The sequence below is a fragment of the Lederbergia lenta NBRC 16444 genome (assembly GCF_001591545.1).
Lineage (GTDB): Bacteria > Bacillota > Bacilli > Bacillales > Bacillaceae_C > Lederbergia > Lederbergia lenta.
On record NZ_BCVC01000002.1, the window covers coordinates 346,030 to 461,372 of the forward strand.

At 37.0% G+C, this 115,343-nt stretch carries 117 protein-coding genes, 1 other RNA gene, 2 pseudogenes and 2 riboswitches (1 of these 122 running past the window's edge); of the genes and pseudogenes, 87 read left to right on the forward strand and 33 right to left on the reverse strand.

What is annotated here, in order from left to right:
• From gap to ssrA, 10 genes are all read left to right on the forward strand, one after another.
• A protein-coding gene (gene gap, locus BLE01S_RS11560; RefSeq protein WP_066141848.1) for a type I glyceraldehyde-3-phosphate dehydrogenase crosses the window boundary here: on the forward strand, positions 1–858 show its 3' portion. It extends 150 nt beyond the left edge of the window; the window shows 858 of its 1,008 coding nt (coding positions 151–1,008); its start codon lies off the left edge, out of view; the stop codon is at positions 856–858.
• A 340-nt stretch (positions 859–1,198) separates the two neighbouring features.
• Positions 1,199–2,383: a phosphoglycerate kinase gene (locus BLE01S_RS11565; RefSeq protein ID WP_066141851.1), complete on the forward strand. Its 1,185-nt coding sequence runs from the start codon at positions 1,199–1,201 to the stop codon at positions 2,381–2,383.
• Positions 2,384–2,450: 67 nt separating this feature from the next.
• Positions 2,451–3,209 carry a triose-phosphate isomerase gene (tpiA, locus tag BLE01S_RS11570; protein ID WP_066141854.1) on the forward strand — a complete coding sequence of 253 codons (759 nt, stop codon included), beginning with the start codon at positions 2,451–2,453 and terminating at the stop codon, positions 3,207–3,209.
• Positions 3,206–4,738: a 2,3-bisphosphoglycerate-independent phosphoglycerate mutase gene (gpmI, locus tag BLE01S_RS11575; protein ID WP_066141857.1), complete on the forward strand. Its 1,533-nt coding sequence runs from the start codon at positions 3,206–3,208 to the stop codon at positions 4,736–4,738. Before tpiA ends, gpmI begins: the two co-directional genes overlap by 4 nt.
• 84 nt (positions 4,739–4,822) lie before the next feature.
• Positions 4,823–6,115, forward strand: a complete 1,293-nt coding sequence (gene eno / locus BLE01S_RS11580; protein ID WP_066141860.1) for a phosphopyruvate hydratase — start codon at positions 4,823–4,825, stop codon at positions 6,113–6,115.
• 406 nt (positions 6,116–6,521) lie between these two features.
• Positions 6,522–6,755: a preprotein translocase subunit SecG gene (gene secG / locus BLE01S_RS11585; RefSeq protein ID WP_066141863.1), complete on the forward strand. Its 234-nt coding sequence runs from the start codon at positions 6,522–6,524 to the stop codon at positions 6,753–6,755.
• A 168-nt stretch (positions 6,756–6,923) separates the two neighbouring features.
• A complete protein-coding gene (locus BLE01S_RS11590; protein ID WP_066141865.1) occupies positions 6,924–7,670 on the forward strand; it encodes an alpha/beta hydrolase in 747 nt (248 codons plus the stop codon).
• Between the two features lie 19 nt (positions 7,671–7,689).
• Positions 7,690–10,035, forward strand: coding sequence for a ribonuclease R (rnr, locus tag BLE01S_RS11595; protein WP_066141868.1), 2,346 nt, complete (start codon positions 7,690–7,692; stop codon positions 10,033–10,035).
• Positions 10,036–10,165: 130 nt separating this feature from the next.
• The gene (smpB, locus tag BLE01S_RS11600) at positions 10,166–10,633 is read left to right on the forward strand and encodes an SsrA-binding protein SmpB (RefSeq protein WP_066141871.1); all 468 of its coding nucleotides are present in this window, start codon (positions 10,166–10,168) and stop codon (positions 10,631–10,633) included.
• Positions 10,634–10,835: 202 nt separating this feature from the next.
• Positions 10,836–11,201: a transfer-messenger RNA gene (gene ssrA / locus BLE01S_RS11605) on the forward strand.
• A gap of 352 nt (positions 11,202–11,553) precedes the next feature.
• Here the strand turns inward: ssrA and BLE01S_RS11610 are convergent.
• Both BLE01S_RS11610 and BLE01S_RS11615 read right to left on the reverse strand, forming a co-directional pair.
• Positions 11,554–12,498: a cation diffusion facilitator family transporter gene (locus tag BLE01S_RS11610; protein WP_066141874.1), complete on the reverse strand. Its 945-nt coding sequence runs from the start codon at positions 12,496–12,498 to the stop codon at positions 11,554–11,556.
• A gap of 18 nt (positions 12,499–12,516) precedes the next feature.
• Positions 12,517–12,852 carry an ArsR/SmtB family transcription factor gene (locus tag BLE01S_RS11615; RefSeq protein ID WP_066141876.1) on the reverse strand — a complete coding sequence of 112 codons (336 nt, stop codon included), beginning with the start codon at positions 12,850–12,852 and terminating at the stop codon, positions 12,517–12,519.
• Between the two features lie 486 nt (positions 12,853–13,338).
• On the opposite strand from BLE01S_RS11615, the gene BLE01S_RS11620 reads away from it, so the two are divergent.
• The 7 genes and pseudogenes from BLE01S_RS11620 to BLE01S_RS20825 all read left to right on the forward strand — a co-directional run.
• On the forward strand, positions 13,339–13,797 hold the full coding sequence (locus BLE01S_RS11620) for a CopY/TcrY family copper transport repressor (protein ID WP_066141877.1): 459 nt from the start codon (positions 13,339–13,341) through the stop codon (positions 13,795–13,797).
• Positions 13,798–13,838: 41 nt separating this feature from the next.
• Positions 13,839–14,054, forward strand: a complete 216-nt coding sequence (copZ, locus tag BLE01S_RS11625; protein ID WP_066141879.1) for a copper chaperone CopZ — start codon at positions 13,839–13,841, stop codon at positions 14,052–14,054.
• 18 nt (positions 14,055–14,072) lie between these two features.
• Positions 14,073–16,532 carry a heavy metal translocating P-type ATPase gene (locus BLE01S_RS11630; RefSeq protein ID WP_066141881.1) on the forward strand — a complete coding sequence of 820 codons (2,460 nt, stop codon included), beginning with the start codon at positions 14,073–14,075 and terminating at the stop codon, positions 16,530–16,532.
• Between the two features lie 19 nt (positions 16,533–16,551).
• A complete protein-coding gene (locus BLE01S_RS11635; protein WP_066141884.1) occupies positions 16,552–16,836 on the forward strand; it encodes a glutaredoxin family protein in 285 nt (94 codons plus the stop codon).
• A gap of 196 nt (positions 16,837–17,032) precedes the next feature.
• Positions 17,033–17,281 carry a copper ion binding protein gene (locus BLE01S_RS11640; protein ID WP_066141886.1) on the forward strand — a complete coding sequence of 83 codons (249 nt, stop codon included), beginning with the start codon at positions 17,033–17,035 and terminating at the stop codon, positions 17,279–17,281.
• Between the two features lie 72 nt (positions 17,282–17,353).
• Positions 17,354–17,788 (forward strand): DUF8832 domain-containing protein, encoded by a 435-nt coding sequence (locus tag BLE01S_RS11645; protein WP_066141889.1) that lies wholly within the window; start codon positions 17,354–17,356, stop codon positions 17,786–17,788.
• 105 nt (positions 17,789–17,893) lie between these two features.
• Positions 17,894–18,112 (forward strand): annotated as a pseudogene (locus tag BLE01S_RS20825) (DUF8832 domain-containing protein); the annotation flags it as partial.
• 599 nt (positions 18,113–18,711) lie between these two features.
• On the opposite strand, the gene BLE01S_RS21305 reads toward BLE01S_RS20825, so the two are convergent.
• Together BLE01S_RS21305 and BLE01S_RS21310 are read right to left on the reverse strand one after the other, a co-directional pair.
• Positions 18,712–19,050 carry a phosphotransferase gene (locus BLE01S_RS21305; RefSeq protein WP_066141892.1) on the reverse strand — a complete coding sequence of 113 codons (339 nt, stop codon included), beginning with the start codon at positions 19,048–19,050 and terminating at the stop codon, positions 18,712–18,714.
• A 20-nt stretch (positions 19,051–19,070) separates the two neighbouring features.
• A complete protein-coding gene (locus tag BLE01S_RS21310) occupies positions 19,071–19,355 on the reverse strand; it encodes a phosphotransferase (protein ID WP_066141895.1) in 285 nt (94 codons plus the stop codon).
• 416 nt (positions 19,356–19,771) lie between these two features.
• Here BLE01S_RS21310 and ltaS point away from each other — a divergent pair, with 416 nt between their 5' ends.
• From ltaS to BLE01S_RS11670, 3 genes are all read left to right on the forward strand, one after another.
• Positions 19,772–21,724 carry a lipoteichoic acid synthase gene (gene ltaS, locus BLE01S_RS11660; RefSeq protein ID WP_066141898.1) on the forward strand — a complete coding sequence of 651 codons (1,953 nt, stop codon included), beginning with the start codon at positions 19,772–19,774 and terminating at the stop codon, positions 21,722–21,724.
• A gap of 304 nt (positions 21,725–22,028) precedes the next feature.
• A complete protein-coding gene (locus tag BLE01S_RS11665; protein ID WP_231955840.1) occupies positions 22,029–22,415 on the forward strand; it encodes a hypothetical protein in 387 nt (128 codons plus the stop codon).
• Positions 22,405–22,878, forward strand: coding sequence for a hypothetical protein (locus BLE01S_RS11670; RefSeq protein WP_066141901.1), 474 nt, complete (start codon positions 22,405–22,407; stop codon positions 22,876–22,878). The genes BLE01S_RS11665 and BLE01S_RS11670 overlap by 11 nt, the downstream gene beginning before the upstream one ends.
• Positions 22,879–23,113: 235 nt before the next feature.
• Here the strand turns inward: BLE01S_RS11670 and BLE01S_RS11675 are convergent, their stop codons facing one another.
• The 3 genes from BLE01S_RS11675 to BLE01S_RS11680 form a co-directional block, all read right to left on the reverse strand.
• The gene (locus BLE01S_RS11675) at positions 23,114–23,527 is read right to left on the reverse strand and encodes a GNAT family N-acetyltransferase (protein ID WP_066141904.1); all 414 of its coding nucleotides are present in this window, start codon (positions 23,525–23,527) and stop codon (positions 23,114–23,116) included.
• Between the two features lie 193 nt (positions 23,528–23,720).
• Entirely contained in the window at positions 23,721–23,885 is a 165-nt protein-coding gene (locus BLE01S_RS20830) for a hypothetical protein (protein WP_157419498.1), read from the reverse strand.
• A gap of 14 nt (positions 23,886–23,899) precedes the next feature.
• The gene (locus BLE01S_RS11680) at positions 23,900–24,118 is read right to left on the reverse strand and encodes a hypothetical protein (RefSeq protein WP_066141907.1); all 219 of its coding nucleotides are present in this window, start codon (positions 24,116–24,118) and stop codon (positions 23,900–23,902) included.
• Positions 24,119–24,524: 406 nt separating this feature from the next.
• On the opposite strand from BLE01S_RS11680, the gene BLE01S_RS11685 reads away from it, so the two are divergent.
• The 4 genes from BLE01S_RS11685 to BLE01S_RS11700 all read left to right on the forward strand — a co-directional run bounded on the left by BLE01S_RS11685 (position 24,525) and on the right by BLE01S_RS11700 (position 27,540).
• A complete protein-coding gene (locus BLE01S_RS11685) occupies positions 24,525–25,379 on the forward strand; it encodes an aminoglycoside adenylyltransferase domain-containing protein (RefSeq protein WP_066141911.1) in 855 nt (284 codons plus the stop codon).
• Positions 25,376–25,984, forward strand: coding sequence for an AAA family ATPase (locus BLE01S_RS11690; RefSeq protein WP_066141914.1), 609 nt, complete (start codon positions 25,376–25,378; stop codon positions 25,982–25,984). Before BLE01S_RS11685 ends, BLE01S_RS11690 begins: the two co-directional genes overlap by 4 nt.
• A gap of 29 nt (positions 25,985–26,013) precedes the next feature.
• Positions 26,014–26,886 (forward strand): aminoglycoside 6-adenylyltransferase, encoded by an 873-nt coding sequence (locus tag BLE01S_RS11695; protein ID WP_066141917.1) that lies wholly within the window; start codon positions 26,014–26,016, stop codon positions 26,884–26,886.
• A gap of 111 nt (positions 26,887–26,997) precedes the next feature.
• Entirely contained in the window at positions 26,998–27,540 is a 543-nt protein-coding gene (locus BLE01S_RS11700; protein ID WP_066141919.1) for a YusW family protein, read from the forward strand.
• Positions 27,541–27,621: 81 nt separating this feature from the next.
• On the opposite strand, the gene BLE01S_RS11705 is transcribed toward BLE01S_RS11700, so the two are convergent.
• The 4 genes from BLE01S_RS11705 to BLE01S_RS11725 all read right to left on the reverse strand — a co-directional run bounded on the left by BLE01S_RS11705 (position 27,622) and on the right by BLE01S_RS11725 (position 32,059).
• Complete coding sequence (locus BLE01S_RS11705) at positions 27,622–28,548, reverse strand: aminoglycoside phosphotransferase family protein (protein ID WP_066141922.1); 927 nt, start codon at positions 28,546–28,548, stop codon at positions 27,622–27,624.
• Positions 28,549–28,943: 395 nt separating this feature from the next.
• Positions 28,944–30,554: a YndJ family protein gene (locus BLE01S_RS11715; RefSeq protein ID WP_066141928.1), complete on the reverse strand. Its 1,611-nt coding sequence runs from the start codon at positions 30,552–30,554 to the stop codon at positions 28,944–28,946.
• Positions 30,541–31,146 carry a DUF4166 domain-containing protein gene (locus BLE01S_RS11720; RefSeq protein ID WP_066141931.1) on the reverse strand — a complete coding sequence of 202 codons (606 nt, stop codon included), beginning with the start codon at positions 31,144–31,146 and terminating at the stop codon, positions 30,541–30,543. The genes BLE01S_RS11715 and BLE01S_RS11720 overlap by 14 nt, the downstream gene beginning before the upstream one ends.
• A 10-nt stretch (positions 31,147–31,156) precedes the next feature.
• Positions 31,157–32,059 carry a DoxX-like family protein gene (locus BLE01S_RS11725; RefSeq protein ID WP_066141933.1) on the reverse strand — a complete coding sequence of 301 codons (903 nt, stop codon included), beginning with the start codon at positions 32,057–32,059 and terminating at the stop codon, positions 31,157–31,159.
• Between the two features lie 212 nt (positions 32,060–32,271).
• Here BLE01S_RS11725 and BLE01S_RS11730 point away from each other — a divergent pair, with 212 nt between their 5' ends.
• The 8 genes from BLE01S_RS11730 (at position 32,272) to BLE01S_RS11765 (ending at position 40,442) form a co-directional block, all read left to right on the forward strand.
• Entirely contained in the window at positions 32,272–33,936 is a 1,665-nt protein-coding gene (locus BLE01S_RS11730; RefSeq protein ID WP_066141936.1) for a glycerol-3-phosphate dehydrogenase/oxidase, read from the forward strand.
• Positions 33,937–34,079: 143 nt separating this feature from the next.
• On the forward strand, positions 34,080–34,409 hold the full coding sequence (locus BLE01S_RS11735; protein WP_066141940.1) for a hypothetical protein: 330 nt from the start codon (positions 34,080–34,082) through the stop codon (positions 34,407–34,409).
• A gap of 197 nt (positions 34,410–34,606) precedes the next feature.
• Positions 34,607–35,935, forward strand: coding sequence for a multi antimicrobial extrusion protein MatE (locus tag BLE01S_RS11740; RefSeq protein WP_066141943.1), 1,329 nt, complete (start codon positions 34,607–34,609; stop codon positions 35,933–35,935).
• A gap of 300 nt (positions 35,936–36,235) precedes the next feature.
• The gene (locus BLE01S_RS11745; protein WP_066141947.1) at positions 36,236–36,934 is read left to right on the forward strand and encodes a response regulator transcription factor; all 699 of its coding nucleotides are present in this window, start codon (positions 36,236–36,238) and stop codon (positions 36,932–36,934) included.
• Positions 36,931–38,295, forward strand: coding sequence for a sensor histidine kinase (locus BLE01S_RS11750; protein WP_066141950.1), 1,365 nt, complete (start codon positions 36,931–36,933; stop codon positions 38,293–38,295). Before BLE01S_RS11745 ends, BLE01S_RS11750 begins: the two co-directional genes overlap by 4 nt.
• A gap of 55 nt (positions 38,296–38,350) precedes the next feature.
• A complete protein-coding gene (locus BLE01S_RS11755; protein WP_066141953.1) occupies positions 38,351–39,046 on the forward strand; it encodes a PepSY domain-containing protein in 696 nt (231 codons plus the stop codon).
• Positions 39,047–39,217: 171 nt separating this feature from the next.
• A complete protein-coding gene (locus BLE01S_RS11760; RefSeq protein ID WP_066141956.1) occupies positions 39,218–39,799 on the forward strand; it encodes a PepSY domain-containing protein in 582 nt (193 codons plus the stop codon).
• Between the two features lie 169 nt (positions 39,800–39,968).
• Complete coding sequence (locus BLE01S_RS11765) at positions 39,969–40,442, forward strand: CarD family transcriptional regulator (protein ID WP_066141959.1); 474 nt, start codon at positions 39,969–39,971, stop codon at positions 40,440–40,442.
• A gap of 159 nt (positions 40,443–40,601) precedes the next feature.
• Here the strand turns inward: BLE01S_RS11765 and BLE01S_RS11770 are convergent, their stop codons facing one another.
• Positions 40,602–41,009, reverse strand: a complete 408-nt coding sequence (locus tag BLE01S_RS11770; RefSeq protein WP_066141961.1) for a VOC family protein — start codon at positions 41,007–41,009, stop codon at positions 40,602–40,604.
• Positions 41,010–41,348: 339 nt separating this feature from the next.
• On the opposite strand from BLE01S_RS11770, the gene BLE01S_RS11775 reads away from it, so the two are divergent.
• The 3 genes from BLE01S_RS11775 (at position 41,349) to BLE01S_RS11785 (ending at position 45,158) form a co-directional block, all read left to right on the forward strand.
• Positions 41,349–43,067: an ABC transporter ATP-binding protein gene (locus BLE01S_RS11775; protein ID WP_066141965.1), complete on the forward strand. Its 1,719-nt coding sequence runs from the start codon at positions 41,349–41,351 to the stop codon at positions 43,065–43,067.
• Complete coding sequence (locus BLE01S_RS11780; RefSeq protein WP_066141968.1) at positions 43,064–44,863, forward strand: ABC transporter ATP-binding protein; 1,800 nt, start codon at positions 43,064–43,066, stop codon at positions 44,861–44,863. Before BLE01S_RS11775 ends, BLE01S_RS11780 begins: the two co-directional genes overlap by 4 nt.
• A 76-nt stretch (positions 44,864–44,939) precedes the next feature.
• Entirely contained in the window at positions 44,940–45,158 is a 219-nt protein-coding gene (locus BLE01S_RS11785; RefSeq protein WP_066141970.1) for a hypothetical protein, read from the forward strand.
• Between the two features lie 229 nt (positions 45,159–45,387).
• Here BLE01S_RS11785 and BLE01S_RS11790 read toward each other — a convergent pair whose 3' ends face one another.
• Complete coding sequence (locus BLE01S_RS11790) at positions 45,388–46,338, reverse strand: urea transporter (protein WP_082788711.1); 951 nt, start codon at positions 46,336–46,338, stop codon at positions 45,388–45,390.
• Positions 46,339–46,747: 409 nt separating this feature from the next.
• Here BLE01S_RS11790 and BLE01S_RS11795 point away from each other — a divergent pair, with 409 nt between their 5' ends.
• The 16 genes from BLE01S_RS11795 (at position 46,748) to BLE01S_RS11870 (ending at position 62,274) form a co-directional block, all read left to right on the forward strand.
• Positions 46,748–47,050: an urease subunit gamma gene (locus tag BLE01S_RS11795; protein ID WP_066141975.1), complete on the forward strand. Its 303-nt coding sequence runs from the start codon at positions 46,748–46,750 to the stop codon at positions 47,048–47,050.
• A gap of 13 nt (positions 47,051–47,063) precedes the next feature.
• Positions 47,064–47,387, forward strand: a complete 324-nt coding sequence (locus BLE01S_RS11800) for an urease subunit beta (RefSeq protein WP_066141978.1) — start codon at positions 47,064–47,066, stop codon at positions 47,385–47,387.
• A complete protein-coding gene (gene ureC / locus BLE01S_RS11805) occupies positions 47,384–49,096 on the forward strand; it encodes an urease subunit alpha (RefSeq protein ID WP_066141981.1) in 1,713 nt (570 codons plus the stop codon). The genes BLE01S_RS11800 and ureC overlap by 4 nt, the downstream gene beginning before the upstream one ends.
• Positions 49,097–49,107: 11 nt before the next feature.
• Positions 49,108–49,563, forward strand: coding sequence for an urease accessory protein UreE (gene ureE, locus BLE01S_RS11810; protein ID WP_066141984.1), 456 nt, complete (start codon positions 49,108–49,110; stop codon positions 49,561–49,563).
• Entirely contained in the window at positions 49,556–50,242 is a 687-nt protein-coding gene (locus tag BLE01S_RS11815) for an urease accessory protein UreF (protein WP_066141989.1), read from the forward strand. The genes ureE and BLE01S_RS11815 overlap by 8 nt, the downstream gene beginning before the upstream one ends.
• Before the next feature lie 123 nt (positions 50,243–50,365).
• Positions 50,366–50,977 carry an urease accessory protein UreG gene (ureG, locus tag BLE01S_RS11820; protein WP_066141992.1) on the forward strand — a complete coding sequence of 204 codons (612 nt, stop codon included), beginning with the start codon at positions 50,366–50,368 and terminating at the stop codon, positions 50,975–50,977.
• Between the two features lies 1 nt (position 50,978).
• Positions 50,979–51,803 carry an urease accessory protein UreD gene (locus BLE01S_RS11825; RefSeq protein ID WP_066141995.1) on the forward strand — a complete coding sequence of 275 codons (825 nt, stop codon included), beginning with the start codon at positions 50,979–50,981 and terminating at the stop codon, positions 51,801–51,803.
• Between the two features lie 226 nt (positions 51,804–52,029).
• Complete coding sequence (locus BLE01S_RS11830) at positions 52,030–52,782, forward strand: DeoR/GlpR family DNA-binding transcription regulator (RefSeq protein ID WP_066142000.1); 753 nt, start codon at positions 52,030–52,032, stop codon at positions 52,780–52,782.
• Positions 52,779–53,702, forward strand: a complete 924-nt coding sequence (gene pfkB / locus BLE01S_RS11835) for a 1-phosphofructokinase (protein WP_066142003.1) — start codon at positions 52,779–52,781, stop codon at positions 53,700–53,702. Before BLE01S_RS11830 ends, pfkB begins: the two co-directional genes overlap by 4 nt.
• Complete coding sequence (locus BLE01S_RS11840) at positions 53,699–55,579, forward strand: PTS fructose transporter subunit IIABC (RefSeq protein ID WP_066142006.1); 1,881 nt, start codon at positions 53,699–53,701, stop codon at positions 55,577–55,579. The genes pfkB and BLE01S_RS11840 overlap by 4 nt, the downstream gene beginning before the upstream one ends.
• A gap of 449 nt (positions 55,580–56,028) precedes the next feature.
• Positions 56,029–57,045: an ABC transporter ATP-binding protein gene (locus BLE01S_RS11845; RefSeq protein WP_066142010.1), complete on the forward strand. Its 1,017-nt coding sequence runs from the start codon at positions 56,029–56,031 to the stop codon at positions 57,043–57,045.
• Positions 57,032–57,964: an ABC transporter ATP-binding protein gene (locus BLE01S_RS11850; protein WP_066142013.1), complete on the forward strand. Its 933-nt coding sequence runs from the start codon at positions 57,032–57,034 to the stop codon at positions 57,962–57,964. Before BLE01S_RS11845 ends, BLE01S_RS11850 begins: the two co-directional genes overlap by 14 nt.
• A gap of 5 nt (positions 57,965–57,969) precedes the next feature.
• Positions 57,970–58,932 carry an oligopeptide ABC transporter permease gene (gene opp4B / locus BLE01S_RS11855; protein ID WP_066142016.1) on the forward strand — a complete coding sequence of 321 codons (963 nt, stop codon included), beginning with the start codon at positions 57,970–57,972 and terminating at the stop codon, positions 58,930–58,932.
• Positions 58,933–58,960: 28 nt separating this feature from the next.
• Positions 58,961–59,869: an ABC transporter permease gene (locus tag BLE01S_RS11860; protein ID WP_066142020.1), complete on the forward strand. Its 909-nt coding sequence runs from the start codon at positions 58,961–58,963 to the stop codon at positions 59,867–59,869.
• Between the two features lie 19 nt (positions 59,870–59,888).
• A complete protein-coding gene (gene opp4A, locus BLE01S_RS11865; RefSeq protein ID WP_411825136.1) occupies positions 59,889–61,733 on the forward strand; it encodes an oligopeptide ABC transporter substrate-binding protein in 1,845 nt (614 codons plus the stop codon).
• An 88-nt stretch (positions 61,734–61,821) separates the two neighbouring features.
• Entirely contained in the window at positions 61,822–62,274 is a 453-nt protein-coding gene (locus BLE01S_RS11870) for a GNAT family N-acetyltransferase (RefSeq protein ID WP_066142024.1), read from the forward strand.
• A gap of 31 nt (positions 62,275–62,305) precedes the next feature.
• Here BLE01S_RS11870 and BLE01S_RS20835 read toward each other — a convergent pair whose 3' ends face one another.
• Complete coding sequence (locus BLE01S_RS20835) at positions 62,306–62,452, reverse strand: lmo0937 family membrane protein (protein WP_111703517.1); 147 nt, start codon at positions 62,450–62,452, stop codon at positions 62,306–62,308.
• A 149-nt stretch (positions 62,453–62,601) separates the two neighbouring features.
• On the opposite strand from BLE01S_RS20835, the gene BLE01S_RS11875 reads away from it, so the two are divergent.
• Complete coding sequence (locus BLE01S_RS11875) at positions 62,602–64,047, forward strand: phospholipase D family protein (protein WP_066142027.1); 1,446 nt, start codon at positions 62,602–62,604, stop codon at positions 64,045–64,047.
• 33 nt (positions 64,048–64,080) lie between these two features.
• Here BLE01S_RS11875 and BLE01S_RS11880 read toward each other — a convergent pair whose 3' ends face one another.
• Complete coding sequence (locus BLE01S_RS11880) at positions 64,081–64,398, reverse strand: thioredoxin family protein (RefSeq protein WP_066142030.1); 318 nt, start codon at positions 64,396–64,398, stop codon at positions 64,081–64,083.
• A 185-nt stretch (positions 64,399–64,583) separates the two neighbouring features.
• Between BLE01S_RS11880 and BLE01S_RS11885 the strand changes: the two genes are divergently transcribed.
• Together BLE01S_RS11885 and BLE01S_RS11890 are read left to right on the forward strand one after the other, a co-directional pair.
• A complete protein-coding gene (locus BLE01S_RS11885; protein ID WP_066142033.1) occupies positions 64,584–65,753 on the forward strand; it encodes an FtsW/RodA/SpoVE family cell cycle protein in 1,170 nt (389 codons plus the stop codon).
• 179 nt (positions 65,754–65,932) lie between these two features.
• Positions 65,933–67,105, forward strand: a complete 1,173-nt coding sequence (locus BLE01S_RS11890) for an FtsW/RodA/SpoVE family cell cycle protein (protein WP_066142036.1) — start codon at positions 65,933–65,935, stop codon at positions 67,103–67,105.
• Between the two features lie 52 nt (positions 67,106–67,157).
• Here the strand turns inward: BLE01S_RS11890 and BLE01S_RS11895 are convergent, their stop codons facing one another.
• The 9 genes from BLE01S_RS11895 to BLE01S_RS11935 all read right to left on the reverse strand — a co-directional run bounded on the left by BLE01S_RS11895 (position 67,158) and on the right by BLE01S_RS11935 (position 75,282).
• Positions 67,158–68,219: a Ger(x)C family spore germination protein gene (locus tag BLE01S_RS11895; RefSeq protein WP_066142040.1), complete on the reverse strand. Its 1,062-nt coding sequence runs from the start codon at positions 68,217–68,219 to the stop codon at positions 67,158–67,160.
• Positions 68,216–69,298: a GerAB/ArcD/ProY family transporter gene (locus tag BLE01S_RS11900; RefSeq protein WP_066142045.1), complete on the reverse strand. Its 1,083-nt coding sequence runs from the start codon at positions 69,296–69,298 to the stop codon at positions 68,216–68,218. The genes BLE01S_RS11895 and BLE01S_RS11900 overlap by 4 nt, the downstream gene beginning before the upstream one ends.
• A gap of 21 nt (positions 69,299–69,319) precedes the next feature.
• Complete coding sequence (locus BLE01S_RS11905) at positions 69,320–70,831, reverse strand: spore germination protein (protein WP_066142048.1); 1,512 nt, start codon at positions 70,829–70,831, stop codon at positions 69,320–69,322.
• A 93-nt stretch (positions 70,832–70,924) separates the two neighbouring features.
• Positions 70,925–71,392: a hypothetical protein gene (locus BLE01S_RS11910; protein WP_066142051.1), complete on the reverse strand. Its 468-nt coding sequence runs from the start codon at positions 71,390–71,392 to the stop codon at positions 70,925–70,927.
• On the reverse strand, positions 71,389–71,601 hold the full coding sequence (locus tag BLE01S_RS11915; RefSeq protein WP_066142298.1) for a helix-turn-helix transcriptional regulator: 213 nt from the start codon (positions 71,599–71,601) through the stop codon (positions 71,389–71,391). Before BLE01S_RS11915 ends, BLE01S_RS11910 begins: the two co-directional genes overlap by 4 nt.
• A 179-nt stretch (positions 71,602–71,780) precedes the next feature.
• A complete protein-coding gene (locus BLE01S_RS11920; protein ID WP_066142054.1) occupies positions 71,781–73,124 on the reverse strand; it encodes a (Fe-S)-binding protein in 1,344 nt (447 codons plus the stop codon).
• Positions 73,121–74,533, reverse strand: a complete 1,413-nt coding sequence (gene glcD / locus BLE01S_RS11925) for a glycolate oxidase subunit GlcD (RefSeq protein ID WP_066142057.1) — start codon at positions 74,531–74,533, stop codon at positions 73,121–73,123. Before glcD ends, BLE01S_RS11920 begins: the two co-directional genes overlap by 4 nt.
• 130 nt (positions 74,534–74,663) lie before the next feature.
• Positions 74,664–74,996 (reverse strand): spore coat protein, encoded by a 333-nt coding sequence (locus BLE01S_RS11930; RefSeq protein ID WP_066142060.1) that lies wholly within the window; start codon positions 74,994–74,996, stop codon positions 74,664–74,666.
• A 16-nt stretch (positions 74,997–75,012) separates the two neighbouring features.
• Entirely contained in the window at positions 75,013–75,282 is a 270-nt protein-coding gene (locus BLE01S_RS11935) for a hypothetical protein (protein ID WP_066142062.1), read from the reverse strand.
• Positions 75,283–75,599: 317 nt separating this feature from the next.
• On the opposite strand from BLE01S_RS11935, the gene BLE01S_RS11940 reads away from it, so the two are divergent.
• From BLE01S_RS11940 to BLE01S_RS12045, 23 genes are all read left to right on the forward strand, one after another.
• A complete protein-coding gene (locus BLE01S_RS11940; protein WP_066142064.1) occupies positions 75,600–76,520 on the forward strand; it encodes a proline dehydrogenase family protein in 921 nt (306 codons plus the stop codon).
• A 134-nt stretch (positions 76,521–76,654) separates the two neighbouring features.
• Positions 76,655–79,039, forward strand: coding sequence for a 3-hydroxyacyl-CoA dehydrogenase/enoyl-CoA hydratase family protein (locus BLE01S_RS11945; protein WP_082788712.1), 2,385 nt, complete (start codon positions 76,655–76,657; stop codon positions 79,037–79,039).
• 30 nt (positions 79,040–79,069) lie between these two features.
• The gene (locus tag BLE01S_RS11950; RefSeq protein ID WP_066142067.1) at positions 79,070–80,248 is read left to right on the forward strand and encodes an acetyl-CoA C-acetyltransferase; all 1,179 of its coding nucleotides are present in this window, start codon (positions 79,070–79,072) and stop codon (positions 80,246–80,248) included.
• 13 nt (positions 80,249–80,261) lie between these two features.
• Positions 80,262–82,046: an acyl-CoA dehydrogenase FadE gene (locus BLE01S_RS11955; protein WP_066142069.1), complete on the forward strand. Its 1,785-nt coding sequence runs from the start codon at positions 80,262–80,264 to the stop codon at positions 82,044–82,046.
• A gap of 175 nt (positions 82,047–82,221) precedes the next feature.
• A complete protein-coding gene (locus tag BLE01S_RS11960; RefSeq protein WP_066142073.1) occupies positions 82,222–82,581 on the forward strand; it encodes an arsenate reductase family protein in 360 nt (119 codons plus the stop codon).
• 89 nt (positions 82,582–82,670) lie between these two features.
• The gene (gene gcvH, locus BLE01S_RS11965; RefSeq protein WP_066142076.1) at positions 82,671–83,054 is read left to right on the forward strand and encodes a glycine cleavage system protein GcvH; all 384 of its coding nucleotides are present in this window, start codon (positions 82,671–82,673) and stop codon (positions 83,052–83,054) included.
• Positions 83,055–83,256: 202 nt separating this feature from the next.
• Positions 83,257–83,601 (forward strand): toprim domain-containing protein, encoded by a 345-nt coding sequence (locus BLE01S_RS11970; RefSeq protein ID WP_066142079.1) that lies wholly within the window; start codon positions 83,257–83,259, stop codon positions 83,599–83,601.
• A 21-nt stretch (positions 83,602–83,622) separates the two neighbouring features.
• A complete protein-coding gene (locus BLE01S_RS11975) occupies positions 83,623–83,937 on the forward strand; it encodes a thioredoxin family protein (RefSeq protein WP_066142082.1) in 315 nt (104 codons plus the stop codon).
• Positions 83,938–84,052: 115 nt separating this feature from the next.
• Positions 84,053–84,160: riboswitch (SAM riboswitch) on the forward strand.
• A gap of 136 nt (positions 84,161–84,296) precedes the next feature.
• Positions 84,297–85,445 carry an N-methyl-L-tryptophan oxidase gene (solA, locus tag BLE01S_RS11980; protein ID WP_066142087.1) on the forward strand — a complete coding sequence of 383 codons (1,149 nt, stop codon included), beginning with the start codon at positions 84,297–84,299 and terminating at the stop codon, positions 85,443–85,445.
• A 54-nt stretch (positions 85,446–85,499) separates the two neighbouring features.
• Positions 85,500–86,351 (forward strand): MetQ/NlpA family ABC transporter substrate-binding protein, encoded by an 852-nt coding sequence (locus BLE01S_RS11985; protein WP_066142091.1) that lies wholly within the window; start codon positions 85,500–85,502, stop codon positions 86,349–86,351.
• Positions 86,352–86,447: 96 nt separating this feature from the next.
• Positions 86,448–87,488 carry a methionine ABC transporter ATP-binding protein gene (locus BLE01S_RS11990; RefSeq protein WP_066142094.1) on the forward strand — a complete coding sequence of 347 codons (1,041 nt, stop codon included), beginning with the start codon at positions 86,448–86,450 and terminating at the stop codon, positions 87,486–87,488.
• Positions 87,478–88,137, forward strand: a complete 660-nt coding sequence (locus tag BLE01S_RS11995) for a methionine ABC transporter permease (protein WP_066142097.1) — start codon at positions 87,478–87,480, stop codon at positions 88,135–88,137. Before BLE01S_RS11990 ends, BLE01S_RS11995 begins: the two co-directional genes overlap by 11 nt.
• A gap of 473 nt (positions 88,138–88,610) precedes the next feature.
• The gene (locus BLE01S_RS21535; protein ID WP_501161675.1) at positions 88,611–88,751 is read left to right on the forward strand and encodes a YuzK family famiily protein; all 141 of its coding nucleotides are present in this window, start codon (positions 88,611–88,613) and stop codon (positions 88,749–88,751) included.
• A 209-nt stretch (positions 88,752–88,960) separates the two neighbouring features.
• Entirely contained in the window at positions 88,961–89,746 is a 786-nt protein-coding gene (sufC, locus tag BLE01S_RS12000; RefSeq protein ID WP_111703678.1) for a Fe-S cluster assembly ATPase SufC, read from the forward strand.
• A 17-nt stretch (positions 89,747–89,763) separates the two neighbouring features.
• Complete coding sequence (sufD, locus tag BLE01S_RS12005) at positions 89,764–91,074, forward strand: Fe-S cluster assembly protein SufD (protein ID WP_066142101.1); 1,311 nt, start codon at positions 89,764–89,766, stop codon at positions 91,072–91,074.
• Positions 91,074–92,303: a cysteine desulfurase gene (locus tag BLE01S_RS12010; RefSeq protein ID WP_066142104.1), complete on the forward strand. Its 1,230-nt coding sequence runs from the start codon at positions 91,074–91,076 to the stop codon at positions 92,301–92,303. The genes sufD and BLE01S_RS12010 overlap by 1 nt, the downstream gene beginning before the upstream one ends.
• On the forward strand, positions 92,293–92,730 hold the full coding sequence (gene sufU, locus BLE01S_RS12015; RefSeq protein ID WP_066142108.1) for a Fe-S cluster assembly sulfur transfer protein SufU: 438 nt from the start codon (positions 92,293–92,295) through the stop codon (positions 92,728–92,730). Before BLE01S_RS12010 ends, sufU begins: the two co-directional genes overlap by 11 nt.
• A 19-nt stretch (positions 92,731–92,749) precedes the next feature.
• Entirely contained in the window at positions 92,750–94,147 is a 1,398-nt protein-coding gene (gene sufB, locus BLE01S_RS12020; protein ID WP_066142110.1) for a Fe-S cluster assembly protein SufB, read from the forward strand.
• A 222-nt stretch (positions 94,148–94,369) separates the two neighbouring features.
• Positions 94,370–95,215 carry a DUF72 domain-containing protein gene (locus tag BLE01S_RS12025; RefSeq protein ID WP_066142113.1) on the forward strand — a complete coding sequence of 282 codons (846 nt, stop codon included), beginning with the start codon at positions 94,370–94,372 and terminating at the stop codon, positions 95,213–95,215.
• A gap of 54 nt (positions 95,216–95,269) precedes the next feature.
• Positions 95,270–96,649: a bifunctional metallophosphatase/5'-nucleotidase gene (locus BLE01S_RS12030; RefSeq protein ID WP_066142117.1), complete on the forward strand. Its 1,380-nt coding sequence runs from the start codon at positions 95,270–95,272 to the stop codon at positions 96,647–96,649.
• A gap of 50 nt (positions 96,650–96,699) precedes the next feature.
• Complete coding sequence (locus tag BLE01S_RS12035) at positions 96,700–97,005, forward strand: YunC family protein (RefSeq protein ID WP_066142120.1); 306 nt, start codon at positions 96,700–96,702, stop codon at positions 97,003–97,005.
• A 65-nt stretch (positions 97,006–97,070) separates the two neighbouring features.
• Positions 97,071–97,832, forward strand: a complete 762-nt coding sequence (yunB, locus tag BLE01S_RS12040; RefSeq protein ID WP_066142123.1) for a sporulation protein YunB — start codon at positions 97,071–97,073, stop codon at positions 97,830–97,832.
• Positions 97,833–97,895: 63 nt separating this feature from the next.
• Positions 97,896–98,084, forward strand: a riboswitch (Lysine riboswitch).
• Between the two features lie 102 nt (positions 98,085–98,186).
• Positions 98,187–99,776, forward strand: a complete 1,590-nt coding sequence (locus BLE01S_RS12045; protein WP_066142126.1) for a Na+/H+ antiporter NhaC family protein — start codon at positions 98,187–98,189, stop codon at positions 99,774–99,776.
• A gap of 110 nt (positions 99,777–99,886) precedes the next feature.
• On the opposite strand, the gene BLE01S_RS12050 is transcribed toward BLE01S_RS12045, so the two are convergent.
• On the reverse strand, positions 99,887–100,855 hold the full coding sequence (locus tag BLE01S_RS12050; protein WP_197713560.1) for a M23 family metallopeptidase: 969 nt from the start codon (positions 100,853–100,855) through the stop codon (positions 99,887–99,889).
• A 98-nt stretch (positions 100,856–100,953) separates the two neighbouring features.
• Complete coding sequence (locus BLE01S_RS12055) at positions 100,954–101,604, reverse strand: YhcN/YlaJ family sporulation lipoprotein (protein WP_066142131.1); 651 nt, start codon at positions 101,602–101,604, stop codon at positions 100,954–100,956.
• Between the two features lie 116 nt (positions 101,605–101,720).
• Here BLE01S_RS12055 and BLE01S_RS12060 point away from each other — a divergent pair, with 116 nt between their 5' ends.
• Positions 101,721–101,996, forward strand: a complete 276-nt coding sequence (locus BLE01S_RS12060; RefSeq protein ID WP_066142133.1) for a YutD family protein — start codon at positions 101,721–101,723, stop codon at positions 101,994–101,996.
• 81 nt (positions 101,997–102,077) lie between these two features.
• Here BLE01S_RS12060 and BLE01S_RS12065 read toward each other — a convergent pair whose 3' ends face one another.
• Entirely contained in the window at positions 102,078–102,374 is a 297-nt protein-coding gene (locus tag BLE01S_RS12065) for a cytosolic protein (protein ID WP_066142136.1), read from the reverse strand.
• A 172-nt stretch (positions 102,375–102,546) separates the two neighbouring features.
• Between BLE01S_RS12065 and BLE01S_RS12070 the strand changes: the two genes are divergently transcribed.
• Together BLE01S_RS12070 and nucF are read left to right on the forward strand one after the other, a co-directional pair.
• Positions 102,547–102,984, forward strand: a complete 438-nt coding sequence (locus BLE01S_RS12070; RefSeq protein WP_066142138.1) for a DUF86 domain-containing protein — start codon at positions 102,547–102,549, stop codon at positions 102,982–102,984.
• A 55-nt stretch (positions 102,985–103,039) separates the two neighbouring features.
• Positions 103,040–103,804 (forward strand): 5' nucleotidase NucF, encoded by a 765-nt coding sequence (gene nucF / locus BLE01S_RS12075; RefSeq protein ID WP_082788713.1) that lies wholly within the window; start codon positions 103,040–103,042, stop codon positions 103,802–103,804.
• A gap of 94 nt (positions 103,805–103,898) precedes the next feature.
• On the opposite strand, the gene BLE01S_RS12080 is transcribed toward nucF, so the two are convergent.
• Positions 103,899–104,399 (reverse strand): phosphatidylglycerophosphatase A family protein, encoded by a 501-nt coding sequence (locus BLE01S_RS12080; RefSeq protein WP_066142143.1) that lies wholly within the window; start codon positions 104,397–104,399, stop codon positions 103,899–103,901.
• Between the two features lie 118 nt (positions 104,400–104,517).
• On the opposite strand from BLE01S_RS12080, the gene yutH reads away from it, so the two are divergent.
• Complete coding sequence (gene yutH / locus BLE01S_RS12085; protein WP_066142145.1) at positions 104,518–105,513, forward strand: spore coat putative kinase YutH; 996 nt, start codon at positions 104,518–104,520, stop codon at positions 105,511–105,513.
• Positions 105,514–105,650: 137 nt separating this feature from the next.
• On the opposite strand, the pseudogene BLE01S_RS12090 reads toward yutH, so the two are convergent.
• From BLE01S_RS12090 to BLE01S_RS12100, 3 genes and pseudogenes are all read right to left on the reverse strand, one after another.
• Positions 105,651–105,910, reverse strand: a pseudogene (locus BLE01S_RS12090) (NifU family protein).
• A 139-nt stretch (positions 105,911–106,049) separates the two neighbouring features.
• Positions 106,050–106,466 (reverse strand): YugN family protein, encoded by a 417-nt coding sequence (locus BLE01S_RS12095; protein ID WP_066142304.1) that lies wholly within the window; start codon positions 106,464–106,466, stop codon positions 106,050–106,052.
• A 251-nt stretch (positions 106,467–106,717) separates the two neighbouring features.
• Complete coding sequence (locus tag BLE01S_RS12100; protein WP_066142149.1) at positions 106,718–107,785, reverse strand: NAD(P)/FAD-dependent oxidoreductase; 1,068 nt, start codon at positions 107,783–107,785, stop codon at positions 106,718–106,720.
• Between the two features lie 210 nt (positions 107,786–107,995).
• Between BLE01S_RS12100 and BLE01S_RS12105 the strand changes: the two genes are divergently transcribed.
• Together BLE01S_RS12105 and BLE01S_RS12110 are read left to right on the forward strand one after the other, a co-directional pair.
• A complete protein-coding gene (locus BLE01S_RS12105) occupies positions 107,996–108,232 on the forward strand; it encodes a YuzB family protein (RefSeq protein ID WP_066142150.1) in 237 nt (78 codons plus the stop codon).
• A 220-nt stretch (positions 108,233–108,452) separates the two neighbouring features.
• Entirely contained in the window at positions 108,453–108,815 is a 363-nt protein-coding gene (locus BLE01S_RS12110; RefSeq protein ID WP_066142153.1) for a HesB/IscA family protein, read from the forward strand.
• Positions 108,816–108,901: 86 nt separating this feature from the next.
• Here the strand turns inward: BLE01S_RS12110 and BLE01S_RS12115 are convergent, their stop codons facing one another.
• Positions 108,902–109,900, reverse strand: coding sequence for an NAD(P)/FAD-dependent oxidoreductase (locus BLE01S_RS12115; protein ID WP_066142154.1), 999 nt, complete (start codon positions 109,898–109,900; stop codon positions 108,902–108,904).
• 345 nt (positions 109,901–110,245) lie between these two features.
• Between BLE01S_RS12115 and BLE01S_RS12120 the strand changes: the two genes are divergently transcribed.
• The 3 genes from BLE01S_RS12120 (at position 110,246) to spsC (ending at position 112,938) form a co-directional block, all read left to right on the forward strand.
• On the forward strand, positions 110,246–111,463 hold the full coding sequence (locus tag BLE01S_RS12120; protein WP_066142157.1) for an NAD(P)/FAD-dependent oxidoreductase: 1,218 nt from the start codon (positions 110,246–110,248) through the stop codon (positions 111,461–111,463).
• Between the two features lie 274 nt (positions 111,464–111,737).
• On the forward strand, positions 111,738–112,061 hold the full coding sequence (locus BLE01S_RS12125) for a YuiB family protein (RefSeq protein WP_066142160.1): 324 nt from the start codon (positions 111,738–111,740) through the stop codon (positions 112,059–112,061).
• A gap of 196 nt (positions 112,062–112,257) precedes the next feature.
• On the forward strand, positions 112,258–112,938 hold the full coding sequence (gene spsC / locus BLE01S_RS12130; RefSeq protein ID WP_066142161.1) for a stationary phase survival protein SpsC: 681 nt from the start codon (positions 112,258–112,260) through the stop codon (positions 112,936–112,938).
• Positions 112,939–113,028: 90 nt separating this feature from the next.
• Here spsC and BLE01S_RS12135 read toward each other — a convergent pair whose 3' ends face one another.
• Positions 113,029–113,511, reverse strand: a complete 483-nt coding sequence (locus BLE01S_RS12135) for a divergent PAP2 family protein (protein WP_066142163.1) — start codon at positions 113,509–113,511, stop codon at positions 113,029–113,031.
• A gap of 178 nt (positions 113,512–113,689) precedes the next feature.
• Between BLE01S_RS12135 and BLE01S_RS12140 the strand changes: the two genes are divergently transcribed.
• Positions 113,690–115,192, forward strand: coding sequence for a leucyl aminopeptidase (locus BLE01S_RS12140; RefSeq protein WP_066142308.1), 1,503 nt, complete (start codon positions 113,690–113,692; stop codon positions 115,190–115,192).
• Positions 115,193–115,343 lie beyond the last annotated feature (151 nt).

Below are 115,343 nucleotides of genomic sequence, written 5' to 3' on the forward strand. Positions count from 1 at the left end.
CATGGCAATCTTCAAGAAAACGTATCAGTTGATGGAGATACAATCGTAATTGGCGACCACCGCATTAAAGTACTTGCTGAGCGCGACCCTGCACAACTTGGTTGGGGAGATCTAGGCGTTGAAGTAGTTGTTGAATCAACAGGACGTTTCACTAAACGTGACGATGCAGCTAAGCATATTGAAGCTGGTGCGAAAAAAGTAATCATCTCAGCTCCTGCAAACGGCGAAGATATTACAATTGTTATGGGTGTTAACGAAGATAAATATGATGCTGCAAATCATCATGTACTTTCAAACGCATCATGCACAACTAACTGTCTTGCTCCATTTGCAAAAGTTCTTAACGATAAATATGGTATCAAACGTGGAATGATGACAACTGTTCACTCTTATACGAATGATCAACAAATTCTTGACCTTCCACATAGTGATTACCGCCGTGCACGCGCAGCAGCGGAAAATATCATCCCAACAACAACTGGAGCAGCAAAAGCAGTTGCACTTGTGCTTCCTGAGTTGAAAGGTAAATTGAATGGTATGGCAATGCGTGTTCCAACACCTAACGTTTCTGTTGTTGACCTTGTTGCTGAACTTGAAAAAGAAGTAACTGCTGAAGAAGTAAATGCAGCATTTAAAGAAGCAGCAGAAGGCGAATTAAAAGGCATTCTAGCTTATACTGATGAGCCACTTGTATCTACTGACTACAATGGTGACGCAAATTCTTCTACAATTGATGGTTTATCCACAATGGTAATGGAAGGTAACATGGTAAAAGTATTGTCTTGGTACGATAACGAAACAGCTTATTCACACCGTGTAGTAGACCTTGCAGCATACATCGCAAAACAAGGACTATAAGTTAGAAAAGCGTAAGGTGCTCGTTCAGGGGCGACAAGCATAAGACGAGACGGAGGGAAGGGTGCATTTTACCCTTCTTGACGGATTGGCTTATGACCTCGAGTCCCTAGCACCTGAAGCTAGACATATAGAAAAGCGTAAGGTGCTCGATGATACCGATGGAAATCCTATGTAGGTCCTTCTAAAAGGAACAGTTAACTAAGTGCTACATTATGTAGCAACGGTTAGACCTATAGGCCTAATATTGGATAATTCGATGCTCGGCATCTATAATATATGAATGAAGGGGGAGTGGGGAACAATCCCCCTCCCTTTATTTTTGCTAAAGGAGGCTTGCGTAATGGAGAAGAAATCAATTAAAGATGTAGATGTAAAAGGAAAACGCGTATTTTGCCGTGTCGACTTCAACGTTCCAATGAGCGAAGGAGAGGTAACGGATAACACACGAATTCGCGCTGCATTGCCGACGATTCAATATTTAGCAGAACAAGGGGCTGTCGTCATTTTGGCAAGTCACCTCGGCAGACCAAAAGGTGAAGTGAAAGAAGAGCTTAGACTAACACCTGTGGCACAACGACTTAGCGAATTATTAGGTAAAGACGTAGCGAAAGCGGACGAAGCTTATGGTGATAGTGTGAAGGAACAAATTTCCGGATTACAAGCAGGCGACGTTATTTTACTTGAAAACGTTCGTTTCTATCCAGGTGAGGAAAAAAATGACCCAGAACTTGCAAAAGCTTTTGCGGAACTGGCTGATCTTTATGTGAATGATGCATTTGGAGCAGCACACCGAGCACATGCTTCGACGGAAGGAATCGCGAAACATCTACCATCTGTTGCAGGATTTTTAATGGAAAAGGAACTTGAAGTTCTTGGTAAAGCATTATCAAATCCAGAGCGCCCTTTCACAGCCATTATCGGTGGAGCAAAAGTAAAAGATAAAATTGGCGTTATTGAAAACTTACTAGATAAAGTAGATAATTTAATTATTGGTGGCGGACTCGCTTATACATTTGTTAAATCACAAGGGCATGAAATTGGATTGTCCCTACTTGAAGAAGATAAAATCGATCTAGCAAAATCGTACATGGAAAAAGCGAAAGAAAAAGGCGTAAACTTCTATATGCCTTTAGATGTAACGATTGCAGACGACTTTTCTGAAAAAGCAAACACGAAAACGGTAGCGATTGATGAGATTCCTGCAGATTGGGAAGCACTTGATATCGGACCTAAAACGAGAGAGCTTTATGCGAAAGTCATTCAAGAGTCTAAACTCGTTATTTGGAACGGACCTATGGGTGTATTCGAGTTGGAACCTTTTGCTAAAGGAACAAAGGCGGTTGCAGAGGCACTTGCTGAAGCTACAGATACATATTCTGTTATTGGTGGAGGCGACTCAGCTGCGGCAGTAGAGAAATTCGGACTAGCAGAGCGTATGAGTCACATTTCAACTGGTGGCGGAGCTTCACTGGAGTTTATGGAAGGTAAGGAGCTACCTGGAGTTTCTGCACTTGATGACAAGTAACATTATTTAGGGAAAAGTGGAAAAGCTAAAACCACTTTATTGTATAGAGTGAAAGGATGAGTGAACAATGCGTAAACCTATCATTGCTGGTAACTGGAAAATGAATAAAACACTTGAAGAAGCATTGGCTTTTGCAAATGAAGTGAAAGAAAATGTCCCTTCTAAGGATCAAGTTGAATCAGTCATATGTGCACCTGCTTTATTTCTTGGCCAGCTAATTACTACTGTTGGTAACAATGATGTAGCAATTGGCGCGCAAAATATGCATTTTGAAGACAATGGTGCTTTTACAGGAGAAGTAAGTCCTGTTGCGCTTCAAGATATTGGCGTATCTCATGTAATTTTGGGTCATTCAGAACGCCGTGAAATGTTTAATGAAACAGATGAATCTGTAAATAAAAAGACACATGCAGCTTTTAATCATGGATTAACACCGATTGTTTGTGTTGGAGAAACATTGGAACAACGTGAAAGTAATCAAACGACTGAACTTGTCGGGGCTCAAGTAGAAAAAGCGCTACAAGGACTTTCTGAAGAACAAGTGAAACAAACTGTTATCGCTTATGAACCAATTTGGGCAATTGGAACTGGTAAATCATCTACTGCTACAGATGCAAACGAAGTTTGTGCACATATTCGAAGTGTAGTGGAAAGTAAATTTTCAAAAGCTGCTGCAGATGCTATTCGTATCCAGTACGGCGGCAGTGTAAAACCAGAAAATATTAAAGAATATATGGGACAATCTGATATTGATGGTGCGCTTGTAGGCGGTGCTAGTCTCGAACCTGCGTCATTCCTTCAATTGCTTGAAGGTGCTGCAAAATGAGTAAAGCTCCAGTTGCTCTTATTATTTTAGATGGATTCGGCTGTCGTAAAGAAAATAGCGGTAATGCTGTTGCGCAAGCAAATAAGCCGAATTTCGATCGTTATTGGAATGAATTTCCTCATAATCAATTGACTGCTTGCGGGGAAGCTGTTGGTCTTCCAGAAGGTCAAATGGGAAATTCTGAAGTCGGACATTTGAATATTGGAGCAGGTAGAATTGTGTATCAAAGTTTAACGAGAGTAAATATTGCTATTAGAAACGGTGAATTTGAAAAAAATGAAACGTTCCAGCAAGCAATTGATCACGTTAAAAAGACAGGTAAGAAACTTCATTTGTTTGGCCTTTTATCAGACGGTGGTGTGCATAGTCATATCGAACATTTATATGCATTATTAAAACTTGCTGCTGATCAAGGTGTAAAAGATGTCTTTGTACATGCATTCCTTGACGGTCGAGATGTTGGTCCGAAATCAGCTGAAGGTTATATTAAAGCAGCCCAAGCAAAAATGGCTGAATATGGCGTCGGTCAATTTGCGACCATCTCTGGAAGATTTTATTCTATGGACAGAGATAAACGTTGGGATCGTGTGGAAAAAGCATACCGTGCCATGGCTTATGGTGAGGGACCCTCCTATAAGGATCCGTTAGAAATGATTCATGATTCTTATGACAATGGTATTTTTGATGAATTTGCCCTTCCGTCTGTTATGACGGATGAAAACGGACATCCACTAGCAACAGTAGATGATGAAGATGCAGTTATTTTCTTCAATTTCCGTCCTGATCGTGCTATTCAAATTTCCAATGTATTTACGAATCAAGATTTTGATGCATTTGATCGTGGAGCAGACAGACCGAAAGATCTTTATTTTGTATGTATGACTCATTTTTCAGAAACAGTGAATGGTTATGTCGCTTTTAAATCAGTGAACCTAGACCAAACATTAGGACAAGTGATCTCACATAATGGATTATCGCAACTTCGAATTGCGGAAACAGAAAAGTATCCGCATGTTACGTTCTTTATGAGTGGTGGTCGAGAAGAAACATTTCCTGGTGAAGAGCGGATCTTGATTAATTCGCCTAAAGTAGCAACATATGACTTACAGCCAGAAATGAGTGCTTACGAAGTAACAGATTCGCTTTGCGAGCAAATTGAAAATGACAAGTTTGATGCGATTATACTAAACTTTGCTAATCCTGATATGGTTGGACACTCTGGGATGCTAGAGCCAACGATTCAAGCAATTGAAGCTGTTGATGAGTGTCTAGGTCGCATTGTTGATATGATTATCGAAAAAGGTGGAACAGCTATTATTACAGCTGACCACGGAAATTCGGATGAAGTAGTGACGCCTCAAGGGACGCCTATGACGGCACACACAACGAATCCAGTACCAGTGATCGTTACGAAAAGTGGCATCACAGTTCGTGAAGGCGGCATTTTAGCAGATTTAGCCCCAACGGTGTTAGATTTATTAGGACTTAAAAAGCCAGAAGAAATGACTGGTACTAGTTTGATTAAATAATTTAGAAATAAAAGACTGCAGTCGAAATGTTATACAATTTACATTAATAGAACGATAAAACTATTTTCTAAGGAGAGATTTTTAATGCCATTCATTACACAAGTATATGCACGTGAAGTTCTTGATTCGCGCGGTAATCCAACAATTGAAGTAGAAGTTTATACAGATTCAGGAGCTTTTGGTCGCTCTTTAGTTCCAAGTGGTGCATCAACAGGTGAATATGAAGCTGTTGAATTACGTGATGGAGACAAAAACCGCTATCTTGGCAAAGGTGTTGAGAAAGCAGTTGATAATGTTAATAACGTGATCGCTGAAGAAATCGTTGGTTTTGATGTAACGGATCAAGTAGGCATTGATAAAGCAATGATCGAACTTGATGGAACAGATAATAAGGGCAAACTTGGTGCAAATGCTATTCTAGGAGTATCTATGGCAGCAGCACATGCAGCAGCTGATTATCTTGGTCTTGAGCTATACCAATATTTAGGTGGGTTTAACGCGAAGCAACTTCCTGTACCAATGATGAATATCCTCAACGGTGGAGAGCATGCTGATAATAACGTTGATATTCAAGAATTCATGATCATGCCAGTAGGAGCGCCAACTTTTAAAGAAGCGCTACGTATGGGAACTGAAATTTTCCACAGCTTGAAAGCAGTACTTCAAGAAAAAGGTTTGAATACAGGTGTTGGTGATGAAGGTGGATTTGCTCCAAACTTGAAATCAAACGAAGAAGCACTTGAAACAATTATGATTGCAATTGAAAAAGCTGGTTATAAAGCAGGCGAAGAAGTTAAACTTGCAATGGACGTTGCATCATCTGAGTTCTATAACAAAGATGACGGTAAATACCATTTAAGCGGCGAAGGAATTGTTAGAACGTCTGAAGAAATGGTTGACTGGTACGAAGAGATGGCTGCTAAATACCCAATCGTTTCAATCGAAGATGGGCTTGACGAGAACGACTGGGCTGGTCATAAACTACTAACAGAACGTATCGGTACGAAAGTACAATTAGTTGGTGACGACTTATTCGTTACAAACACAGAAAAACTGGCACGCGGAATTGAAGAAGGCGTTGGAAATTCAATCTTGGTAAAAGTAAACCAAATTGGTACTTTAACTGAAACATTTGATGCGATTGAAATGGCGAAACGTGCAGGCTATACTGCTGTTATCTCTCACCGTTCTGGTGAAACGGAGGACAGCACAATTGCTGACATCGCTGTAGCAACAAACGCTGGTCAAATTAAAACAGGTGCACCTTCACGTACAGACCGTGTTGCAAAATATAACCAACTACTTCGCATCGAAGATATGTTGGCAGACACAGCACAGTACCTAGGAGCTAAAACATTTTATAACATTAACAAATAAGTAATTTAAAAAAGGATTCAACGTTAATCAGCGTTGGATCCTATTTGCTTATCAGGCTTACCAAGTTTTCTTTATCTCGTATAAAAGGGGATCGTCGACTAAAATTGCCCCGTCCTATGGCAACGTCGACGCACCCACATCGTGTGGGCGCAGTTTATACGTCGCAAAACGGTCGCTTCCGCTTTTATATGCTGTCTAGCTCCAGTGCCTATCGACTAGCAGACTTCAAGACTTCTCCTATGATAAGTCAACATCAGCTCGCCTCGCAGGCTTGCTGTGTTTCCTTTATCTCGCCCGAGATGTACGACGATGTTCAAGGCGCTTCCACTTTTCTATACTTGTACACGCTTAAATTTTATGGTACATTTAGTTTATCGTTTTATGTTGTATCGGGGGGTGTACGCACGTGCATGCATTGGTTATTACATTATTAATTATTGTTTCAATTGCACTTATTATTGTCGTTTTATTACAATCAGGGAAAAGCGCAGGACTTTCAGGCGCTATATCTGGTGGTGCGGAGCAATTATTTGGAAAGCAAAAGGCTCGTGGATTGGATTTAGTTCTTCATCGTATTACAGTAGTGCTTTCTGTATTGTTTTTCATATTAACAATTTTAGTAACGATTTTCGAAGTATAAATGAGATACCAACCTGGCTAATTGGATGCCGGGTTTTTTTATTGTTTTTTTTATAAAAGCTAAATTCTGGATTGTTTCTCTATACTTTGTTAAAAATAGCTTATAGGCAAGTATTTCATATGCAAGTTTGGTTTATATATATTTATTGAAAAAGAGGAGTTATTATAAATGAAAATTAAATTACCGCAACCATTCACATTTAAAGCAGGCAAAAGAGCGGTATTGCTGTTACACGGTTTTACAGGAAATAGCGCAGATGTAAGAATGTTAGGAAGGTTTCTAGAGAAAAAGGGGTACACATCCCATGCACCACAATACAAAGGACATGGAGTACCTCCAGAAGAATTGGTTCATACTGGTCCTGAAGATTGGTGGGAAGATGTTATAGGGGGATATAATTATTTAAAAGAAAATGGATATGAAGAAATCGCAGTAGCTGGGTTATCATTAGGTGGGGTATTTTCATTAAAACTCGGTTACACTGTACCTGTAAAGGGAATTATACCAATGTGTGCTCCAATGTACATAAAAAGCGAAGAGGTTATGTTTGAGGGAATCATTGATTATGCCCGCGAATTTAAGAAATTCGAAGGTAAAGCTGATGAACAAATTGAAACAGAAATGATAGAGTTCCGTAAAACACCTATGAAAACGTTGAAAGCCATGCAAGGATTAATTTCTGATGTACGTGAAAATGTAGATATGACTTATGCTCCTTTGTTTGTTGTACAAGCAAGAAATGATCATATGATTAACACAAATAGTGCCAACATTATTTATGAACAGGCTGAGTCGCCCGAAAAGGATTTAAAATGGTATGAAAAGTCAGGTCATGTCATCACATTAGGGCCTGAGAAAGACATACTGCACGAAGATATATATCAATTTTTAGAAGGACTAGACTGGTCAGAGTAGGTCAAAAGGAGGGAAAAGGATGGAAGAGAGTATACAGAAATATATAGATCAAATATTATCATACATGAAAGAGGAAGCATATAAGCCGCTTACTGTAAAAGAACTTGAGGAAGCCTTTCATATTAATGAATCAGAGGAATTTAAATACTTTGTAAAAGCATTAGTGCAGATGGAAGAGAATGGACTTGTTGTTAGAACAAGAAGTAACCGTTATGGTCTGCCAGAGAAAATGAATTTAATACGTGGTGTTCTATCAGGACATGCGAAAGGTTTTGCTTTTCTTCTCCCAGAAGAAGCAGGGTTAGATGATGTTTTTATCCCACCACATGAAAAGAATGGTGCTATGCATGGAGATACTGTACTTGTACGAGTATCGACGAGTAGTTCTCGTTCGCGCCCGGAAGGATCGGTTATCCGTATTGTTCAGCGTGGTTCGGATAAAATGGTTGGAACGTTTACAGAAAGCAAACACTTTGGTTTCGTCATTCCCGATGATAAAAAAATTGCAGATGATATTTTTATTCCAAAAAGTGCGGATATGGGTGCAGTGGAAGGACATAAAGTCGTAGTGAAAATAACGACATTTCCTGAAGATCGTAAAAATGCAGAAGGGGAAGTCATACAAATTCTCGGTCATAAAAATGATCCGGGGGTGGATATACTATCCATTATTCACCAACATGAATTACCACTGGCATTTCCTGATGAAGTAATGGAGGAAGCAAACAGCATTTCCGATACAGTCGATGAATCAGAGATTCCAAATAGAAAAGATCTACGCGGTGAAACAATTGTTACCATTGATGGCGCTGATGCAAAAGATCTTGATGATGCTGTGTCTATTACAAAACTTGAAAATGGAAATTATAAACTTGGTGTTCATATTGCTGATGTCAGTCATTATGTGCAAGAAGGTTCAGCAATTGATAGGGAGGCTTATGACCGAGGAACGAGTGTGTACTTAGTTGATAGGGTAATTCCAATGATCCCACACAGATTATCAAATGGAATATGCTCACTTAATCCTCAAGTAGATAGATTTACACTCTCTTGTGAAATGGAGTTAAATGATCGGGGAGAGGTCGTGAAGCACGAAATTTACCAAAGTGTAATTAAGACAACGGAGCGAATGACGTATACCGATGTCAATAAAATATTAATAGACAAAGACGAAGAACTTCGCAAAAAATATGAATCACTCGTACCAATGTTTGAATTAATGGAAGAGTTACAAGGCGTTCTTCAAAATAAGCGGAAGCAACGTGGAGCAATCGATTTTGATTTTAAAGAAGCGCAAGTGTTAGTTGATGATAATGGAAAGCCAACAGATGTTGTAATCAGAGAAAGATCGATTGGTGAACGAATTATTGAAGAATTTATGCTTGCAGCAAATGAAACGATAGCTGAGCATTTTCACTGGATGGATGTACCGTTTATATACCGAATCCATGAAGATCCAAAAGAAGAAAAGTTACAACGGTTCTTTGAATTTATCACAAACTTTGGTTTAATCGTACGCGGAACGGCGAATTCTGTCCATCCACGTGCCTTACAGGAAATCATTGAAGCGGTAGACGGAAAACCGGAAGAAATGGTTATATCAACAGTAATGTTACGTTCAATGCAACAAGCAAAATATGATCCAGAGAGCCTAGGTCATTTCGGATTATCGACTGATTATTATACTCATTTTACTTCTCCAATCCGTAGATATCCAGATTTAATTGTACATCGTTTAATTCGAAATTATTTAATTGAAGGTAAATTAGATGAAACGACTCGCGAAAAATGGAATGCCGAGCTTCCTGAAATAGCTGATCACACATCTAAACGTGAGCGACGTGCAGTGGAAGCAGAGCGAGACACAGATGAGTTGAAAAAAGCGGAATTTATGGAAGACAAAATTGGGGAAGAATTTGAAGGTATCATTAGCTCAGTCACTAATTTTGGTATGTTTGTAGAACTTCCAAACACAATTGAAGGTCTTGTCCATGTAAGCTTTATGACGGATGATTATTATCATTATGATGAGCGCCATCTAGCCATGATTGGTGAGCGAACTGGGAATGTATTTCGAATTGGCGATGAAATAACAGTTAGGTTAATCAAAGTCAATAAAGTGGAACATGATATTGATTTTGAAATCGTCGGTATGAAAAGTAATCGCAGACGGAAAGAAGAAGATAAGAAACCAAGAATTGTGAAGCTAAAAGGGACGCCTAAAAATAGCGATGGTAAAGATCCAAAAGCAAGTGAAAATGAAGAATGGTCGACAAGACCCCCGAAAAAGAAAAAGAAGAAGAAAAAGTCATATGATAATAAACCTTCGACGACAAGAAAAAAACGCAATGGGAAAAAGCGATAAGAGCTAATTTTGAAACAGAAACAACGGCGTTGCAGAATGCAAGCGACGCCGTTAAGATCGTTATGCTTCTAACCTTTTTCACACTCGTGTATAATAGAAAAACAGAAAGAATGCTAGGGGGGGACAACAAATGCCAAAAGGGACTGGGAAAATGATTGCTCAAAATAGAAAAGCGAATCATGACTTTTTTATCGAAGAGACATTTGAAGCAGGGATTGTTTTGCAAGGAACAGAAATTAAATCCATACGAGCGGGACGGATTAACTTGAAAGATTCATTTGCCCGTATTCATCAAGGCGAGATATTTTTGCATAATGCACATATTAGCCCTTATGAACAAGGAAACAGATACAATCATGATCCACTACGAGCAAGAAAGCTTCTTTTACATCGTAAGCAAATTAGTAAATTAATTGGTGAATCAAAAGAACAAGGTTATTCTATTATCCCATTAAAAGTATATTTGAAAAATGGCTTTGCTAAGGTTTTAATTGGACTTGGTAAAGGGAAAAAGAAATATGATAAACGTGAAGATCTGAAACAAAAAGAAGCTAAACGTGATATCGAAAGAGCATTCCGCGAACGCCAAAAAATGTAAGTATACTTGCGAACATTGATTTTTTGTGAGTTTATGCTATAATAATAACTGTAAGTGATGAAGTGCTCTATACCCGAGCGCCCATAAGATAAGAAATTGCGATTTGACTCTTCGTAGCTCTTTCCTTGGAATAAATAAGGAAAAGAAAAGTAAGAAGGTCAAACAAGCTGACGCAGATAATTGCTGCTTATCTTTTATTCATGGGGACGTTACGGATTCGACAGGGGTAGTTTGAGCTTAAGTTGCGAGTCGAGGGGATCGGCCTCGTTAAAACGTCAAAGCCAATAATAACTGGCAAAGAAAACAACAACTTCGCTTTCGCTGCTTAATAACAGTCGATAGCGGTTCCTCCCTCCATCGCCCATGTGGTAGGGTAAGGGACTCACTCTAAGTGGGCTACGCCGGAAGTCCTCCGCCTGGGGACCATGGAAGAGACCAATCGGGCTAGCGCTTCTGATGCCTGTTGATAGGCGGAAGAAGACGCGAAATACTAATATATCGACTACACTCGTAGACGCTTAAGTGGCGATATTTCTGGACGTGGGTTCGATTCCCACCGTCTCCACCAAATACATATTTGGTGGTTTTTTATTTGTCTTTGAAATGAACCTAAGTTGGCCGCTTTGGTCAGTCTATGTTTCAGAATAGGTGTATATTGCAAAAATAGAACTTAGATTTATACAGTAGCTAGTGTCAATTCATTTACTGGATTAGGCATTAGCCACTTTTAGTTTGAATAACCCCTATAACCATTAACGAATTAAGATGTAACTTGAACTAACAAATCTGTCAGAATAGTATAATCAGGGATGTTAATTGTAATCTAGTATTGAAATAATAAAGATCCTCTCAAGTAATGATAATCATTGAGAGGATCTTGAATTAAAAAGTATATTTGGTTGTTTCAATTACACCTCGTATCAGTGATGATGGTGGTGGCCAGATGATTCTGCTCTCACCTTACACAAAATTGAATTGTCGTGCAGATGAGCAGTCGTTTCCAATTGAATCGTCATATGATGAATGTTTTTATGTTCAAGATCATGTTCGATTTGATGAAGCATTCTTTCACTTTCAGCAATGGACATTTGATCAGCGACAACAGCATGGCAGGAAAGTGCATTTAAGCCACTTGTAATCGACCAAATGTGCAAATCATGAACGCCTTGAATGCCTTTTGTATTTTGAATTGTTTGAATTACATCGTTCACATTTACATTTTGTGGTGTCCCCTCCATTAGAACATGGAGTCCAGATTTCGTAACATAATAGCCACTCCGTAATACGAGTACAGCGACAATGACACTTGCGAGGGGATCTGCCCAACCCCAATCGAAGAATATTATGAGTAGTGCAGCGATAATGGCACCAATGGAACCAAGCATATCGCTAATCACATGCAAGTATGCTCCACGCATATTTAAGTTCTCTTCTATATCCCCACCACGCATCATAATCCAGGCAACAAATATATTGATTAGTAAGCCAATGGAAGCGATGATTAACATCCCAGTTGAAGCAACTTCAGGTGGATGTTGAAAACGTTGAATTGCCTCATAAAAAATATATATCGCAATTAATACGAGTGTTATTCCGTTTAGTACAGCTGCTAATATTTCAAATCGTTTATATCCATATGTTTTACTATAGTTAGCGGCCTTTTCTCCAAGTGTAAATGCCAATAACGCAACCCCAAGTGATATGGAATCACTTAACATATGTCCAGCATCAGATAATAATGCCAGGCTATTGGTAGTAAATCCTCCAATTGCCTCAACAATCATATAACCTGTAATAATAATAAAACTTAACATCAGCGTCTTTTTATTTGCCTCATGTGTATGGTCATGTCCATCGTGACCCATTTTAAATTACCTCCCAAATTAATGATGTGTAGCATGCTCGATTGCTTGCTTTAGTAAATTCATAATGTGAATGTCATCTTCCGAATAATACAAAGTTGTCCCTGCTCTTCTATATTTAACCAATCTTAGATTTTTCAAGAAACGCAACTGGTGGGAAACACTTGATTGGCTTACATTTAACCTCTCCGCAATATCATTGACAGAATGTTCCCCTGAACATAATAAATTCAAAATGCGAATTCTTGTAGGGTCGCTTAGTGCTTTGAATGTTTGCGAAACAACAAATAACGTTTCATCATCCAAATGCTGATCTTCTTTACAAAATATCTTTTCACCTATTTGCTCTTCACTCATTATAATTACACCCCTATAACCTGAATTTTAATATATGACCATATGTTCATATATACAATATGATAATCGATTATAAATGTCAATGGTAGGGAATGCATTTATTTTATTGTTTCTGTTTCTTCTCTAAAGGAAGATACATAATCAAGCTATAGAAGAGTTGATAGCATTTTTGCACTTTTCACTAATACACTTAGTTAATTTACGTATTCAGTTGTAAATAAAAAACGGAAACAAAGTATTATTACATCTATCTTATGTAGGCATAATAAAGATTTACCTACATCACATATCTTCCTAAGGTATTTTAATTCAGTTAAATGTTAGCAGTACCGTTAGTTTTGAATTTTAGGGACCGGGAAACGAATATAGAGAGGATATATGAGGAAAAAATTTAAAAAGAATACCCCTTGACATTTATTGTTTACAAATGTAAACTTAAGTCATGCAGTTGAGATTACATTTGTAAACGATAAGGTGGGTGAGGTCATGTGCACTGAAATAGATTTAAAAATTACAGATTCTGAATGGGAAGTTATGCGTGTTGTTTGGGCACAAGAGAGAGTCACCAGTAAAGAAATTATTCAAGTTTTACAGCAAAAGAAAGAATGGAAACCGGCGACGACAAAGACTTTTATAGGTCGACTTGTAAATAAGGGTGTGCTTGAAACTGAAACAGAGGGAAGGAAATATATATACTCTTCCAAAGTAAGTGAAGCAGAAATTATTAAAAGTTCATTAAATGAATATTTCAGTAACATTTGCAGTAGGGATGTTGGCAATACAATTGCGTATTTGCTTTCAAATGCAACATTGAGTTTTAAAGATATTGATAAATTGGAAAAAGTTCTGGAAGAGAAGAAAATAGATGCTGTTGAGGAGGTTGCTTGCAACTGTGTTCCTGGGCAGTGTAAATGTAAGGATCATCACTGTTCATCAGGACACTGAAATATTGCAGAAAATCAAAATATGAAAAAGGAGTGAGAATCATGAATAAAGCAACCATAAAAATTACAGGGATGAGCTGTGCTCATTGTGTAAATAAGATTGAAACAGCATTGCAAGATCTTCAAGGTGTTGTAAAGGCAAAAGTCAATTTAAAAAAGGAAATTGCCAAAGTTAAATATGATGAAACTGTTCAAAGTACAGATAGCTTAACGGCAGCTATAAAGGAAGTTGGCTATGAAGCTGAACCAGTTAGATAGAAAAGGAGTTGAAAATAAATGGTAACAAAAACATTCAATATAGAAGGTATGACTTGTGCATCATGCGTTCAGACCGTTGAGAAAGCAACAAAAAAGTTGCCCGGTGTTCAAGAAGCTAGCGTGAACTTAGCTACTGAAAAATTGAATATTAGTTTTGACGAAAACGTAGTATCTGCTCAAGATATTCAAACAGCTGTAGACAAAGCTGGGTATAAAGTTCAAGCAGATACTGAGAAGAAAACTTTTGTAATCACAGGTATGACTTGTGCATCCTGTGTACAATCTATCGAAAAGGCAACAAGGAAATTAGATGGCGTTATAAGCTCGAATGTAAATCTGGCTACAGAAAAAATGACAATCGAGTATGATCCGACAGCTGTTTCTGTATCAGATATTACCCATGCAGTATCAAATGCAGGATATAAAGCACAAGAGGATATGGAAATATCGGATTCAAGCAGTGAGGAAAATGATAAAAAACAAAAGAAAATTAAATCCATGTGGACACGTTTTTGGGGGTCGGCAGTTTTTACCATCCCATTGTTCTATATTTCGATGGGGCATATGGTGGGCTTTCCACTGCCGGAAATAATTAATCCAATGGCAAACCCTGAGTGGTTTTCACTCGTACAATTTATATTAACATTACCAGTTATGATTTTTGGTTGGAAGTTTTTCTCGGTTGGATTTAAGACGTTATTTAGAGGACATCCCAACATGGACTCACTGGTTGCGTTAGGGACCGGTGCTGCGTTTGTTTACAGTTCGGGGGCTACAATCGCAATTTGGCTTGGGCATTCCAGTTACGCAGGAAATCTCTACTATGAGTCTGCAGCGGTAATCCTTACCCTCATTACATTGGGTAAATATCTTGAAGTCCGTTCCATGGGCAAAACATCAGAAGCCATTGAAAAATTAATGGGGTTAGCTCCCAAGAAAGCCATGGTTGAAAGAAATGGGAAAGAAGTAGAAATTTCTGTTGATGAAGTAGTTGTGGGCGATATACTAATCGTAAAACCTGGTGAAAAAATACCTGTTGATGGTATTGTGATGGAAGGAATGACATCTATTGATGAATCGATGTTAACAGGTGAAAGTATACCAGTAGAAAAGAACGCAGGTGACAATGTCATAGGTGCAAGTATCAATAAGAATGGTACTATCCGATATCAAGCAACCAAAGTAGGAAAAGATACAGCCCTATCACAAATCATTAAATTGGTAGAGGATGCACAAGGATCTAAAGCACCGATTGCTAAAATGGCGGATATTATTTCTGGATATTTTGTGCCAATTGTTATAGGGATTGCAATTATTTCTGGTTTGGCGTGGTATTTCGGAGGAGGAGAAACAGGACTCTTTGCACTAACAATTACTATTTCCGTTTTAGTTATTGCTTGCCCATGTGCTCTTGGTCTTGCAACTCCAACTGCGATTATGGTAGGTACTGGTAAGGGTGCAGAAAATGGGGTATTAATTAAGAGTGGTGGAGCACTTGAAACAACCCATAAAGTTCAAACAATTGTATTTGATAAAACAGGTACGATTACAGAGGGTAAACCTAAAGTTACAGACGTTATTACTGTAAATGGGATCTCAGAAACAGAACTATTACAATTAACAGCATCTGCGGAAAAGGGTTCTGAGCATCCATTAGGTGAAGCAATTGTTAGGGATGCAGAAGATAAAGGGCTAGACTTTATGAAGTTAGAAAACTTCCATGCTATTCCTGGACATGGAATTGAAGTAACTGTAAATGGCAAAACATTATTAGCAGGAAATAGAAAATTAATGGATGATCGTAGCATTTCCTTAGTAGCATTGGCTAGCATATCGGATGAGTTAGCAGTTCAAGGGAAAACTCCTATGTACATTGCCATTAATAATCAAATTGCTGGTATTATTGCGGTTGCTGATACAGTCAAGGAAAACAGCTTAAAAGCAATTGAAAAACTTCATAAAATGGGAATAGAAGTAGCTATGATCACAGGTGACAATAAAGGTACAGCTGAGGCTATTGCCAAGCAAGTCGGAATTGATCGTGTATTAAGTGAAGTTTTACCAGAAGATAAAGCAAATGAAGTGAAAAAACTCCAAGCAGAAGGGTTGAAGGTGGCCATGGTTGGAGATGGTATCAATGATGCACCTGCTCTTGCGCAAGCGGACGTAGGAATAGCTATTGGTTCAGGCACGGATGTTGCGATGGAATCTGCTGATATTGTATTAATGAGAAGTGATTTAATGGATGTACCAACAGCTGTGGAATTAAGTAAGTCTACGATTCGAAATATCAAACAAAATTTATTCTGGGCATTTGCTTACAATGTGCTAGGCATACCGTTTGCGATGGGAGTTGTCTACCTCCTTGGCGGGCCATTATTGAATCCAATGGTTGCAGGAGCTGCAATGAGCTTAAGTTCCGTTTCCGTATTAGTCAATGCTCTGCGTTTAAAACGATTTAAACCATCGGCAATTTAAGGAAAAGGGAGAGGTTAGAATGGAAGATAAATTGGAACTTGAATTATATACAAGACCAACATGTTCAGATTGCCAGGACGCAAAAAAATATTTAACTTCAAATAGAATCCATTATGCCAATAAAGATGTAAGCAAAAATCTTAGCTTAGAGGAAGATTTAAAGAAGATATCTGGCACCCGAATCGTTCCAATGTTTGCTTTTTATAAAAAAGGATTATTCGGTAAAAGAAAGCTAGTCAAACATTTTATTGGATTTGGAAATAATAGGGATGAAATAATTAATATGTTAAATATAAAGAAATGAATGAAGAGATGCAGTATTAGCTTTCAACTTAATTGTTAATTAGTTATCTTACCCCTGTAAGTTAAGGAGGTGATGAGAAAAACGATATCCTTATATCAAATATTAAATGGTTTTTTTAAGGATCATATATACCTTACGGGGGTAATGTATAATTTTTATTAGTATGATCAGTAAGATATTTTAAGGAGGAATTTATATGAAACAAGTAACGCTTAATGTGCAAGGAATGTCATGTGGATCTTGTGTTAATAAAATTGAGGGAAACATCGGTAAACTAAAAGGCGTTGAATCAGTCAAAGTTCAACTTTCAGATGGAAAAGTAGATGTAACTTTTAATGAAAGTACAATTAAATTAGGAGAAATTAAAGATACAATTAAAAATTCAGGGTACGGGGTTATAGAGGAACCTACAGAAAAAGGTAGCGGTTGCTCATGCTGCCATTAATTAGGAAAGTTTCGTGCTATATATTGAACGGTTATACTAACTATTTAAATTAACGTTTTATGGTGCAGTGTATTGAACTATAAAAATGGGAAAAATTACTTGGAAGATAACAGTAAAGGAGAATATGAAATAGACCATAAAAATCATGGATCATCTCATCATAACCACGGAACTCACCATGTTGATCGTACCAACATGAAGAATGAAGTAAATGTTCTCGTTCACTATGAAGGAAATCTTCTTACGATTAATTTGAAAGATCAGAATGGTAATGCACCTGAATTGGAAGTAAGTCATGAAAAATTATTTCATTTGATTATTGTAAGCTCTGACTTACAGCAGTATGATCATTTGCATCCGGTAGATAAAGGAAATGGAGTTTTTAAACAAGAAATAAGTCTAAAAGAAGACTTATATAAAGTTTTTGTGGATGTTAGTCCTAAAAATCTAGGCTATCAAATTAAACCAATAGATTTGCATATTGGCCATGGTCATTACCATGGGTAAGTCGAATTACATCCAGATACAAGTTTCAAAAAGACCATCGATAATACAACTGTTGAGCTTTAAATTGATTCCCTTGTGGTTAATTAACCAACTACTTTAACCTATCAAATTTCTGAGGGAAAACCTGAACCATATCTAGGTGCATTAGGTCATGTGATTATTATTGACAAAGATATTGAACAGTTTATTCATGTTCATCCAGTGTCAGATGATAAAACAGTCTTCCATACCCAAATTAACGAGCCAGGAATGTATATGGTATGGAGAGAGTTCAAGTTTGGAGAGGATGTTCTTGTTTTCCCTTTTGTAATCCAAGTTAAATGATTTAAGGCTAATATAAAGAGACATTAATGTTTTATGATTTTTCCTTTGGGAATATAATATATAGAGTAAAGAGGACGCACCAGAGTGTCGGTGGGTCCTCTTTTCATAATTATATTGTTCATAAAGCATTTACCGTATCAATGGACATAAATAAGTATGCAATTATTGTGAACAAGGTGCGGGGAAAAAGATTAAAGGTATTTCACTCATGTTTTTGTCAAGGATGTGATTGTGTCTTCATTGGAAGAAGGATATTGCTATAACGTGTGAAATAATGCCCGTAATAGATTATTAATTCAATGATAAAAACTAATGAAGGGTCGTGGGAAGAATTTGTTAAATAGGATCAATAGAGTTAAAAAATTTCCAAATAACTTCCTTCAAATTAAGGTAACTTGAAAATTAATTTTCATTAAATACGGGTTATTCCTTATTACCTTTTCTACCGAGTTAGGTTTAATGGGAAGATATCCACTTCTATTTAACAGCAACCACCTTAAACACGCTATTGCTTCGAAAATAGCAATTTTATTTTCTTCCAATCGATTCCCCATCAAATATGCTGAATAGAAGAGTTTAGGAAGATAATCTGATGGACTCTAGATCTTGAGTAATGTTAAGGCCCAAGCAAAGTTATATCTCTTGTCTCCTAATTGTCCATTTGTCCAATCAATAATTGAATACATTCCATGATGCTCAACAATATTTTCTAAGTGAAAATCTCCGTGAATGAATTGATCTTGTTTTATTTCCGCTCGAGTAATTAATTGTGTTAACGATTCATATAAATCAGTGTGCATTTTTATATCAGGAAAAAAATAATTTATGAAGTCATATTTTGGTATGGATATATGATCTATTTCACTTACCGGAATTTTATGTATGGTGGATAATAGTGAGGCTATATTTTGTATTTGTTCTTCAGTGATTTGATCCACAGATGCTCTGGAAAAAATAGTTAATAATACTTGATAACCATCCTATTCATACCCCATGCGATCGGTTTGGGTACAGGTAAATGATATTTAGAGAGGGCTCCTAATAAATGATATTGAAATGAAATATTTGGTTTGGAAGCTTTATTCCAGGATTTAAGTACAAAACTTTCGTTGGGAGTACTAATGCCAATAACTTCAGCTTCGGCTCTTTGCTTCATTGGATGAATCGTTAAATTTTCATTGAAAAAGACATCCAAATTTTGACTATACTCTTTCCAATCAATTGCGCTTAAAATGTTAATCATAACTAGCTTCCCTCTTACATAAAAGTTTGTGCATAAGATGATTGTTTTTAAAGAGTGTAGAAAATGCATCCAATAACTGTAAGTATAGCGTACTTATCTAATTATTTGGTTAGTAAGTGGTCACTTAGATAGAATGAAGATGTGTTGCGTAAAAACAAATAGCAAACCTCTTCTATATAGAATGTCGTGGTTAGGCATTGTTATGAATAAACAAGGAGTTTTGATCTAGTACATAAATAATTCATTTATGCTTTCCATTTCTAAATTGACAATTTCTCGAAAAAAGCGTATCATATAGACTTACATTGTAAATACAATCTATTTTACTTTTAAAATAAATGTTAGTTCTATAGGCTCGTATATTCTATTCAATTGTGTAAATATGTAATATTAATTAGCTAGAAGGTGGGTATAAAATGAATAGTTTATTTCAAAAAGCTCAGGGTATTTTTAATAAATATATAGGCTTTTTCTTTTTGGCTGTATTCTTTCTGTGGATAAAAACGTATATTGTTCAATTAACACAATTTGACTTAGGAATAGAAAATGCACTTCAAGGATTTCTGTTGTTTTTAAATCCCTTAGGTTCTTCACTACTATTTTTAGGTATTGCCCTGTTATTTAAAGGAAGAAGAAAATATATATGGTTGTTAATCATCGATTTTCTTTTATCATTCCTTTTATATGCCAATATTCTGTATTACCGATTCTTTAATGACTTTATTACGTTACCGACTTTGACTCAAACTCAAAATTTTGGAGATGTGAGTGGTAGTGTAGTATCTCTATTAAAACCATATGATATCTTGTTCTTCCTTGATATCATCTTATTGATCGGATTACTTGCATTTCGATTTGTGAAAATTGATTTTGCAGTAATAAATCGTCGGAAAGTGGTTGCTCTATTTACATTGGCATTGGCTATTTCTACAGTAAACTTAGCATTAGCAGAAAAAGATCGTCCTCAATTATTAACAAGAGGGTTCGACAGAAACTATATTGTGAAATATTTAGGTATGTATAATTACACTATTTATGATGCCATGCAAAGTACGAAGGCATCAGCGCAAAGAGTTACAGCAAGTGGTGACGACATTACAGAAGTAATAAATTTCACAAAAGCTAATTATGCTGAACCAAATCCAGCTTATTTTGGTGCTGGAAAAGGAATGAATGTGATTTATTTACATCTTGAATCCATGCAAACTTTCCTAATCGATTATAAATTACATGGGGAAGAAGTAACACCGTTTTTAAATTCTTTAACGAATGAAAAAAGTACATTTTATTTTGATAACTTCTTCCATCAAACTGCTCAAGGTAAAACGGCGGATGCAGAATTTATTTTAGAAAACTCATTATATGGATTACCACAAGGCGCAGCCTATACAACGAAAGGTTTGAACACTTACCAGGCAGCTCCTGCTATTCTAGGCCAGCAAGGTTATACATCAGCAGTGTTCCATGGTAATACGGGCAGCTTTTGGAATCGTAATGAGATTTATAAATCTTTTGGATTTAACAAGTTTTTTGACGAAAAGTATTATGAAAAGAATACAGAAAATATAGCTGATTATGGATTGATGGACAAACCGTTCTTTGAGCAATCTATTCCGCTATTAGAGTCACTACCTCAACCATTTTATACAAAATTTATAACAGTATCACATCACTATCCGTATAATATTGATGAGGAAGAAACAACGATTGCACCACATACAACAGGTGATAAATCGGTGGATCGCTATTTCCAAACTGCTCGTTATGCAGACGAAGCGTTGGAACAGTTCTTTCATTACTTGAAGGAATCTGGATTATACGATAATTCTATTATTGTTATGTACGGTGACCATTATGGTATTTCCGAAAACCATAATAAAGCAATGGCAAAGGTTCTAGATAAAGAAATTACACCATTTGAAAGTAATGGATTACAACGTGTTCCGTTATTCATTCGTGTTCCAGGTGTAGAAGGTGGCATTAATCACGAATATAGTGGGCAAATTGACCTTCTTCCAACACTGCTTCATTTATTAGGTGTTGATACAAAAGAATACGTACATTTTGGAACGGACATTCTGTCTAAAAACCATGATGACCTTATTCCGTTTCGAAATGGTGATTTTGTCAGTTCTACAATCACATCTGTGAATGGTAAATTCTATGATTCTGAAACAGGACTGGAATTAGAAGAAGATAGAATAGAAGATGCTAAAAAACTTCAGGAAAATGTGGAATATAAGTTATCGCTTTCCGACAGGGTAGTAAATGGAGATTTATTCCGCTTCTATACACCTGAAGGCTTTGCTCCAGTTGACCGCTCAAAATACAATTATAATAAAGCGGGAGACGATGAAATTAGTGAGTAGATAATATAATTCAAGGCTACTTTGGGTGACATTTCCATCGTAGCCTTTTTTTTCAGAGCGTTTGTAGAATAGGTTTACCCAATGAAATGCTAGAGGAAATAGTATATGTACTATTCTAGTAAGCGAAATTTTCTTTATCAAACCTCCTGTTCTTTATAAAGGACTAAAGTAATGTTTTCTATGTCTTTTTATTGACGTAAATACATGACTATTGTTGTGATTCCGGAATTCTTATCGATATCTAGCAACAAATTATATATAATGAATAGGTGTAAGTTAATAGATGGGAAGAGAGGGACATATAATGATGGAATGGGCATTAGCCATTTTATTTGCAGTTGCCATAGTGCTGCTAATTTTGTCGTTTATTAAGACGAAAGAATCATCATCAAAAGTAGAACAAGAAATGGATCAACTATCCTTTACTTTTATGGATGAAATTCACCAACTACAAAAACAAATTCGAAACATCGAGATAGATGCTGAAATAACTGTACAAGAAGCAGGTTTGTTAGCAAGCTCTTCCAAGCATCGTCAATTAATGCGTGAAGTGTTAGACTTGCACAGGCGTGGGTATTCAATTGAAAATATTGCGGCGAAAAACAGTCTAACTAATAGTGAAATAGAAAGTTTGCTAGACCCTTATATAAAGCCAAAAAATGAAAGGAGCAAAGTTGCTAATGAAAGCTAAATCAATGCGCAGCTTTGCTGTAGGTCTTTTAGTTGCGGCAGGTGTATGTAGTCTAGTTTATTTTATTGATCCGGATGAAGCGACGAGCACACAACAAAAAGTAGTTCAACCAACAGTAGATGAGATGAAAAGTTTATTAACATCTGAAGGCTATGTCATCCATACGGATGAAGAATGGGAAGAGCAACTTGCTGCTACGAAAGCTGTGGATGATAAAAATAAAGAAGCGAAAAAGGAAGAAACGAAGGAAAAAATTATTTATCGTGCGATCTTGAACGTGTCATCAGGTATGACAAGTATCGATATCGGTGAAGCCCTCGAGCGAGCAAAAATCATTGATAAAAAGATGAATTTTTTCAATGAGGTAGAGAAACGTGGCTTGGCGAAAGATTTAAGACCTGGTACATATGAAGTAGAAAGTGGAATGACGATAGATGAGGTTATATCAACTATCTATAAATAAACCTAATCAAATGCTTAAAAATGGAGCTGTAACATAGGCTCCATTTTTTATTTTTATAATTAAAAGTTGCAAGTATAACCTTGTTCAAGGTGAATTCATTAACTGGCTTCAATGATAAGGCATTAGAGGGTGTTTTTCTTAGAATACTAGCGCTTATCTTCTGGAGCTGTTTGAGTATCGTGACCTACATATGCGGACCGGTATCAAGATAAAAGCGCTTCTGTTTTTGTTACGTTCAAAATGGTTTTCTTGGAATGATAAAACCATTTTCTATTTTATTAAAGCCTATATGGGGATAGTATTCCATAGCAGTGGGAGATGATAAAAGCAATAAAGCTACTTCATCTCCGAGATGTTCCTGAAGTAAATGCACTAATTCTTTACCTATCCCCTGATGTTGATATTTTTTATCTATTGCTAAGTCTGATAAATAGCAACAATAGCTGTAATCAGTTAAGGCGCGAGCTATGCCAATGATCTCTTCGCCATACCAAGCAGTTAGTATAATGTTGCTATTATCTATCATTTTTTGAAGCCGAGGTAAATCATCAGCGGGTCTTTTAATACCAGATGCTTTAAATACTTTCGCTAAATCCTCTGCATTGATCGCTTTGTTTACTTTGTAAGTGATATTGCTTTTATTCTCCATCTTTTCCCCTCCTTGTACATCCATTGTATCTCTGAATATAGCAATAGTCGACTTAGTATTAAATAAATCATTATTAGCAAAAAAACGAGGAATAAATTATTAATAATAACTTGAATGATGAAGATGAAATGGAAGACACATGACTGCACCCAGACGCATGGGTGCAGTTAATATGATCTTATGCTTTTCTTAATTAATACTCGATATCATCAAAGTCCTTGGGTTGTGGTGAAGGTTGCATTTCTTTTAATGTTGGATTCGTTAAAAATTCCTCTGATACTTCTTGAAATGCTTTCGCCTTGCCCAATTGTATGTTTGGTGAGCGATCATTTTTTTTATCTTTTCGGTGTTTGGTCATATGTTTACCCTCCATTAATATTCAATTTCTGAAGATACTGAAGCTATATATTCGTGAAGTTTATCTTCTTCATAATCACTTAATGCGCGCATCGGAATAACTTTCTGTTGGTTAGGAATATTACCACGAACTTCTGCTACTAACATGTCATTTAGATATACATTGAATGTTGCTTCTTGTGTTTGTGACTTGATAATCCACTTTTTATTAAAATCTGGTTTTTGTTCTGGCATGCATATACCTCCAATTAAGGTTCGTTTTAATATCTCCAATTCTTTGGTTATTATTAATTGTCTCTCAACTAATTATGCTGCACTTTCGAACAGAGTTGCATAACGAGCAGGTGTTAGTATGAACACCTTTGTTACATATCAAATCTTTTGGATCTGTATCTAGATATAAAAAATCCATCAATTTATTTAACGTCAGTCTATTGAAGCGTTTAACTTCGAAGATGCTTCATTTTTTAGAATTAAAGATTAATTATTGTTATAATTAATTTACTTTCCAAAATAGTTAAGTAGGATGGATAAGAGTCTAGTGTATCATTTTAGTCAAAACAACAATATAACTAGCCGCTATTATTCACTTTCACGGGGGCATATGGTCCATAATAAAACCATAAGAAAGGTGAGATGAATGAAGAAACAACAGAGTTGGGCTAATTGTGATGAAGACATAAAGTTTTTTATAAAAAAACTTATCGACAGGTTAAAAAGTGAGCTGGGAAATGAGCTAGTAGGAATTTATCTTCATGGATCATTAGCGATGGGTAGTTATTATCGTCCAAAAAGTGATATAGATATGATAATGGTAGTGGAGAGGGAATTAAAAGGCAGTGTAGCCAAATTAATCGGAATCACTATTGCCAAAGAAACGATTAATCGACCTACCGTTGGTAATGTTGAATTAAGTGTAATTACCGCTAATGTGGCGAAGCAAATCCCCAAACCAACACCATTTGAAATTCATTATAGTTCAGACTGGCATGAAAAAATATTAAATGATGAAGTAGATTATAGCAAAAAACGAACGGATGCGGATTTAGCCTCACATTTAACGTATGTTGTGCAACGCGGTATTTGTTTATATGGAAAGCCAATATTAACAGTATTTGGCCAAGTGAAATGGGAGAATTTCATGGAATCCGTATTGGATGATCTTTATTGGATTCTTGAGAAAGATCATATTTTAGAAACGCCATTCTATGGTGTGTTAAACATATGCCGCGTATTACAATTATTGAGTGAAGCTAGCCAGACAGCTCACAGTAAGGATGAAGGTGGTGAATGGGGGCTCGAACATTTACCTAACGAGTTCCATCCAGTTATCCAAAAAGCAATGGATGTGTATCGTTCGTCAGACATAGTAAATGAAGGGCATAGAAAAACTGGAGGCAAGGAATGGAACCAAGCTCAACTACTTGCCTTTAGAGACTTTGCTCGTAAAAAAATTAAAGAAATAAATAATATAGGAGATAAGGTGATTTTTTGATCATATGGATCAATGGGACATTTGGTGCTGGTAAAACGACAACAGCCTATGAATTGCAAAGAAGATTAAGCCATTCATTTGTTTATGATCCAGAAAGATTTGGATATGTATTAATGAAAAATATTCCCAAAGAGATTGCGATAGAAGATTTTCAAAACTATCCGTTATGGCGAGAGGCCAACTATGCATGTTTAAAAAAAGTTGCTATGGAATATGAAGGCATTATTATTGTACCGATGACGCTAACGAATGAATTGTTTTTTCAAGAAATTATTGGGAATTTAAGGACAGATGGAATCATTGTACACCATTTGACATTAACAGCTTCTAAATCAACAATTCAAAAACGTTTGAATAAAAGATTTGAAGGTAAAAATTCATGGGCTTATCAGCAAATAGAAGGACGACTTAATAGTTTATCAAAGGATGTTTTTAGGGAACATCTCGAAACGGATTCGATGTCGGTTGAGGAAGTGGTAGAAAACATAGCTAAATTATTTGATGTCGAGTTGCTACCTGATCATCGGACAAAGTTTAGAAAAAGGATTGACAGGCTCACTGTTCAATTAAAGGAGATTGGATTAGTAAAGCAAATAAAGAACTAGACAAGCATGGAAATACAGGGGGGAAAAGCATGAGAACGAAAAAAGAGATGATGGATCTAATCATGTATACAGCCAGGGAAGATGAACGAATTCGTGCTGTCATCATGAATGGCTCTCGTACTAATCCAAATGCAAAGAAAGACTGTTTCCAAGATTATGATATTGTGTATATAGTCAATGATTTGCAGTCATTTACATCCAATCATACTTGGGTGAAACGATTTGGTGAAATAATGATTATGCAAATGCCAGAGGAGATGAAACTACCACCTGCAGCTAATGATGGTCACTTCGCTTACTTGATGCAATTCACAGATGGCAATCGAATAGACCTCACCTTAGTCCCTGTTAAAGTAGCGGATAACTTGATTAGTCGAGATAGTTTAAGTATTCTTCTGCTCGATAAAGATAAAGTAATAGAACCATTTCCACCTGCTAATGATACAGATTATCATATAATGCCACCTACCGCGAAGCAATTTACGGATTGCTGTAATGAATTTTGGTGGGTTAGTACATATGTAGCAAAAGGACTTTGGCGAAAGGAGATAACGTATGCAAAAGAAGCGCTTGAAATACCAGTCAGAAACATGCTCATTAAAATGCTAGAATGGTATATTGGTGTACAGAACCATTTCACCGTTAGCGCAGGTAAAAGTGGTAAATATTTTGAGGAATATCTTGATGACTATATATGGAAAGAATTCCTGAAGACATATCCTAACGCTGAATACGATAATATCTGGGATTCACTTTTTGCAATGTGTGATTTATTTAGAAAAATTGCTGTAAATATTGCGGATCATTTTGATTACGACTATCCGTATGGGGATGATAAAAGGGTAACAGCTCATTTGAAGCATGTTAGGTTGCTACCTAAAGACACAAAAACAATGTATTAGCAGATAGACAGAAAGAGTTATTCGGAAAGAAACAGATAATTAAAATTTGTTTAATTGCATTAAGTTTGGGGATTATTATATATATATGTTCAAATTTAGGAGGTATATATAATGAAACGGATGCTCTTACTTTTAGGAATGTTGATGCTTACACTAGCTCTAGTAGCATGTGGGCAAAATAATGATGATGATAACGCAAACCAAGATAATGGAGCAGTGACAAATCCAGAGCCTGAAAAGGATGATAATACCACAGGTCAAACCAATAATGAGAATACGAATAATGGCACAACGACAGATGCGACTGCCCAAGATGACATGAAGCAAAAAATGGATGATCTTGAATACACGAAATTTGGAATAGATGTCGATTATAATAATAATAAAGATTATGATGCAGAAATAGAGCTAGATAATAATCTTATTGAAGCGGAATTAGAAGATGATCTAAATGGCGTAAATATTGAAGGTGAAGAAGCATTTAATAAAATCTATCCAAACGTTAAAAAGCTAAAGATAGATCAATCTACACCAAAAGAAGATGTTATTGCAGAAGTTATGAAAGCTTTTGATTTACCAGCAGATTATATAAAGCTTGAAGTAGAGGTCAAGTTTAAAGATGGTACTAAAATGGAATACGAAGATAGAAAATAAGCTTGATTCATATGTATAGACATACTGGCAGTGAAAGACTCAAATGTAAGGAGAGTCTTTCACTGCCAATTTTTAATCCTATTATTTTAATAAAGTAATTACTCGCTCTCTCATATAGTTATAACTAGGCTGATCATCTTTTTTTGCGAAAAAACGAAGTCCATCTATTCCTTTAAATAAAAGATGACAACGTAATCTTTCTTCAAAGTATGGAATGTCTTTACCAGTTTTCGCCCATAAATTACGTACCCGCTGAGGGAATTCGAGTTGTGGGGACCAGAAATGTAATCCTGCTAGGTCAAACATAAAATCACCAAACATAGCCATCTCCCAATCAACAATTCCTGTAACTTGTTGCCCATCAGAAAGCATATTGCCTAAGTGAAAGTCACCGTGAACCAAATGGGGGGTGGCGGGTGAAAAGTTTGCTAACTCGATCATAACTTCAAATCCTTCTTCAAATAAAGACTTTTCTAAGAAACTCTCGGAATATAAGCGAGTCCAGTTTTGATGAAAACCGTCTTGATTCTCATCAAAAAAATTAGACAATGTTTCTTTCCAACTATTTTGCTCAAGGTTATTATAAGAAGAGATCATTCCAAAAACTCTGTTTGACTCCATAGAAATTTGACTCATATATGTAAAATGACCTGCCAAATTATTTAATATATTATCAATATTAGGATCGTCTTCTAATAAACTAATTGGCTTGCCGCTCGCTTTTTCACTTATTGCATAATACATATTATCTACATTTCCGATCTTTATTACCTTAGGGATTGGTAATAAAGCAGATGAGTAGGCTTCATATATGAAAGTAGCTTTATCAAAACTTTCCCTATTATTTTTAAAATGCACAACAAAGTCTTTATTATTTAGTGTAAAACTAAAAACTCTACTAAGCTCCCCCATTTCAATGGCAGTAACGTTCGAAACAGAATCAATATATAAATCACTTAATAGCTTTTCAGCTTCATTCACATTCATATCTAGCTTAAAAGACCGCATTTGATCACTCCTCTCACCTTAATATGACTTGCCATACATAACATATTCTTGAAAAGTATATATATCCCTTTTGTTTTTCTGAAGAAATATTAATATGCCTATAGAAATGCTTATGGCCAGTAAAAGTGATAACACAGCTAGAAAGTTTTCAGCCAAGGCTCTTATGAATGCATTAATAGCCAGTAATTTTCGGGTAACCGTCAGTAAATCGCTATCAATGGCTAGTAAATATTTGATCGTTACTTATACGCTTTTTATAAAGAATAGATGGCATTTATGAGAAAGTTGTATATAGATCGAGTAAAGCAATTATTATTAAATACATGGGGAAGTGACCCTGAAAATGGGTGTGAAAAAATAAACCATGCTGAAAAGACCGTCAAAAAGGACAATCTTCATTTAATAAGCTTCTGATGGTAAATCTTATAATTAATCGTCAAAAATGGGATGGAGAAAATCCACATTTGATGCTCTGCCCGTAAAACGTTATTTTCTAACTCTTCTACATGAAATACTTCTTTTAGGGGGAGTTTTATCAAAATGTTTTTCCAGGCTAAATAGATGCCTGCTTCAGATTCTGGCCCACTCTGTTTATTGCTTGTAAGTTGAATGCCTTTGCCAACCTGATTTAATTCTAAAATTCCAATCATCGCTGTCCAAGGTAGAGGCAAGGCAATATTCATATACGTTCGCTCTGCTGTTTTATGTTCTGAGTACAGGGCAACAAATGTTACCTGCCCATCCACTTTTCTTACCCATGCTCGCGGGCGCACTCTTCCATCTAATCGATCTTTAATGGCAAAAATATCACCTGTCATTTCCGATACACTATTTGAAAGTGGTAGATTAATTTGTTTAACATAACGACTTATCTGGCGATAGATGAATGCAAATGGTTTAAACCATTTGGCCCATTTTATTTCTGCAAAAAGCCGATAATTCGCCGTACTTTCATAAAAATCAATGATCGTAGGAGATACCTTTTCCACACTTATTCCAGGCTCGTACACTGACATGTCATCAACTAAACTATAATAATTAGTTTGCGCGTCAACAAGATTTTCCAAAATGTTGTCGCCAACGACCAATCCAGCTCTTATTTTACTTACTGGAAAATCAAATTTCCGGTGAGTAGATTTCGGAATGGCAAGTGACCAACCGAAAATACCGCATAAAGCGAACAAAATGCAATTTAATGTCCCATGAAATAAGAGCATAAAATCAATAGTAACGATAAACAGTCCCCATCCACTTCCTAGAGCATACAAAAATGAAAATCCGATGGTTATTCCTAATGCTGCAAAAGAGATTCGAACAAGCCACGTTTGAATAGGGCTAGTAAATTGTGCTTGGAAAGATAGTACAATTAATCCGTAAAGTCCAATAATATAGAGAATAACAGAAAGCAGTTCTAACCATCTTGAAAAAGTAATTCCTAGTGCAACAATCATTGGTGATAATAAAATGATCGTACATATAACTTTATATAAAACGTTTTTTTGCAATCTGCCTAAAAAGCCAACAAATACCGGCAATAAAAATGCTGAATAGTGAAAATGGATAGCCGTCAACCAGGTAATCAAAGGAGGAAAACCTGTATCAATGTGAGCTTCGTAGGCAAAAAACCAGGCACCACCCAGTGCTAAATAAATGAGCCCCATATCGATGGCGAACTCTTCAACATGTGAAAACCCACGTTGTAGAAAACGGCTTACCCCATAGCATGCAATGATAATTGTAAAAATGAAATAGACCGCCGCGAGTAATCTATCTATTTGAGTTTCATTAGAAACGTGTAAAACAACAATGGCTAAATAAGCAGGAATAGCAATCCAAAAGTAATATTTCCTGAGCCAATCCCCCTTTCTCATCACGAAATTAAGCACAATAGGTATATATAATAATTGTGCAACAGTGAGCATGAGGAAAGGCCAAGGCGCTACATTAAAAATAGCAACCATTAAAAATAATATTAGATGAATGAAGGTAAATTTACGAAATGTCATTAGCGATAAATTCTCCTTCATAAGCAAAAATAGTCCCAACTAGCGGATTTTTCACGATAACGTCAATTTGAAATACACCCTTGTCATCTATATATTTTTCGGTCACAGAAGCGAGACCTTGGAGAAATGTTGGTAAAGGAATTTCCACTCTACCTAGAACAAGGCGCTGGTTCTTAGATTCGATCCTTAGATGCCCATCTGGAGTAGCCTCTAATACTAGATCCGAATATACTAAGCTTGGTTCGCCAAGATAGTCTTTAATGATAAGTCGCTTAGCATCTAAACTCATGAGTGCATTGAAATATCTTTTCTTTTTAGCAAAATAAAAAATTCGTTCCCAGTGTACCTGAGCATCCCCGTTAGGCCCAATTCGAGCTGTATTCGTAATTTCAAATGGGATATTTTGACCGTACTCTGGAAACAGTAATTTTCTCCTTACCCCGATCAAAATAAGAGGAAAGAGAAATCTAGGTCCGCTTTGAATTTTTTGCATGATCCCATTTGCGTGGAAAAATTGCAATTCATAACGCTTTTGTAACATTGGATGGAGTCTTAAAAAGTCCTCTCCCATTACTTTTCGATAAATGGACATGATTTACTCCTTACCTTTTTCGCTTACAGCTTTTAGCTGAAGGAATATCTTTATTAAATATAAAACCAAGTATAGATAATACAAATAATGCAAGATTAAAAGTTAGTGGTGTAAATGGATGAGCTAGGTAATCCGTGTTAGCAATGAGAGCTGATGTTGCCAAGAATGGAAAAGCAAACATCTGAAGCGTAAATAGTTTTCTTTTATGGCGATAAATCAATAATGTTAATCCAAATAATATTTCGACAATCCCAATTAAAATTGTAATCATATGAGCCTGATGCATATTTAAAGAAATAAAGTTTTGCAACATATATATTTCATCTGGATGTGTAAATATTATTTTTGGAATGAGTCCATGATATAACCAGATGAAGAAAAATAGGATCGTGATTAACCAACTGCTAAAAAAGCGTATGTACTGAGATCTAGGTGATTCGCCTTTTTCTAACCATCTTTTTAATACGTCAAAACTTAACGCTGTTGCCCAGCCGATAAGGGGACGAAATATGATGTGATCAAAGAATGACCCAATACGGCCAAAATTCACATCATAATTGTATTCAGTTAAAAAATGAATAGATTTATTATTTGGTTCATACTTCCAATAGCCACGTCCTTCGTGGATAATGGATATCTTTTGGTCCGTTCCGAAATGCAAGGAGGAAACTCTGGAGCCATTTTCCGCATGATAAGAGCCGACACTTTTCCCCCAACCGGCAATTTCCAACCCAAAGCCAATTTTTGTTTTATACAAAAATTCCTGCACTTCATTTTCTAGCTTTGGTATATATGTAATGGAGGAAAAGCGTAAATCCCATTGTTCATGTAAATCAGGATTTTGCGTAGCGTTCCATAGTGTATCGATATCAGTCTTAATTGGGACTTCTACATAGATTGGTTTACTTTTCACAAAATTCACCCCAAGAACAGCTTAACATATTATAAGTGTATGATAATGGAAAAAATGCGAGCGGGAAACTTTCCTTTTTAGATCATGAATGTTATGCTTAAAATAAGTTAATAACTGGTTAGAGACATAGAGAGACCAAACTACATTATGATTAACGTCATGGTGCTAGTTTGGTCTCTCTTTTTTTATAAATGCTGGATAGGAGGATTAAAATGAGCTCATTTTCGGGTTTAAATAGAAAAGAACAATTGGAAAATATGACAAAATCTAAGTATGACTTACTAGTAATTGGGGGAGGCATTACAGGTGCAGGAATCGCCTTGGATGCAACTTTACGTGGAATGAAAGTTGGTCTTGTTGAAATGCAAGATTTTGCAGCTGGGACATCCAGTCGTTCTACAAAACTGGTCCATGGTGGTTTACGATATTTAAAGCAATTTCAAATTGGCGTTGTGGCTGAGGTGGGAAAAGAGCGAGCAATTGTGTATGAAAACGGGCCGCATGTGACAAAACCAGAGTGGATGCTTTTACCTATTCATAAAGGTGGAACTTTCGGTTCGTTTAGCACTTCAATAGGTTTGCGAGTGTATGATTTTCTTGCAGGAGTCAAAAAATCAGAGCGAAGAAAGATGTTGTCTGTAGAAGAAACCTTGCAAAAAGAACCACTTATTAAAAAGGAAGGATTAAAAGGTGGCGGATATTATGTCGAGTATAGAACAGATGATGCACGATTAACAATTGAAGTAATGAAAGCTGCGGTTGCGAATGGGGCCGAGGCGATTAATTATGTCAAAGCAGAGAGATTTATGTATGATCAAAAAACAGTAGAAGGTATACATGTAAAGGATATGATCTCTAATAAGATGTACCAGCTACATGCGAAAAAAATTGTTAATGCTGCGGGCCCTTGGGTTGATGATGTCCGTGATTTGGATTACTCAAGAAATAATAAACAGCTTCGGTTAACTAAAGGTGTACACATTGTAATAGATCAATCCGTATTTCCATTACATCAAGCCATTTATTTCGATGCGCCAGATGGTAGAATGTTATTTGCAATCCCCAGGGATGGAAAAACATATGTTGGGACAACGGATACTTTTTATGACAAAGATACAGCAAATCCCAAAATGCTTGCTGCAGATCGCACATATATATTAGAGGCAATGAATGACATGTTTCCGGATGTACATGTCACAGAAGATGATATTGAATCTAGTTGGGCGGGCGTTCGACCCCTTATTTATGAGCAAGGAAAAGACCCATCTGAGATCTCTAGGAAGGATGAGATTTGGGAATCAGAGAGTGGTTTAATTACGATTGCTGGCGGAAAATTAACGGGTTATCGACAAATGGCAGAATCAGTGGTGAATCTTGTTAGTGACAAATTAACAGAGGATGGTACAGGATCATTCAAGGCATGCCAAACAAAAACATATCCGATTTCCGGGGGAGAAGTGAACGGATCCAAAGGCTTTGTCTCCTATACAGCTAGAAAAGAAGAAGAAGCGACATCATATGGTTTTACTGAAGAAGAAGGCAAATACTTAGTCCATTTATATGGATCTAATATTGATCAACTTTTTCAATATGGTAAGCAATTCAATCATATAAATGACGTTGGTTTACCTCGGGTTGTCTATGCGCAAACGATGTATGCACTTGAACAGGAAATGACCGTTAAACCAGTAGACTTTTTTATTCGACGTACAGGAGCAATGTTTTTTTCTATTGATTGGGTCCGTGAATGGAAAGATGCGGTTATCCACTTTATGGCTGGGAAATTACAATGGACTGTAGATCAAACAGATGCTTATAGAAATGAATTAGAGGAAGAACTCAAAGATGCTGTAGTTCCGATTGATAAACAAAGATAAATATGAATAATATATTTAACAATGATCCTGAGTATCAGGAAAGTTAGTTTTTGTTTCAATTGATTAAATTGTTTTCCAAACGATAGATTTTTTGTTACATTTTGTATTATATAACATATGCAAAATATCAAAGGGGATAAAAAATGTATTGGGAAACTCTACCTAATTGGTTTTGGGCAATCTATTACTTGTTATTAATTGCAACATTAGGAATTGCTGTATTTAGTATTGTAAAAAAGAAAATGAAAAGCTTGTCCATTGTAGCCATTGTTTTCTGTGTAACAGTACCTGTAATTAGTCTGATAAATAGTATTGGAAGACCAGAAGAGATGAATGAATTTGAACATTTAATAAGTCAATTACAACAAGGTGCTATTTGGTCTATTTTCACAATTGTAGGGTATTCGTTTTTGTTAGTTTGGTGGTTTTTATTCCTATTCAAAAGCAAGACTACAGTTATAGTTGCAAGTTAAACCATTACAAAGACCTCTAATAGAGGTCTTTTGGTATGCACTTCGGAATAGCTTACCCATTGTATAATGGGATAAATGTTGTTTTATATCATTTAATAAAAAATCCTTCTAGATACGAAGGATTTTTGTTAGCGTTGTAGAAGATTAATGTATGCGAGAAAAAGTTGCAAATATAATGTAAGAGAAGTGAATAAGCTATGACTATGCAACAAGAGGCAAGGAAAGCAGTTTCCTTTCGTACATTAATTAAATTTTTCATTCCTTTAGGTATTTCTGCAAGCTTAGTAACAATCTCACACGTCATTATAAATAGTACATTGGCACGATCGTCAGACCCTGTCGTTGTGATTGCTAGCTATTCAGTGGCAATGAGCTTATTTGCTATTTTTGAACGATGTGCAGTCATTTTGAGACAAACTTGCGCAACACTTGTCCGAGACAAACATTCATTTAGATTAGTATCGAGGCTAGCTGTCAGTTTATTGGCGGCTATATTAGGATTGAGCCTCATTATAGGCTATTCACCACTTGGAAATCTGTTTTTTGCTGAGGTGCTTGGTGTAAAGGCACATATGCTTGAACCGACACTTGCTGTTTACCGAGTGTTAATGTTTGTAACCATCTTTTCAGGCATTCGTTGTTTATACCATGGCGTTATTATCTCGAATCTACGAACGAAGTGGCTTACCATTGGTATGGTTGTTCGTTTAATTGTGATGGCATTACTAGCATATATTTTATTAAAGTTTAATTTAGTAAACCATGGGTATATTGGAGCGTATATTTTTTTAGTAGGAATGGTGATTGAAGCGTTAGTGAGTGTTGTAGAAGGTCATCAATTGGTAAAGAAAATGCCCGATAAAAAGGTGGACCATCCAATCGTCCATCGCTCACAAGTAATGAAATTCTATCTCCCGCTCCTCATTGCATCGCTAATTGCTGTAAGTATTTCTCCAGCTACGAATGCAGTTTTAGGATCAAGCGGCAAGGCGGAAATTGCGATTGCGTCTTATGCGATTGCATTTTCCATATTGAATCTATTGGTGAGTGTTTCATCATATACACATCAGGTCGTTATTAACTTTTATGAAAAAGATGCGAAGGCAGTAACCCGATTTGCCTTCATTTTCAGTCTTGTTCCGAGCGTTTTATTAATTGCTATCGCTTATTCTCCTATTGGTATATGGGGATTTGAGAATATTATGGGAGTGTCAGGTGAATTGTTAGATCAAAGCATTTTAGCATTAAAATTTTTTATTGTTTTTGCTATTTGTTTCCCATGGCTTGATTTTATCAATGGCGTACTTATGCTAAAAGGCCAGACGAAAGTGCTATCGTATTCCCAAGCAGGTAACGTTTTAATGACATTTATCGCCTTATTTACATTGATCTTTTTCTTGCCAAATGGGGGCGGTTTAATTGGGTCTTTAGCACAATCCATCGGAATTCTAACAGAGACAGTGATCGCATTTATCTTTTTAAGCATTTATTTGAAAAAAAGCGGAAAAACATTAAAAAGTCTTTGAGAAAAAATCAAAGGCTTTTTTGCTATGTATTTCCAACATTTAAATCCATACAATAAGTGTTACAGAAGCTTATGCTATTCTGTAATGTCTAACTCCAGCCTCAGTGACTAGCAAACGTCAGATTTCTTCCTACGATGAGTCATATTAAGGTTCGTCGACTAAAACCGCCACATCGTGTGGCAACGTCGACGCACCCACACCCTGTGGGCGCAGCTTGTACGTCACTAAACGGGCGCTTGCGCTTTTCTATCTATTACATGCTAAAATGTCAGTACATACATACTTAAATGAGGGATGAAAATGGATAAGCAACGAATTTTAATTGTGGAAGATGAGGAGAAGATTGCGAGGTTATTGGAACTTGAACTTACCTATGAAGGGTATGAAACGGGTAAGGCTTTGGACGGACTAGATGGGCTTTCCATGTTTAGAGAACAGGAATGGGATTTAATCTTATTGGATGTTATGCTTCCAGGATTAAGTGGCATTGAAGTATTGCGGCGTATCCGATCAAGTGAGACAGGTGTCCCAATTATTTTACTAACTGCTAAGGATTCTGTGGAGGATAAGGTATCTGGATTAGATCTTGGAGCAAACGATTATATCACAAAGCCATTTCAAATCGAGGAATTATTAGCAAGGATAAGAGCAGCGTTGCGTTTACCTCGGCAAAACAATACCGATCGTTCCGAACAGGATTGGCTCCAATTTTCAGACTTAAAATTGAGTAAGGCCACTCGTGAAGTATACAGGGGAAATGATTTGATTGAGCTTACCCCAAGAGAGTTTGAGTTGCTTGCACATTTAATGAACAATGCCCGCCATGTTTTAAACAGAGAACAATTATTGGATGGAGTTTGGGGATATGATTATTTCGGAGACACAAATGTCGTCGATGTCTATATTCGTTATTTACGAAATAAAATCGATAAACCATACGCCTCACCACTTATTCACACTGTCAGAGGCGTCGGCTATGTGCTGAAGGATGCGAAATGAAGCTTCGAAGTAGAATAAATTTATACACGATTGTCATGTTTATTATCTTATTGATTTTGGTAAATGGAGCGATCTATCTCACGTTTAGTCGGATGATCTTAAATAGTGAGTTAGAAAGAACAACTGCTGAAGCGGCAAAGACAGCGGAAGGTATCAATCAAAAGGATGATGCTACGATAGACATTGCCGATGTATTAAGGGCCTATATGCCAGTCGTTAATGGCATGTTGCAAATTATAAAAGCCGATGGAAGTGCTGGGGCTGGCAGCATTGATCCAAATCAGCGTCAATTGAAGGGGAGCCCAACAGTTTTTTATGAGTACGAAAAAAGAAAAATAATTGAATATGAAGGAAAGCCCTACACATTTGTCTCCATACCGATTATTACGAGCAAGGGAGAGATTGCGAACTTACAAATGACAGAAGGTCTTGAAGCAACTACGCAAATTTTACGGACATTAAAAATTGTATTGATTGCCGTTACATTACTAGCTTCCATTCCAGTCCTTTTTTCTTCTCGACTGTTAAGTAATTTTATTACAAAACCTATTTCATCGATGATTCAAACGATGTTTGAAATTCGAAAAAGTGGTAAATACAAACAAATCGCTTTACCAAAGCAATCGAAAGATGAGCTCTACCAAATGGGGGAAACCTTTAATGAAATGATCGCTCAGCTAAAACGGAACTATGAGAAACAAGAACAGTTTGTGTCTAATGCTTCACATGAATTAAAAACACCACTTACTGTCATTGAATCATATGCAAGCCTTTTGAAACGAAGAGGCTTACAACAACCGGAATTATTCCAAGAGTCTGTCGAAGCGATTCATTCTGAAGCGATTCGAATGAAAGAATTGACTCAACAATTACTTTTACTTGCAAGGCAGGAAGATCAGTGGAATGTAGAGATGAAATTTGTTCATTTAGCTACACTTGGGGAAGAGTCAATACGATCTTTTAAAGCTGCTTTCAATCGGCGTATTGAAATGAAAGTGGAGCAAGATGTTGTTGTTAAAGTGGATGAACAAAAGTTAAAACAAATATTTTATATACTAATGGAAAATGCGCATAAATATAGCGAGGCACCGATTATTGTTATCGTACGGAGAGAGGCGGATAAAGGATTGATCGAAGTTAAAGATGAAGGGGTTGGTATTCCAAACGAAGAATTATCGAAAGTATTTGATCGCTTTTATCGAGTTGATAAAGCGAGAACGAGAAAAACGGGAGGATTTGGTCTTGGGTTATCCCTTGCAAAAGAAATGGCAAAGGCTATTCAAGCTGATCTCACTTTGGAAAGTGTGGAAGGGGGAGGTACGACAGCAAGAATATCCCTTAAAATCGATAAAACTCATTAAATTCTCATCTTTATTTAGTATGATCATATTAATAAATCTTTTTGGGGTGAGATAGATGAGAAAAGTAAATCAACGTCGTGTTGCTTTCGGTATAGTTGGAATTATATTACTGACCATCATTGTCTGGCAAGTGTGGGATCTATCTGCATCGGCCAAACCAATATCTGAATCTGAAGCAAAAAAATTGGTGACAGATAGGTACAGCGGTGAAATTATGGAAACAACACTTGTGAACGATGTATACAAAGTGATTTTTCGATTGGAAACCGGAACATATGATGTGCGAATAGACCGCTCAAGCGGTGAGGTGCTCGAAATTATTAGAATTATGGTGGAAGAAGAAAAGAAAAAAATGACGAGAGATGAAATGGAAAAAATTATAGAGAAACAACAAAAAGGAAAAATAAAAAGCCTTCAATTAAGAGAGGAGAAAGAACAAGTTTTTTATGATGCTGTTTTAGAAGGTAATGAAACAAAGACTATGATGACCCTTAACGCAGAGACTGGAGAAGTAGTTAGCACGAAGGAAGAAAAACTTCAAGTGAAAAAGAAAGTAGCAACGAGAATAACAGAAGCTGAAGCTGTTGAAATTGCTCTCGATACAGTAAGTGGAGAAGTAGATGATATAGATTTTGAGGAAGAGGATGGAGTGTATTACTATTTTATAGAAATAGAACAAAATGATGATCGAGAAGCAGAAATACAGATAAACGCAATTACTGGAGAGGTAATTAATATTGCTTGGGATTAGTAGGCATTTCATGTATGTAAGATCTGCAACTTAATAGGTTGTAGGTCTTTTCTGTTAACTGGGGAAAGTGAACCACAGTTTTTTTCTCATCAAATTCTCATCTTGTTATCTGATTGTCCTCATATTCACCAGTTATGATGTAAGTAGATCAAAAAGAGGAGGACATTACAAATGAAAAGAAACTTATTAATTGCTGGTGTAGTAGGATTTGTTATTTTGGGAGGCGCGGTTGGAGCAGGGGCTATTTCCAATTCAACTTCGCCTTCGACTGCACCTTCAACTTCAACAATGAATGCAAATAGTAAAGAAAACTCTTCCGTAATATCAATAGAAAAAGCAACGGAAATTGCGATTGGCGAGGTAGGCGGTGTATTAGATAGTGTGGAATTAGATAAGGAAAATGGTCGACTTATTTATGAAGTAGAGTTAGAATTGTCAGGCAATAACAGCGATGTAGACGTAGATATAGATGCTGTGACAGGTGAAATATTAAAAATTGATAGAGATGGAGAAGATGATTTTGACGATGATGATAACCATCAGCGAATTAGTAAAAATGTGAATATCTCTAATGAAGAAGCTATTTCAATCGCTCTAAAGGATACTCCAGGGAAGATCATAGATGTAGAATTCGATTCTGATGACCATGAATATGAAATTGAAGTGAAGGTAGACGATAAAGAAGTTGAGATAAAAGTCGATGCAAATACTGGAAAAATAATAAAAAAAGAGATTGATTATAGCGATGATTAACTAACAAAAAGCCTATCCGAGTGGGTAGGCTTTTTAGGGTGGAAAAGTAAAAGAAAAACAGAATAAAAAAGTGTTGACACTGATATGTGAACGTGATAAAATTATAAATTTGATAAAGGGATGACTATGTGCTATAATAAATATATAGCAAATCATAGGAGTGGATAACTTGTTTCATATTGGCGATAAAGTTTTTTATCCAATGCACGGTGCAGGTGTAATTGAAGCCATCGAAGAAAGAGAGATCCTAGGTGAAATGCAACAATATTGTGTTTTCACTATACCCTCGAGCAATATGGACGTAATGATCCCCATGAAGAATATGAGAAAGACGGGGATACGACAAGTGGTTGATCGGAATACAGTAAAAGAAATTTTGTTTGACTTTCACAATGCAGAACCTGATTGTCAGCTTCCATGGAAAGAAAGATTTAAACAAAATTCGGATAAAATGAAAACAGGCGAAATGCAAGATGGTGCCGAAGTTGTTCGGGATTTATTGTTTCGAATGAAAGAAAAACCGCTTAATGCAAGTGAAAAACAAATGTTCACTAACGCAAAGAAAATCTTGATTAGTGAACTCAGTTTAATTAAAGATATAAGTGAAATGCAAGCTGCTGACATGCTTGAAATAACACATTAATCAGTAAGTCTCTTCTTAGTTGAAGAGACTTTTTTGTTTTACTATAGCAAGCATCAGCTTTAATTCAATAAGAAACAGTCGAATATTAATATTAAAAGTTGGTGGCTACTTGTTCCAACGTAGTTAAGATGGGGCATGTGTATAGCATCAAATATTAAATTAGTTATTTGTATAGCTTAAATCCCAAACTATGCCAAATGGATCTTTGACTTTCGCATATTTTGCACCCCAAAATGTATCCTGTAATTCTTGTACAACTGTACTATTTACATATAAGCGATCATATATCGTTTGCAATTCCTCTTCCCTTTCAAATTCAAGGACAAAAGAAATATTGTTGCCAATTGAAACGGAATGGCTTGGAAAAGCGTCAGAAACCATTAAGTAGAATTCGTCTTTTTGAAATTTCCCATGTATTATCTTCTCATTAGCTTCGGGTGGGGTTGGATAATTCGCTTCGCCATACGTTTTGAGCTCCAAAATTTCACCGTTAAATATATCCTTGTAATACTCCAGTGCTTCTCTTGCATTGCCATCAAATGTGAAATAAGGGGTTGTTTGTTTCATTTTCAACACTCCCAACGTTATATTTATGTATTATTATAGCTCCTTTGATACTAAATTATATTTTGTATCAAAGGAGGAATTAATTTATATGAATGATATTACTGCAAATAGGCAGGTGTTTATATACAACAAGTCGAAAAAGTAATATTCATAATAATACTTTTCAATTGCTATTAAGAGAATCTATTTAGAAGCTATCATGTGATTTAAGTTCTGAAAGATATGAAACTCTGTTACTTCCCACTCGTTAATTACGAAATAACATGATGGATATCATTTGTTTTCTGGTGGTAGATGGTTACAATAGAACTACGTAAAAAGTAAGGATGTGTTGCTAAAATGATGAAGCATATTAAGCCGTATTCTTTCCAGATATTCATGGTTGCTATTTTAACACTTGGAGGTATTTTGCTTGAGCTGCTGTTACCAACATTGATGGCCAATGTTGTGGATATCGGAATTGTGAATGGGGATATGCCTTATATATTGAAAACGGGTGGTTGGATGATTGTTTGTGCAATAGCAGCGGTCATACTGACGGTTGCAGTCTCATTTTTTGCATCGAAGGTGGCTTTAGGCTTCAGTAAAGATATGCGGCGAAGCTTATTTGTTCATGTTGAAAACTACTCTTTGCAAGCCTTTGATAAAATTGGCACAGCCTCATTGATTACTCGAACAACGAATGATGTGAAACAAGTTCAAGATGTTCTACATATGATGCTTAGAATGATGACGAGGGCGCCATTGATGCTAATTGGTGGTATTATTCTAGCTATTTCGAGAGACCCAGGCTTATCACTTATTTTCTTGGGAGCATTGCCTGTTTTGGCCATATTGATATTTATTATTTCTAGAAAAGCAATTCCGCTCTTTGGCGCATTGCAGAAAAAAACTGATCGACTGAATTTACTTGTGCGAGAAAATTTGATAGGGATTCGAGTTGTCCGGGCATTTAATCGGGTTGGTTATGAAAAAAAACGATTTAATACAGCGAATGAAGACTTCCGTGATACAGGTATTCAAGTAAATAAAATTATGGCTCTGCTTTTTCCTGTAATGATGATCGTCATGAATTTTACAAATATCGCAATCGTTTGGTTTGGAGCGGTCCGGATTGATCAAGGGTTAATGCAAGTAGGAAATTTAATGGCGTTTCTACAATATGCAATGATGATCTTGTTTTCTTTGATCATGCTCTCCATGGGCTTGATTATGATTCCGCGTGCGCAGGCATCCGTTAAAAGAATCAATGAAGTCTTAAGGATGGAGCGAGTGATTAATGATCCTGAAAATCCATCAGAGGTAGTGTCATCATATGGACATGTGGAATTTAAGGATGTCACTTTCCGATATGCAGGTGCGGAAAAACCAGTATTGCATCATGTTTCTTTTCAAGCAAGACCGGGAGAAACGACTGCAATTATTGGTAGTACAGGCTCCGGGAAATCGACACTTGTAAAGCTTATTCCAAGGTTTTACGATGTGGAAAAGGGAACGGTACTAGTTGATGGCGTGGATGTAAAAACAATGACACAAAAAGCGCTAAGAGAAAAAATTGGGTATGTCCCTCAAAAAGCGGCTTTATTCAGTGGTACAATTGCAGAAAATCTTCGTTTTGGAAATAGAGCTGCTGATGAGGCTGAGATGATTGGTGCTTTAGAGACGGCGCAAGCGATCGACTTCGTCATGGAAAAAGAAGATGGAATGGATGCGAATATTGAGCAGGCTGGTGCCAATTTATCAGGTGGACAAAAGCAGCGGCTTTCCATTGCTCGAGCTTTAGTTAGAAAGCCGGAAATTTACATTTTCGATGATAGTTTTTCGGCGCTTGATTATAAAACAGACGCGAAACTAAGAGCTACCTTAAAAAAAGAAACGAATCATGCGACAATCATTCTCGTTGCCCAACGTGTAAGTACTGTTATTGATGCTGATCAAATTATCGTTTTAAATGAGGGAGAGATTGTTGGGATCGGTACTCATAATGAGTTGCTGGATGATAATGTTATTTATCAGGAAATTGTTTCATCACAGCGAACAGAGGAGGAGGGAGCATGAGCAAAAACAAACATATTGGTATGCATGGAGAAAAACCAAAGGAATTTAAAAAAACACTTTGGAGATTGCTCGGATATTTGAAACCGCGTAAGTATCAATTAATATTTGTTGCAATTGCAGCTATATTTTCCACCTTATTCAATGTGATTAGCCCCAAATTATTGGGAGATGCCACGACGTCTATTTTTACTAGTATAACAAAGGGATTAAACATAGATTTTAGTTTTTTAAGCAAGCTATTAATGCTATTGCTTGGTTTGTATATTTTATCTGCACTCTTTGCTTATTTGCAACAGTATATTATGGCTGGGGTATCGCAAAAAACAACTGCTGAACTTCGTAAAGACGTAAACGATAAATTAACCCGACTTCCACTGCGCTATTATGACCAAAATCCACATGGTGATGTGTTAAGTCGTGTTATTAATGATATTGATAATATTAATAACTCACTGCAACAGGCATTATCTCAAATCATTACATCGGTGATTTCTATCATAGGTACGATCATTATGATGTTGATTATTAGTCCGTTGCTAACACTGGTTGTATTGGTTACCATTCCGTTAAGTGCATTTGTAATCCGTTTTATTGCTTCCTATTCACAAAAGCATTTTGTGAATCAACAAAAAGAACTTGGTCAGATTAACGGGCATATTGAAGAAATGTATTCTGGTCATCAAGTAGTGAAAGCATTTGGGCATGAAGAAGCGGCCATTGAAAAGTTCGATGAAATGAATGAAAAACTTTATCATTCAGGATGGAAAGCACAATTTATTTCAGGAATCATGATGCCTTTAATGACATTTGTTGGTAATTTAGGTTATGTGTTTGTCAGTATTGGCGGAGGGCTTCTCGTATTAAATGGTAGTATCAGAATTGGTGATGTGCAGGCATTTATTCAGTATTCACAACAATTAACACAGCCGATGGCTCAAGCTGCGGGAATTGCCAATATGATTCAGACCGCACTTGCGTCTGCTGAGCGTGTATTTTCTTTATTGGATGAAGAGGAAGAGCGGAAGGAAACACCTGCTTCAGTTGATCTTAAGCAAATATCAGGTCATATTACTTTTGACCATGTTCGCTTTGGATATGAACAGAATCAACCTATTATTAAAGATTTGAGTCTTGATGTGCAGCATGGACAGACCATTGCGATTGTTGGGCCAACTGGTGCAGGAAAAACAACGATTATTAATTTATTGATGAAGTTTTATGAGCTAGATAGTGGGAAAATCATGATTGATGGGAAAAGTTTAAGTGATTTGTCACGTGAACAAGTGCGCTCGCTGTTTGCGATGGTTCTTCAAGATACATGGTTATTCAATGGCACGATTCGTGATAATATTGCATACGGGCGTGCGGAAGTGAGTGAGGAAGAAATAATAGAAGCGGCTAGAAGTGCTTTTGCAGATGATTTTATACGGACATTACCTGCTGGATACGATACGATTCTAGGTGAGGATGCCGCTAATATCTCTCAGGGCCAAAGACAATTGATTACAATTGCAAGAGCGATTTTAGCTGATCCGAAAATTTTAATTTTGGATGAAGCTACGAGCAGCGTAGATACGAGAACAGAGATGAATATTCAGAGCGCAATGAATCTGTTAATGGCTGGACGAACAAGTTTCGTAATCGCCCATAGACTTTCTACGATTCGAGATGCTGACATAATCCTAGTAATGAATGAAGGAGATATTATCGAAAAAGGTTCTCATGATGAGCTCATTGCTCAAAATGGATTCTATGCAGATCTATATCGGAGTCAATTTTCAGCAGATGTAGGATAAAATAATATAAATGGTTTAAAAGGTGCAGATGTGGGAAATCTAAATATAAAGGGAATAGTAGGAGGCTGGTGCCATCATGATTGAAGAATTTGAAGTGAAAAAGGAAGTCTTTGAAAACTTGCCTCATGGTTTGACTCATTTTGAGATTAGTTTGGATGGCAGAAGCTATGAAGGCCATTACAGAAATGGTGATGTAAATTGGTTTCATCCACAGCCGGAACAAGAAAATCATGAAATGCCAATTGAAGAAGTAGAAGCTGAAGTTCAAAGAATAATAATTGAATATATTCATTAAAATGGAAGGTCGCTGATAGAGTCAGCGACCTTTTTCTATCAAGCATTAAACTTTTCTTCACGAGTATTTCGCGCATGTCAGCCAGTAAGTTTTTCATAATCGTCATACTAAGTCAACAACGGTCAGGTAGCACGGGAACCATTTCACTTAGTCTCATAAATGCAGAGCAAAAAGACAACTTACTGTGAAGATTGAAGATTTCTCATTTAACTTAAGTGAATATATTTTATTATAAATTACGTAGCACTTTCCGAGAGCCAATAAATAACCAAGTACATAAAACGAATGGTAAGGTTAGCGGCGGAAGGCCAAAAGGTAATAGCCATGTGTCAACGCTAGCAGTAACAAGTACGCTTGCCATTGCCGCAATTGTCCCGGCAAATGGGAAGATACGTTGGCGAACGTTATACACAGAGCCGACTGCAATCATAGAAAGGACAGCATTATAGCTGTACAGACCCAGATTCAATAACTTGACATCTGCTCCAAGGAAATAGGCAACGAGCCAGGAAACAGCTGTTGCAAACAAAGTATAGACTCCGTATTTCCAGCCAGCCCAAAATACAGCAATTAATATGAAAACCCCTGACCAAAATACATCAATTAAAAAAACTTCTGCTACGCCTTTAATTAAACCTCTAATTAATTGAGGACTTCCTGAGGCATCCAACTCCCACTGAGACAATGATTGTGGTACCAAATCGGAACTTAATTTAAAGGTAGTAAACCGATAAGCTGAAAGCAATAAAAACCATGTCATGATAATAAAAGGGAATGTTAATACCGGATATGCGAATTTTTTTGCAGCATGCATGAAAGCAGCCGTTAATAATGCTGATACTGCCGCTCCGGCCATTGCGATAATCCAGCGTATGCCCCCTTCCATAAACATCATAATTGCTATTCCGGTTAATACAGAGTTAAAGCCAAATAATCCTATTTGTACTTGTTTCTTATCTGCCCCTCCCAAATCACCAACTAATGTACCAATGGCCGATGATATAAAAGCTATTAATGCAAGTGTTGGAGAAGCGATAGCAAGGCCGATCAAAATGATAAGTCCTGACACAGCATTTTCAAGTAATATAACTTGCGAAACTCCTTTTAAAGAAGCTGGAATCAATGATAAATAGTGGTTGCTGTTAAAGAACTTATCTAATTTATATTGCAAATGAAACATCTCCTTAGATGATAAGTGTACGGAATTGATATATTTTTTAGCAATAGAAGTTATTGGTTAATTTATTCCATCCTTATAAGGACATTAGTAATTTACTTAATAAGGAAGCGAGATGCGTAAACCTTGACTTAATAAGCTTTTACTATTAAAAATAGATATAAGGTGAAGTAATTATTTTAACAGTAGTATCTATTTTAATCCACCGCAAAAATAGATTGTTACAAATAAGATAATAATGTTTGTTTAATGAAAAGATGGGAAAACTAATTATTGGACTTCTAATATCTTTTTAAATTAAATAACAAAGCTTCACTTTATATAGCTAGTTACTACTGACACTTTCGCTTTAGTTCTTACCTGAATTGAAAGAACATTGCAACACTGTCATAAAGGATAGGAGGAAAAAGAGATGCATTTATTACCACGTGAACAGGAAAAGTTGATGATTGTGGTCGCGGCTGATTTAGCAAGGCGCCGTAAGGAAAGAGGACTAAAGCTTAATCATCCGGAATCCGTAGCTTTAATTACATATGAGCTTTTAGAAGGTGCAAGAGATGGGAAATCTGTTGCAGAGTTAATGCAATATGGGGCAACGATCCTATCTTCAGAAGATGTAATGGAAGGCGTTCCAGAGATGATTGATGATATTCAAGTGGAAGCTACATTTCCTGATGGAGTAAAGCTTGTAACTGTACACAATCCAATTAGATAGGAGGAAGTCGCCTGTGAAACCAGGAGAGTATATATTGCTTGATGAAGACATCATTTGCAATGAAGGGAAAGAAACAAAAAAAATAACAGTTGTAAACGTAGGGGACCGTCCAATTCAAGTAGGTTCTCATTTTCATTTTTTTGAAGTAAATGAATCGTTACAGTTTGACAGGGATGAGGCGTTTGGATTTCGTTTAAATGTTCCAGCTGGAGCTGCTTTTCGGTTTGAACCTGGTGATCCAAAGGAAGTGGAACTCGTAGTTTTAGGCGGAGAACGCAAGGTATATGGGCTAAATGAGAAGACAGAAGGATCAGTAGATAGGAGGAAAAATTCATGAGTTTTCGCATGTCGAGAAAACAATACACAGATATGTACGGTCCGACAACTGGTGACGCGGTTCGGCTTGCAGATACAGACCTATTCATTGAGATTGAAGAAGACCGCACTCTCTATGGAGAAGAAGTAGTATTTGGTGGTGGGAAAGTTATTCGCGAGGGTATGGGGCAACATCCGTTAGCTGTTCGTGGAGATGATATTCCAGATTTAGTTATTACAAATATTATCATTTTAGATTATACAGGGATTTATAAAGCAGATCTGGCTATTAGAGATGGGAAAATTTTTAAGATTGGTAAGGCTGGAAACCCGTTGATTCAAGACAATATCGATATTGTTATTGGAGCGGCAACAGAGGTAATTGCTGGAGAAGGAAAGATTGTGACAGCCGGCGCCATTGATACCCATGTCCACTTTATTAATCCTGACCAAGTCGAAACAGCGTTGACAGCAGGTACAACCACTTTAATTGGTGGTGGGACGGGCCCAGCAGAAGGATCAAAAGCAACAACGGTTACACCAGGTCCTGCAAATATTCATCGCATGCTTGAAGCGGTGGAAGGGTTACCGATTAACGTTGGCTTACTTGGAAAAGGCCATGCGGCAACAGAAGCGCCACTAGCTGAACAGGTTGAAGCTGGGGTTATTGGTTTAAAAGTGCATGAAGACTGGGGAGCAACATTCTCCTCCATTGATAACTCATTAAAAGTTGCTGATAAATATGATGTACAAGTTGCTTTACACGGAGATACATTAAATGAAGGTGGTTTTGTCGAAAATACAGTAGCCGCATTCAAAGATAGAGTCATCCATTCCTTTCACACAGAAGGTGCAGGAGGCGGTCATGCTCCTGACATTATCAAAGTCGCGAGTTATATGAACGTTCTTCCTGCTTCCACTAATCCGACGCTCCCATTTACAGTTAATACAATCGATGAACATTTAGATATGTTAATGGTATGTCACCATTTGAATCCAGATATTCCAGAGGATGTTGCCTTTGCCGATTCAAGAATTCGTGCTGAAACGATCGCGGCAGAAGATATTCTTCAAGATATGGGTATTTTTAGTATTACGAGTTCGGATGCGCAAGCAATGGGTAGGGTTGGAGAAGTGGCAATTCGAACATGGCAGGTCGCTGATAAGATGAAGAAACAAAGAGGAAAAATGGCTGGAGACAATGGGGTTGGTGATAATACCCGCGTGAAAAGGTATGTAGCTAAATATACAATTAATCCAGCAATTGCTCATGGTATTGGTGAATATATCGGATCAATTGAAGAAGGTAAGTATGCCGACCTAGTCATTTGGAGTCCGAGATTTTTCGGCGTGAAGCCAGATATGGTTTTGAAAAATGGAATGGCTGTCACTAGTCTTATGGGAGATCCCAATGCATCCATCCCTACTCCGCAGCCGTATAATTATCGTCCGATGTATGCGACTACTGGGAAAGCTTTGTATAAACATTCGATTACCTTCGTGTCGCAAGCAGCATATGATGCAGGCATTAAAGAAAAGCTTGGTTTAGAAAAAGTGATCTTACCAGTTCATGGTATTCGTAATTTGACGAAAAAGGATATGAAATTGAATTCAGAGACACCAGAAATTACCGTGGATCCACAAACATATGAAGTGAGAGTAAACGGAGAGTTACTTACATGTGATCCAGTTGATGTCGTACCAATGGCACAGCGATACTTTTTATTTTGAGGTGAGAAATAATGATAATTGATCATATTGTTACGCATATTGATGAAATGGATAAAGATCAGCTTGCGAAATACCATAAAGAAAAAGTGTATTTGGAAAGCAGTGATCTAGTTAAAAGAATTCAAAGAGTTAAGACAGACCATGGTAAGGAACTTGGTATTCGTCTAAAGGATGCTCGTGATTTGGTAGCGGGTGATGTTTTATTTATGGATGATCATAATATGATCGTTGTCGATGTTATGCCTGATGATTTGCTTATTATTAAACCACGTACGATTCAGGAAATGGGAAATATTGCTCATCAGCTTGGGAATCGTCATTTACCTGCGCAGTTTGAAGGCGACGAGATGTTTGTTCAATATGATTATCTTGTAGAAGAATTGCTTCAAGAGTTAGCCATTCCTTTCGAACGTGAAAAAAGAAAAGTAAAACAAGCTTTCCGTCATATTGGTCATAGTCATGGATAATTATTTACTTGCCTTGTTTCAGTTGACGGATTCGCAGCTTCCGACAGGAGCATTTAGCCATTCATATGGGATGGAGACATACATCCAAGAGGATAAAGTCAAGGATGCAGAATCGTTTAAAACATGGCTTAATATTTATCTAGACGAACAGCTGAAATATTCAGACGGCCTCGTTAGCCGTCTTGTATATGAAGCGATAGAGCAAGAAGATTTTGAAGCAATTTGGAAGCTTGACCGTTTGATCACCGTACAAAATCTACCACGGGAAGTTAGAGAAGGCAGTTATAAAATGGGTGAACGCATGTTAACTCTTGGTTTATCTCTTTACGATTTCCCGCTACTATCCGAATATAAAGACAGAATATCTGCCAATCTATCATCCGGACATCCGGCTATCGTGTTCACAATGATAGCTTATTACTTGGAAGTGCCGAAAGTAAGTGCCATATCTGCTTATTTATATTCTTGTTTATCGGGTATTGTTCAAAATGCAGTTCGAGGAATTCCTCTTGGTCAAACCGCTGGGCAAAGAATTCTTAGAGATATTCAGCCTTGGCTCCTTGAAACAGCTAAAAGTACTGAGGAATTAACAATAGAAGATTTTGGCATAACTGCGCCAGGAATAGAAATTTCACAAATGAAACATGAACGGCTTAATATTAGAATCTTTATGTCTTGAAAAGATTGGTTAAAAAGTCCGGGAAAAATAGCTGGGTGTTTATTATGAGCTAGTGTTCTTGGAACTTCTCGGCTCTTTTTTACCTCTCAATTGAACTTTTATTTGAAAGAGGAGTGTTTATATATGGAACCAATTAAAATCGGTGTAGGTGGGCCAGTTGGTGCTGGTAAAACGATGCTTGTAGAAAAATTAACTCGTGCCCTTGAAAAGGAACTAAGTATGGCGGTGGTTACCAACGATATTTATACAAAAGAAGATGCTAAATATTTAATGAATCATGGTGTCCTTCCATCAGACCGAATTATCGGGGTTGAAACAGGCGGTTGTCCGCATACTGCGATTAGAGAAGATACATCTATGAATACAGCAGCAATTGAAGAGTTGCAAAAAAAGCATACTGATCTTGATATCATTTTTGTTGAAAGTGGTGGAGACAATCTTGCTGCAACATTCAGTCCAGAGCTCGTGGATTTTTCCATTTATATTATTGATGTGGCGCAAGGTGAAAAAATTCCACGTAAAGGTGGACAAGGGATGATAAAATCAGACCTTTTCATCATTAACAAAATAGACTTAGCTCCTTATGTTGGTGCCAGTTTGGAAGTGATGGAATCAGATACGAAAGTTTTCCGAGGAAATAAACCATTTGTATTTACAAATTTACAAGACAATACGGGGCTTGATGAAGTAATCGATTGGATCAAGAAAAATGCACTTTTAACGGGTCTTCAGTAAAATGAGTAAATGGACAGGGGAATTAAGGTTAACTGTTGAAAAGAAAAACAGTAAAACGATCCCAAAAAATGTATATTTTCAAGGAGCATTTAAAGTAATGCGCCCTCATTACTTAGATGAGTCTGGCCAGGTTACTTATTTCCTCATTAATCCTGGTGGTGGATATGTGGATGGTGATACATACCGAATGGAGATTGAAGTGGAAGAAGAAGCAGAACTTTTGTTAACTACCCAGTCCGCTGCAAAGGTATATAGAACACCTCACTTACCTGTGATTCAGGAAACAGAGATTACATTGAAAAAAAATAGTGTTTTCGAATACATTCCTGATCCTTTGATTGGGTATCGGGACGCACGATATAAACAAAAAAATGTCATTCGGATGGAGAACGGTTCAACACTTATTTATAGTGATATGCTAACACCTGGTTGGTCTCCAGAAGGGGATTTATTCAGTTATGAGCAGCTACAACTCATAAATGAAATTTATTTAGAAGATGAGCTTATCGTTTTTGACCATTTAAAATTAGAACCAAAACGCCAGCAAATAGAATCGATCGGGTTGATGGAAGGTTATACACACCTAGGATCTATGATTGTTGTATGCGACAAAGCGACGAGCGAGTTTCTTGACGAACTATATGCACTATTGGGGGAAGTCGCGGGAGACTGCAAGTTTGGTATATCTCAACTCGCGGTTTCTGGCTTTACTTTAAGAGTTTTAGGTGAATCTACCCAAGCAATTGAGAAGATATTTATGGAGTGTCACCGATTCATCCGAGAACAATGGTTTAATAAAACAGCAGTATTCTTAAGAAAATATTAAATTCCTAAAAGCCCTTTGAGAAATGAAAGTTCTCAAAGGGCTTTTGCTATTTCCAAAGATCAATATTATAAAGCTAATTCAATTAATGAAAGATAGGTTTGAATAAAATACGATCAAAAACAATCAATATATGACGTATAATGACGGAATTAGACAAATTATGATTGAAAAATATCTGCATTCGCCTTAAAATAAGAATATGTAATAAAAGAGTGAGGTGAAAGATTTGTTAACACCAGAACGCCATCTAGTAATTTTACAAAAATTAAAAGAAAAAGGCACTGTGAAAATACAAGATTTAGTTGAATCAACTCTTTCATCAGAATCGACTATCCGGAGAGATTTAACGCAGTTAGAAGAAGAAAATCAATTGAAGCGGATTCATGGCGGTGCTTCTGTGATGCAAGGAAAACGGATAGAACCGAGTATGGTAGAAAAATCATCCAAAAATCTTCAAGGTAAACAAAATATTGCTCGATATGCTGCAAGTCTAGTACAACCTGGTGATTGTATATATCTTGATGCTGGATCAACTACCGCCGAAATGATTCACTTTCTTGACGATATTGATTTGGTAGTCGTCACAAATGGGCTAACACATATTGGTGCATTACTTGAAAAAGGTATTTCTACTTATTTAATCGGTGGATATGCTAAACAACGAACAAAAGCGACCATTGGTAGAGGTGCACTATTAAATTTGGATCAATATCGTTTTGATAAATGTTTTCTTGGGGTAAATGGGGTTCATCCAGATGTTGGATTTACTACACCTGACCAGGAAGAAGCAATGGTTAAAGAGAAGGCTGTTTCACTCTCAAATAAATGTTTTGTCCTAGCAGATGATTCTAAGTTTGGTGAAATTGCTTTCTCAAAAATCGTAGATCTCCATAAAGCAGTCATTATTACAAACAAGCTTACAGAAGAAGTAATGTTGCAATATCAAGATAAAACAAAAATAAAGGTTGTGAAGGAATGATATATACACTTACATTAAATCCCTCGATTGACTACGTTGTTGAGCTGGATCAATTACAACTAGGAGAATTAAATCGAATTCGGAAAGAAACGAAATTCCCCGGTGGAAAAGGGATCAACGTATCTAGGATTTTGAAAAGAGTGGGAATAGAAAATAAAGCGTTAGGATTTATCGGAGGATATACTGGCCAATATGTAGAAGCGTATTTAAAAGATGAAAATATTCAAACTGATTTTACAAAAATTGAGGAAGAAACTCGTATAAATATTAAATTGAACACCGAAATGGAAACAGAATTGAACGCGGCAGGCCCTAAGATCACTTTAGAAGAGTACGAGATGTTAAAGCAGAGAATACAGGGGTTGAGAAGTGGTGATTTTCTCATTTTGTCAGGGAGCATCCCAGCTACACTACCAAATACTACATATGAGGAGCTTGTTCAAATTTGTAGAGAACGAAAGGTGGAGTTCCTTGCAGATGCGGAAGGGGAATTATTGAGAAAAGTTCTTCCCTATAAACCATTCTTGGTCAAGCCAAATCATCACGAACTAGGGGACTTATTCAATACTGTGATTAGAAATGCAGAAGAGGCTATCCCATATGGACGAAAGCTAATTGATATGGGGGCGAAAAATGTAATCGTTTCTTTAGCTGGTGAAGGTGCCATCTTAATTAATAAGGAAGAAGTATTTAGTGCTAATGTACCATTTGGTGACGTGAAAAGTTCTGTAGGTGCAGGGGATTCACTTGTTGCAGGCTTTATAGCACAGTTTACTAAGACAGCCAATCTGGAAGAAGCTTTTCAATATGGAGTAGCATCAGGTAGTGCAACTGCATTTTCTTTAGGTCTTTGTACTGAAGCCAAAATTGAAGCACTCTTGCCACAGGTTATAGTGAAACAAAGGGGAGAAAATAGATGAGAATTACGAATTTATTAACAAAAGAGACAATTATTCTTTCCTTACAAAGTGTCAACAAAGCGGATGCGATTGAAGAGCTCGTCAGTAAGCTTGATTATGCTGGAAAGCTATCTGATCGTGAAAAATTTAAAGAAAGTATTATGGATAGAGAAAAGCAAAGTACTACAGGTATTGGTGAAGGCATTGCTATTCCTCATGCGAAAACAACAGCGGTGAAAGAACCTGCCATTGCTTTTGGAAAATCAGTGACTGGCATAGAATTCGAATCACTCGATGGAAATCCTGCACATTTATTTTTTATGATTGCCGCACCAGAGGGCGCAAATAATGCTCACTTAGAAGCCCTTGCTAGACTATCTTCTATTTTAATGAATGAGGAAGCGCGAAAAGAGTTAATGAATGCTAATGATGAAGCCGATATTATTAAAATTATTAACAGCTTTGATGAAGAAAAGGAAGATGATATCCAAACATCAAATGAAGAGGCCCTGCAAGCTAGTGTAATTGCCGTGACAGCTTGTCCTACTGGAATTGCACATACATATATGGCAGCCGATGCATTAAAAGCAAAAGCTGCGGAATTAGGTGTTTCGATTAAAGTTGAAACCAATGGTTCAGGGGGAGCAAGAAATGTGTTAACGGCTGAAGATATTGAAAAAGCGGCAGCTGTAATAGTTGCGGCTGATACGAAAGTAGATACAGATCGTTTTATTGGCAAACCCGTTATTAAAGTGCCTGTTGCAGAAGGGATTCGTAAGCCACAAGAATTGCTCGAACGGGCTATAAAACAAGATGCTCCAATATTTAGTGGTAGTGGGAGCAATCGTATGCAAGATGGAGAAGCAGAAATAGTAAAAAGTAAGAAATCATATTTTTATCAGCATCTAATGAATGGTGTATCCAATATGCTACCATTCGTAGTTGGCGGTGGAATTCTGATTGCTATTTCTTTTATGTTTGGCATCCATTCAGCTGATCCGACAGATCCCTCTTATAATGCTTTTGCAGCCGCTTTAAATACCATTGGCGGTGGTAATGCTTTTGGCTTAATGATCCCAGTACTTGCAGGATTTATTGCAATGAGCATTGCAGACAGACCCGGGTTGGCGCCAGGAATGGTCGGCGGATTACTGGCTGCCACGGGAGAAGCAGGTTTTCTCGGCGGATTAATTGCTGGATTTTTAGCAGGATACATCGTTTTACTTTTGAAAAAGCTTTTTGCAGGATTGCCATTATCTCTTGAAGGAATAAAGCCGGTTCTTCTTTATCCACTCTTTAGTATCTTTTTAACTGGAATGATTATGTTATTTGCTGTTATTGATCCTGTCAAAGCAATAAATACAGGACTAACAAATTGGCTTAATGGATTTGGAACTGGTAATTTGGTATTGATGGGCATGATACTTGGTGCTATGATGGCGATTGATATGGGAGGGCCAATCAATAAAGCTGCTTTCACTTTTGGAATAGCTATGATTGATGCTGGTAATTATGCCCCACATGCTGCGATCATGGCTGGAGGGATGGTACCACCACTAGGTTTAGCGCTCGCTACAACTATCTTTAAAAGTAAGTTCACTAAACAGGAAAAGGACGCAGGGAAGACTAATTATATAATGGGTGCAACTTTTATAACGGAAGGGGCCATTCCATTTGCAGCTGCTGACCCAATGCGTGTCATTCCAGCTGCAGTGGCTGGTTCAGCTGTAGCAGGGGCATTATCCATGGTATTTAAAATTGGCTTACCAGCCCCACATGGTGGCTTGTTCGTAGTCCCTATTATTGAAGGAAATATCCTTTTGTATATACTAGCTATTTTGGCTGGAACTATAGTTACTGCCCTTATTGTTGGTATACTAAAAAAAACGATTAAATAGAAATGAGACAGCGTATCATAGCGCTGTCTCATTTCTATTTAATACTCTATTATTCGAATATAAAAAGTTATTGCTTTTTTAAAATAACTCTCTTATAATGAATTTAATTCGATATTCTAAATATATATTTAACTACTGAAAAGCTTTACTGTGGTACAGATTATATAAAGTAGTAGAAAAAACAGGTACAAAGAACTAAGTGCGTGAAGTTAACTTCTAGTATATTAAAATAGTATATTAGAATACCTATACTACCTTCCTAGATAATAGTACACAGAAAATTATAAACTAGAGAATGCTTTAGTTAAATTTTATTTTTTAGGTTAATTAGTCAGAACATTCGGATTCGTAGGTACCTTTTAACAGATATTAGGAATAGAGAAAATAGACGTGAATAAGTTATAGTGATAGTATTCAGAATACATTAACTTTTTGGTAGGGTGATTAATTTGAATAGGGAATTATTAAAAATAAAAAATTTGAAAACATCTTTTCGAATTAAAGATCATTATTATGCTGCCGTAGATGATTTATCACTAACTGTATTTAAAAATGAATTGCTTGCAATTGTGGGTGAATCAGGATGTGGAAAAAGTGCGCTCGCATTTTCAATTATGGGTTTGCACAATCGTGCGAAAATTGAAGGTAGCGTACTATTTAAAGACCAAGAAATTGCTAATATTTCCTCCGCGAAGTTGAATAAATTGCGAGGAAAAGAAATGGGGATGATATTCCAAGACCCACTCACTGCGTTAAATCCTTTAATGATCATTGGAGAGCAAATTGCGGAGATTATCTATTTACATGATAAGAAATTGCCGAAAAACAAACAAAAAGAAAAGGTTATTGCCCTGTTAAATAAAGTGGGGATCCCTCGACCTGAACATACGTATGAACAATTTCCACATGAACTATCTGGTGGGATGAGGCAAAGGGTTGTCATTGCAATGGCGATTGCAAACGAGCCTGAATTATTAGTTGCCGATGAACCTACAACAGCACTTGATGTAACGATTCAATCACAAATTCTTGATTTAATCAAAGAACTAAAAGAAGACAGTAATGCTGGGATTATCCTTATTACACATGATTTAGGCGTTGTAGCTGAAATGGCTGATAGGGTTGCGGTCATGTACGCAGGTCAAATAGTGGAAATCGCAGATGCATACACATTGTTCGAGAATCCATTACATCCATATACAAGGTCATTGTTAAATTCGGTCCCAAATTCATTAGAAGTGCAATCAAAACTTCATGTTATAGAGGGGATTGTACCATCATTGCAAAAGTTACCTCGTGAAGGATGCAGGTTTAGTGCAAGAATCCCATGGATAGATCCTTCAGCACATGAAGAAAATCCAACATTGCATGAAGTTAGCCCAGGTCACTTCGTACGCTGTACTTGTTATAAACAATTTTACTTCCCTGATAAAAGCAAGGAGGCACAGCGCAATGGCGTTTCTTGAAGTAAAAAATCTTAAAGTGCATTTCCCGGTTAAAGGCGGTTTATTTGGTAGAACGGTTGATCATATTAAAGCAGTTGATGGAGTAAATTTTACAATTGAAAAAGGGAAAACCTATGGTCTTGTTGGAGAATCAGGATCTGGAAAGACGACGACTGGAAGGGCAATCATAGGATTGAATAATATCACTTCAGGTAATATTAAGTTTAATGGACAGGACATAACTAACTTACGCCGTACGGATATGGACGTGCGTAAGGATGTACAAATGATATTCCAAGATCCATATTCATCATTGAACCCGAAAAAACGTGTTTTAGATATTGTGTCAGAACCTATTATCAATTATCAGAAACTTACGAAGAGTGACTTAAAAAAACAAGTACAAGAATTAATGGAATTGGTAGGATTAAGCCCGGATAGTATTTATAAATATCCTCACGAATTTTCAGGTGGACAAAGGCAACGGATTGGTATTGCCCGGGCGATTGCTTTAAGGCCAAAGTTGATTATTGCTGATGAACCGGTCTCTGCCCTTGATGTATCTGTTCAGGCGCAAGTACTGAATTTCATGCAAGATATTCAAAAAGAGTTAGGGCTTACTTATCTTTTCATTAGTCATGATCTTGGAATTATTAAACATATGTGTACTGAAATCGGCATTATGTATAAAGGGAGATATGTGGAACAAGGAACAACAGACGATATATTTAACCATCCGCAACATATATATACAAAGCGTCTTGTAGCAGCAATTCCTGATATTAATCCGAGAAACCGTGATCGTCAACTTCAATTCCGACAAGAAGTGAAAGTGGAGTACGAACGATCATATCATGACTTTTTTGATGAAGAGGGCTTAGCATATAAATTACAGCCCATATCTGACACACATTTAGTGGCATTGCCTGGGAGAGGTTGAATAATATGTGGAAATTCACTGTACGGCGTATTGGAATTATGATTCCTCAAATTATATTACTTAGTATATTGATATTCATTTTGGCAAAAATGATGCCCGGCGATGCACTAAGTGGAATGATTGATCCCAATGTTGATCCGTCCACAATAGAGGCACAAAGGGAAAAGCTCGGCTTAAATAATCCTTGGTATATCCAATATATAGATTGGTTAAAGGGAGTGATTCAGGGAGACTTTGGACAATCATTCCGTTTTAAAATGCCTGTCACCGAGTTGATATCTCAAAGACTTATTAACACCATTTGGCTTTCCGTTGTGACATTGATCTTAACCTATTTAATTGCGATACCACTTGGAATTACAAGTGGACGTTATAACGATACATGGGCAGATCGCTTAATAACTGGATACACATATATTGGTTTTGCGGCCCCATTATTTATCTTTGCACTAGTGATGCTATGGATGTTTGGATTCAATCTAGGATGGTTCCCTACAGGAGGAAGTGTAAAGCCAGGACTAACTCCAGGTACTTTTGAATATGTTATTAGTAAAATCAACCATTTATTACTCCCGGCGTTATCAATGGCATTAATTGCAACGGTTTCTACGGTGCAATATTTAAGAAGTGAAATTATTGATATAAAGCAGAAGGATTTTATACTTACTGCCAAAGCGAAAGGTGCTTCTGAATCTCGAATTTATAATCGTCATATTTTAAGAAACTCGCTATTACCAATTGCTGCTTTTTTCGGATACGAAATTACTGGTTTAATCGGAGGGACTATTTTTATTGAAAATATCTTTGGTTACCCTGGTATGGGACAGTTGTTTTTTGAATCCATACTATTAAGGGATTATAGTGTCGTTACTTCCGTTGTTTTGCTCTTCGGAATCGCTTCTATAATAGGGGCGTTAATTTCAGATATTATACTAAGCCTTATAGATCCACGTATTCGTATTAAATAAGATTCGATAGACTCAGAGGTGGTTAAGATTGGAAACGAACAATGTGCAATTACTGGATAATAGCCATGATACTAATAGAAGTCCATCTGGCTGGCGAATTTTGTGGCGTGAAATTGTCAGGGATAAATTAGCCTTTATCTCGTTAATTTTTATTATATTAGTTGTCGTATTCGTATATGGTATTTCGCTTATTTTAGATCAGAAAGAAATTGTTACTGTTGATTTATTCTCTATTCATAAACCTCCTTCTTCGGAATTTTGGTTAGGTACGGATCACGGTGGACGTGATGTATTTGGCCAGCTCATTGTAGGGACGCGCAATTCCTTATCGATAGGCATACTAGTAACCTTAATGACAGGAGTAATAGGAATTGGATTTGGCTTGGTTTCTGGTTACTTCGGAGGAACCATTGATAATATATTTATGCGTATTCTTGACTTCTTTATGATTTTACCATTTCTTATGATTGTTATTGTGTTTGCGGCAATCGTACCGAAATATAGCATTCTATCATTCTCATTAATTATGACAGCTTTTTTATGGATGGGTATAGCACGCTTAATTCGCTCTAAAACTTTGCAAGAAAAAGAACTTGACTATGTTCAAGCTTCGAAAACATTAGGATCATCTGAATTTAAAATTATGTTTACGCAGGTTTTGCCAAATTTAAGTTCGATTATTATCGTAACAATGACATTGAATTTAGCGGCTAATATTGGTTTAGAATCAGGGCTGTCCTTCTTGGGTTTTGGTTTTCCAGAGAGCACACCGAGCCTTGGAACGCTTGTTAGTTATGCAAGAAACCCGCAAACACTTGAATTTAGATGGTGGATCTGGTTACCTGCATCAATGTTAATCCTAATATTGATGTTGAGTATAAATAATGTAGGTCAAGCGTTAAAACGTGCGACTGACGCAAGGCAAAGAAGAGGATAAAGAAAGGGGAGAGGTTAATATGTATAGAATGAAACATGCTAGCAAAGTTCTATTCGCGCTTATGCTTGTATTATTATTTGCATTAACAGCGTGTAATAAAACTGATTCGGATGCAAAGCCGAAGGATGAAGGGAAAAAGACGGAAGAGGGTAAGAAAGAGAACGCTAAAGGGGAAGAACAGCTATACTCTATCGACGACTTCAGTAATATTAAAACGAATGAAGGAGAAGCAATGGAAGGCGGCTCCTTTACCTTTGGACTCGTTTCCGACACTGCTTTTCAAGGTACATTGAACTTTAACTTCTATTCAGGTGACCCAGACGCACAGGTGCTTGAGTGGTTTGACGAAGGAATGTTAACTTGGGATGAAAACTATGTATATACGAATGACGGTGCTGCAACATATGAGGCATCTGAAGATGGAAAAACATTTACATTCAAGATTCGTGACAATGTAAACTGGCATGATGGTGAGCCTGTTACAGCTGAAGACTGGTTATTTGCTCATGAAGTAATTGCTAACAAAGATTATGATGGTCCACGTTTTGACTCTACATTGAGAAATGTAGTCGGAATTGAAGATTATCATGAAGGAAAAGCTGATACCATTTCCGGTATTGAAGTAGTGGATGAAAAAACACTGAAAATTACGTACATTGAAGCAACACCATCACTTATAACAGGTGGTATTTGGACGTATCCATTGGCGAAGCATATCTTTGGGGATATGCCAGTTAAAGATATCTCTTCATCTCCAGAAGTACGTGAGAATCCAATTGGTTTTGGTCCATTTAAAGTAGAATCAATTGTTCCAGGTGAGTCAGTCACATATACAAAAAATGAAGATTACTGGCGCGGAGCACCGAAGCTTGATAAAGTAACGTTAAAAGTTATTAATCCAAATGTTGTTGTTCAATCATTGAAAAAAGGTGAAGTGGACACAGTTGATAAGTTCCCAGTGGATCAATTCCCGGCCAATGCTGAATTATCTAATGTAGAATATTTAGGTGCTATTGATCGTGCTTATTCATATATTGGATTTAAACTAGGTACTTGGGATAAAAAAGCAAAAGAGGTTAAAACAGATCCTAATGCGAAAATGGCAGATGTGAATTTACGTAAAGCAATGTGGCATGCTGTTGACAATAATGCTGTAGGCGATAGATTCTATCATGGTCTTCGTTGGGCTGCTACAACATTGATTCCTGCTTCACATCCAGAATATCATGATGAATCAAACCCAGGTGCACCATATGACCCTGAGAAAGCAAAACAAATTCTTGAAGATGCAGGCTATAAAGATGTTGATGGTGATGGTATCCGTGAAGATAAAGAAGGTAACGAGTTAGTCATTAATTTCGCCTCTATGTCAGGTGATGAAGTAGCTGAACCATTAGCTAAATATTACATCCAAGCATGGGAAGCTGTTGGCTTGAAAGTGGAACTATTGGATGGGCGTTTACAAGAATTTAATAGTTTTTATGAAGGTGTAGGAGAAAAAGGGGATGACAATCCTAACATTGACATTTATGCTGCTGCTTGGGGTGTAGGTATTGATGTGGATCCTAGTGGGCTTTATGGTCGAGATGCTATTTATAACTTCACACGTTGGTCAAGTGAGGAAAATGATCGTCTGCTAGCCGAAGGTATTTCTGAAGCTGCGTTCGATCCAGAAAAACGTAAAGAAATTTATAAAGAGTGGCAACAACTTATGACCGATGAAGTACCAGTTTTCCCAACATTGTATCGTTCCGTCTTGGTACCTGTTAATAATCGTGTGCATAACTATGCAATTGGTGATGGAACTGGGATGTATAAAAATGAAATTGAAGTAACTCAAGAAGAACCACTTGCTGAAAAATAAGATACACAGAGAAGACTCAGTAGATGAGTCTTCTTCTACTTTTTTATGAAAATTCATCATTTAAATATCTGAAGAGGAATGAAAAGAAATGGAATGGATAATTAAAAGATTTAACGAATTAACTGTAAGTGAGTTGTATGATATTTGTAAAGAACGGGTCAATATATTTGTAGTGGAGCAACAGTGTCCCTATCCCGAATTGGACGATTTAGACAAACAAGCATGGCATTTATATTTACTGGCAGCGGATGGAATTACCGCATATCTACGTATCCTTCCAAAAGGAACCGCGTACAAAGAACTTTCTTTAGGCAGGATTATCGTCAATAGGCAACATCGAAAACAAGGTTTAGGTAAAGAGCTAGTAGAAAGAGGATTGCAGTTTGTAAAGGAAGAATTATCGGAAGATGTTGTCAGGATTCAGGCCCAAGCTCATTTACAAAAGTTTTACGGAGCATTTGGATTTACAGGAGTGTCAGACATATATTTGGAAGATGGCATCCCGCATCTGGATATGCTTCTCTACATACATAATACATAATAAAGGCCACTCCAAGGGGAGTGGCCTTTATTTACTTGGCTCGACGACCAGAAATCATATTGAAGATAAAGACGATTAGTGCCACAACTAATAAGATGTGAATTAAGCCTCCGCCTACTTTAGTTATAAAACCTAGTAGCCAAAGTACAATTAGTATTCCGATTATAGTCCAGAGCATATAGATCTTCCTTTCGATAACAATTTAATTGCTTAACTATAATTTACCCAATGAAAGATAAATGAAACCAAATATATTTTTTAGGGATGGTTTTTAGAAGATTGATAAAGGGAAAAGCCAGATATAGCGTTCCATTCTGGAGGATAGAGATGGTTAATAGAAAACTAAATAAAAGAAATATATTGGCACTGTTGATTTTAATATTTTTAATCGTCTATATTGGTACGATTGCTTATCATGAAAATAAAACTTTGCCAAATGGGATTTCCTATGAAGGGGATATTCACTATTTGTCAGATGAAAGTGTAAGCTTTTTATATGATTTAACATATAAAGATGGAGGGAACACGAAAAAGGAACAGCAACTTTTTAAGCGGATTTTTACGGCAATAGATGAAGCGGAACAATTTATTGTATTGGATTTATTTTTATACAATGCTTATTATGATAAAGGCTTAAATTTTCCTAAGCTAAGTTCTACTTTGACTAACAAGTTAGTTACAAAGAAATTAAAAAATCCTAATATGGAGATTATCTTAATAACAGATGAGATTAACACGTCATATGGATCACATGAAAATAAACAATTTGAAAAGATGAAGAGAAATGGAATTGATGTATTACATACTGATCTGGATACTTTGCGAGATTCAAATCCGTTATACTCTGCTATTTGGAGAATGTTTTTTCAATGGTTCGGACAAAGTGGAAAAGCTTATATTCCAAATGCAATGGCAGACCAGGCACCGCGAATGACAATAAGATCATATTTAAAATTAATGAATGTGAAAGCTAATCATCGAAAAACAATTGCAACGGATAAAACAGCGATCATATTATCAGGCAATCCACATGACGCAAGTGCTAATCATTCAAATATTGGTTTTGAACTTAATGGCCCGATTATTGCGGATTTATTGAAATCAGAGCAAGCGGCTGCAAATTTAGCTGGAGGAAAGAAATTACCTGGTTATCATTATGATCAAAGTCACACACCAGGTCCACTTGCTGTTCAACTAATAACAGAAGGGAAGGTCTTTAAAGCAGCACTTAATGCCATTGAATCTGCGGGGGATGGTGATGAGGTTTGGCTCGCAATGTTTTATTTAGCAGATCGCAAAATCATTAATTCATTACTTGCAGCTCACGAAAGAAATGCTGATATTAAAATTATTTTAGACCCAAATGAGAATGCATTTGGTGCGAAGAAAACGGGTTTGCCTAACCGGCCAGTAGCGAGAGAGTTAGATCAAAAAACGAATAGTGGAATTCAAATTCGTTGGTATAATACGACAGAGGAACAATATCATCCGAAATTAATGTATATAAAGAAGAAAGAAGAAGCGATCATTATTGGAGGATCGACAAACTTTACTAAAAGAAACTTAGATGATCTTAATTTAGAGACGAATGTATTGATTAAAGCACCGAATGATACGAAGATTATAACGGATCTCGATCATTATTTCCATCGCCAGTGGGATAATGAAAACGGCGATTTTACTCTTGACTTTGATACATATCAAGATGAGTTAACACCTATGCAACGAATTATATATTTAGTACAGAAAGGTCTCCATTTCACTACGTATTAAAGGGACAAGATCGTTTCGATCTGTCCCTTATTATTATTTCACACTAGCGAGAAATTCATTTACTTGCTCTGGTGATTTGGCATTTGCACTATGCAAATGTGCTGTTTTTTCACCGTCTTTAAAAATGAGTAGGCTTGGAATACCCATTACATCATATTTTTCACCAATTTCTGAGAATTCGTCGCGATTCATTTCATACCATTTATATTGGGGATTATTTTCAATAACATCGCCAATAAACATATCCATTACTTTACAATCAGGACACCAGTCAGTTTCGAATTTTACGATTACAGGATCTGACCCGGAAATTAGTTCATTAAATTGTTCAGTGCTTTTAATTGTTTCCATCGTGTAAAACCTCCTTTTCATCTATTGTAAAAGCTATCTTTTATTGATTCAATGTTTATGCTTTCTTTTATTTAATGCAAACTCCATAAAATGTTCCTTTTTAAGTTTCGTTTCATCAAGTATAATGATATGAGGCTTACATATAGTCATATTATGTGCACTTAAAATAAAGAGGAGACGAAATGATGACATCTCCAAAGAAGCCAATTCCTAAATTGGATTATGGAATAATATTATCGTTAATGTTGTTGGCGATTGTAAGTTTTATTACCCTTTATAGTGCTCAATCTACAGGCCAGTATAAAGCTAATTTTGTTGTCTCACAGGCACAGTGGTATGTAATAGGTTCCATTGCCATCATCTTTATTATTCGATTTGATTCTGATCAAATGAAAAAAATATCGAAATACGCATATGGATTTGGGATGCTACTACTAGTCATTCTTCTATTATTACCGGTATCAAAATTTACACCTATTATCAATGGGGCAAAACTTTGGTTTGTCATTCCAGGGGTTGGTCAAATTCAACCATCCGAGTTCATGAAGATTGCAACTATTATGATGCTGGCTTTAGTAACTTCGACCCATCATGAAAGGTTTTTACACAAAACAATCAAGACAGATTTCTATCTTTTAATAAAAATTTCTGTGATCTTTGGTCTTCCTTTTATGCTAACAATAATCGAGGATTTAGGGACATCTCTTGTTTTTGTCGCGATTTTTCTTGGAATCGTTTTTGTATCAGGCATCACCTGGAAATTGCTCTTACCGATCTTTAGCTTTGTCACAGTCATTGCAGGAGCAGCAATGTATTTGGCAATTTGGCAACGTCCTTTTATGGAGAAATTTGGCGTCGATCCATATCAATTTAAACGCATAGACTCATGGCTTGATCCTTTTTCACACCGAACAGATGCTGGTATGCAATTGGTAAAATCTTTGCTTGCAATCGGTTCTGGCCAGACGAGCGGCAAAGGTTTTGGAAGTAGAGAAGTGTATATGCCCGAAAGTCATTCTGATTTTATTTTTAGTACAATTGGGGAAGAATTTGGATTTGTCGGTGGTAGTATTGTAATTAGTTTATTTTTTATGCTTATTTATCAAATAACAAAGACAGGCTTAGATACAAAAAATCCATATTACTCCTATATTTGTGTAGGTGTCATTTCACTGCTTACCTTTCATGTGTTTCAAAATATTGGAATGACAATCCAAGTACTTCCGATTACAGGAATTCCTCTGCCTTTTATAAGTTACGGTGGTAGCTCTTTATTAAGTAATATGATAGCAATGGGAATTATACTTTCAATAAGATACCATTATAAGAAGTATATGTTTGCATCAGAAGGCTAGGCCAAGATCCTACTCAGTGAAAATAATTGCTGAGTGGGATTTTATTCATTTTCTACTTATTGATTTTCAAAGGAGAGATCTGTATTTCTCCCTTTTTTAGTTTCTCTATTTTCGATATAATGATAAGATGGTTAATGGTTGTTTTTTTTACTATATATAGATACAGAGGAGACGAAGTGATGACTTCTCAGAAAAAAGTGATTCCAAAAATAGATTATGGAATAATATTAACGTTAATGTTATTGACGATATTTAGTCTGATTTCCATTTATAGCGCTCAATCGACTGGACAATATATAGATAATTTTATAAAAAAGCAGTTAATGTGGTATGTCATTAGTATCATTGCAATAATAGTCGTCATTCGACTTGATTCAGACCAATTGAAAAAAATATCATGGTATACGTACGGTTTTGGTTTGTTCTTGTTACTTATATTATTTATAGCTCCTGAATCTTTAGCACTTACTAAAAAAGTGAATGGGGCACAAAGTTGGTTTTTTACTCCTATTGGTTCTATTCAACCATCTGAGTATATGAAGGTTTTTACTATCATCTCACTTGCCAAAGTAACAGCAGATCATCATCAAAAATTTATATTGAAAACAGTAAAAACAGACCTTTGGTTAATGATGAAAATTGCTGCAGTAGCGTTTCTACCTGTTGTATTTATCATCATGCAACCAGATTTAGGTACATCGCTCGTTTTCGTTGCTATATTCCTAGGGATGATTTTAGTATCAGGTATTACTTGGAAGTTGTTATTGCCTATATTCACTGGCTTCACTTTACTGGGTGGAACTGTTATGTATTTCGCGATACTCAGACCTGACCTTTTAAAATATGTTGGCGTCAAGCAATATCAGTTTGCGCGGATCTATTCATGGCTTGATCCCCATTCATATAGCTCAAATGAAGGGATGCAGCTTGTAAAATCATTGCTTGCGGTAGGATCAGGGCAAACGAAGGGTAAAGGATTTGCAAATAGGGAAGTTTATTTACCTGAAAGCCATTCTGATTTTATTTTCAGTACGATTGGTGAGGAATTTGGTTTCATAGGTGGCAGCATTCTCATTAGTTTGTTTTTCTTACTTATCTACCAAATTACAAGAACAGGATTAGATACAAAAAATCCATTTTATACGTATATTTGTGTAGGTGTTATTTCAATGCTTGCCTTCCATGTATTTCAAAACATTGGTATGACGATTCAAGTATTGCCAATTACAGGAATTCCACTTCCGTTTATTAGTTATGGGGGGAGCTCACTACTTAGCAATATGCTCGCAATGGGCGTAGTACTCTCGATAAGATATCATTATAAAAAATATATGTTCTCATCCGAAGAATAAAAGTGCCAGGCACCAAAACAATTCAGAATTGTTTCGGTGCCTGGCACTGGCTCTATTCTAGGGTTCCGGATTCTAGTATTTGTATGACAGATTTGAATTTGAATGTGACGTCTTTATATTGATCTTTCCATTTTTCTTGGTCGAAATTTCGATTTTGTTGTTTGAATTTACGTTCTACACCGATAGGATCGATCCCCATATCCTGAAATTCTTTTAGCAATCTTAACGATTCCTTTTCGATCTTTCGTTCCATACTATCCTTAATCCTCTCGATTATTTCGGTCTCCAATTTTTTTCCTGTATATTGCTTTATAATACCTTTTAATTGGAAGTCTATTTCAAATGTCAAATTATTATAATCGGCATTGATCATAGTATGTGATTTAATGTTGCTGACTACCGCCATTTCTTTATCGATCTTAACAGGCAAGTTTCCATCTGTATGTTTATCAACGAATATTTTGAAATAGAACATATCTTTTTCAGGAACTGTATAAACCATTTTTTCATCGTGAAAAAGAGCGAGACCAGAGACTTCAAGGTGTCGGCCGGGTAACTTTTTTAGAATAGGTAAGTAAGCACCTTTCCTTTTTTGAAAAAAGTCTGAAACAAATAAATGCAAATTTGTTTCAGGAACGTCACGTTCTTTCATATTATGCTCAATTAATTTAGAGATGTATGTTGCGTTACCTTGTGTACCATATGACTCTTTCAACAGCTCCGTCATTGGTCCTTCCGAAACAACTAAAAATAGCCGAGAACCAACAGCTGGGTTTCTTTGTAATGTATCGATAATTGGAAAAACGCCTTCTTCTGCCGCTTTCTTTCCGAGAACGATAATATCCAAATCCCCAATTAAAACAGGCTCACTTGATTGTCTGTTTAATTGGTTTTCTGTATCATCATTTTTACTCATAATCACTTCGAAATAATCATCAACAGCTTCCTTATCAGGTGTGTAATGGGTAGAAAGCGTGACCAGATGCAATTGATCATCTTCGGTATAATCAATGCCGGCAACAGTCGCTAAATTTACCTCATCGATAATTTTTGTTTGCACACACCCTGTTAGTAGAGGGAGGAGGAGAAACAATAATAACATCCGACATTTCATTTTCTCACCTTCCTTGCGATGATTACGAGTAGTAATAATAAGGGAATATAGAAGTAATTAATAATGATTCCTATGTTTCCAACCCATGTGATATATTGATCTATTTGTTGCCTTGTCTGCAGTATTAAAGAGATAATTAGTACGAGAGGTGCAATGATATATAAGGACACTTTTTGCGAGATATTGATTGTCTTCTTTATTATTCTGCTAGCACACCATAGGGCGATGCAAATATTAGGAAGAATAACAAGGCTCCAAGTTGTAATTCCGATATATTCAAATCGCCAAATGAATGAGAGCTTTACTATTTTCCACATAGATAAGGTGGGCCAAATCACATGTTGAAGTTGTTCTTCACTATAATAACTGAAGGATAAAATCGTAATATATAAGTAAATAAACCCGGTAAATAACAGTCCTAAATGTGCCCACTTTTTACCATCCATTCCGTTCTGAATAAAAGGGTAGAAAATTAGTAAGGTTTCATACCCCAGGTAAGAGATCGATAAATGAAGTGATGCTTTGAAAATATCTTGTAAAGAATGATCTAATATGGGCAGAAAATCGGAGAAATCGGTATATGGTAGAGTAAATAAAAAGATGAAATATAAGTAGAAGGGGATGATTACACTAAAAAAAGCAATACCGACAATTGTTCTAAATCCCCCATTAATAATATAAATAGCCAATAGTAAAAAACTGAGCGTGAACCAAAAAACACTTCCATTAAGAAAAACCCAGGTCTGCAAAATTTCAACATAAGGTCTTACAATCGTGACCGTTATAATAATAAAATAAATAGCGAAAAGGAGATTGAAAATTCTACCGACTATTTTTCCATATACAAAATAATGAGTATCGATTAAATCCCCTTTCCCTAGTTTCACGATTTTAAAAATAATAAACATGATAATATGTGAAAATGCCAAAGCAATTAAGACAGAAATCCACGAATCATAACCCGCCGTTTTCGCGATAAAACGCTGAAATCCGAGCGCGCCAACCCCTATTTGCATCGAGTGAATGATGAAAAAAACGAGAAATGGTGCTATTTGTTTACCTTTTGGTATCGAATCCATTTATCATTCCCTCCGAATCAATCATTCATCAATATCCTTACTTTTCTTTTTTTGTTTAGGTTGGAAGCGAAGCGGTTGTTGGCTATGCAAAAAACCTGGACGCATTGTTTGTTTAATAAGTGGTCCCCGAATGATTGAATCTTTTAGATCGGATAATCGCGGGGGATATATTGGTTCCAGATATGGACGATCTAATGATGTTAGGCGTATTAAGTGGGTTAATACAAAATAGGCGCATAAATTTATACCGAGTAATCCCCATAAGTGTGCTACAAATAAAAACGGAAAACGAAGAAGTCTAATCGTATTACTAATTTTATAAACAGGTGTTGTGAATGCTGCTAATGCGCCAATAGATACGAAAATTAACAACACATTACTCGTTAATCCGGCATCTACTACAGCGGTACCAAGAACAATACCGCCAACAATACCAATTGTTTGTCCAACCTTTGTAGGCAATCTTGCACCTGCTTCACGCAAAAGCTCGATTGCTAATTCCAAAAAAAAAGCTTCTATAATCGGTGGAAAAGGGACGTTTTCTCTTGAACTAATTAATGTAGCCATTAAGTCTTTTGGGATAATTTCAGGGTGATATGTCAAAATCGCTACATATATTGGAGTTGCTAAAACGGAAAAAATAACCCCAACTGTCCTTAACAGCCTAATAAAGGAACTTAAATACCAGTTGTTTAAATAATCTTCAAAGGAATTAAAAAAGGAAAAAATATTTGTTGGACCTAACAAGGCAAAAGGCGAGCCATTAACAAGCACAGCCACTTTGCCCTCACAAAGCGAAGCAGCTACTTTTGCCGGATTTTCGGTATTCATCAATTGCGGAAAAGGTGAATGATAATTATCTGAGATCAGTTCTTCAATAAAGGAGCTATCCAGTATCTGATCAAATGTAATCCCGGTAATTCGCTGTGTTAATGTGTCAACGATTTCTGTATTCGTCATTCCTTCGATATACATGATAACGATACGTGTTTTCGTAAGCGTTCCAATAATATGCTCTTCTACCACTAGTTCCTTCAGTGGTATTCTCGATCTTACGAGATTCAGATTTTGATCGATTGATTCCACGAATGCTGTTTTAGGCCCATCAACTGTATACTCTATTTCTAATTCAGTAATATTTCGGCCGATTTCTGCACGTGCAGTAATCAAGGCGGCTTTCTTCTCTTCGTCATCAAATCTAATTAATACACAACCTTCTAATAAACACCTCTCCATTTCAGTCAGATCTGATGTAATGATACATTGCATTTTTGGAACTAACTGATTAATATCTGCTAGCGTCGAAAAGTCTCCTTCAAGCAAATAGGGCAGTATATCTTCTCGAAGAATTCGGTTATCTACCAAAGTAGAAAAGAATCCAATTGAGAAGTCCATTTTCGTTTGTTGATTAGTAGCCTTTGATTGGTTGAAATCACTTGATTTAGCTAATTCAGTTAGTAAAGAAGAAAGGGATTCCTGTGCATTTGAATTGCTTGCTTTTATGACTTGTTTTTTCTTGAAAAATAATGACATTGTCTACTCCCCTTCCAACAAGATTTTGCCCCAAACTCCATAAAAAATACAGGGTATGTTCATTCAATTTGAACATACCCTGTAGGAGAGTATTTAGCCGATTTTTCTAATGTGTATATAATAGGTGAGAATTTGTACAGTCGGAACAATTAAGATTAAAAGGATTGGATAGTAAGCAATTCTTTCTTGAAAAAGCGGATAGAATACGCACAGTGTTGCTGCAATAGGTGCAGTAACCCATGTTGATATAAATGCTCTTCTGCACGCTTCACCTGATATTTGTTTCTCTCGTTCATCATCCTCCGAAAATTCGAAGGGGAATAGCAATAAAGAGCTCTTTTGCTTATATTTTTTTTGACGGTTATATATGATTAACAAAATGGCACCGAATAAAATTAAAAAAACGAAAGGCATTATATAAAAGGAAATTTCCCAAGGTGGTTCGGGATTTGCTAACACGCCAGAAAATTGAACGAGTGTGTTATAAAGAGAAATTAAACACCACCCAGCAAGGCCAATTGTTACAAGACTACAAATCATTGTTATAAAGGGTTTCTTCATTTTGTCTCCTCCTTATCATCATCAAGCCAAAAAACTTCTTCCATGGGCAGATTGACAGCTTTGCAGATTGCCAATCCAAGCAGCAGAGAAGGCACATAATCACCTTTCTCTAGAGCAGCAATCGTCTGGCGAGTAACGCCGGCTAATCCAGCTAAATCTGATTGTGAATAGTTAAACCGAGCCCGTAACTCTTTTACACGGTTTTGAATAACCACATATTCTACCTCCTTGTTAAGTTGAGTTAACATTATATAAACATTGTAGAATGGAATTAACAAAATGTAAAGCCTAATTAACATTAAAGGTGAACAAGTGCCTAAAATTGTTTGAGTGCCTGGCACTCAAACAAACTAACAAACCCTAACAAATGCAAAAGACCCAAAGAGTATTATCTCTTCGGGTTAATTTCTGATTTTGCAGCTTTTAGTAATACATCAGCAATATGAAATGCTTCTACTTTTCCTTGCAATCCAGCACGCTCAATTCCGAGTTTCATTTGTAAGAGGCAACCAGGATTGGCTGTCACTATTATTCCAGGTTGGACAGATTCTACGTGTTCCATTTTGTGGTCCAAGATTTGCATCGACATTTCTGGTTCAACAATATTGTATATACCAGCAGATCCACAACAACGATCCGCTTCAGGCATTTCGCGGAATTCGGCATTAGTAATGGCATTAAGTAATTGGCGAGGGGCGGCAGCAGTGTGCATCACATTTCGCAAGTGGCACGAATCTTGATAGGTGAATATAGCACCAGGTAAACACAATGAATATTCACGATGAAAGTCCAATTCATACAGAATTTGTGAAATATCTCTTAGCTTCTGGGTAAATACCTTCGCGCGTTCGTTCCATTCAAAATCGTCAGCTAATAAATGGTCATAGCCAATAAGAAATCCGCCACATCCACCAGCATTTGTTACAATATAGTCTGCGTTTGTATCTTCAAATGCGGCAATATTCTTTTTAGCCAGCTCGATTGCTTTCGCTTTTTCTCCACTATGTCCATGCAATGCTCCGCAACAACCTTGACTTTTAGGTATAACGACATCGCATCCAGCCATTTGTAGCAACTCTAATGTTGCATCATTCGTTTTCATGAACATTGTATCCATAAGACAGCCAGAAAAAAATGCGACAGTTTTCGTTTTTACTGTATTTGCTTGTAAAAAATCTGGTCGCTCCTTCATCTCGTTCTTTTTTGGGACTTCCGGCAATACACGTTCCATTTGTGCGAGGTTTTCAGGGAATAGCTTCATAAATCCAATTTTTCGAACCGTTTTTTGTAAACCCGAACGTTGGTAAAAACCGAGCAACCCGGTGAGGTTTACCATTCTATTTTGATGTGGAAATAGTCCCTCAAACACCGTGTTTCGTACAGCTTTTACAGAAACGCTATGTTTTTTGTTTTGAGAAATAATATCTCGAGCATCCTCTAAAAGCATGCCGTAATTTACACCGGCAGGGCAAGCTGGTTCGCATGCCCTACATCCAAGACAAAGATCAAGTGATTCTTCCACATCATCATCAAATTCAATCATGCCATCTGCCACTGCTTTCATTAACGCAATTCGACCTCGAGGCGAGTGTTTTTCTTGAAAATTTGTTTCGATATATGTAGGGCAAGCAGGTAGACAAAATCCACAGCGCATGCAGTTTAGAAGCTCGTCCATATCCATCTTTTCTGCAAATTGTTGTTGAATTTTTTTACTTTCTTCTGTTGCGATCATCTTGCTACCACCACTCTTTTTCTACTTTCTTTTGCAAACATTTTCCCTGGATTCATAATATTATTTGGATCAAATGCATGCTTAATCGAATGCATCGCTGCAATACCTTCCGGTCCAAGCTTCCATTCTAAATAAGGTGCCTTGACAAGCCCAACACCGTGTTCACCTGTAATTGTTCCACCTAGATCAATTGCAACAGCAAAAATTTCTTCAAATGCTTTTTCCACACGTTCCATTTCTTCTTGATCACGTATATCAGTGGGACATGTAGGATGTAAATTTCCATCTCCAGCGTGCCCAAATGTACAAATTTTCACATCATATTTCTCTGCGATTTTTTCTATCGCATTAACCATTTTTGCTATTTCAGATCGCGGAACAGTCGCGTCTTCTAGAATTGTTGTTGGTTTAAGTCTTGCCAAGGCCGACAGTGCAGAACGCCGTGCAGCACTTAATAATTCTGCTGTTTTCTCATCTTTAGCAATCTCAACTGATTCAGCATCTTCTTCTCGACAAATCGCTGCAATCATTTCCATATCGCGTTCAACAACTTCGGGAGGACCATCTTGCTCAATTAATAAAACCGCCTTCACATTCGTTGGCAGCCCAATCTTCGCAAAATCCTCAACAGCTTCAAGTGTTGGCTGATCTAAAAATTCAAGTGTCGCGGGAATAATTTTATTTGATATTATTTTAGAAACAGAACGAGCGGCAGCATCAAGGTTTTGATAAAGAGCAAGTAATGTTTTCTTCGTTTCCGGCATAGGGATAAGTTTTAATGTAGCTTCTGTAATAATACCGAGCGTCCCTTCAGATCCCACGAACAAACGAGTAAGATCATACCCGGCAACATCTTTAGCCAATTTACCACCAGTACGAATAATATCTCCATTAGGGAGGACTGCTTCAATGGCCAAAACATAATCCCGGGTAACACCGTATTTAAGGCCACGTAATCCACCGGAATTTTCATTTAAATTTCCACCAATGGTTGAGATACTCATGGAGCTTGGATCTGGTGGGTAAAATAACCCTTTTGCTTCGACAGCTTTAATTAGATCAATGGTAATAGTCCCTGGTTGAACTGTAACTGTTAAGTTATCTTCGTCAATTTCAAGAATTTGGTTCATATGTTTAAACAATAAAACAATTCCACCTTCGGTTGGAGTCGTCCCAGCACATAGGTTTGTCCCAGATCCTCTTGGAACAATAGGAACCTTATTTTTATTGCAAAAACGTAATATCTTTGAAACCTCCTCTGTGTTTCGGGGAGAAACAACAGCATCAGGCATGGATTGGTACTGTGGAGATGCATCATATGAATATACTAATCTGCCAACTTGAGAATCATCAAAATTCTCCTTGCCGACAATAGAGATAAGTTTTTCTGAAATCTGCGTTGAAAGCATTATTTTTTCCCTCATTTCTATAACTATATTTAATTATAGAAATGTAAGGGCTTTTACGCAAGGGGAGAGAGTGCAAAGTGCCAGGCACCAAAACAATTCAGAATTGTTTCGGTGCCTGGCACTGGTTCAATTATTGCATTGTTCCGTTGTATGGAAATTGGTTAGAGTATCCAGCGTGTTGTTGGTAAGATTGTTGAATTTTTTGTTGATCCTCTGCTTCTAATTTATACCAACCTTTTTGGAACATGGAGACGAATAGATCTCGTTGTTTCTGTTGTGTTTCATTAAAAATAGTAAGTATATCATCGTAAAGATGCTGGTGGCTAGCTTCGTGTAAAGCTATAGTATAGGCATTTGTCATATATTTTTCGGTTGATAGCATATCATTTAGAAAATCACGTTCATTCATTTGCGGTGTTTTGGGAACTTGCATCGAAGGATTTTGAATTTTTTGGTTTGGCATCGATAAGCCTCCTTTGTCATTGGATAAATGTATTTGATTGTTGCTTTTCTTGTAAATGTCCAAGTAATTTTTCATAATGTTGTTGATGCATTTGTCCACAGGAATTAATTAACGCCTTAATTTGCTGATCTTGACATTGACTTGCAGCGAAATGAGCCTTTTTCATTGCCAATAAATTCCACGCGAGCATATCATTAATATAGGCAAAGTCTTTTGTCGTGATAATATGGGGTGGTTGCTGCATGACATTTTGTTGATTTTGCTGATTCATTTGTTGATTTTGCAAATTATTTCCTCCTTTATTTTGGAAGTTAAATATTGTTATTTAAAAGTTTTTACGAATAGTGTTGACCTTCAGCTCCTGTGCCTATTGATTAGCAGATTTTGGGATTCCTTACAATTGATAAGTAAAAAACGATTTGTCATCATTAAGGTTTCCTTTCGCACACTCTGTTACATCGATGATCAAGACACTTGCGCTTTTGCTCTATTCACGTCTTATCATGCCAGGTGTATACGAATTTATACTAAAATTGAAGGCGAGATGCTATATTTAATAAGAGGGATTATTTGTAGCTTTGTAGAAGAGAGGAGTGGATCTCCGTGGAAAAAGCAATGCGCAATTTCTTTTTATTTTTATCGAAAAATAAAACACTTACGAAGGCAGCAAAAAAATACGGTCTTAAGTTTGGGGCTGCAAGATTTGTGGCAGGAGATACCCTTGAACAAGCAATTCAAGTGATCAAAGAAATGAATGATAAAGGTCTTGCTGTTACAATTGATTACTTAGGTGAATTTGTCGATAATGAAACAGAAGCAAATATAATGGTTAAAAATGCTATTGAGGCGATTAAAGCCATTGCGCAATATGGTCTTAACTCTCAAGTATCTTTGAAACTCACTTCAATGGGATTAGATCTCTCAGATGAACTTGTTTTGGAAAATATGCAGAAAATCATGAATACGGCAGAAGAGAATCATGTATTCATTACGATCGATATGGAAGATTTCACACGTTGTCAAAAAACATTAGACATGTTCAAACATTTAAAAATGAAATATGAAAATGTCGGGACCGTAATTCAAGCATATTTATATCGTACAAAAGCAGATATGGTTGATTTGGAGGAATATTCCCCGAATCTACGTTTAGTTAAAGGGGCTTATAAGGAATCGTCTAAAGTAGCTTTCCCGGAAAAAGAGGATGTAGATAATAATTTTAAGGAGATCATTAAAATCCATCTATTAAATGGTCATTACACAGCGATCGCTACACATGATGACATGATTATTGATTTTGTGAAAAAGTTTGTAAAGAATAAGGCGATTCCAAAAGAGCAGTTTGAATTTCAAATGTTGTATGGTATAAGACCTGAACAACAAATAGAATTAGTGGAGCAAGGTTATAAAATGCGAGTATATATACCATATGGTACAGATTGGTACGGATATTTTATGCGCAGACTTGCGGAACGACCAGCTAATGTCATGTTTGTGTTGAAAGGCATTTTTACTAAAAAATAACATAATCTATTGTATATTTTGATTGCAAGCTAAGGTGAAATCCGATATATTAATAATAATCATACATTTACTTATATTTTTTTAATTAAAAATGAGTGAGTGTTCATTCAAGAAAAGTGAAGGGGGAATATAATGTGTCTTACAGCATTAAAAAAGCAGCTGTCCTTGGCTCTGGAGTAATGGGTTCTGGAATTGCAGCCCATCTCGCTAATATTGGTATTCCAACGCTACTTTTAGATGTCGTGCCAAAGGAGCCAACGGCAGAAGAAACAGTTAATGGTCTAACGCTCGAAGATAAAAAGGTAAGGGATAGACTTGCTAATAATGCATTAGAAAAATTAATAAAACAAAAACCAGCCCCGCTTACGAACAAAGAAAATGTAGCATTAATTACTGCTGGAAATCTTGATGATGATTTACAAAAATTATCAGAAATAGATTGGATCATTGAAGTAGTTGTTGAAAATCTAGAGGTAAAAAAGAAAGTATTTGAACAAGTTGATCATTATCGAAAAGCAGGGAGCATTGTCAGCTCGAATACATCGGGAATTTCCGTTGAGTCAATGTCTGATGGACGTTCAGATGATTTTCAAAAGCATTTTATGGGCACTCATTTCTTTAATCCCCCTAGATACTTAAAACTATTAGAAATTATTCCAACGAAGAAAACAGATCCAGCTGTACTCCGATTTATGCGAATATTCAGCGAAGATGTACTTGGAAAAGGTGTTGTCATCGCGAAGGACACGCCGAATTTTATCGCCAATCGAATTGGAACATATGGCTTACTTATAACGGTTAGGGAAATGTTAAAAGGAGGCTATAGCATTGGTGAAATTGATTCAATCACTGGCACATTGATAGGTCGTCCAAAAAGCGCTACGTTTCGAACATTGGATGTTGTTGGATTAGATACATTTATTCATGTTGCTAATAATGTATATGATCAAGTGGAGGGTGAAGAAAAACAAGTTTTTGCCGTTCCAGAATTTATGAGGAATATGCAGGAAAAGGGCTGGCTTGGTAGCAAATCGGGTCAAGGGTTTTATCTGAAGAAGGGCAAAGAAATTCTTGAGTTGAATCCAGAAACGATGGAATATGAAGGGCGCAAAAAGTTGAAAACACCTGGACTGGAGATGGCTAAACAGGCAAAAGGAACAATAAATAAAATGAAAGCGCTTGTACATTTGGGTGATCGGGCAGGAGAGTTGCTTTGGAATATTACCGCTCCAGTCCTCGCCATTTCAGCAGAATTACTAGGTAATATTGCCGATGATATTATCTCGATAGATAAGGCGATGAAGTGGGGGTTTGGTTGGAAGTACGGTCCTTTTGAAATCTGGGATGCGATTGGTGTAGAGAAATCCGTGCAAAAGATGGAGAAGGACGGCATTAGGGTTCCGGTTTGGGTAAAGGCAATGTTAGAGCAAGGAAATACATCATTTTATAAAGAGGAAGATGGGACGAAATTATTTTATTCTAATGGAGAGTATAAAGAGATAGCTGTAAATCCGAAAGTCATAGATTTAAAGTTATTGAAAAAGCAAGAAAAGTTGCTGAAAAAAAATACAGGTGCAAGTTTAATAGACATTGGTGATGACGTTGTTCTACTCGAATTCCATTCACCGAATAATGCAATTGGTTTTGATATTATCCAAATGATTAATGATGCAATTGAAGAAACGGAAAAAAATTATAAAGGACTCGTTATCGGAAACCAAGGGAAAAACTTCTGCGTTGGAGCCAACCTAGCGATGATTTTGATGGCCGCCCAAGATGACGATATTTTTGAAGTAGATATGGTAATTCGTCAATTCCAGCAGGCAATGATGAAAATAAAATATAGTGAGAAGCCAGTGGTTGTAGCGCCGTTTGGGATGACACTTGGCGGTGGCGCTGAAGTTTGTTTACCGGCAGCACATATCCAAGCATCAATGGAAACATATATCGGACTTGTTGAAGCAGGTGTTGGCCTGATACCAGGTGGCGGCGGAAACAAAGAGCTATATATTAAAACATTGCAGGGAATGCCAAAAGGAATAGAGTTTGATTTGCAAAAGGTCGCCAATAAAGTATTTGAAACAATAGCAATGGCGAAGGTGTCTACATCAGCAGATGAAGCCTATGACAATGGATTTCTTAATAGAAATGATGGTATTAGCGTGAATGGAGATCATTTACTTTATGATGCAAAACAAGCGGTAATTGGAATGTATAACAATGGCTATCAACCACCTTCACGAAAAAAAGTGCCAGTCACCGGAGAAACCGGATATGCCACTTTATTACTTGGTGCAGAAACGATGCGTCTATCAGGATATATTTCAGATCATGATATGAAAATAGCTAAGAAAATAGCATATGTTATTGCTGGTGGCAAGGTACCATTCGGTACAGAAGTGGATGAACAATATTTGCTAGATCTTGAAAGAGAAGCGTTTTTAAGCCTTGTGGCTGAGCCAAAATCGCAACAACGTATGCAACATATGCTCGTAAAGGGTAAACCACTTAGAAACTGATTGAAAGTTTAAGAGGAAGAGGGGGATTATATGCGTGAGGCGGTTATCGTTACTGGTGCTAGGACACCAGTTGGTAGGGCGAAAAAAGGCACGCTTGCTTATACAAGACCTGATGACTTAGGAGCGTTAGCGGTAAAAGAAACGCTAAAACGTGCGGGGAATTACGAAGGAAACATTGATGATCTAATTATTGGTTGTGCCATGCCTGAAGCGGAACAAGGTTTAAATATGGCGAGAAATATTGGTGGATTGGCAGGGTTACCAGATACTGTACCAGCAATTACGATAAATCGTTATTGCTCGTCCGGCTTGCAGTCTATTGCTTATGCTGCAGAGAGAATCATGCTCGGCGCTTCGAATACGATTATTGCTGGTGGAGCAGAATCAATGAGTATAGTTCCAATGATGGGGCATGTAGTGAGACCAAATATCAAGCTGGCTGAAACTTCGCCAGCCTATTATATGGGAATGGGTCACACTGCAGAAGAAGTGGCAGAAAAGTTTGGCATATCGAGAGAAGAGCAAGACAGATTTGCTGTTAGGAGCCATCAGAAGGCTGCTAAAGCAATCGCCAACGGAAAATTTGATGAGGAGATTGTTTCAGTAGATGTGATCAACAAATATGTTGGATCGGATAATAAAGTGAAAGAACATAGGATTCAATTTGATAAAGATGAAGGCGTTCGCCCTAATACAAATATGGAGGTACTGTCTAAATTACGACCAGCTTTTTCAGTAACGGGATCAGTGACTGCAGGAAATTCCTCACAAACGAGTGATGGAGCAGCTGCGGTTATGGTAATGGATCGAGAAAAAGCAGATTCCCTTGGGTTAAAGCCACTCGTGAAATTTCGTTCATTTGCAGTTGCAGGAGTACCGCCAGAAATAATGGGTATTGGACCCGTTAAGGCCATACCAAAAGCGCTAAAAATGGCTGGACTTGAGCTTAACGATATCGGTTTATTTGAATTAAATGAAGCATTTGCTTCTCAATCAATTCAAGTCATTAGAGAGCTTGGTCTAAATGAAGAAATTGTTAATGTAAATGGCGGTGCAATCGCATTGGGTCATCCACTTGGTTGTACAGGAACAAAATTAACATTAACTCTCGCACATGAAATGAAACGACGAAATGTTGAATTTGGAATAGTCACAATGTGTATTGGTGGAGGAATGGGTGCAGCGGGAGTATTTGAATTAATTTCCTAAGGGGGCTATTAATATGGCAAATGAAACGAAAAAGCTGATCAAGGGCGGAGCATTTTTAATTGAGGATATTGTTGCGGAACAAATATTTACACCTGAGGATTATACAGATGAACATAAAATGATCGCCAAAACGACAGAGGACTTCGTCAATAATGAAGTAATGCCTGAAGTGGAACATCTCGAAAATCATGAGTTCGATCGATCTGTGAAATTATTAAAACAAGCGGGAGAGCTTGGACTACTAGGTGCAGACGTTCCTGAGGAATATGGTGGATTGGCCCTTGATAAAGTGAGCTCATCGTTGATTTCCGAAAAACTGGCGAAAGCCGGTGGTTTTTCAATCTCACATGGTGCACACGTGGGAATCGGTTCCCTACCAATTGTTTTATTTGGTAATGAGGCACAAAAACAAAAGTATCTGCCTTCTTTAGCAACAGGCGAGTTACTAGCTGCTTATGCCTTAACAGAGCCGGGGTCTGGATCAGATGCGCTTGGTGCAAAAACAAATGCAAAGTTGAACGATGCCGGAACCCACTATATTTTGAACGGTGAAAAACAGTGGATTACTAACTCTGCTTTTGCGGATGTATTCATTGTATATGCGAAAATTGATGGTGAACATTTTTCTGCATTTATCGTTGAAAGAGAATATCCTGGAGTATCGACAGGACCAGAAGAAAAGAAAATGGGTATTAAAAGTTCATCCACACGAACATTAATATTAGAAGACGCAGAAGTTCCAGCAGAGAACTTGCTAGGTGAAGCTGGAAAGGGGCATAGAATTGCATTTAATATTTTAAATATTGGCCGTTATAAGCTTGGAGTAGGAGCGGTTGGCGGTTCTAAACGAGCGCTTGAAATAACTTTGCAATACGCAAACCAGCGGAAACAGTTTAAAACACCAATATCCCAATTCAATTTGACAAAAGAAAAATTCGGTACACTTGGCTCTGAATTATATGCAGCAGAAAGTTCTGTTTACAGAACAGTCGGTTTATTTGAAGATCGAATGGGGCAGTTAACAGAGGAGCAAGTGAAAAATGGGGGAGAGGTTGCACGTTCGATTGCTGAGTATGCAATTGAATGTTCTTTAAACAAAGTGTTCGCATCAGAAGTTCTCGATCATGTGGTTGACGAAGGTGTTCAAGTCCATGGTGGGTATGGGTATATGCAAGAATACGAAATTGAAAGAGCGTATCGAGACTCGCGAATTAATCGGATTTTTGAAGGTACAAATGAAATCAATCGATTACTCGTCCCAGGTACTTTTCTAAAAAAGGCATTTAAAGGTGAGTTACCTATACTTCAAAAAGCACAAAGCTTGCAAGAAGAAATAATGATGCTCATGCCTGAAGAACCTGGAAGTGAGCCACTTGATCAAGAGAAGCAGTTAGTGAAAGGTGCCAAGAAAGTAGCGATTATGATTGCTGGGCTAGGAGCACAAAAGTATGGGCAAGAATTGGAAAAGGAACAAGAAATTTTAGCGAAACTTGCAGATATCGTATCGCTTGCCTATGCAATGGAATCCACAGTATTAAGAACGGAGAAAGCAATTGGTCGCAACGGTGTTGATAAAAATAAACAAAAACGATTATATACAGAAATTTTCTGTCAAGATTCCATCGTAAAGGTGGAGCAATATGCGAAAGAATGCCTTGCTGCGATTGAGGAAGGCGACACATTCCGGATGATGAATTCAGCACTTCGTAAACTCACGCGTCATACACCGATCAATGTAATTGCGAAGAAACGAGAGGCCGCGGATCAATTAATTGTTTCTGGGAAATTTATAGTTTAAGTATTTTGAACCGGGCTGCAGTAATATAGCTCGGTTTTTAACATTAGAGCTGTCCTTACAAATGATAAAAGGAAAACTTAGTCGTTTATTTCGAATCAATTTAGACGAAGTCTTGATGAGAATGAGTTATAATAATGGGGAATTGAGAGAATGACTAGAAAAGGACGGTAATGATATGTCACTTATGTTTTATTCATATCCTTCATGCAGTACGTGTCGCAAAGCGAAAAAGTGGTTGGAGGAAAACCATTTTGAGTTTAAGGAAATACATATTGTAAATAATACTCCAACGAGTAATGAAATAAAGCAGATGCACGAAAATAGTAGCCTTGAATTAAAGAAATTCTTTAATACAAGTGGTAAAAAGTATCGTGAACTTGGCTTAAAAGATAAGCTACCTACCGCAACAGAAGAAGAGCTATATGAATTACTTGCTTCGGATGGCATGCTGATTAAGCGTCCAATTGTCACCGACGGGGAAAAAGTGACAGTAGGTTTTAAAGAATCGGAATTTGAGGGAACATGGATTAGTTAAAAATATTCCAATCTGAAAATGCTTTTCTTGATTTAGTGAAATTCTTTATGTACATTAACAATAGAAGATATTATGGAGGGGTTTTTAGGATGAGTTTACCAAAAGAACTTCGTTATTCTGACGAACATGAGTGGGTCAAAGAAGAAGGAGAGAAAGTACGTATTGGTATTACTGACTTTGCACAATCAGAGCTTGGAGATATCGTATTTGTTGAGCTTCCTGAAGTAGGCGATGAAGTAACTGCTGATGAACCATTTGGAAGTGTAGAGTCTGTAAAAACTGTATCTGAATTATACGCACCAATAACTGGTAAGGTAGTAGAGGTAAACGAAGACCTAGAAGACAATCCAGAGTATGTGAATGAATCCCCTTTCGAAAAAGCATGGATGATCGTAGTAGAACCTTCTGATCGCAGTGAGTTTGATGGTCTCATGACGGCTGAACAATATGCTGACATGACAAACGAAGACTAATAATAGATTCGCACCTTGGCAATTGCTGAGGTGCATTTTTTCAATTCTTCAAGCTGGTTGCCAAGCCTCAGGTGCTAAAAAACTAGCAAACTTAAGGAATCTTCCTGTGATAAGTCAACATTAGCTCGCCCTTGAACGAGCACCTTCCGCTTTTTTTTATGTCTGACTTCAGTTACCAAAAATGATAATCGGAGTTGAAGGAATGGATACAGCACCGAATAAAGTAATAATTGTTGAAGGTTTATCCGATAAAAAAAGAGTCGCTAGGATAATCAATGAGCCTATCGATATCATTTGCACTAATGGAACGATTAGTTTAACTAAACTGGACGAGCTAGTTGAGGAGCTGGAAGACAGAGATGTATATATTTTAGTGGATGCTGATATATCTGGAGATAAGCTTAGAAAACAATTAAAACGAGAGTTTCCAATGGCCTATCATCTTTATATTGATCGTACGTATAGAGAAGTAGCTACTACACCCTACCAGCATTTGGCAACAATGCTATTAAGGGCAAACATAGATGTAGACGTAAAATACCTGTAAAAGAGGATGGATTAGCTTATTATGAAAGAATGGTCTAAAGAAGATATAAATGAAGTTTTGAAAAAGGAAGGGGTAACTGTTCTATATTTTTACACTCCGCTTTGTGGTACCTGTCAAGTTGCTGGGAAAATGATTAGTATTGTAGAACATCTGGTAGATGAAATCCCATTTGGAAAAGCAGACTTAAATTATTTTCCAAAGCTTGCTGAGTATTTTTCTATTGAAAGTGTGCCTTGCCTATTAATTATAAAGGATGGGCAAGTGTATGAAAAAGTTTATGCATTTAAATCGGTGCCTGATTTACTAACCTTAATCCAGAAATATATAAATGACTAAAGCCAATCTTCTGGTATTTTGTCGAAAAGACGAAAAAAATGTCATTGACGATTAGAATTATGCATGGTAAAATCACATGTATAGAACAGCTGATTACAAATTTAATAACGTTTTGCTCTTATCGAGAGAGGTGGAGGGAATGTGCCCTGCGAAGCCCGGCAACCGTCACGGATGTGAAATGGTGCCAATTCACACGAAGCTTAATCGCTTTGATAGATGAGAGGAAGGTTTGTTTATTTATATGCCTTTCTGCTCATTTGCGCAGAGGGCATTTTTATATAAAGAAAAAGCAGACTATTCTTAGATATTTTAACGTATGTAAAATACAGACAATTACAATTACGGAGGAGCTTTTCAATATGAGTACATATCATGAGAATGCAGTAGATGCGGATATTGCAGTTATTGGCTTAGGTTCTATGGGAAGTTTTGCATTCTGGCAACTTGCAAGCATGGGGAAAAGTGTAATAGGTTTTGATCGTTTTAGACCTGGACATGATAATGGTGCAGGACATGGGGAAACGAGAATTTTTCGTACCGCATATGGTGAGGGTGTAGCATATGTTCCTCTACTACAAGCAGCTAGAGAACTTTGGCGGAAATTAGAAGCGGAAACTAGTGTTGAATTATACGTAGAAACCGGTGGGACGATGTTCGGGCCAAAGGATGATAATTTTATCACTACCGTTCAAGAGAGTGTCCAGCAGTACCAACTTCCTCATAAAGTATATGAAGGACCCGAGGCTAAGAAGGAATATCCGCAAATAAATTTTCAAGATAATCAAGTTGCTGTATTTGAAGAGCTGGCCGGTTTTGTAAAGCCCGAGTTGGCAATTGAAACAGCTGTTAAACGTGGCGAGGATTTGGGAGGTACTGTTTATACTAACAGTCCGGTAACTAGAATTGAGCCAGATGATGATGGTGTCTCTATTATGTGTGGTGACAAACAATTTAGAGTGAAAAAGGTAATTGTTGCTTCTGGTGGTTGGACTTCAAAACTACTTCCACAGTTAAACTTACCAGTTTCGCTAGAACGGCAAGTATTGGTTTGGTACAAAGCTAGAAATCCCGAATTATTCACTCCAGATAAGTTTCCAATTTTCTCAAGAGTGAGTAAAGGCAGAGGTTTCTATGGCTTCCCATCATTGGATGGGGAAACGGTAAAGGTTGCTTTTCATCATGGTGGGGTAACGGCCGATCATCCTGATCATATAGATCGTGAGATACATGAATCTGATTTGCTAGCACTTACTGAAAAAGTAAAAAAATATTTGCCGAATTTAATACCAGAACCTGTAAAAGCCAAGACTTGCTTTTATACAAATACGCCAGATGAACATTTTGTTCTTGGGCCAGCACCTGGTTTACAACATGTAACGCTACTTGGTCCAATGGCAGGGCATGGATTCAAGTTTGCGCCGATTATGGGGGAAATTGCAGCAGAGCTTGCAACTGATAAAACTCCTTCATTAGATATTAAGATGTTTGATCCGAATCGATTTCAATAAATGATTTAAAAAAATAGATATCAGCTAAAGAAAAATCAAATGGGGGATTTAACGATGAAAAGTAAAAAATATGTGAGTAAAACATTTGCATTGATTTTATTAGGATTAATATTAGTACTAGCAGCTTGTGGATCAAAGGACAAGGCGAATAGTGATGTAGTGAAAGTTGGCGTAGGTTCAGCAGAAATACCAACATGGAATCTTGTGAAAGAACTTGCGGAAGAAAAAGGAATTAACATTGAAATTGTAAAGTTTGATGATTATGTTCAACCAAATATTGCATTAGATGCAGGGGAAATTGATATTAATGCGTTTCAAACAGTGGTATATTTTGATAGCTTTAAAGAAGACAGAAAGCTTGATTTAGCAGCGATTGGAACTACTTCTATTTGGCCAATGGGTGCGTACTCAAAAGAAATTGATGATATAAGTGAATTAAAAGATGGCGACCAAGTTATTATACCAAAGGACCCAACTAACTTGGGAAGAGCGCTGCTACTGTTGCAAAAAGCGGAAGTAATTACATTGAAAGAAGGATTTGACGGTACAGGTGGGGTAGAGAATATCGTAGACAATCCTAAAAATCTTGAAATCACTCCTGTAGATGCTGGACAAGCAGCACGTGGTCTTGATGATGCTCCTGTTGCTGTAATTAATTCTGATATGGCAATTAAAGCAGGTTTAAATCCTACTAATGGGTCTATTTTTAGAGAAGACTCAAGTAATAAGGCTTATGTTAATATTATTGCAGCACAAACAAAACGTAAAGATGATGAGACACTAAAAGAAATCGTAGAAATTTATCATACAGATAAAGTGAAAGAATTTATTGAAGAAGAATTTAAAGGGGCAGCAGTTCCGGTGAGAGAACCGATTTCTTATTTAGAAGATTACAAACAAAACTAAGCCAAGATCCTTTACTACTTTAGCCTGTTTTCTTAAGTAAAACAGGCTAATAATGTTTGTATTTGCTAATTCATAAATGTGTAAGGAGATAAATACATGCTTTTATTAGATGATGTACATAAGGTATACGGAAAAAACAAAGAGAAGAAAGTAGAAGCATTAAAAGGTATCAATCTTTCGGTGGATAAAGGTGAGATATTTGGTGTCGTCGGCTTTAGTGGGGCGGGGAAAAGTACATTAATTAGATGTGTCAATTTATTGGAACGTCCAACTTCCGGAAAGGTAATAATCAATGGTGTAGACTTATTGTCTCTTCCGCCAAATAAATTGAGAGAACAAAGAAAGAAAATAGGCATGATTTTTCAGCAATATAATTTATTGCATTCGAAAACAATCTTTCAAAATGTAGCGATGCCGCTAATATTAGAAGGGAAATCTAAAAAGTATATACAAGAAAAAGTAGAGGAGTTATTGTCCTTTGTCGGTTTAGAAGATCGGATGTCTCATTATCCTGAACAACTTTCGGGCGGTCAAAAGCAAAGAGTAGGTATCGCTAGAGCATTAGCGACAGATCCAGATATCCTTTTATGTGATGAAGCGACTTCGGCACTTGACCCAAGTACAACGGAGGCGGTTTTAGATTTATTACGTAAGGTAAGAGCTGAATTCAATGTGACCATTCTAATGATTACACATGAAATGAATGTAATTAGGGATATATGTGATAAAGTCGCCGTGATTGAAGGCGGTAAAATTGTAGAACAAGGGACAGTCATTGATGTTTTTACTGAACCGAAAACAGAAATCGCCAGAAGTTTTGTACGTACGATTTTAAATGACGAGACTCCTAATTCTATTAAAAAGTTGATTATTGAAAATGAACAAAGTGATTCTGGTAAAGCATATCGGATTATTTTTAAAGGAAGCTCAACGAGTACCCCGCTTTTATCCGATACTGCCAAAAACTTTTCTGTTGATCTAAACGTTTTTCATGGAATGCTTACAGAATTACAAGGAATCCCTTTTGGAAATTTGATTGTTAATATCAAGGGAGAAAAAGAAGAAATTAATCGAGCTGTTCAATATATGATAAATCATGATGCAATTGTAAAGGAGCTGACTCAAGATGAAATTTGAACCTTGGTTCTGGCCCGAGTTCTTTACGGCAATAAACGAAACATTCTATATGGTATTTGTTGGCCTAATTATATCTGTCATTATTGGATTGCCGATCGGTGTGATACTAGTTATCACGAGAGAAGGCGGACTTCTAGAAAATAAAATTGTATTTAATATTTTAAGCGTAATTATTAATATATTTCGCTCTGTGCCTTTTATTATCCTTATCGTTGCTATTATCCCGTTTACTCGATTCGTTGTTGGGACGTCGATTGGAACGACAGCCGCGATAGTTCCCCTTGTCTTATATACCGCCTTCTATATAGCACGTTTAATTGAGAATTCCCTTCTTGAAGTAGATAATGGAACAATTGAATTAGCACAAGCGATGGGTGCTACACCTTGGCAAACGATTTGGAGATTTTTACTACCAGAAGCGCTAAGTTCTATTGTACTCGCCTTAACAATCGCTACAATTGGATTAATTGGTGCTTCAGCAATGGCTGGTGCAGTTGGTGGTGGTGGAATTGGCGATTTAGCCATTACATATGGTTATAACCAATTTAAGACTGAGATCATGGTTGTTACGGTTATTACACTGATTATTATGGTTCAATTAGTTCAATCAATTGGTAATATGATCGCCAAAAAGATTAGAAGAAGCTAATGTAGTGGGAAGTTAAGGGCAGTTGCTCGGAACTTTGACTGTAGACAGTTCAAACGCGTAAAAAGCGGGCTGTCTACAGTCTTTTTATTTTTCATTGGACAGAGTAAGCTCCTCCAACCCGATAAGATATGAAATTACATATTCACCTTTTGCATTCAATCTGAAATTCTAAGCGCTAGCTCGAAACTTTTTGGTGACATTAGAATTATAGTATTATATTTAAGATGTAGTTCTTAAGATACAAATTCCAAAATAGTTGATTTTGCATGTAAATGTTAACCAACGCATACTGGACGCTATTTACGAGCGTTTTTCCATCATTTTTTTATTTATAAAAATGTTTTCGTAGTATATAATAGGGAATGTAGAAATTATTGCTTCAAAAATGGTGACGTTAACGTCTCCAAAAATGAAAGGATTGGTTTTTTATTAATACCCTGCAGTTGCAATATACAAGTGGAATGGAAAAAGCTATGCAAGGAGCGCATGGGCTAGGTTATGAAACTTATAAGCAAAAGCACGGATTGAGAATGAAAGTCGAACAAAAACGAGAGCAGGAACATCAAGAATGCCAACGGCTCGTATCTGACATTGAAAGAAAAATCCATTCATGATAATTAATTAATATAGGGATGAACAGCAAAAGGCCGGAGTAATAAGCTCTAGGCCTTTTGCTCTTTTTAAAGAATATTGTCTAGGATTGTCCCTCATTCATTTCATTCCTAGTTGATAATAATTTTAATATGGTATAAGATAATAGTGAGAATAAATTGAGAATGAACTCATCAAAATAAGAAAATCACTTTCTATATACGGAGGTATGATCATGGCTTCAACATTAACTATCAAAGATCTACATGTAGAGATCGAAGGAAAAGAGATATTAAAAGGTGTGAACCTTGAAATAAAAGGTGGAGAAATTCACGCAGTAATGGGACCAAACGGAACAGGTAAATCTACTTTATCTGCTGCAATTATGGGGCATCCCAAATATGAAGTAACCCAAGGTACGATCACTTTAGACGGTGAAGACGTATTGGAAATGGATGTAGACGAACGTGCTCGCGCAGGCCTATTCCTTGCTATGCAATATCCGAGCGAAATTACGGGTGTAACAAATGCTGAGTTCTTACGCTCATCAATCAATGCTCGCCGTGAAGAAGGACAAGAAATTTCCCTAATGAAATTTATCCGCGAAATGGATAGTAAAATGGAATTACTCGAAATGGATCCGGACATGGCACAGCGTTATTTAAATGAAGGATTCTCGGGTGGAGAAAAGAAACGTAATGAAATTCTACAGCTATTAATGCTAGAGCCTAAAATTGCAATTCTAGACGAAATAGACTCTGGTCTTGATATTGACGCATTGAAAGTTGTTTCTAAAGGGATTAATGAAATGCGTTCAAACGATTTTGGTTGCTTGATTATTACTCACTACCAACGCCTACTCAATTACATCACTCCTGACCATGTACATGTCATGATGCAAGGACGTGTTGTTAAATCCGGCGGACCGGAATTGGCACAACGTCTAGAAGCTGAAGGATATGATTGGATTAAAACAGAACTTGGCATTGAAGACGAAACAGTCGGCCAAGAAGCATAAGAGTTAGGAGGATGGAAATGACAATTGATACGAAAATGACAATAGATCAGGAGTACGTCCGCTCTTTTTCATCAGAAAAAAGCGAACCTAGCTGGCTTACAGAGCTTAGAGTACAAGCTCTAGCTAAAATGGATGGGCTATCCATGCCCAAACCAGATAAAACTAGAATTACAAAGTGGAATTTTACAGAGTTCACCAAACATCAAGCTCAAGGCTCTGTGTTCCAATCACTTAAAGACTTACCAGAAGCGGCAAAAGCGGCTGTTAATATAGAAGAAGAAAATCAAAATCTGTTCATTCAACATAATCAAACTACTGCATATTTGTCATTATCTGATGAATTAAAGCAGCAAGGTGTGATTTTTACAGATATCATTACGGCATCTAAAGAGCATAGTGAATTAGTTCAAAAATACTTTATGACTGATGCTGTAAAAGTAGACGAACATAAACTAACTGCTTATCATGCGGCTTTGATTAATGGCGGTGTCTTTTTATACGTGCCTAAAAATGTAGAAGTGAAGAAACCCATTCAAGCAGTTTACATTTTAGACGATAAAGAAGCAGCAACGTTTAATCATGTGATTGTTGTAGCTGATGATAATAGTTCTGTTACATTTGTAGAAAACTATATTTCTACAGAAGACGAAGTAAGTGGCATTGTTAATATTGTGTCTGAAGTGATTGCTAAGAATAACGCAAAAATCACTTATGGAGCGGTTGATACACTTGCAAAAGGATCGACTGTATATGTGAATCGCCGAGGAATCACTGGCCGCGATGCTCGTATTGACTGGGCATTAGGTATGATGAATGACGGGGATACGATTTCTGAAAATGTTACAAACCTTATCGGAGACGGTTCAGATAGTGATGCTAAAACAGTCGTTGTTGGGAGAGGCAAGCAAACGCAAAACTTCACAACAAGCATTGTTCACTTCGGTAAAAACACGGAAGGTTTTATACTTAAGCATGGTGTAATGAAAGATCAAGCTTCTTCCATTTTTAATGGAATTGGTAAGATTGAAAAAGGAGCCTCTGGGGCAAATGCAGAGCAAGAGTCAAGAGTGTTAATGCTTAGTGAAAAAGCTCGTGGGGATGCAAACCCAATTCTCCTTATTGACGAGGATGATGTAATGGCAGGTCACGCTGCATCTGTTGGACGTGTAGATCCACTACAACTTTACTATCTAATGAGTCGTGGAATTACACAAGCAGAGGCAGAACGCCTAGTTATTCATGGTTTCCTTGCGCCTGTTGTAGAAAAATTACCTATCGAAGCAGTTAAACGTCAGTTAGTGGATATTATCGAAAGGAAAGTTCGATAATGAATGTGACCGAGGTCCGCAAAATGTTTCCTATTCTTGACCAAGAAGTAAATGGGCATCCGCTCGTTTATTTGGACAGTGCTGCGACCTCACAAAAGCCTGTGCAGGTAATCGAAGCAATCGATGCATATTACAGGGAGTACAACTCCAATGTGCATCGAGGTGTCCATACACTTGGTACAAGGGCCACTGATAAGTATGAAGGAGCACGTGAAAAGGTCCGGAAGTTTATTAATGCAACTTCAGTACAAGAAGTGATCTTCACACGTGGAACGACAACAGCTTTAAACACTGTTGCTGCTAGTTACGGTCGTGCAAATCTTCGTGAAGGCGATGAAATTGTTATTTCCTACATGGAGCATCATAGTAATATTATTCCTTGGCAGCAAATAGCTAGGCAAACAGGTGCTTTGCTAAAATATGTACCTCTACAAGCTGATGGCACAATCTCATTGGAAGATGCTCGTGAAACAATTACCTCTAAAACGAAAATTGTTTCGATCATGCAAGTTTCGAATGTACTTGGGGTTATCAATCCAATAAAAGAAATAGCAGCTATCGCTCATGAACATGGAGCGATCATGGTTGTAGATGGCGCTCAAAGTGCCCCGCATATGAAAATTGATGTACGTGAGCTTGATTGTGATTTCTTCGCCTTCTCTGCCCATAAAATGTGCGGACCTACAGGAATTGGCGTCCTATATGGAAAGAAAGAGCTTCTTGAAAATATGGAACCAATTGAGTTTGGTGGAGAAATGATCGATTTTGTTGGCTTGCAAGAATCGACATGGAAAGAGCTTCCTTGGAAATTTGAAGCTGGTACACCGATCATTGCAGGTGCGATTGGACTTGGGGCAGCTATAGATTTTATAAGTGAAATTGGTCCCGAGCATATTTTAGAATATGAACATAAGCTTACTGCCTATGCCATGGAGAAGATGTCCTCTATTGAAGGCTTGACTATTTATGGTCCACAATCAGCAGATCAGCGTGCTGGCGTCGTTACATTTAACCTTGAAGAGGTCCATCCTCACGATCTGGCGACTGTGCTTGATGCTGAAGGGATTGCTGTGCGCGCTGGTCACCATTGTGCACAACCGCTCATGAAATGGTTGGATGTTTCTGCAACAGCAAGGGCAAGCTTTTATTTATATAATACGGAACAAGACATTGACAGGCTTGTAGATGGGCTTGTTAAAACAAAGGAGTATTTCACGAATGTCTTTTAATAACCTAGATAACCTCTACCGACAAGTGATTATGGATCATTATAAAAACCCGCGCAACAAAGGCAGCTTAGAAGACGGCAGCTTGATAGTCGATATGAATAACCCGACATGTGGAGACCGGATCCATCTGACGATGAAGGTCGAGGATGGAAAGGTAACGGATGCAAAATTTGATGGTGAAGGTTGTTCTATATCCATGGCTTCTGCATCGATGATGACACAAACAATCATTGGTCAAGATATGGATAAAGCCTTAAAACTATCACATGTTTTTTCCGATATGATTCAAGGTAAAGACTTTGAAGACGAAGACATGGATCTCGGAGATATTGAAGCACTCCAAGGTGTTTCAAAATTTCCAGCTCGCATAAAATGTGCAACACTTGCATGGAAAGCGATGGAAAAGGGTTTGAATGAACAACAATAATTGAATGGGGGAATGACATATGGCTAAAAAAGCACCTGAAATCGGGGATTACAAATATGGTTTTAGTGATAAAGACGTTTCTGTATTCCGTTCAGAGCGTGGATTGACTCGCGAAATTGTCGAGGAAATTTCGAAAATGAAGGAAGAGCCACAGTGGATGCTTGACTTCCGTTTAAAATCACTAGAACAATTTTATAAAATGCCAATGCCACAATGGGGCGGAGATTTAAAATCGCTCAATTTTGACGAAATTAGATACTATGTAAAGCCATCTGAGCAAACAGAAAGAAGCTGGGATGAAGTACCTGAAGAAATCAAGCAAACATTTGATAAATTAGGAATCCCGGAAGCAGAACAAAAATACCTTGCTGGTGTTTCTGCGCAATATGAATCAGAAGTTGTGTATCATAACATGAAAGAGGATCTTGAAGACTTAGGGATCGTCTTTAAGGACACGGATTCAGCGCTTAAGGAAAACGAAGATATTTTCCGCGAGCACTGGGCGACCGTGATCCCTCCTTCTGATAATAAATTCTCAGCACTGAACTCTGCAGTTTGGTCTGGGGGGTCGTTCATCTATGTACCACCTGGTGTGAAAGTAGATACTCCACTACAGGCATATTTCCGAATTAACTCGGAAAATATGGGGCAGTTTGAACGTACGCTAATCATCGTTGATGAAGGAGCATCTGTTCACTATGTTGAAGGTTGTACTGCACCAGTATATACAACGAACTCACTCCATAGTGCTGTCGTTGAAATCATCATCAAAAAGGATGCATATTGCCGCTATACAACGATCCAAAACTGGGCAAACAACGTATACAACTTAGTAACAAAACGTGCAGTTTGTGAAGAACGTGCAACGATGGAATGGATTGATGGTAACATCGGTTCTAAATTAACAATGAAATATCCTGCTGTTTTGCTAAAAGGTGAAGGAGCAAGAGGGATGACATTGTCGATTGCCCTAGCTGGTAAAGGCCAAGTCCAAGACGCTGGAGCAAAAATGATGCACCTAGCACCAAATACGTCATCGACAATCGTTTCAAAATCGATGTCACAGCATGGCGGAAAAGTTACGTATCGTGGTATTGTTCACTTTGGTCGTAAAGCCGATGGTGCTCGCTCAAATATTGAGTGTGATACGATGATTCTAGATGATAAATCAACATCAGATACAATACCGTATAATGAAATATTGAACGACAATATTTCACTGGAACATGAAGCGAAAGTCTCTAAAGTATCTGAAGAGCAACTCTTCTACCTAATGAGCCGTGGAATTCCTGAGTTAGAAGCAGTTGAAATGATCGTTATGGGCTTCATTGAGCCATTTACAAAAGAACTTCCAATGGAATATGCCGTTGAAATGAACCGTCTTATTAAATTCGAAATGGAAGGTTCCATCGGTTAAATACCACTTCTAAACCCGTCCGGCAAACTTGCCAGACGGGTTTTTGTTTTGAGAAAAAACGTTATTGCTTCGCCATCGCCATTTAGGGTATTAGAAGAAGTAGTAAAAGTGAATAGATACGCTTATGGACTATGTTAATAAATAGATTATAATAACGATATAGACTGTAAAGCCAAAATTTAATTATTCATATAAAATTGTAGCAAGAAGTAGGTGAATAAGGTGATTTATATTGGTGTAACTGGCTGGGGTGACCATGATACACTTTATAAGCATGGGGTTACGGCTCGTGATAAGTTACAAGAATATGGAGCACATTTCCCTACCGTTGAAGTTGACACATCCTTCTATGCCATTCAATCTGAAAAAAATGTAGTAAAATGGGTGAAAGATACACCAACGGAGTTTCACTTTGTAATAAAGGCTTATCAAGGGATGACAGGACATCAGCGGGGGGATATTCCTTATTCTACAAAGGAAGAAATGTTCCTAGCGTTTAATCAATCGCTAGATCCATATATCGAGAGTGAAAAGTTAGCAATGGTGCTGTTTCAATTTCCACCGTGGTTTGATTGTACAAAAGAAAATGTAGCATATTTACGGTATTGCCGAGAGAAGATGGGCGATATTCCGCTCGCTTTAGAATTTCGTAACCAGACATGGTTTTATCCTCAGTACAGAGCAAGCACCTTAAGATTTATGGAGGAAGAAAACTGGATTCATAGTATTTGTGATGAGCCACAGGCAGGGATGGGTTCAGTTCCAACAGTATTAACTCCCACAAATAAGGAAAAAACGCTTGTCCGCTTGCACGGACGTAATACAGCGGCATGGATGAAGCCTAATGGTAAAAATTGGCGTGAAGTTCGCTATTTATATCGGTATAATAAGGTAGAACTTCTTGAATGGAAAGATAATTTATTAAAATTGCAAATGGAAACAAAAGATATATTTGTTATGTTTAATAATAACTCTGGCGGAGATGCCGCCGATAATGCAAAACAATTGATTGAGTTGTTGAATATAGAATATAAAGGACTTGCTGCAAAACAATTAGGTTTATTTTAAATAAGCGTGTGGAAGGGCGAACTTAATTTGCCCTTATTGATAGGAAGTGTCTAAGTGAGTGTAAAGGAAACGATCCATATTTATCATACGAATGACTATCATAGCCATTTTGAAAATTGGCCAAGAGTAGCTCAGTTTTTAAAAGAGAGAAAAGCGTATCATGAAGCTATGAAGGAAGATGTATTTATTTTTGATATTGGAGATTTTGTAGATCGCTGGCATCCTTTTACAGAATCGACGATGGGAAAAGGTAATATTGCTTTGTTAAATGATGTTGGCTACACAGCTGTGACAATTGGTAATAATGAAGGCATAACACTGCCGCATAATGGCTTGGACGAATTATATACTGATGCAAACTTTGATGTGATTGTAGCGAATTTGTATTACCCAAATAGGAAAAGACCAAGATGGGCTTTACCGCATCAAATATATGAAACAAAGCAAGGAACAAAAATCGGAGTTATCGCGGTAACTGCATATTATAAGAAATTATATGAACTGCTCGGATGGGATTTATCTGAACCACTGACAGAGTTGGAAATACAGATAAACAGACTGAAAGACAAAACAGATATGATCATATTATTGTCGCATTTAGGTATCTATGATGACGAAAAAATTGCGGGACTTTATCCAAACATCGATTTAATATTAGGTGGGCATACACATCATATTTTACATACGGGCAAACAAGTAAATCGTACAACACTTGCAGCAGCGGGAAAGTATGGTCAATATGCAGGCTATGTCAAGGCAATAAAAAAGCAAGATATGAAAGTGGAAATGGATGCATCTCTCATGGAGACGATCAAGCTGCCATCTGTTTGTAACGAAGAAAATATAATAAAATCATATGCTGAAATAGGTAAAAAGAAATTAAATAGTGAAGTTACTATTATTCCTGAACCACTTAGTTTCGATTGGTCTTACCCTTCGCAATTACCTCAAATTTTATGTGAAGCGATTCATGAATGGTGTGATGCCGATTGTACATTGATCAATTCAGGTCTTGTTCTTAGACCCTTGCAAAGAGGGAAAGTAACAAAGTATGATCTCCATCAAATGCTTCCACACCCAATCAATCCGTGTACTGTGGAATTAACGGGAGCTGAGCTTAAGGAAATTATACTGCATGCTGAGAGTGATCATTGGCCTGAATTAAAAGTAATAGGACTAGGATTTAGAGGAGAGGTAATGGGAAAGTTTATTTATCGTGGTATTGAAATAAATCGTAGTAAGTTAGATGCGACGATTGCTGGAAAGTCACTAGAACCTGATAAGATCTATAAGCTAGGAACGATAGATATGTTTACATTCGGAAAGTTTTTTCCGGAAATCCAACGATCTGAAAGAAAAGAATATTATATGCCCGAATTTCTTCGGGATGTAATGGAGTGGAAATTGAAAAAACTTTATGGCCCTCAACAGTAAACTATTGTTTCCAATATTCATACATATGAGTATTGGAAGGAGTGAATAAGATGGTTTCCGTTGTACCAATTAACATTGGTGGTTTTACTTTTATTGCAACCTCTGTAAGCCTGCCTAAAACAACTTTGCTAACAGTTTCTAATGACAAAGGATATATTATGTGCGGTGCGCTAGATGTCGCATTGCTCAATCAACATCTTGCCGATCGACAAATTATTGCCGGTAGAGCATTAGGTGTTAGGACGATCGACCAATTATTAGAAGCTCCGTTAGAGTCTATAACAAAAGCAGCCGAACAATTAGGAATAGAGGTAGGAATGAAAGGAAAAGATGCCTTGCTTAAAATGATAGATTAATTATATAATTCACAGCGCTAAAACCCTCCTTATAAGCATATATTAGTTGATAAGGGGGGATTTTATTGGCTGCATTTCGCGCTCGAAGGATACGGCGCGGGCCTTTGCCGTTCCGTTATGTCGTATTGCTATCATTGGTCTTTTTTATATTCTCAACAGCCGCGGGGCTGTGGATCGTAAATAGAGGTATTAAGCCGACATTGGTCAGTTTTGCCGAATCACAGACTAGAAAAATTGCCCCAATGGTCATAAATAATGCTGTAAAAGAAGTTGTTCCTAATGTAAAAGATATTGACGAAGTTACGAAAACAGTACCAAACGGTGCAGGAGGAACCACAACAGATTTTAATACTGTGATTATTTCTCGGATTATGTCAGATATTGCAACGCTTGTTCAAGCTAACTTGAAGGAAGCAGAGAACGATAATTTACACAAGTTAGAATCTCAGGCGGATATAGAGATTGATATGGAAAAAACTAAAGAAGATGAGGGAATTGTTTACTCTGTGCCACTCGGGCAGGCTACGAATAATGCATTATTGGGAAATTTGGGTCCACGCATTCCGATACGATTTACGGCTATCGGAGATGTGCAAACGAATATAGAGTATGATGTAGAGCCGTATGGAATTAATAGTGCCTTTTATGTTGTTTCCATTCATATTATCGTAAACGTACAAATTATTATTCCGTTCGAATCAACAATGACGACTGTGGAACAAACAATTCCCATTGCAATTGGAAACCTAGAGGGGACTGTTCCGCAATTTTATAATGGTAATGGTAATACTGGACCATCCATCCAACTGCCAACTAAACCGGAGTGATATTGCTAGTTTTCTGGAAAAATGTTATATTAGAATTATAAATGAATCAAACCTTATCAAGTCGGATGGGGTAGAGGAGCAAAATAAATCAGTAAGCTGTGTAAGGATGACAACTGTGATCATAGCTGAAAGGTTATTTTGCCGAAGCGAGAATGTATGTCAATGCATGATCGTTGGTGTTGCTCTGAATAAGGGTACCACTCTCATATTTGATTATGTACAATGAATCAAAAATGGGGAGCTACAGATCACGATGGAGTACCTGTACATTACAAGAGTAATGGTAGATCTCTATCATTGCTCTTTTTGTGTGTTTAAATCTGTCTGCAGCTCTTCCAAACTATAGGAGGAAAAATGGAGAATTCAATTTTTTCATTACTTCCGCCACTTTTGGCGATAGTAATGGTCATCATAACCAAGCGAGTGTTACTTTCATTGGGGACAGGAATTATCGCCTCTGCATTGCTGTTGGAAAAAGGAAATCCAGTTAATTCAGTTTCCACGTTATGGGAGACGATTAAAGGGATTTTTATTGAAGATGGTAGTTTGAACACATGGAATATTTATATTGTTTTATTTTTATTTGTTTTAGGAGCTATCACTACATTGATTAATATAGTGGGTGGAAGCCGTGCTTTTGGTGAATGGGCGATGACGAGGGTAAAAAGCAGAGCTGGGGCACAAGTATTAGCTGCAGTATTTGGGATTATTATCTTTATCGACGATTATTTTAATGCTTTAGCAGTTGGTCAGGTCGCTCGACCAATAACAGACCGTCACCGTGTATCAAGAGCAAAGCTTGCTTATATTATTGACTCAACTTCGGCACCTGTTTGCGTTGTTGCACCTATTTCAAGCTGGGGTGCATTTATTATTGGAATAATTGGTACAGTCTTTATTACTCATAATATAACTGATATATCCCCATTAACAGCCTTTTTGCAAATGATTCCAATGAATTTATACGTGTGGACATCGTTGGCATTAGTCTTCATCATTGCTATAAGAAATATTGACTTTGGTAGCATGAAAGTGCATGAGGATCGAACAATTGAGACAGGCGTTCCATATGACCCGAACAAAACGATTCCGGGTGAGGTAAAAGATGATTTACCCCATAGTGAAAAAGGTGTTGTTGGAGATTTATTATGGCCGATTGCAGCATTATTTATTGGAACAGTTGGTATCATCTTTTGGAGTGGGTTAAATGAAACAGAGGGCAAAGCATCTATCATGGATATATTCGCTAATGCCGATGTCTCTGCTGCGCTTTTATATGGTGGATTATTTGGTCTAGTTGTAACGATCGCTTTATTTTTCCGTCAACAAATGAAACATAAATCATTAGAGTCAAAATATATTATTACTGGTTTAAAGGTAGGAATTCAATCAATGATGCCTGCTGTGCTTATTTTACTTTTTGCTTGGGCTATAAGTGCTCTTATTGATGATTTAGGGACAGGGGTATATTTGGCAAGCTTAGTAGAAAAATCTCAGTTAGATCCAATGTTTCTGCCTGTTGTATTGTTTTTCGGTGCGGGGATAATGGCCTTTTCTACTGGTACATCTTGGGGAGCCTTTGGTATTTTATTGCCAATTGCAGGGCAAATAATTGCTGTTACTGATATTTCATTATTATTGCCTGCAATGGCCGCTGTATTAGCTGGTTCTGTATTTGGTGACCATTGCTCACCAATATCAGATACAACGATTTTGTCATCGACAGGTGCGGGTTGTAATCATATGGACCATGTACTGACACAGCTTCCGTATGCTATAACGGCGGGAATTATTTCAGGGGTCGGTTATATTGTTCTTGGTATGACGGACAATACGCTTTTAGGCTTACTAACGATTATTTTGCTCTTAGTTATTTTCACCTTGATTATGGAAAACAAAAAAAAGAAGAAACTAAAATTAAATAGTAAATTATCGGCAAAATAAACACTCGACTAGAGGAAGAAGGCATCTACTAGTCGAGGATAACACGATTTAATGATAAAAAAAGAAGGAGTATCCAAAGTCAACTACTGTGACATCTGGACAGCTCCTTTTTATTTTTTACTATTTCTTTCCCAGTTTTTTAAATGAGGAAAAGGATCAAAGGACCATTCATTTTTTCCACTGTCCTTATACATACCAAAATGAAGATGCGGTGGGAATTTTCCAGATGTACCAGGAGGGCCGTAGCCTGAGCTACCAACGCTTCCAACGACAGTTCCTGGTTCAACTATATCTCCAACGTTAATATCCTTAGCAAAGCCATTTAAATGAGCATAGTAGTGGTACGTATTATTTATATCACGGATACCAATACGCCAACCACCAAATTTATTCCAACCTTTCAATTCAACGACTCCATATGCGACTGCATAAACGGGCGTTCCATAACTAGCAAATATATCTGTGCCTTCGTGAGATCTTCTACCACCCCAGCCCCTTCCTGCCCCCCATGTACTATTGTAGGAATAGTGATGTGACTTGGGGATGGGGAATGCTTTCTCTATTAAATCAATTCGGTTATATTTCCGAAACAATTTAACATTTGTCATGATCGCGTTCACGCTTTTATCACGTTGATAATAATTCCACAATGCGATCCGGAAAGAATGATCATTCACTCCATATTGAGAAATGTATGAAGCGACTGCAAAGAGCAAATCTTCATCGTTATCTTTATCAGCTTTCCCATCGCCGTTTCCATCCACTCCTATACCACCAAATATCCCGATGGAGAGGGGGTTTTTGTCTTTTGGATTTGGGTTTGTATAACCAGCCCATTTTTCCTGGGTTATATAGTACCCTGTTATCCCATCTGGTTTTGGCAAATCATTGCGAACATGCCGAATGCTTCTTTCAAATTGATCGATAGCTGCAATGTAATACCAAGGAACTTGTGTGCTAGCCTCAGTTTTTTGATATAGAATCATCCTATGTTCTAATATTTCAGCATCTGTTAATGGGGCAGCGTTAACTTGCCATGGGAGTAAAAATAGGATTAGGGTAAGCAGTAACTTGCGCACAAGAAATTCACCTCTTTTCAGAAAATCTTATTGAAAGGATGCCTGGCCATTAATAGAAATCGATGGCCAAGCTAAACTGTCATTTATTATTTAACGAATTAGCGGCGATTTTCTTTTTGATTTTGCTGATGATAATTTGTTTTTTCTAAGTTTTGATTCACTTGGTCGAAAGATTCACCATTCGCATTTTCTTCCTCATTTAAATTTTTACCTTGTGGAGAGCGTTCAAGCATTAATTTTACTGTTTTCTTTACCGTTCGATCTTTGTCATTAGTGACAGCAGTCATAGATGCGATATTTTTGACATCTTGTTTCAATGCTGGATCATCTGTTAAATATACATGATACCAGCGGGGTACTATTGCTATTGCCGTTTGTTTCACTTGATCCGCTGTTTCAAAACGGGCTTTCTCTTCATCATCACTCACTTCGTAAGCGATTAATACTTCTTGATCTGTGACAAGAACGCTAATATCTTTGACATTTGGTAAACTGACTGCAATTTTACTTATTTTATCTGCTGTTTCTTCCTTATCTATTGTTTGGATGGGTACTCTTTTGTTATTTTGGTTTGGAGAAGTTGTTTTCACTTGGCGAACAAACCCGAATTGATCATTATCAACTTGTTTGTTTCGTTCCCCTACATCCAGCGTATTGGTTCCAAGATCACTTTTATCATAATTTGTTGTACCGCATGCAGCTAATGATGCTACAATCAAACATAATATAACTATCCAACTTTTTTTCATGGATGGCACCTCCCTCTTTACATAGGGTGCACAAGAAAATGAATTATCTACTTAGAAAATGTTGGTTGATAGGCTATAATTTATATTAAATAAAATGTGTGGAGAAGTAGGTGAAAATGATGATGATAAATAATCAGCAATATGAGTTAATTGATGAATTTCGCGATGGATATAATGAGGAAGCGATTCGTGAACGGTATAGTGATATTTTAGCGAAATATGATTATATTGTTGGTGATTGGGGATATGGACAACTGCGTTTAAAAGGCTTTTTTTCGGATCAAAATCAAAAAGCCTCATTTGACACAAAAATAGGTACGCTCACTGAATATTTGTATGAATACTGTAATTTTGGATGTGCTTATTTCGTATTAAAGAAAATAGAAAATTAAGAGATGAGCATGGATGGGATTTTATTCGCCAACCATGCTTTTCCTTTGTTTGAAAATGAGGGTAGGGTTTGCGCTTATTCATCAACTATCTTCGTATGGTGGTTCCGTTTCTGCATCTGGATTATCGTGTGTGGGATGCGCTCCAGGAAAGTTTCGAGTTTTATTTTCATGCATGGACTTAAATTCATAGTTAAAAGCACTATATGAACGCTGTCCCTCTTTCCATGGAGTAGATTTATTTTTTACTGGTGTGTTTTCGCCCCTTGGTGCCCCATATCCACCTTCAGGCAAATCTTCAGGTATAATGTAATTTTTTTGTGTTTCCACGTTAGACATATCTGTGTAAGTGGGATCTGTTTTATTATGATTATTTTTCATTTGTAGAACCACCTTTTTATGTTTATATAAAAATTTCAATTTGAACAAGAGGAAGTCTTAAGGGTAATTTGCCCTATTTAGACTAATAACATCCGGAAAATGCGCAAATAGACCAAATAGCTTTTGATTTGGTAAGATAGAAGAGAGAGATACAAAATGGAGGTAAGTTCAGATGTATTTTATTGATCGCGATAAAATGGAAGAAACTTTAATTTTTATGGAAAAACAAATGAAGCTAATTAACAATAATAAAACATGGGATTCTGAATTGGAAAAATCAGCGCTTGAGCGTTTAGCTACGACGGTAATAGAAGCGATTCTTGACACCGGGAATGCCATGATTGACGGTTTTATTATGCGTGACCCCGGTAGTTATGAAGATATTGTTGATATTTTGATGGATGAAAAAGTGATAAATGCGGAAATGGAAGCTGCATTGAAATCAATAATTTCTTTTAGAAAAATGCTTGTGCAACAATATACTAATATAGAACATGAAGCTTTATTACATCTGCTACAAGATAAAATGAATGTGCTTGAGCAATTTCCTACCTTCATTCGTAAGTATTTAGCGACGGAGCTGGGCCCAGTATCTGCATTTAAAAATTAGGGGATCCTAAAACGAAGACGTTTCCACCAAGCTTCATATTTTTAGGGGGATAATATTGAAAAAGTATAAAGGATATTTAATTGATTTAGATGGAACGATGTATCGAGGAACAGAAGGAATCAAAGCGGCAATCGATTTTGTACATAAGCTTAAAACGAATGGTATACCATATTTGTATGTGACAAATAACTCATCAAAAACAGCGAAACAAGTTGCTGATCATTTAAACGGGTTTGGAATAAAGGCTACTGCTGAAGAAGTATTTACAACAGCAATGGCTACAGCAAATTATATTTCGAAAAATCTTCCTAACGCTCGCGTTTTTATGATTGGTGAAGAAGGCCTAAGGCAAGCTATGCTTGAAAAAAGTTTATTGATAACTGACAATCAGCCAAATGTAGTTGTCGTTGGAATTGACAGAGAAATTAACTATGAGAAATTAGCAAAGGCATGTCTGGCAGTGAGGGAAGGGGCTACATTTATCTCAACGAATGGAGATATCGCTTTGCCAACGGAAAGAGGGTTGATGCCGGGTAATGGTGCTATCACATCTGTTATTTCAGTATCTACACAAATTGCACCTATTTTTATAGGTAAACCGCATTCGATTATTATGGAACAGGCACTTGAACAAATAGGAACCCTTAAGAAAGATACATTAATGGTTGGCGACAATTATGATACGGATATTTTAGCGGGAATCAAGTCAGGTATAGATACATTACTCGTCCATACTGGAGTAACGATGGAAGAACACTTGAAGGAAAAAGATATTCTACCGACATACGCGCTCCACTCACTAGAAGATTGGTGCATATAAAATTGCATGTTTAGAAAAACGAGGTCAATGCTTCTAAAGGTACTTAGACCTTTAGAAGCGCTCGACTTAAGTGAACCGTTTTAGGAAATTTTTTTCAAACTTCACCTTTTGAACTATGGGCCAATCTGCTTGAAGCTGCGGCAGCGATGGCTCCCACAATATCATCAAGAAATGTATGGCATTTACCAGTTGAATGATCATTGAGACGTTCCAAAATTCCTGGTTTTTGCTTATCTATATACCCATAGTTCGTAAAGCCAATGGAACCATATACATTCACAATCGAGAAGGCTAAAATTTCATCTACCCCATATAAGCTTTCATCGCTTTCTATGATCGACTGTAGTGGCTCCTCAAGTTTTCCACTTTCCGCTAATAAGTCTAACTGAATTCCAGTTAAAATGGCATTTTGCACTTCTCTTTTTTGCAACACGCGTTCAATATTATATATGCAATCTTCCATCGTTAAATCGGGATGATACTTTTTTTGTAAATACATAACGAGCTCGCCAATATCTTCAATTAATACGCCGCGTTCTTTTAACCAACGTCTTGCTGTTTCTTCTGCTACGCTAACTACTCGTTCGTTGTCCATTTTTTCACCCTTCTCTACATAATTACTTTGACATAGGCAATTATCCCTTTTTGGAATTTAATAATGCTCATGATCAACTCTCTAACTTCATACATATTACTGAGTGGGAGGGATAAACATGTCAATGGAAATATTGGAAAAATACTATGAAATCAAACCAGAATCATCCATCCAAGATGGAAATATTACTCGCTATATGAAGAATGATTCAATATATACTATTGTCCCTGTTACACATGTGGAACAGGAGACGTTAATTGAATTATATGAGATATCGGAACATATGGCAAAGTATCAAGATAAAAAAGTTTCTCGTTTTGTTGCTCAAGCAGAAGGGAAATTTTTAATTACACATGAAGAACAAGATTATGTATTATTGAAAAATACAAAACGCAAATCAGGATCTCAAAAAAATGTTGGAAGAATGCTTGCGAAATTCCATGAAAGAGGAAAAGAAATACAAATACAGATATCATCTATAAACAGGATTGGCCAATGGAAAGAGTATTGGATAACAAGATTGGAGCAATTGGAAAGAGCTTGGCATGCTGCGGTGCAAGAAAAGCCAGAAGAAGAGTTCGAAAAACTTTTTATTGAATCTTTTCCTTATTATCTTGGTCTTTGTGAAAATGCAATACAATACGTGACTGACACTGAGATGGATATAGTTCCGCAATACTCTGATCGTGGAACTATTTGCCATGAGCGCTTCCACGACAACCTATGGAAAGAATCGCTTGAAATTAGAAATCCGTTTGACTGGGTATTTGATCATTGTGGTAGGGATATTGCTGAGTGGGTTAGAGGTTGCTATTTTCGTCAACCTAGATCATTTCAACCGGAGATGATACATTTTTTACAAGGCTATCAGTCGATTATAACAATCACAGAATTTTCTTGGCGTCTTATATATGCGCGTCTTTTGTTTCCACTTCATTATTTTTCTTGTATTGAAGAATACTATTCCGCTGAGACTCAGTCAAAACAGAAACATTTAGAGGAGAAAATGCGGCGATATATTCGAGATTCCGGGGAATACGAACTATTCCTCAAGCACTTTTACAAAATCGCCGGAGCCGACACAAAAAGAATCCCTATAATAGATTGGATATAGAAAAGCGGAACGCGCTCGTTTAGCGGCGTTCATATACGTCCACAGGACGTGGAGATTTTAGTCGAGGAACCTCGCAGTGAAGCGGGATTTCAACGTATAAAAAAAGCGATCCAAAACTGGATCGCGATTAACTTTCATTAAAATACTTGTTCTACTTCGACAATGCCAGGGACTTCCTCAACTAGTGCACGCTCGATTCCAGCTTTTAGCGTTATCGTTGAGCTAGGGCATGTTCCGCAAGCTCCAAGTAGACGTAGCTTTACGATACCCTCATCTACATCAACTAGTTCGCAGTCTCCACCATCACGAAGCAGGAAGGGGCGCAATTTATCTAATACTACTTGAACTTGATCAGTAATTGTTGCTTCTTCATACATTGATATCGACTCCTTTCCATATCACCATTATAAACAGTATTAGGGAAAAAATCTATATATCAAGCACTTGTTCATAAATTGTGTGAATAAGATTTGATCAAAAAGAAAATTTAGCATAGAAAACCAGGTGAATAAAGTAAATCGATAAATATGTTATTTTTATACATGTACAATGTTTTGTATCACTTGTTGAACAGCTTGTTGACCGATTTCCTCCCACTTATTCTTGTCTCTTATGTATCCGTCAGTATCAAGTGGCTCTTGAAACTGACTTAAGCCTGTCGCGCTTAGTAAAGCTCCTTCATCTCTATCTAAGCCTGTATTTACTACATGTTTTATAATATAAGGCGTCTGAAATTCCACAAGAGTATTATATTCATCTAACATACCTTTGTATACTAAGAAAGGGATTCTAAGATAAATTGTTTCTCCACCTTCACGCCATAAAATAGAATCAAAATTTCCTCTATCATAATCCCATCCTCCACCTAAAACATATCCAAGCCCTTGTAAATGGTCACGCATTTGGCCAAAGCAAGCCTTTTTACCTTCAATATCTGTTTGTAACTTCAGAATAATAATCACTCCCTATTAAAATATAGATAATGATTATTATTAACTAAAAGTACCGTTTAAATACTTGAGTACCACTCAAAATATTCTTTTAAGATCATAATAATGAGTAAGAGAATTACTTCCATCCCCAACAATTCCGCAACAAAAAATCCGCAACTTTATGAAAAAAGTGCGGATCAGAGATTCTAAGAAGTTCTTCAAACCTTATTAAGTCAAACATTATCTGACTGATTGCGAAAGGGAGCGAAACCTCATCCCTTATGATATTTATACATCCATAGCACGCCTGATTTAAGAATTCGAGCAATTCGACCAGTGATAGCCCGCTCATTCATTAATCCAAACCCTTGTTTTTTACCGAGTGAACCGAGAACACCTTTCAGCTTTATCGACGGAAGTGCTTCTGGTAGTTCTTTTCCGCTCCAACGCTTTTGCATCATTTGTACGATTTGTTCGGCTTGTCCTTCAGCTAGTTGTGCACTTGGCGCATATGGGAGGCTAGCACAATCGCCAACAACATATACATCTTCATGTTCGGGGATGTTATGATGTGGGGTTAACACAACTCTTCCTTGGCGATCTTTTTCAACATCCAAATCTCTAATTAGTTTATTCGGCTGGATACCAGCTGTCCAAACGACAACATCTGTTGTAACAGCTTCATCATGATTATAAATGATGCCGGTTTCAACCTTTGTTATATTGGCTTCATTAATTACGTCGACACCATTCGTATTAAACCAATTTTGTACATATCGACTAATTCTTTCAGGAAAAGACGATAGGATAGTTTTACCACGATCAAATAATTTAATAGTTAAGTCTGGTCGACTTTCACGAAGCTCACTAGCAAGCTCTATACCACTTAAACCACCGCCGACAATACTAACTACAGATTTAGCTGGCAAGTTATTTAATGTTTGATAAGTATCACGAGCTTTTCCTATTGTTTGGATGCTATGAGAATATTCCTCGGCACCTGGTACATTATGAAATTTATCTTCGCAGCCTAACCCAATAATTAATTGATCAAAATCAATTTGATCCTCATTTGTGAAATGGATCAGTTTATTTTCTAAATCAATGTTTGCGATTTCACCATATCTCATACTTAAATTTGGATCATCAGGAAAAGCCACACGCACATCTTGATCTGAGACAGTTCCAGCAGCGAGCGCATAATATTCTGTTTTTAGACAGTGATATGGAACTCGATCGACAAGTGTAATTGATACATCCTCTGGTAGATGATTGGGTAATAACTCACGTAAAACACGCATATTACCGTAACCTCCACCGAGCAAAACTAACTTTTTCATGCAAATATCCCCTTTTGCGTCTACTTGAAGAATACTTAGAGAGAAAATATTATAGAAAAAACATAAATTATTTATATCCACGTAAAAGTATAGCTGATTCCCTCATTATATACAACCGCCCTTACGTGTCTCATTTACAAAAATGAACTCAGTTTTATTGACTATTTAAGATCAAACGGGTAGGATTATGTTGTTAATGAGGTGATGCAGATGAATCCAATCATTGAATTTTGTATAAGTAACTTGGGAAGCGGTGGATATGAAGCTTTACAGGTACTTGAAGAAGATCCTGATCTAGATATTGTAGAATATGGCTGCCTAGACCATTGTGGGTTATGCGGGGAAACTTTATATGCCCTTGTTAACGGCGATGTGGTCACTGGTGATACACCCGATGGATTAGTTAAAGCCATATATCAATATATTGAAGAAAATCCTATGTTTTAAGATACCGAATGTAAAGAATCTCGGATAAATAAAGCAAAAAGGTTAACTGAAGAAGTCAGTTAACCTTTTTGCTTTAAACATGTAAGTTATACTGCTATTAGCAGTATGCTGCAAGGACGGGTGTGAAGAAAGACTCGAACTGTTGTTATATCACGTTATATAACGTATAATATAAAAGAATATACAATCAGAAAAAGCTCTGATGAAAGGAGTGCATACGATGAGTACGATCATTACGCTAACAGAAGCAGCAGCTTTGCAAATTAAAGATATGATGAAACAAAACGGAGAAGATGATGCTTATTTTCGTTTTTCTATCAACGGAGGCGGTTGTAGCGGATTATCCTACGGTATGAGTTTAGACCAAGAAAAAAATGATAATGATCAATACTTTGAGCAATACGGTGTACCTATTATCATAGACGATGAAAGCGCCCCGATTCTAGTTGGAACTGTTATCGATTATAAACAGTCTTTAATGGGCGGCGGTTTTACGATTGAAAATCCAAATGCTCTTGTATCCTGTGGATGTGGTTCATCATTTAGAACACCGAAAGTAGAAGGAACACCTGAAAAGTGTTAAATATACGGACCAGAGCGAAAGTGCTCTGGTCTTTTTTTACTCATTATATAGAAAAAGAACAGCGGATCATGCGCTGTTCTTTTTCATTACTGTTCAAATAAAGAAGTACTATGCATTGGTTGTAGACGAGCCTTAGGATCAAGATAGGCTTTTGCGTTACTTACTGCTGTAGGTGCCTCACCAAACCCTGTTGCGATTAACTTAATTTTACCATCATAAGTAGTAATATCACCTGCTGCATAAATACCCGGGATATTCGTCTCCATTCGGCTATTTACAACGATTGAATTTCTTTCAATTTCTAATCCCCAATTTTTAATTGGCCCTAGAGCGGAAACGAATCCGTAGTTAACAATAAGTGAATCGAGATCTATCGCTTCTTTCGTTTCACCTTTTACTTCTTGGAGAATCAATTGCTCAATTGATTCATCGTTACAAACAATGTCGCATGCGGTAAATGGTGTTTTTACTTCTACAGTCGAATTTTTCAACTGAACAACACTACTTTCATGAGCACGGAATTTATCTCTACGATGAATGAGTGTTACTTTTTCTGCAATAGGTTCAAGCATAAGTGCCCAGTCAACTGCAGAATCTCCACCTCCAAGCACAGCAACTTTTTGGCCAGCAAATTTGTTCATGTCATCAATAAAATAGTGGAGATTAACACCTTCATATTTATCAGCTAACTCGAGATCTAGACGACGAGGTTGAAAAGCACCAACCCCAGCTGTAATAATAATTGTTTTACTGTAATGAATTTCTTGGTTAGTCGTTAATTTAAAAGTACCATCTTCCATTTTTTCCACATCTTCTACTGCTTGTCCTAAGCAAACGGTTGGAGAAAACATATCCAACTGTTCCTTTAAGTTATTCACTAAGTCCTGCGCCTTCACTTTAGGAAAGCCAGCAACATCATATATATATTTTTCAGGATAGAGTGTTGCAAGTTGTCCGCCAAGTTGTGGAAGGCTTTCAATAATTTTAACACTAGCGTTTCTTAAGCCTCCGTAAAAAGCAGTAAACATACCTGCAGGTCCTCCACCCAAAACTGTAATATCGTATACTTTTTGATCTTCTTGCAAAGGTAACCCCTCCTGATAATTTAAAAATACATCTTTTTTTATATTATCACATACGTATGCTAATGACATTATCTGTGACCTGAATTAAAAATATCCTCCGAAAATTCTACAAAAAGCGCCAATATTGATTCTGAATTATTTAAAATTTATTTTTTCCATTAATACGCTTGAAATAGATGAATAAAAGCCATATGATGTAAGTGGGATAAATCTTATATATGACATATTTCTAGTTTTTTATTATTGTACGTGAAGAGAATCACATTGAAATTATCCAATTAGCTATGTGTGAACTTTTATCGTATAATCTCACATAATTATGAAGCAAAGGTGGCAGTGTTTATTATGAAAAGGCCGAAAATTGTTGTATTGGGCGCTGGTTATGGCGGATTGATGACAGTAACTCGCTTGCAAAAACAGCTTAGCAATAATGAAGCTGATATTGTATTAGTAAATAAAAATGATTATCATTATGAAACTACTTGGTTACATGAGGCTTCAGCAGGAACACTTCATCATGATAAAGTACGCTACGATATTTCGTCAGTCATCGATAAAAGTAAAGTAGAATTTATCCAAGCTACCGCTTTGAAAGTGGATCATCAAGCGAAAAAAGTGCAGCTTGATAATGGTGAGCTTTCATACGATTATCTTGTTATCTCACTTGGCGGGGCTTCAGAAACATTTGGTATTCAAGGACTTGACAAGTATGCATTTTCAATTAGTAACGTGAATGCTGCACGTCAAATTCGTGAACATATTGAATATCAATTCGCGACTTATAAAGTAGAAGCTGAAAAAAAATCAGAACGCTTGACAATTGTTGTTGGCGGCGCTGGATTTACAGGTATTGAATTTTTAGGCGAACTTGGAAATAGAATTCCACAGCTTTGCAAGGAATATGATATTGACCAAAAACTTGTACGAGTTGTTTGTGTCGAAGCTGCACCGTCAGCTCTCCCAGGATTTGATCCAGAGCTTGTTAAGTATGCGATGGCAAACTTGGAGAAAAAAGGTATTGAATTTATGATTGGCACAGCAATCAAAGAAGCGACTCCTGAAGGTATCATTGTTGCGAAAGGTGAAACGGAGACAGAAGAAATTAAAGCGGCGACAGTTGTGTGGGCTGCTGGTGTTCGCGGTAATCCGATTATTGAAGCATCTGAAATTGAAAATATGCGCGGTCGGGTAAAAGTGGAAGCTGATTTACGTGCTCCAGGATTTACAGATCTTTTCGTAATTGGAGATTGCTCGCTTGTGATTAATGAGGCAATTAATCGTCCTTATCCACCAACAGCTCAAATCGCTATGCAACAAGGTGAGCTTGTAGCAGCGAATATTACGAAACTGGTTAAAGGTGATACGAATCTTAACACTTTTGCATTTGATAATAAAGGAACTGTTTGTTCACTTGGTGATGATGATGCGATTGGTGTTGTATTTGGAAAAAAGGTAACAGGAACGAAAGCTTCATTTATGAAAAAGATGGTTGATAATAGAGCTTTATTTATGGTAGGTGGCATTCCACTTACAATGAAAAAAGGTAAATTTAATTTACTTTAAAATGTAAAAAGGGACGGAATCATTCGTGATTCTGTCTTTTTTGCGTTTCTATAACCCGATACTTAATTATTATTTGGATATAGATTTACAGAATCATTTAAATCATTGTGCTTAGCAGTGTTCAAAAATGTCATCAAATTGCCTTGCTCACAGGATTGACGCTACTGAATACATTCAGTAAACTTGGGTATAGTGCTTTTTTTATTGTATATCTTCAGTAAATTTTATAAGTAACTCTACGCATGCGTGCTTTATGATCAAGGAGGAACTACAAATGCAAATGGCTATCCCGGTTATGTTAATCTCGATGCTATTATTTTTCGTTTTGTTTTTTGGAATTGGCTTTATATTAAATATGCTTTTGCGAATGACGTGGATTATGGCGGTTGTTTATCCAATTATTGCTATATTAATTATAGATAGAGTGAAGTTTAGTGAGTATTTTACTAATCCCGGAAATTCTTTTTCTGAATTAGGTGACATTATATCTAAACTTGCTGTAGCTGATATCGCGATCGTTTTAAGTGGGTTTGCAGGTGCTGTTGTTTCTGGAATAACCATGCGAGTACTAAGAGCAAAAGGATATAGAATGTTCTAAAGACTTTCGATCTTGAAGGTCTTTTTTTATTTTTTAAAAACAATGTTGCACATTGGCCAGTGTTCTCCAGAAGTCTAAGTATATTTACTCAGTGGTGAAACAACCTTTTAGAAAACCCCCTTTTTTAAAAAAATTAGTGAAATAGGAATAAATCCTCTCAGAGTGGGAAAACACTAGAGTTGAGAGGAGTGAATCAATGCTACACATCAAGAAATTTAGCATAAGGTTAGTAATGAGTTTGTTAGTGATTGGAGCGTTACTCACGACAGTTGAATTTGTGTCTGGGGTCAAAATGCGTTCATTGGCAGCATCAGCTCTAAATAAAGTTAACTTGGCATACCCGAATCATGTTGATAAATCAGTAGAGCTGTCATTAAAGTCGTTATTTAAAGGAAAAGAAACATACAGAACATACCCATTAGCTGTTGCCAAGGAGACCAGTTTGGAAGTCTCAAGAGATTGGTCGAAATATCCTAGCAAAGAAGTAGTAGCAACGGGGTATACTGCTGGAGTGGAGTCAACTGGGAAGAATCCAGGACATCCCTTATATGGAATTACATATTCAGGAGTTAAAGTGAAAAGAGATCTTTATTCAACCATTGCTGCCGATCCTAAGGTGTTTCCGCTCGGAACAGTGCTATTCATCCCAGGCTATGGATATGGGGTTGTTGCAGATACAGGATCAGCAATTAAAGGGGACATCATAGATTTATATTTTGAGACAGTTGCTGATGTGTATAATGAATGGGGAAAACAAACGGTTGAGGTATATATTATTCAAAAAGGCAACGGGAAAATAACTGAAAAAGAGTTAGTTGCGATGAATGAGGATGAAACAATGCAAGTATTTCGCCAGAACTATATAAAAAAGAAATAATGAAGAGGCTGATTCAGTTATCAGCCTCTTTATTAGTAAAAGATGTAGATTTTAATGATAATAAATTGCATACATGATGCTGCTGGTAGCTTATAGGATACTATATAAGGCCAAAGACCAAATGATTCCGGTTAAAGCGCCGAAGAATACTTCTACTGGTTTATGTCCAAGTAGTTCTTTAAGCATTACTATTTCTTTCTGTTTATCTGTATGTGTTTTATTTTTCCAAATATTTGTATCTTCTAACATTCGTTGAAAATCAGCAGTCAATCTATTAAGAACAGCCGCTTGTTCGCCCGCTTGTCGCCGAACACCCTTTGCGTCATACATTACAATCAAAGCAAAAATGGCCGAAACAGCAAATAAAGTGGAATCCATTCCTTCATGCAATGCGACTCCAGTAGCTAGAGAAGTAACCGCCGCTGAATGTGAGCTAGGCATTCCCCCGGTTGAAGTTAATAGCTTTAAATCCACTTTTCTTGTCATAAGATAGTGTAGGGGTACTTTAATAAATTGGGCAAAAAAGATGGCCGAGATTGAAGCCCACAGTGGAAAATTTGTAAAAACCTCCATCAAAAAACATCCTCTCGTCAAATGTGCAATGTGGTTATTGTATATATTACCACAATCTGCTCATAAGAAATCACTCTCAGCAATTAATGGTATATCCATTCCTTTAATAAATGATTTCTATGCCTATGAATTCGAAGCCACTCCTTTTTTCCGTTATAATAAGATTGAGGTGATAGGAATGTATCAAGTTACCAATAAAAATCCATTTGAAAGCGTACAGGAGTGTATGTTGATTGGTTTGTTTGACAAGCCGGAAAAATTTTCTGGAGTATTACAACCTCTTGATGACTCATTTCAAGGTGGGTTAACTGAACTTGTTAAATCAGGAGATATTTCAGCAAAGTTAAAAAAAGTTTCAGTTGTACATAGTTTAGGAAAGACAGATATTAAGCGCAATCTCTTTATCGGTTTAGGCAAGGAAAAGAATATTACTTTTGATCACGTACGTGAAGCTTTTGGTGTCGCTTTTAAAAAAGCTAAAAGTCTGAAATTACATTCTATGTCTATAGCTCTTGATACGTTTGTAAATGAGAAAATTACTGCACTTGATGTGGCACATGCACTTAGCGAAGCTTCTATACTTGCAACGTATGAATTTGCTGGTTACAAAAAGAAATCGAATGAACCCGAAGTGGATATTACGCAAGTAGAAGTATTTACTAATAGTGAGCAAGAGGCTATTAAAGCAGCTTTACTTGTTGGTGATGCTCATGGCAAAGGAACGAATCTTGCTAGAACGCTTGTCAATACGCCTAGTAATTTATTAACAGCCACTCATCTCGCAGAATATGCGGGTAGATTAGCGAGCTTACATGATTTCGAATTAGAAATCTTAGAAAAGGCGGATATGGAAAAGTTGGGAATGGGTGCATTTCTTGCCGTCAATCAAGGATCTGTAGAACCACCAAAAATGATTGTGTTGAAGTACCAAGGTCGCGAAGAATGGAAAGATGTTCTTGGACTTGTTGGAAAGGGAGTTACATTTGATACTGGCGGCTATTCGTTAAAACCAAAGGATGGCATCGTTGGAATGAAAATGGACATGGGAGGAGCAGCTGCTGTTCTAGGTGCAATGGATGTGATTGGTCGCTTGAAGCCTGAACAGAATGTGGTCGCGGTAATCCCAGCAACGGATAATATGGTAAGTGCTGAAGCTTTCAAACCAGATGATGTTATAACTTCGTTAAGCGGAAAGACAATTGAAGTATTGAATACAGATGCGGAAGGAAGACTCGTACTAGCTGATGCAGTAACTTACGCAAAGCAACATGGTGCAAACTATTTAGTAGATGTAGCTACACTTACAGGTGGAGTAATCATTGCCTTAGGACTTGATAAAACTGGGGCACTTACAAATAATGAAGCATTCTTTGAAGAAGTGTTACAGGCTTCGTATGAAGCGGGAGAATTTATTTGGCGTCTTCCATATACTGAGAAAGATAAAGAAAGAGTACGTGGCAGTAAAATTGCTGATTTAAATAATTCACCAGGACGGGAAGGCCATGCAATCATGGGGGGTGCCTTCATTGGAGAATTTGCCGAAGAAACCCCTTGGGTCCATCTTGATATAGCAGGTACAGCTTCCATATCTAAAGATCATGAACTTGGGCCTGCAGGAGCAACTGGCGTGATGGTTCGAACACTCGCATTACTTGCAGAAAGATTTGAACCCATTCAATAAGCAAAATAAATATAAGCCCTCAAATCCTCTTTAGTAAAGGAGGTTTGAGGGCCTTTTTTACAGGTATAATGCTGATGACAGCCAGTAAATACTCCCGCGTAGCTTATAAACAATGTTCAACGGCCGGTATTTCATTCGTGACGGCATGTAA

What these genes read in the sequence shown, in the direction of transcription:
- BLE01S_RS12070 (WP_066142138.1), top strand. Translation starts at nt 102,547, where the DNA reads ATGTATTTTATTGATCGCGATAAAATGGAAGAAACTTTAATTTTTATG.
- BLE01S_RS12080 (WP_066142143.1), bottom strand. Translation starts at nt 104,399, where the DNA reads ATGGACAACGAACGAGTAGTTAGCGTAGCAGAAGAAACAGCAAGACGT.
- BLE01S_RS11990 (WP_066142094.1), top strand. Translation starts at nt 86,448, where the DNA reads ATGCTTTTATTAGATGATGTACATAAGGTATACGGAAAAAACAAAGAG.
- opp4A (WP_411825136.1), top strand. Translation starts at nt 59,889, where the DNA reads ATGTATAGAATGAAACATGCTAGCAAAGTTCTATTCGCGCTTATGCTT.
- BLE01S_RS11850 (WP_066142013.1), top strand. Translation starts at nt 57,032, where the DNA reads ATGGCGTTTCTTGAAGTAAAAAATCTTAAAGTGCATTTCCCGGTTAAA.
- pfkB (WP_066142003.1), top strand. Translation starts at nt 52,779, where the DNA reads ATGATATATACACTTACATTAAATCCCTCGATTGACTACGTTGTTGAG.
- gcvH (WP_066142076.1), top strand. Translation starts at nt 82,671, where the DNA reads ATGAGTTTACCAAAAGAACTTCGTTATTCTGACGAACATGAGTGGGTC.
- ureG (WP_066141992.1), top strand. Translation starts at nt 50,366, where the DNA reads ATGGAACCAATTAAAATCGGTGTAGGTGGGCCAGTTGGTGCTGGTAAA.
- BLE01S_RS11695 (WP_066141917.1), top strand. Translation starts at nt 26,014, where the DNA reads ATGAGAACGAAAAAAGAGATGATGGATCTAATCATGTATACAGCCAGG.
- BLE01S_RS11840 (WP_066142006.1), top strand. Translation starts at nt 53,699, where the DNA reads ATGAGAATTACGAATTTATTAACAAAAGAGACAATTATTCTTTCCTTA.
- ureC (WP_066141981.1), top strand. Translation starts at nt 47,384, where the DNA reads ATGAGTTTTCGCATGTCGAGAAAACAATACACAGATATGTACGGTCCG.
- copZ (WP_066141879.1), top strand. Translation starts at nt 13,839, where the DNA reads ATGAATAAAGCAACCATAAAAATTACAGGGATGAGCTGTGCTCATTGT.
- spsC (WP_066142161.1), top strand. Translation starts at nt 112,258, where the DNA reads ATGCTACACATCAAGAAATTTAGCATAAGGTTAGTAATGAGTTTGTTA.
- smpB (WP_066141871.1), top strand. Translation starts at nt 10,166, where the DNA reads ATGCCAAAAGGGACTGGGAAAATGATTGCTCAAAATAGAAAAGCGAAT.
- BLE01S_RS11565 (WP_066141851.1), top strand. Translation starts at nt 1,199, where the DNA reads ATGGAGAAGAAATCAATTAAAGATGTAGATGTAAAAGGAAAACGCGTA.
- BLE01S_RS11950 (WP_066142067.1), top strand. Translation starts at nt 79,070, where the DNA reads ATGCGTGAGGCGGTTATCGTTACTGGTGCTAGGACACCAGTTGGTAGG.
- BLE01S_RS11735 (WP_066141940.1), top strand. Translation starts at nt 34,080, where the DNA reads ATGTATTGGGAAACTCTACCTAATTGGTTTTGGGCAATCTATTACTTG.
- BLE01S_RS12120 (WP_066142157.1), top strand. Translation starts at nt 110,246, where the DNA reads ATGAAAAGGCCGAAAATTGTTGTATTGGGCGCTGGTTATGGCGGATTG.
- gpmI (WP_066141857.1), top strand. Translation starts at nt 3,206, where the DNA reads ATGAGTAAAGCTCCAGTTGCTCTTATTATTTTAGATGGATTCGGCTGT.
- BLE01S_RS12135 (WP_066142163.1), bottom strand. Translation starts at nt 113,511, where the DNA reads ATGGAGGTTTTTACAAATTTTCCACTGTGGGCTTCAATCTCGGCCATC.
- BLE01S_RS11955 (WP_066142069.1), top strand. Translation starts at nt 80,262, where the DNA reads ATGGCAAATGAAACGAAAAAGCTGATCAAGGGCGGAGCATTTTTAATT.
- BLE01S_RS11620 (WP_066141877.1), top strand. Translation starts at nt 13,339, where the DNA reads ATGTGCACTGAAATAGATTTAAAAATTACAGATTCTGAATGGGAAGTT.
- BLE01S_RS11670 (WP_066141901.1), top strand. Translation starts at nt 22,405, where the DNA reads ATGAAAGCTAAATCAATGCGCAGCTTTGCTGTAGGTCTTTTAGTTGCG.
- BLE01S_RS12035 (WP_066142120.1), top strand. Translation starts at nt 96,700, where the DNA reads ATGGTTTCCGTTGTACCAATTAACATTGGTGGTTTTACTTTTATTGCA.
- BLE01S_RS12140 (WP_066142308.1), top strand. Translation starts at nt 113,690, where the DNA reads ATGTATCAAGTTACCAATAAAAATCCATTTGAAAGCGTACAGGAGTGT.
- BLE01S_RS11730 (WP_066141936.1), top strand. Translation starts at nt 32,272, where the DNA reads ATGAGCTCATTTTCGGGTTTAAATAGAAAAGAACAATTGGAAAATATG.
- BLE01S_RS20830 (WP_157419498.1), bottom strand. Translation starts at nt 23,885, where the DNA reads ATGACCAAACACCGAAAAGATAAAAAAAATGATCGCTCACCAAACATA.
- yutH (WP_066142145.1), top strand. Translation starts at nt 104,518, where the DNA reads ATGTCAATGGAAATATTGGAAAAATACTATGAAATCAAACCAGAATCA.
- BLE01S_RS11815 (WP_066141989.1), top strand. Translation starts at nt 49,556, where the DNA reads ATGGATAATTATTTACTTGCCTTGTTTCAGTTGACGGATTCGCAGCTT.
- BLE01S_RS11880 (WP_066142030.1), bottom strand. Translation starts at nt 64,398, where the DNA reads ATGGAAACAATTAAAAGCACTGAACAATTTAATGAACTAATTTCCGGG.
- BLE01S_RS11910 (WP_066142051.1), bottom strand. Translation starts at nt 71,392, where the DNA reads ATGAAGAAACCCTTTATAACAATGATTTGTAGTCTTGTAACAATTGGC.
- BLE01S_RS11790 (WP_082788711.1), bottom strand. Translation starts at nt 46,338, where the DNA reads ATGTTTCATTTGCAATATAAATTAGATAAGTTCTTTAACAGCAACCAC.
- BLE01S_RS11875 (WP_066142027.1), top strand. Translation starts at nt 62,602, where the DNA reads ATGGTTAATAGAAAACTAAATAAAAGAAATATATTGGCACTGTTGATT.
- BLE01S_RS11715 (WP_066141928.1), bottom strand. Translation starts at nt 30,554, where the DNA reads ATGACATTTCGTAAATTTACCTTCATTCATCTAATATTATTTTTAATG.
- BLE01S_RS11610 (WP_066141874.1), bottom strand. Translation starts at nt 12,498, where the DNA reads ATGGGTCACGATGGACATGACCATACACATGAGGCAAATAAAAAGACG.
- BLE01S_RS11775 (WP_066141965.1), top strand. Translation starts at nt 41,349, where the DNA reads ATGATGAAGCATATTAAGCCGTATTCTTTCCAGATATTCATGGTTGCT.
- BLE01S_RS11630 (WP_066141881.1), top strand. Translation starts at nt 14,073, where the DNA reads ATGGTAACAAAAACATTCAATATAGAAGGTATGACTTGTGCATCATGC.
- BLE01S_RS11770 (WP_066141961.1), bottom strand. Translation starts at nt 41,009, where the DNA reads ATGAAACAAACAACCCCTTATTTCACATTTGATGGCAATGCAAGAGAA.
- BLE01S_RS11680 (WP_066141907.1), bottom strand. Translation starts at nt 24,118, where the DNA reads ATGCCAGAACAAAAACCAGATTTTAATAAAAAGTGGATTATCAAGTCA.
- BLE01S_RS11740 (WP_066141943.1), top strand. Translation starts at nt 34,607, where the DNA reads ATGACTATGCAACAAGAGGCAAGGAAAGCAGTTTCCTTTCGTACATTA.
- BLE01S_RS11675 (WP_066141904.1), bottom strand. Translation starts at nt 23,527, where the DNA reads ATGGAGAATAAAAGCAATATCACTTACAAAGTAAACAAAGCGATCAAT.
- sufD (WP_066142101.1), top strand. Translation starts at nt 89,764, where the DNA reads ATGACAATTGATACGAAAATGACAATAGATCAGGAGTACGTCCGCTCT.
- BLE01S_RS12045 (WP_066142126.1), top strand. Translation starts at nt 98,187, where the DNA reads ATGGAGAATTCAATTTTTTCATTACTTCCGCCACTTTTGGCGATAGTA.
- BLE01S_RS12110 (WP_066142153.1), top strand. Translation starts at nt 108,453, where the DNA reads ATGAGTACGATCATTACGCTAACAGAAGCAGCAGCTTTGCAAATTAAA.
- sufB (WP_066142110.1), top strand. Translation starts at nt 92,750, where the DNA reads ATGGCTAAAAAAGCACCTGAAATCGGGGATTACAAATATGGTTTTAGT.
- BLE01S_RS11750 (WP_066141950.1), top strand. Translation starts at nt 36,931, where the DNA reads ATGAAGCTTCGAAGTAGAATAAATTTATACACGATTGTCATGTTTATT.
- BLE01S_RS11685 (WP_066141911.1), top strand. Translation starts at nt 24,525, where the DNA reads ATGAAGAAACAACAGAGTTGGGCTAATTGTGATGAAGACATAAAGTTT.
- BLE01S_RS12105 (WP_066142150.1), top strand. Translation starts at nt 107,996, where the DNA reads ATGAATCCAATCATTGAATTTTGTATAAGTAACTTGGGAAGCGGTGGA.
- BLE01S_RS11780 (WP_066141968.1), top strand. Translation starts at nt 43,064, where the DNA reads ATGAGCAAAAACAAACATATTGGTATGCATGGAGAAAAACCAAAGGAA.
- BLE01S_RS11760 (WP_066141956.1), top strand. Translation starts at nt 39,218, where the DNA reads ATGAAAAGAAACTTATTAATTGCTGGTGTAGTAGGATTTGTTATTTTG.
- BLE01S_RS11590 (WP_066141865.1), top strand. Translation starts at nt 6,924, where the DNA reads ATGAAAATTAAATTACCGCAACCATTCACATTTAAAGCAGGCAAAAGA.
- ureE (WP_066141984.1), top strand. Translation starts at nt 49,108, where the DNA reads ATGATAATTGATCATATTGTTACGCATATTGATGAAATGGATAAAGAT.
- BLE01S_RS11890 (WP_066142036.1), top strand. Translation starts at nt 65,933, where the DNA reads ATGACTTCTCAGAAAAAAGTGATTCCAAAAATAGATTATGGAATAATA.
- BLE01S_RS11885 (WP_066142033.1), top strand. Translation starts at nt 64,584, where the DNA reads ATGACATCTCCAAAGAAGCCAATTCCTAAATTGGATTATGGAATAATA.
- BLE01S_RS12065 (WP_066142136.1), bottom strand. Translation starts at nt 102,374, where the DNA reads ATGAAAAATAATCATAATAAAACAGATCCCACTTACACAGATATGTCT.
- BLE01S_RS20835 (WP_111703517.1), bottom strand. Translation starts at nt 62,452, where the DNA reads ATGCTCTGGACTATAATCGGAATACTAATTGTACTTTGGCTACTAGGT.
- glcD (WP_066142057.1), bottom strand. Translation starts at nt 74,533, where the DNA reads ATGCTTTCAACGCAGATTTCAGAAAAACTTATCTCTATTGTCGGCAAG.
- BLE01S_RS11970 (WP_066142079.1), top strand. Translation starts at nt 83,257, where the DNA reads ATGGATACAGCACCGAATAAAGTAATAATTGTTGAAGGTTTATCCGAT.
- opp4B (WP_066142016.1), top strand. Translation starts at nt 57,970, where the DNA reads ATGTGGAAATTCACTGTACGGCGTATTGGAATTATGATTCCTCAAATT.
- BLE01S_RS11870 (WP_066142024.1), top strand. Translation starts at nt 61,822, where the DNA reads ATGGAATGGATAATTAAAAGATTTAACGAATTAACTGTAAGTGAGTTG.
- BLE01S_RS11895 (WP_066142040.1), bottom strand. Translation starts at nt 68,219, where the DNA reads ATGAAATGTCGGATGTTATTATTGTTTCTCCTCCTCCCTCTACTAACA.
- BLE01S_RS11795 (WP_066141975.1), top strand. Translation starts at nt 46,748, where the DNA reads ATGCATTTATTACCACGTGAACAGGAAAAGTTGATGATTGTGGTCGCG.
- BLE01S_RS11720 (WP_066141931.1), bottom strand. Translation starts at nt 31,146, where the DNA reads ATGTCCATTTATCGAAAAGTAATGGGAGAGGACTTTTTAAGACTCCAT.
- BLE01S_RS11700 (WP_066141919.1), top strand. Translation starts at nt 26,998, where the DNA reads ATGAAACGGATGCTCTTACTTTTAGGAATGTTGATGCTTACACTAGCT.
- BLE01S_RS11640 (WP_066141886.1), top strand. Translation starts at nt 17,033, where the DNA reads ATGAAACAAGTAACGCTTAATGTGCAAGGAATGTCATGTGGATCTTGT.
- BLE01S_RS11635 (WP_066141884.1), top strand. Translation starts at nt 16,552, where the DNA reads ATGGAAGATAAATTGGAACTTGAATTATATACAAGACCAACATGTTCA.
- BLE01S_RS11785 (WP_066141970.1), top strand. Translation starts at nt 44,940, where the DNA reads ATGATTGAAGAATTTGAAGTGAAAAAGGAAGTCTTTGAAAACTTGCCT.
- BLE01S_RS11995 (WP_066142097.1), top strand. Translation starts at nt 87,478, where the DNA reads ATGAAATTTGAACCTTGGTTCTGGCCCGAGTTCTTTACGGCAATAAAC.
- sufU (WP_066142108.1), top strand. Translation starts at nt 92,293, where the DNA reads ATGTCTTTTAATAACCTAGATAACCTCTACCGACAAGTGATTATGGAT.
- BLE01S_RS11755 (WP_066141953.1), top strand. Translation starts at nt 38,351, where the DNA reads ATGAGAAAAGTAAATCAACGTCGTGTTGCTTTCGGTATAGTTGGAATT.
- BLE01S_RS11745 (WP_066141947.1), top strand. Translation starts at nt 36,236, where the DNA reads ATGGATAAGCAACGAATTTTAATTGTGGAAGATGAGGAGAAGATTGCG.
- BLE01S_RS11905 (WP_066142048.1), bottom strand. Translation starts at nt 70,831, where the DNA reads ATGTCATTATTTTTCAAGAAAAAACAAGTCATAAAAGCAAGCAATTCA.
- BLE01S_RS11985 (WP_066142091.1), top strand. Translation starts at nt 85,500, where the DNA reads ATGAAAAGTAAAAAATATGTGAGTAAAACATTTGCATTGATTTTATTA.
- BLE01S_RS11930 (WP_066142060.1), bottom strand. Translation starts at nt 74,996, where the DNA reads ATGCCAAACCAAAAAATTCAAAATCCTTCGATGCAAGTTCCCAAAACA.
- BLE01S_RS11960 (WP_066142073.1), top strand. Translation starts at nt 82,222, where the DNA reads ATGTCACTTATGTTTTATTCATATCCTTCATGCAGTACGTGTCGCAAA.
- BLE01S_RS12125 (WP_066142160.1), top strand. Translation starts at nt 111,738, where the DNA reads ATGCAAATGGCTATCCCGGTTATGTTAATCTCGATGCTATTATTTTTC.
- BLE01S_RS21535 (WP_501161675.1), top strand. Translation starts at nt 88,611, where the DNA reads ATGCAAGGAGCGCATGGGCTAGGTTATGAAACTTATAAGCAAAAGCAC.
- BLE01S_RS11615 (WP_066141876.1), bottom strand. Translation starts at nt 12,852, where the DNA reads ATGAGTGAAGAGCAAATAGGTGAAAAGATATTTTGTAAAGAAGATCAG.
- tpiA (WP_066141854.1), top strand. Translation starts at nt 2,451, where the DNA reads ATGCGTAAACCTATCATTGCTGGTAACTGGAAAATGAATAAAACACTT.
- BLE01S_RS11665 (WP_231955840.1), top strand. Translation starts at nt 22,029, where the DNA reads ATGATGGAATGGGCATTAGCCATTTTATTTGCAGTTGCCATAGTGCTG.
- eno (WP_066141860.1), top strand. Translation starts at nt 4,823, where the DNA reads ATGCCATTCATTACACAAGTATATGCACGTGAAGTTCTTGATTCGCGC.
- BLE01S_RS12060 (WP_066142133.1), top strand. Translation starts at nt 101,721, where the DNA reads ATGATGATGATAAATAATCAGCAATATGAGTTAATTGATGAATTTCGC.
- BLE01S_RS11920 (WP_066142054.1), bottom strand. Translation starts at nt 73,124, where the DNA reads ATGATCGCAACAGAAGAAAGTAAAAAAATTCAACAACAATTTGCAGAA.
- rnr (WP_066141868.1), top strand. Translation starts at nt 7,690, where the DNA reads ATGGAAGAGAGTATACAGAAATATATAGATCAAATATTATCATACATG.
- BLE01S_RS11705 (WP_066141922.1), bottom strand. Translation starts at nt 28,548, where the DNA reads ATGCGGTCTTTTAAGCTAGATATGAATGTGAATGAAGCTGAAAAGCTA.
- BLE01S_RS21310 (WP_066141895.1), bottom strand. Translation starts at nt 19,355, where the DNA reads ATGATTAACATTTTAAGCGCAATTGATTGGAAAGAGTATAGTCAAAAT.
- solA (WP_066142087.1), top strand. Translation starts at nt 84,297, where the DNA reads ATGAGTACATATCATGAGAATGCAGTAGATGCGGATATTGCAGTTATT.
- BLE01S_RS11900 (WP_066142045.1), bottom strand. Translation starts at nt 69,298, where the DNA reads ATGGATTCGATACCAAAAGGTAAACAAATAGCACCATTTCTCGTTTTT.
- ltaS (WP_066141898.1), top strand. Translation starts at nt 19,772, where the DNA reads ATGAATAGTTTATTTCAAAAAGCTCAGGGTATTTTTAATAAATATATA.
- BLE01S_RS12010 (WP_066142104.1), top strand. Translation starts at nt 91,074, where the DNA reads ATGAATGTGACCGAGGTCCGCAAAATGTTTCCTATTCTTGACCAAGAA.
- BLE01S_RS11825 (WP_066141995.1), top strand. Translation starts at nt 50,979, where the DNA reads ATGAGTAAATGGACAGGGGAATTAAGGTTAACTGTTGAAAAGAAAAAC.
- BLE01S_RS12055 (WP_066142131.1), bottom strand. Translation starts at nt 101,604, where the DNA reads ATGAAAAAAAGTTGGATAGTTATATTATGTTTGATTGTAGCATCATTA.
- BLE01S_RS11975 (WP_066142082.1), top strand. Translation starts at nt 83,623, where the DNA reads ATGAAAGAATGGTCTAAAGAAGATATAAATGAAGTTTTGAAAAAGGAA.
- BLE01S_RS12100 (WP_066142149.1), bottom strand. Translation starts at nt 107,785, where the DNA reads ATGAAAAAGTTAGTTTTGCTCGGTGGAGGTTACGGTAATATGCGTGTT.